Source organism: Polaromonas sp. P3_B1, assembly GCF_056402935.1.
The window spans coordinates 56,868-169,422 of the sequence record NZ_JBFUGK010000001.1; the positions used below are offsets into that span (position 1 = coordinate 56,868).

104 protein-coding genes (2 of these 104 only partly in view) are annotated in these 112,555 nt (G+C 65.0%); 61 read left to right on the forward strand and 43 right to left on the reverse strand.

Features of this window, described 5'->3' with window-relative positions; all coding sequences use genetic code 11:
- The 3 genes in view from secD to AC1DXS_RS00260 are tightly spaced (at most 36 nt apart) and all read left to right on the forward strand, a layout consistent with a single transcriptional unit that may run on beyond the window.
- Positions 1–1,793, forward strand: the 3' portion of a protein-coding gene (gene secD / locus AC1DXS_RS00250) for a protein translocase subunit SecD (protein ID WP_477735592.1). 97 nt of this gene lie to the left of the window's left edge; 1,793 of the gene's 1,890 nt are visible here — the last part of the coding sequence; its start codon lies beyond the left edge, outside the window; the stop codon is at positions 1,791–1,793.
- A 36-nt stretch (positions 1,794–1,829) separates the two neighbouring features.
- Positions 1,830–2,783: a protein translocase subunit SecF gene (gene secF, locus AC1DXS_RS00255; RefSeq protein WP_477735593.1), complete on the forward strand. Its 954-nt coding sequence runs from the start codon at positions 1,830–1,832 to the stop codon at positions 2,781–2,783.
- Positions 2,784–2,810: 27 nt separating this feature from the next.
- On the forward strand, positions 2,811–5,528 hold the full coding sequence (locus tag AC1DXS_RS00260) for a DUF1631 family protein (protein ID WP_477735594.1): 2,718 nt from the start codon (positions 2,811–2,813) through the stop codon (positions 5,526–5,528).
- A gap of 71 nt (positions 5,529–5,599) precedes the next feature.
- Here AC1DXS_RS00260 and AC1DXS_RS00265 read toward each other — a convergent pair whose 3' ends face one another.
- The 3 genes from AC1DXS_RS00265 to AC1DXS_RS00275 all read right to left on the reverse strand — a co-directional run bounded on the left by AC1DXS_RS00265 (position 5,600) and on the right by AC1DXS_RS00275 (position 8,606).
- Entirely contained in the window at positions 5,600–6,115 is a 516-nt protein-coding gene (locus tag AC1DXS_RS00265) for a Smg family protein (RefSeq protein WP_477735595.1), read from the reverse strand.
- Positions 6,116–6,193: 78 nt separating this feature from the next.
- Positions 6,194–7,300, reverse strand: a complete 1,107-nt coding sequence (gene dprA / locus AC1DXS_RS00270) for a DNA-processing protein DprA (RefSeq protein WP_477735596.1) — start codon at positions 7,298–7,300, stop codon at positions 6,194–6,196.
- An 82-nt stretch (positions 7,301–7,382) separates the two neighbouring features.
- Positions 7,383–8,606, reverse strand: coding sequence for a LysM peptidoglycan-binding domain-containing protein (locus tag AC1DXS_RS00275; protein WP_477735597.1), 1,224 nt, complete (start codon positions 8,604–8,606; stop codon positions 7,383–7,385).
- A 229-nt stretch (positions 8,607–8,835) separates the two neighbouring features.
- Here AC1DXS_RS00275 and def point away from each other — a divergent pair, with 229 nt between their 5' ends.
- The 7 genes from def to AC1DXS_RS00310 all read left to right on the forward strand — a co-directional run bounded on the left by def (position 8,836) and on the right by AC1DXS_RS00310 (position 15,516).
- Positions 8,836–9,357, forward strand: coding sequence for a peptide deformylase (def, locus tag AC1DXS_RS00280; RefSeq protein ID WP_477735598.1), 522 nt, complete (start codon positions 8,836–8,838; stop codon positions 9,355–9,357).
- A gap of 75 nt (positions 9,358–9,432) precedes the next feature.
- Positions 9,433–10,413, forward strand: coding sequence for a methionyl-tRNA formyltransferase (fmt, locus tag AC1DXS_RS00285; protein ID WP_477735599.1), 981 nt, complete (start codon positions 9,433–9,435; stop codon positions 10,411–10,413).
- A gap of 55 nt (positions 10,414–10,468) precedes the next feature.
- Positions 10,469–11,167 (forward strand): AzlC family ABC transporter permease, encoded by a 699-nt coding sequence (locus tag AC1DXS_RS00290; RefSeq protein WP_477735800.1) that lies wholly within the window; start codon positions 10,469–10,471, stop codon positions 11,165–11,167.
- A complete protein-coding gene (locus AC1DXS_RS00295; protein ID WP_477735600.1) occupies positions 11,164–11,499 on the forward strand; it encodes an AzlD domain-containing protein in 336 nt (111 codons plus the stop codon). The genes AC1DXS_RS00290 and AC1DXS_RS00295 overlap by 4 nt, the downstream gene beginning before the upstream one ends.
- A 116-nt stretch (positions 11,500–11,615) precedes the next feature.
- Entirely contained in the window at positions 11,616–12,809 is a 1,194-nt protein-coding gene (locus AC1DXS_RS00300; protein WP_477735601.1) for a phosphoglycerate kinase, read from the forward strand.
- Positions 12,810–12,935: 126 nt separating this feature from the next.
- On the forward strand, positions 12,936–14,369 hold the full coding sequence (gene pyk, locus AC1DXS_RS00305) for a pyruvate kinase (protein WP_477735602.1): 1,434 nt from the start codon (positions 12,936–12,938) through the stop codon (positions 14,367–14,369).
- A gap of 277 nt (positions 14,370–14,646) precedes the next feature.
- A complete protein-coding gene (locus AC1DXS_RS00310) occupies positions 14,647–15,516 on the forward strand; it encodes an alpha/beta hydrolase (RefSeq protein WP_477735603.1) in 870 nt (289 codons plus the stop codon).
- On the opposite strand, the gene AC1DXS_RS00315 is transcribed toward AC1DXS_RS00310, so the two are convergent.
- Positions 15,443–16,186 (reverse strand): phosphatase PAP2 family protein, encoded by a 744-nt coding sequence (locus tag AC1DXS_RS00315; RefSeq protein ID WP_477735604.1) that lies wholly within the window; start codon positions 16,184–16,186, stop codon positions 15,443–15,445. The genes AC1DXS_RS00310 and AC1DXS_RS00315 overlap by 74 nt on opposite strands.
- Positions 16,187–16,314: 128 nt before the next feature.
- On the opposite strand from AC1DXS_RS00315, the gene AC1DXS_RS00320 reads away from it, so the two are divergent.
- From AC1DXS_RS00320 to AC1DXS_RS00340, 5 genes are all read left to right on the forward strand, one after another.
- Positions 16,315–17,007, forward strand: coding sequence for a response regulator (locus tag AC1DXS_RS00320; protein ID WP_477735605.1), 693 nt, complete (start codon positions 16,315–16,317; stop codon positions 17,005–17,007).
- A complete protein-coding gene (locus AC1DXS_RS00325) occupies positions 17,004–18,341 on the forward strand; it encodes a histidine kinase dimerization/phospho-acceptor domain-containing protein (protein WP_477735606.1) in 1,338 nt (445 codons plus the stop codon). Before AC1DXS_RS00320 ends, AC1DXS_RS00325 begins: the two co-directional genes overlap by 4 nt.
- A gap of 144 nt (positions 18,342–18,485) precedes the next feature.
- Positions 18,486–19,550: a class II fructose-bisphosphate aldolase gene (gene fba, locus AC1DXS_RS00330; protein WP_477715423.1), complete on the forward strand. Its 1,065-nt coding sequence runs from the start codon at positions 18,486–18,488 to the stop codon at positions 19,548–19,550.
- A 214-nt stretch (positions 19,551–19,764) separates the two neighbouring features.
- Positions 19,765–20,673: a phosphoribosylaminoimidazolesuccinocarboxamide synthase gene (locus tag AC1DXS_RS00335; protein ID WP_477735607.1), complete on the forward strand. Its 909-nt coding sequence runs from the start codon at positions 19,765–19,767 to the stop codon at positions 20,671–20,673.
- A 25-nt stretch (positions 20,674–20,698) separates the two neighbouring features.
- The gene (locus AC1DXS_RS00340) at positions 20,699–21,088 is read left to right on the forward strand and encodes a hypothetical protein (RefSeq protein WP_477735608.1); all 390 of its coding nucleotides are present in this window, start codon (positions 20,699–20,701) and stop codon (positions 21,086–21,088) included.
- A 3-nt stretch (positions 21,089–21,091) separates the two neighbouring features.
- Here the strand turns inward: AC1DXS_RS00340 and trxA are convergent, their stop codons facing one another.
- Positions 21,092–21,982, reverse strand: coding sequence for a thioredoxin (gene trxA / locus AC1DXS_RS00345; RefSeq protein ID WP_477735609.1), 891 nt, complete (start codon positions 21,980–21,982; stop codon positions 21,092–21,094).
- A 164-nt stretch (positions 21,983–22,146) separates the two neighbouring features.
- On the opposite strand from trxA, the gene purE reads away from it, so the two are divergent.
- From purE to AC1DXS_RS00365, 4 genes are read left to right on the forward strand one after another with little or no spacing between them, the layout of a single operon-like run.
- Entirely contained in the window at positions 22,147–22,653 is a 507-nt protein-coding gene (gene purE / locus AC1DXS_RS00350; protein WP_477735610.1) for a 5-(carboxyamino)imidazole ribonucleotide mutase, read from the forward strand.
- Positions 22,650–23,891, forward strand: coding sequence for a 5-(carboxyamino)imidazole ribonucleotide synthase (locus tag AC1DXS_RS00355; protein ID WP_477735611.1), 1,242 nt, complete (start codon positions 22,650–22,652; stop codon positions 23,889–23,891). The genes purE and AC1DXS_RS00355 overlap by 4 nt, the downstream gene beginning before the upstream one ends.
- Positions 23,891–24,886, forward strand: coding sequence for an L-threonylcarbamoyladenylate synthase (locus tag AC1DXS_RS00360; RefSeq protein WP_477735612.1), 996 nt, complete (start codon positions 23,891–23,893; stop codon positions 24,884–24,886). The genes AC1DXS_RS00355 and AC1DXS_RS00360 overlap by 1 nt, the downstream gene beginning before the upstream one ends.
- Before the next feature lie 60 nt (positions 24,887–24,946).
- Positions 24,947–25,570, forward strand: a complete 624-nt coding sequence (locus AC1DXS_RS00365) for a LysE family translocator (protein ID WP_477735613.1) — start codon at positions 24,947–24,949, stop codon at positions 25,568–25,570.
- 339 nt (positions 25,571–25,909) lie between these two features.
- Here AC1DXS_RS00365 and dacB read toward each other — a convergent pair whose 3' ends face one another.
- On the reverse strand, positions 25,910–27,427 hold the full coding sequence (gene dacB, locus AC1DXS_RS00370; RefSeq protein WP_477735614.1) for a D-alanyl-D-alanine carboxypeptidase/D-alanyl-D-alanine endopeptidase: 1,518 nt from the start codon (positions 27,425–27,427) through the stop codon (positions 25,910–25,912).
- A 71-nt stretch (positions 27,428–27,498) separates the two neighbouring features.
- Here dacB and tsaB point away from each other — a divergent pair, with 71 nt between their 5' ends.
- Genes tsaB through AC1DXS_RS00385 form a run of 3 tightly spaced genes read left to right on the forward strand, consistent with a single transcriptional unit; the run spans position 27,499 to position 29,503 of the window.
- On the forward strand, positions 27,499–28,260 hold the full coding sequence (gene tsaB, locus AC1DXS_RS00375) for a tRNA (adenosine(37)-N6)-threonylcarbamoyltransferase complex dimerization subunit type 1 TsaB (RefSeq protein ID WP_477735615.1): 762 nt from the start codon (positions 27,499–27,501) through the stop codon (positions 28,258–28,260).
- Positions 28,257–28,736, forward strand: coding sequence for a ribosomal protein S18-alanine N-acetyltransferase (gene rimI, locus AC1DXS_RS00380; protein ID WP_477735616.1), 480 nt, complete (start codon positions 28,257–28,259; stop codon positions 28,734–28,736). The genes tsaB and rimI overlap by 4 nt, the downstream gene beginning before the upstream one ends.
- Positions 28,733–29,503 carry a uracil-DNA glycosylase family protein gene (locus AC1DXS_RS00385; RefSeq protein ID WP_477735617.1) on the forward strand — a complete coding sequence of 257 codons (771 nt, stop codon included), beginning with the start codon at positions 28,733–28,735 and terminating at the stop codon, positions 29,501–29,503. Before rimI ends, AC1DXS_RS00385 begins: the two co-directional genes overlap by 4 nt.
- An 8-nt stretch (positions 29,504–29,511) precedes the next feature.
- Here the strand turns inward: AC1DXS_RS00385 and AC1DXS_RS00390 are convergent, their stop codons facing one another.
- Positions 29,512–30,402 carry a DMT family transporter gene (locus AC1DXS_RS00390; RefSeq protein ID WP_477735618.1) on the reverse strand — a complete coding sequence of 297 codons (891 nt, stop codon included), beginning with the start codon at positions 30,400–30,402 and terminating at the stop codon, positions 29,512–29,514.
- 81 nt (positions 30,403–30,483) lie between these two features.
- Here AC1DXS_RS00390 and pyrF point away from each other — a divergent pair, with 81 nt between their 5' ends.
- Positions 30,484–31,308 carry an orotidine-5'-phosphate decarboxylase gene (gene pyrF / locus AC1DXS_RS00395; protein ID WP_477735619.1) on the forward strand — a complete coding sequence of 275 codons (825 nt, stop codon included), beginning with the start codon at positions 30,484–30,486 and terminating at the stop codon, positions 31,306–31,308.
- 39 nt (positions 31,309–31,347) lie between these two features.
- A complete protein-coding gene (locus AC1DXS_RS00400) occupies positions 31,348–31,878 on the forward strand; it encodes a hypothetical protein (RefSeq protein WP_477735620.1) in 531 nt (176 codons plus the stop codon).
- Between the two features lie 67 nt (positions 31,879–31,945).
- Here AC1DXS_RS00400 and AC1DXS_RS00405 read toward each other — a convergent pair whose 3' ends face one another.
- From AC1DXS_RS00405 to AC1DXS_RS00425, 5 genes are read right to left on the reverse strand one after another with little or no spacing between them, the layout of a single operon-like run.
- Positions 31,946–32,767 (reverse strand): amidohydrolase family protein, encoded by an 822-nt coding sequence (locus AC1DXS_RS00405; protein ID WP_477735621.1) that lies wholly within the window; start codon positions 32,765–32,767, stop codon positions 31,946–31,948.
- 42 nt (positions 32,768–32,809) lie between these two features.
- Entirely contained in the window at positions 32,810–33,817 is a 1,008-nt protein-coding gene (locus AC1DXS_RS00410; RefSeq protein ID WP_477735622.1) for an NAD(P)-dependent oxidoreductase, read from the reverse strand.
- Between the two features lie 33 nt (positions 33,818–33,850).
- On the reverse strand, positions 33,851–34,900 hold the full coding sequence (locus tag AC1DXS_RS00415) for a LacI family DNA-binding transcriptional regulator (protein WP_477735623.1): 1,050 nt from the start codon (positions 34,898–34,900) through the stop codon (positions 33,851–33,853).
- 60 nt (positions 34,901–34,960) lie between these two features.
- A complete protein-coding gene (locus tag AC1DXS_RS00420; protein ID WP_477735624.1) occupies positions 34,961–36,880 on the reverse strand; it encodes a TRAP transporter large permease in 1,920 nt (639 codons plus the stop codon).
- Positions 36,881–36,882: 2 nt separating this feature from the next.
- Positions 36,883–37,911 (reverse strand): TRAP transporter substrate-binding protein, encoded by a 1,029-nt coding sequence (locus tag AC1DXS_RS00425; RefSeq protein WP_477735625.1) that lies wholly within the window; start codon positions 37,909–37,911, stop codon positions 36,883–36,885.
- Between the two features lie 476 nt (positions 37,912–38,387).
- Between AC1DXS_RS00425 and AC1DXS_RS00430 the strand changes: the two genes are divergently transcribed.
- The 8 genes from AC1DXS_RS00430 (at position 38,388) to AC1DXS_RS00465 (ending at position 46,056) form a co-directional block, all read left to right on the forward strand.
- Positions 38,388–39,941 carry an ABC transporter substrate-binding protein gene (locus AC1DXS_RS00430; RefSeq protein WP_477735801.1) on the forward strand — a complete coding sequence of 518 codons (1,554 nt, stop codon included), beginning with the start codon at positions 38,388–38,390 and terminating at the stop codon, positions 39,939–39,941.
- A 13-nt stretch (positions 39,942–39,954) separates the two neighbouring features.
- A complete protein-coding gene (locus AC1DXS_RS00435; protein WP_477735626.1) occupies positions 39,955–41,049 on the forward strand; it encodes an ABC transporter permease in 1,095 nt (364 codons plus the stop codon).
- Positions 41,050–41,062: 13 nt separating this feature from the next.
- A complete protein-coding gene (gene nikC, locus AC1DXS_RS00440) occupies positions 41,063–41,977 on the forward strand; it encodes a nickel transporter permease (RefSeq protein ID WP_477735627.1) in 915 nt (304 codons plus the stop codon).
- Complete coding sequence (locus tag AC1DXS_RS00445) at positions 41,974–42,825, forward strand: ABC transporter ATP-binding protein (protein WP_477735628.1); 852 nt, start codon at positions 41,974–41,976, stop codon at positions 42,823–42,825. The genes nikC and AC1DXS_RS00445 overlap by 4 nt, the downstream gene beginning before the upstream one ends.
- A 23-nt stretch (positions 42,826–42,848) precedes the next feature.
- Positions 42,849–43,601, forward strand: coding sequence for an ABC transporter ATP-binding protein (locus AC1DXS_RS00450; RefSeq protein WP_477735802.1), 753 nt, complete (start codon positions 42,849–42,851; stop codon positions 43,599–43,601).
- Between the two features lie 69 nt (positions 43,602–43,670).
- A complete protein-coding gene (locus AC1DXS_RS00455; RefSeq protein ID WP_477735629.1) occupies positions 43,671–44,642 on the forward strand; it encodes a dipeptidase in 972 nt (323 codons plus the stop codon).
- Positions 44,643–44,669: 27 nt separating this feature from the next.
- A complete protein-coding gene (locus tag AC1DXS_RS00460; protein ID WP_477735630.1) occupies positions 44,670–45,116 on the forward strand; it encodes an acyl-CoA thioesterase in 447 nt (148 codons plus the stop codon).
- Positions 45,117–45,135: 19 nt separating this feature from the next.
- Positions 45,136–46,056 carry an EamA family transporter gene (locus tag AC1DXS_RS00465; protein WP_477735631.1) on the forward strand — a complete coding sequence of 307 codons (921 nt, stop codon included), beginning with the start codon at positions 45,136–45,138 and terminating at the stop codon, positions 46,054–46,056.
- Here AC1DXS_RS00465 and AC1DXS_RS00470 read toward each other — a convergent pair.
- Positions 46,031–46,969 (reverse strand): LysR family transcriptional regulator, encoded by a 939-nt coding sequence (locus tag AC1DXS_RS00470; RefSeq protein WP_477735632.1) that lies wholly within the window; start codon positions 46,967–46,969, stop codon positions 46,031–46,033. The two genes, AC1DXS_RS00465 and AC1DXS_RS00470, sit on opposite strands and share 26 nt — an antisense overlap.
- Positions 46,970–47,072: 103 nt before the next feature.
- Between AC1DXS_RS00470 and AC1DXS_RS00475 the strand changes: the two genes are divergently transcribed.
- Positions 47,073–47,717 carry an NAD(P)-dependent oxidoreductase gene (locus tag AC1DXS_RS00475; protein ID WP_477735633.1) on the forward strand — a complete coding sequence of 215 codons (645 nt, stop codon included), beginning with the start codon at positions 47,073–47,075 and terminating at the stop codon, positions 47,715–47,717.
- A gap of 718 nt (positions 47,718–48,435) precedes the next feature.
- Here the strand turns inward: AC1DXS_RS00475 and AC1DXS_RS00480 are convergent.
- Positions 48,436–49,362, reverse strand: a complete 927-nt coding sequence (locus AC1DXS_RS00480) for a DMT family transporter (RefSeq protein WP_477735634.1) — start codon at positions 49,360–49,362, stop codon at positions 48,436–48,438.
- A gap of 154 nt (positions 49,363–49,516) precedes the next feature.
- Complete coding sequence (gene uvrA / locus AC1DXS_RS00485) at positions 49,517–52,585, reverse strand: excinuclease ABC subunit UvrA (RefSeq protein ID WP_477735635.1); 3,069 nt, start codon at positions 52,583–52,585, stop codon at positions 49,517–49,519.
- Positions 52,586–52,804: 219 nt separating this feature from the next.
- Here uvrA and AC1DXS_RS00490 point away from each other — a divergent pair, with 219 nt between their 5' ends.
- Together AC1DXS_RS00490 and ssb are read left to right on the forward strand one after the other, a co-directional pair.
- Positions 52,805–54,037, forward strand: a complete 1,233-nt coding sequence (locus AC1DXS_RS00490) for an MFS transporter (protein WP_477735803.1) — start codon at positions 52,805–52,807, stop codon at positions 54,035–54,037.
- A gap of 51 nt (positions 54,038–54,088) precedes the next feature.
- Positions 54,089–54,580 carry a single-stranded DNA-binding protein gene (ssb, locus tag AC1DXS_RS00495; RefSeq protein WP_477735636.1) on the forward strand — a complete coding sequence of 164 codons (492 nt, stop codon included), beginning with the start codon at positions 54,089–54,091 and terminating at the stop codon, positions 54,578–54,580.
- Between the two features lie 130 nt (positions 54,581–54,710).
- On the opposite strand, the gene AC1DXS_RS00500 is transcribed toward ssb, so the two are convergent.
- The 5 genes from AC1DXS_RS00500 to AC1DXS_RS00520 all read right to left on the reverse strand — a co-directional run bounded on the left by AC1DXS_RS00500 (position 54,711) and on the right by AC1DXS_RS00520 (position 58,480).
- Entirely contained in the window at positions 54,711–55,274 is a 564-nt protein-coding gene (locus AC1DXS_RS00500) for a DUF4124 domain-containing protein (RefSeq protein WP_477735637.1), read from the reverse strand.
- A gap of 141 nt (positions 55,275–55,415) precedes the next feature.
- Complete coding sequence (locus AC1DXS_RS00505; protein WP_477735638.1) at positions 55,416–56,330, reverse strand: helix-turn-helix domain-containing protein; 915 nt, start codon at positions 56,328–56,330, stop codon at positions 55,416–55,418.
- 170 nt (positions 56,331–56,500) lie between these two features.
- Positions 56,501–56,896, reverse strand: a complete 396-nt coding sequence (locus AC1DXS_RS00510; protein WP_477735639.1) for a nuclear transport factor 2 family protein — start codon at positions 56,894–56,896, stop codon at positions 56,501–56,503.
- Between the two features lie 4 nt (positions 56,897–56,900).
- Complete coding sequence (locus AC1DXS_RS00515; RefSeq protein ID WP_477735640.1) at positions 56,901–57,800, reverse strand: MBL fold metallo-hydrolase; 900 nt, start codon at positions 57,798–57,800, stop codon at positions 56,901–56,903.
- 41 nt (positions 57,801–57,841) lie between these two features.
- Positions 57,842–58,480: a DsbA family protein gene (locus AC1DXS_RS00520; RefSeq protein WP_477735641.1), complete on the reverse strand. Its 639-nt coding sequence runs from the start codon at positions 58,478–58,480 to the stop codon at positions 57,842–57,844.
- Positions 58,481–58,577: 97 nt separating this feature from the next.
- Here AC1DXS_RS00520 and AC1DXS_RS00525 point away from each other — a divergent pair, with 97 nt between their 5' ends.
- Positions 58,578–59,519 carry a LysR family transcriptional regulator gene (locus tag AC1DXS_RS00525; protein WP_477735642.1) on the forward strand — a complete coding sequence of 314 codons (942 nt, stop codon included), beginning with the start codon at positions 58,578–58,580 and terminating at the stop codon, positions 59,517–59,519.
- Between the two features lie 19 nt (positions 59,520–59,538).
- Here AC1DXS_RS00525 and AC1DXS_RS00530 read toward each other — a convergent pair whose 3' ends face one another.
- Genes AC1DXS_RS00530 through AC1DXS_RS00540 form a run of 3 tightly spaced genes read right to left on the reverse strand, consistent with a single transcriptional unit; the run spans position 59,539 to position 62,125 of the window.
- A complete protein-coding gene (locus AC1DXS_RS00530) occupies positions 59,539–60,003 on the reverse strand; it encodes a DUF2917 domain-containing protein (RefSeq protein WP_477735643.1) in 465 nt (154 codons plus the stop codon).
- Positions 60,004–60,015: 12 nt separating this feature from the next.
- Positions 60,016–61,842, reverse strand: a complete 1,827-nt coding sequence (locus AC1DXS_RS00535; protein WP_477735644.1) for an AfsR/SARP family transcriptional regulator — start codon at positions 61,840–61,842, stop codon at positions 60,016–60,018.
- Between the two features lie 7 nt (positions 61,843–61,849).
- Positions 61,850–62,125, reverse strand: a complete 276-nt coding sequence (locus tag AC1DXS_RS00540; RefSeq protein WP_477735645.1) for a DUF4242 domain-containing protein — start codon at positions 62,123–62,125, stop codon at positions 61,850–61,852.
- A 224-nt stretch (positions 62,126–62,349) separates the two neighbouring features.
- Here AC1DXS_RS00540 and AC1DXS_RS00545 point away from each other — a divergent pair, with 224 nt between their 5' ends.
- Positions 62,350–63,786 carry a MipA/OmpV family protein gene (locus tag AC1DXS_RS00545; RefSeq protein ID WP_477735646.1) on the forward strand — a complete coding sequence of 479 codons (1,437 nt, stop codon included), beginning with the start codon at positions 62,350–62,352 and terminating at the stop codon, positions 63,784–63,786.
- Here the strand turns inward: AC1DXS_RS00545 and mnmA are convergent.
- Positions 63,765–65,006 carry a tRNA 2-thiouridine(34) synthase MnmA gene (mnmA, locus tag AC1DXS_RS00550; RefSeq protein ID WP_477735647.1) on the reverse strand — a complete coding sequence of 414 codons (1,242 nt, stop codon included), beginning with the start codon at positions 65,004–65,006 and terminating at the stop codon, positions 63,765–63,767. The genes AC1DXS_RS00545 and mnmA overlap by 22 nt on opposite strands.
- 207 nt (positions 65,007–65,213) lie before the next feature.
- Between mnmA and AC1DXS_RS00555 the strand changes: the two genes are divergently transcribed.
- The gene (locus AC1DXS_RS00555; protein WP_477735648.1) at positions 65,214–66,815 is read left to right on the forward strand and encodes an OpgD/OpgG family glucan biosynthesis protein; all 1,602 of its coding nucleotides are present in this window, start codon (positions 65,214–65,216) and stop codon (positions 66,813–66,815) included.
- Positions 66,816–66,830: 15 nt separating this feature from the next.
- On the opposite strand, the gene AC1DXS_RS00560 is transcribed toward AC1DXS_RS00555, so the two are convergent.
- Together AC1DXS_RS00560 and AC1DXS_RS00565 are read right to left on the reverse strand one after the other, a co-directional pair.
- Entirely contained in the window at positions 66,831–67,346 is a 516-nt protein-coding gene (locus AC1DXS_RS00560) for an NUDIX hydrolase (RefSeq protein WP_477735649.1), read from the reverse strand.
- A 181-nt stretch (positions 67,347–67,527) separates the two neighbouring features.
- The gene (locus AC1DXS_RS00565) at positions 67,528–68,490 is read right to left on the reverse strand and encodes a LysR family transcriptional regulator (protein ID WP_477735650.1); all 963 of its coding nucleotides are present in this window, start codon (positions 68,488–68,490) and stop codon (positions 67,528–67,530) included.
- A gap of 154 nt (positions 68,491–68,644) precedes the next feature.
- Between AC1DXS_RS00565 and AC1DXS_RS00570 the strand changes: the two genes are divergently transcribed.
- From AC1DXS_RS00570 to AC1DXS_RS00600, 7 genes are all read left to right on the forward strand, one after another.
- On the forward strand, positions 68,645–70,180 hold the full coding sequence (locus AC1DXS_RS00570; RefSeq protein WP_477735651.1) for a CoA-acylating methylmalonate-semialdehyde dehydrogenase: 1,536 nt from the start codon (positions 68,645–68,647) through the stop codon (positions 70,178–70,180).
- A 236-nt stretch (positions 70,181–70,416) separates the two neighbouring features.
- Positions 70,417–71,532, forward strand: a complete 1,116-nt coding sequence (locus tag AC1DXS_RS00575) for a Re/Si-specific NAD(P)(+) transhydrogenase subunit alpha (RefSeq protein WP_477735652.1) — start codon at positions 70,417–70,419, stop codon at positions 71,530–71,532.
- Positions 71,529–72,239, forward strand: coding sequence for a hypothetical protein (locus tag AC1DXS_RS00580; RefSeq protein ID WP_477735653.1), 711 nt, complete (start codon positions 71,529–71,531; stop codon positions 72,237–72,239). The genes AC1DXS_RS00575 and AC1DXS_RS00580 overlap by 4 nt, the downstream gene beginning before the upstream one ends.
- Positions 72,240–72,245: 6 nt before the next feature.
- Entirely contained in the window at positions 72,246–72,572 is a 327-nt protein-coding gene (locus tag AC1DXS_RS00585; RefSeq protein ID WP_477735654.1) for an NAD(P) transhydrogenase subunit alpha part 2, read from the forward strand.
- A complete protein-coding gene (locus tag AC1DXS_RS00590; protein ID WP_477735655.1) occupies positions 72,569–73,993 on the forward strand; it encodes an NAD(P)(+) transhydrogenase (Re/Si-specific) subunit beta in 1,425 nt (474 codons plus the stop codon). The genes AC1DXS_RS00585 and AC1DXS_RS00590 overlap by 4 nt, the downstream gene beginning before the upstream one ends.
- A 163-nt stretch (positions 73,994–74,156) precedes the next feature.
- Complete coding sequence (locus AC1DXS_RS00595) at positions 74,157–75,845, forward strand: long-chain-fatty-acid--CoA ligase (RefSeq protein ID WP_477735656.1); 1,689 nt, start codon at positions 74,157–74,159, stop codon at positions 75,843–75,845.
- Positions 75,846–76,011: 166 nt separating this feature from the next.
- On the forward strand, positions 76,012–76,782 hold the full coding sequence (locus AC1DXS_RS00600; RefSeq protein ID WP_477735657.1) for a 5'-methylthioadenosine/adenosylhomocysteine nucleosidase: 771 nt from the start codon (positions 76,012–76,014) through the stop codon (positions 76,780–76,782).
- A gap of 22 nt (positions 76,783–76,804) precedes the next feature.
- On the opposite strand, the gene AC1DXS_RS00605 is transcribed toward AC1DXS_RS00600, so the two are convergent.
- The gene (locus AC1DXS_RS00605; RefSeq protein WP_477735658.1) at positions 76,805–77,635 is read right to left on the reverse strand and encodes a YecA/YgfB family protein; all 831 of its coding nucleotides are present in this window, start codon (positions 77,633–77,635) and stop codon (positions 76,805–76,807) included.
- A 93-nt stretch (positions 77,636–77,728) separates the two neighbouring features.
- On the opposite strand from AC1DXS_RS00605, the gene AC1DXS_RS00610 reads away from it, so the two are divergent.
- The 3 genes from AC1DXS_RS00610 (at position 77,729) to AC1DXS_RS00620 (ending at position 82,501) form a co-directional block, all read left to right on the forward strand.
- Positions 77,729–79,444 carry an FMN-binding glutamate synthase family protein gene (locus tag AC1DXS_RS00610; protein WP_477735659.1) on the forward strand — a complete coding sequence of 572 codons (1,716 nt, stop codon included), beginning with the start codon at positions 77,729–77,731 and terminating at the stop codon, positions 79,442–79,444.
- Positions 79,445–79,606: 162 nt separating this feature from the next.
- The gene (locus tag AC1DXS_RS00615) at positions 79,607–81,040 is read left to right on the forward strand and encodes a caspase family protein (protein WP_477735660.1); all 1,434 of its coding nucleotides are present in this window, start codon (positions 79,607–79,609) and stop codon (positions 81,038–81,040) included.
- A 30-nt stretch (positions 81,041–81,070) separates the two neighbouring features.
- On the forward strand, positions 81,071–82,501 hold the full coding sequence (locus AC1DXS_RS00620; RefSeq protein ID WP_477735661.1) for a caspase family protein: 1,431 nt from the start codon (positions 81,071–81,073) through the stop codon (positions 82,499–82,501).
- A gap of 72 nt (positions 82,502–82,573) precedes the next feature.
- On the opposite strand, the gene AC1DXS_RS00625 is transcribed toward AC1DXS_RS00620, so the two are convergent.
- From AC1DXS_RS00625 to argS, 8 genes are all read right to left on the reverse strand, one after another.
- Positions 82,574–83,020: a putative toxin-antitoxin system toxin component, PIN family gene (locus AC1DXS_RS00625; protein WP_477735662.1), complete on the reverse strand. Its 447-nt coding sequence runs from the start codon at positions 83,018–83,020 to the stop codon at positions 82,574–82,576.
- Entirely contained in the window at positions 83,017–84,420 is a 1,404-nt protein-coding gene (locus AC1DXS_RS00630; protein ID WP_477735663.1) for a THUMP domain-containing class I SAM-dependent RNA methyltransferase, read from the reverse strand. Before AC1DXS_RS00630 ends, AC1DXS_RS00625 begins: the two co-directional genes overlap by 4 nt.
- Before the next feature lie 40 nt (positions 84,421–84,460).
- Positions 84,461–85,999 (reverse strand): RNA polymerase factor sigma-54, encoded by a 1,539-nt coding sequence (locus tag AC1DXS_RS00635; RefSeq protein WP_477735664.1) that lies wholly within the window; start codon positions 85,997–85,999, stop codon positions 84,461–84,463.
- Positions 86,000–86,186: 187 nt separating this feature from the next.
- Positions 86,187–86,969, reverse strand: coding sequence for an LPS export ABC transporter ATP-binding protein (gene lptB, locus AC1DXS_RS00640; protein WP_477735665.1), 783 nt, complete (start codon positions 86,967–86,969; stop codon positions 86,187–86,189).
- Positions 86,970–86,984: 15 nt separating this feature from the next.
- Complete coding sequence (gene lptA / locus AC1DXS_RS00645) at positions 86,985–87,602, reverse strand: lipopolysaccharide transport periplasmic protein LptA (protein ID WP_477735666.1); 618 nt, start codon at positions 87,600–87,602, stop codon at positions 86,985–86,987.
- A gap of 411 nt (positions 87,603–88,013) precedes the next feature.
- The gene (locus tag AC1DXS_RS00650) at positions 88,014–88,676 is read right to left on the reverse strand and encodes a thiol:disulfide interchange protein DsbA/DsbL (protein WP_477735667.1); all 663 of its coding nucleotides are present in this window, start codon (positions 88,674–88,676) and stop codon (positions 88,014–88,016) included.
- A gap of 125 nt (positions 88,677–88,801) precedes the next feature.
- On the reverse strand, positions 88,802–89,437 hold the full coding sequence (locus AC1DXS_RS00655) for an SPOR domain-containing protein (RefSeq protein WP_477735668.1): 636 nt from the start codon (positions 89,435–89,437) through the stop codon (positions 88,802–88,804).
- A 56-nt stretch (positions 89,438–89,493) separates the two neighbouring features.
- Positions 89,494–91,179 (reverse strand): arginine--tRNA ligase, encoded by a 1,686-nt coding sequence (gene argS / locus AC1DXS_RS00660; protein WP_477735669.1) that lies wholly within the window; start codon positions 91,177–91,179, stop codon positions 89,494–89,496.
- A gap of 147 nt (positions 91,180–91,326) precedes the next feature.
- On the opposite strand from argS, the gene AC1DXS_RS00665 reads away from it, so the two are divergent.
- The gene (locus tag AC1DXS_RS00665) at positions 91,327–91,671 is read left to right on the forward strand and encodes a hypothetical protein (RefSeq protein ID WP_477735670.1); all 345 of its coding nucleotides are present in this window, start codon (positions 91,327–91,329) and stop codon (positions 91,669–91,671) included.
- 24 nt (positions 91,672–91,695) lie between these two features.
- Here AC1DXS_RS00665 and AC1DXS_RS00670 read toward each other — a convergent pair whose 3' ends face one another.
- Positions 91,696–92,619: an HTH-type transcriptional regulator ArgP gene (locus AC1DXS_RS00670; protein ID WP_477735671.1), complete on the reverse strand. Its 924-nt coding sequence runs from the start codon at positions 92,617–92,619 to the stop codon at positions 91,696–91,698.
- 131 nt (positions 92,620–92,750) lie between these two features.
- Between AC1DXS_RS00670 and AC1DXS_RS00675 the strand changes: the two genes are divergently transcribed.
- The gene (locus AC1DXS_RS00675) at positions 92,751–93,383 is read left to right on the forward strand and encodes a LysE/ArgO family amino acid transporter (protein ID WP_477735672.1); all 633 of its coding nucleotides are present in this window, start codon (positions 92,751–92,753) and stop codon (positions 93,381–93,383) included.
- Here the strand turns inward: AC1DXS_RS00675 and AC1DXS_RS00680 are convergent, their stop codons facing one another.
- The 4 genes from AC1DXS_RS00680 to AC1DXS_RS00695 form a co-directional block, all read right to left on the reverse strand.
- Positions 93,384–93,833 (reverse strand): DUF2214 family protein, encoded by a 450-nt coding sequence (locus tag AC1DXS_RS00680; RefSeq protein WP_477735673.1) that lies wholly within the window; start codon positions 93,831–93,833, stop codon positions 93,384–93,386. It lies immediately after the preceding gene.
- A gap of 37 nt (positions 93,834–93,870) precedes the next feature.
- Complete coding sequence (locus tag AC1DXS_RS00685) at positions 93,871–94,803, reverse strand: LysR family transcriptional regulator (RefSeq protein ID WP_477735674.1); 933 nt, start codon at positions 94,801–94,803, stop codon at positions 93,871–93,873.
- 114 nt (positions 94,804–94,917) lie between these two features.
- Entirely contained in the window at positions 94,918–96,144 is a 1,227-nt protein-coding gene (locus tag AC1DXS_RS00690) for a CaiB/BaiF CoA transferase family protein (protein WP_477735675.1), read from the reverse strand.
- Positions 96,131–97,099: a hydroxymethylglutaryl-CoA lyase gene (locus tag AC1DXS_RS00695; protein WP_477735676.1), complete on the reverse strand. Its 969-nt coding sequence runs from the start codon at positions 97,097–97,099 to the stop codon at positions 96,131–96,133. Before AC1DXS_RS00695 ends, AC1DXS_RS00690 begins: the two co-directional genes overlap by 14 nt.
- Positions 97,100–97,204: 105 nt before the next feature.
- Here AC1DXS_RS00695 and AC1DXS_RS00700 point away from each other — a divergent pair, with 105 nt between their 5' ends.
- Entirely contained in the window at positions 97,205–97,933 is a 729-nt protein-coding gene (locus AC1DXS_RS00700; RefSeq protein ID WP_477735677.1) for an IclR family transcriptional regulator, read from the forward strand.
- A 7-nt stretch (positions 97,934–97,940) separates the two neighbouring features.
- Here AC1DXS_RS00700 and AC1DXS_RS00705 read toward each other — a convergent pair whose 3' ends face one another.
- Positions 97,941–98,858, reverse strand: coding sequence for an aldose 1-epimerase (locus AC1DXS_RS00705; protein WP_477735678.1), 918 nt, complete (start codon positions 98,856–98,858; stop codon positions 97,941–97,943).
- A 53-nt stretch (positions 98,859–98,911) separates the two neighbouring features.
- A complete protein-coding gene (locus AC1DXS_RS00710) occupies positions 98,912–99,832 on the reverse strand; it encodes an SMP-30/gluconolactonase/LRE family protein (RefSeq protein WP_477735679.1) in 921 nt (306 codons plus the stop codon).
- A 137-nt stretch (positions 99,833–99,969) separates the two neighbouring features.
- Here AC1DXS_RS00710 and AC1DXS_RS00715 point away from each other — a divergent pair, with 137 nt between their 5' ends.
- Positions 99,970–100,782, forward strand: coding sequence for an SDR family NAD(P)-dependent oxidoreductase (locus AC1DXS_RS00715; protein WP_477735680.1), 813 nt, complete (start codon positions 99,970–99,972; stop codon positions 100,780–100,782).
- Positions 100,783–100,936: 154 nt separating this feature from the next.
- Here the strand turns inward: AC1DXS_RS00715 and AC1DXS_RS00720 are convergent, their stop codons facing one another.
- The gene (locus AC1DXS_RS00720; RefSeq protein ID WP_477735681.1) at positions 100,937–101,896 is read right to left on the reverse strand and encodes a LysR family transcriptional regulator; all 960 of its coding nucleotides are present in this window, start codon (positions 101,894–101,896) and stop codon (positions 100,937–100,939) included.
- A 113-nt stretch (positions 101,897–102,009) separates the two neighbouring features.
- Between AC1DXS_RS00720 and AC1DXS_RS00725 the strand changes: the two genes are divergently transcribed.
- From AC1DXS_RS00725 to AC1DXS_RS00765, 9 genes are all read left to right on the forward strand, one after another.
- On the forward strand, positions 102,010–103,461 hold the full coding sequence (locus AC1DXS_RS00725) for an aldehyde dehydrogenase family protein (RefSeq protein ID WP_477735682.1): 1,452 nt from the start codon (positions 102,010–102,012) through the stop codon (positions 103,459–103,461).
- A gap of 65 nt (positions 103,462–103,526) precedes the next feature.
- On the forward strand, positions 103,527–104,492 hold the full coding sequence (locus tag AC1DXS_RS00730) for an ABC transporter substrate-binding protein (RefSeq protein WP_477735683.1): 966 nt from the start codon (positions 103,527–103,529) through the stop codon (positions 104,490–104,492).
- Between the two features lie 71 nt (positions 104,493–104,563).
- Positions 104,564–105,634, forward strand: coding sequence for a multiple monosaccharide ABC transporter substrate-binding protein (chvE, locus tag AC1DXS_RS00735; protein WP_477735684.1), 1,071 nt, complete (start codon positions 104,564–104,566; stop codon positions 105,632–105,634).
- A gap of 128 nt (positions 105,635–105,762) precedes the next feature.
- Entirely contained in the window at positions 105,763–107,268 is a 1,506-nt protein-coding gene (gene mmsA, locus AC1DXS_RS00740; RefSeq protein WP_477735804.1) for a multiple monosaccharide ABC transporter ATP-binding protein, read from the forward strand.
- Positions 107,269–107,271: 3 nt separating this feature from the next.
- Positions 107,272–108,492 (forward strand): multiple monosaccharide ABC transporter permease, encoded by a 1,221-nt coding sequence (mmsB, locus tag AC1DXS_RS00745; RefSeq protein ID WP_477735685.1) that lies wholly within the window; start codon positions 107,272–107,274, stop codon positions 108,490–108,492.
- 55 nt (positions 108,493–108,547) lie between these two features.
- Positions 108,548–110,074, forward strand: a complete 1,527-nt coding sequence (locus tag AC1DXS_RS00750; protein WP_477735686.1) for a sugar ABC transporter ATP-binding protein — start codon at positions 108,548–108,550, stop codon at positions 110,072–110,074.
- Entirely contained in the window at positions 110,067–111,137 is a 1,071-nt protein-coding gene (locus AC1DXS_RS00755) for an ABC transporter permease (RefSeq protein ID WP_477735687.1), read from the forward strand. Before AC1DXS_RS00750 ends, AC1DXS_RS00755 begins: the two co-directional genes overlap by 8 nt.
- Positions 111,134–112,165: a galactofuranose ABC transporter, permease protein YjfF gene (yjfF, locus tag AC1DXS_RS00760; protein WP_477735688.1), complete on the forward strand. Its 1,032-nt coding sequence runs from the start codon at positions 111,134–111,136 to the stop codon at positions 112,163–112,165. Before AC1DXS_RS00755 ends, yjfF begins: the two co-directional genes overlap by 4 nt.
- Positions 112,166–112,204: 39 nt before the next feature.
- On the forward strand, positions 112,205–112,555 hold the start of the coding sequence (locus tag AC1DXS_RS00765) for an IlvD/Edd family dehydratase (protein ID WP_477735689.1). The gene runs 1,386 nt beyond the window's last position; the window shows 351 of its 1,737 coding nt (coding positions 1–351); it begins with the start codon at positions 112,205–112,207; its stop codon lies off the right edge, out of view.

A 112,555-nucleotide genomic window follows, 5' to 3' on the forward strand; every position in this document is an offset into this window, starting at 1 on the left:
CGGTGCAAGTTTCCGCTGCTAAAGCTACGGTCAGGATTGACGAAAGTACGCAATCTCGTGCGTTGGAAGCATTGAAGAATGCACAGCTTCCGCCGGACTTGATCACATTGGATGGGACTTCATTGCGCGCGCGCTTCTCGTCAACAGATGAGCAATTGAAGGCGCGAGATATTCTGCAGCGCGTGTTTGTGCCAGTTCCTGAGGATCCCTCCTACATCGTGGCGCTTAATCTCGTATCGCGTATGCCGAAGTGGATCAGCTATTTAAGGCTCCTTATTGTTGAGCCCCGTCCGATGTACTTGGGGCTTGATCTGCGCGGTGGTGTGCATTTCATGCTTCAAGTGGACATGCAAGCGGCGTTGACCAAAAAAGCCGAATCCCTTGCGGGCGACCTCCGCTCAACGATGCGCGAAAAAAACATCCGCCATGCCGGCATTTCCCGCAACGCTGCAACCGTTGAAATTCGTTTGCGCGACACCCAGACGTTAACTCAGGCCAAAAACCTCATAACAGATCAGTTCCCCGATCTGCAAAGCGTCGACACGCCGGACGGCACCGAATACAAGCTGACGGCCAGCATCAAGCCCGAAGCCGCGCGCCGCATCCAGGAGCAGGCGCTCAAGCAGAACATCGTGACGCTGCACAACCGGATCAACGAACTGGGCGTGGCCGAGCCGGTGATCCAGCAGCAGGGAATAGACCGCATCGTGGTGCAGCTCCCCGGCGTGCAAGACACCGCCAAGGCCAAGGACATCCTGGGCCGTACTGCCACACTCGAAATGCGCCTCGTGGATGACAGCGCCGAAGCCCGCGCTGCCATGACGGGTGGCATGGTGCCGTTTGGATCGGAGAAATTCCCCGATACCAAGGGTGATCCGGTGATTGTGAAAAAGCAGGTTCTCGTGACCGRTGAAAACCTCACGGATGCTCAGGCCGGCTTCGAGTCGCAGAAGCAAGAGCCCAACGTATCCCTGAACCTCGACGCCAAGGGCGGCCGTGTGATGCGCGATGTGAGTCGCGAAAACATGAACAAGCCGATGGCGATCCTGCTGTTTGAGAAGGGCAAGGGCCAGGCCATTTCGGTCGCCACAATCCGTGGCGAATTAGGCACTCGATTCAGCATTTCCGGTGCCATGAACATCAATGCGGCCAATGACCTCGCGCTGCTGCTGCGCGCCGGCTCGCTGGCCGCGCCCATGGAAATCATCGAGGAGCGCACCATAGGCCCGACCCTGGGCGCCGACAACATCTCCAAGGGCTTTCACAGCGTGTCCTGGGGCTTTGTCGTGATCGTCGCGTTCATGGCGGCCTATTACATGCTGTTCGGCCTGTTCTCCGGCCTGGCGCTGGCGGTCAACCTGCTGCTGCTGGTGGCGGTGCTGTCCATGTTGCAGGCGACGCTGACCTTGCCGGGTATGGCCGCCATGGCGCTGGCGCTGGGCATGGCCATCGATTCCAACGTGCTGATCAACGAGCGCGTGCGTGAGGAACTGCGCAACGGGTCGTCGCCGCAGGCGGCCATCCACGCCGGCTACGAACGGGCCTGGGCCACCATTCTGGACTCCAACATCTCGACGCTGATCGCCGGTTTGGCCTTGCTGGCCTTCGGTTCCGGTCCGGTGCGGGGCTTTGCGGTGGTGCATTGCATCGGCATTTTGACCAGCATGTTCTCCGCGGTGTTCTTCTCGCGCGGCCTGGTCAATCTTTGGTACGGCCGCCAGAAAAAGCTCAAGTCAGTCTCCATCGGCACTGTGTGGCGGCCCGCCGCATCCGGCGCCGTGGCGACCAAGTAATCCGGCCTTTTTTCCTGAATTTCCCAAGGACCCCAGATGGAATTCTTCAAAATCCGGCGCGACATCCCGTTCATGCGGCATGCCCTGATTTTTAACGTCATCAGTTTTGCGACCTTCGCGCTGGCCGTCTTCTTCCTGATCACGCGCGGCCTGCACCTGTCGGTGGAGTTCACCGGCGGCACCTTGATGGAGGTGAACTACACCCAGGCCGCCGATGTCGGGAAAATCCGCGATACCGTATCCGGCCTCGGCTTCACCGACGTGCAGGTGCAGAACTTCGGCACCTCGCGCGACGTGATGATCCGCTTGCCGGCCCAGAAGGGCGTGAGCACGGCCCAGCAAAGCGAGAAGGTGCTGGCAGCGCTGAAGGCGGCCAGCCCCGAAGTGACGCTGCGCCGCACCGAGTTTGTGGGGCCGCAGGTCGGCGATGAGCTGGCCCACGACGGCCTGAAGGCGCTGGCCATGGTGGTGTTCGGCATCATGGTCTACCTGGCCTTCCGCTTTGAGTGGAAGTACGCCGTGGCGGCCATCATCGCCAACTTGCACGACGTGGTCATCATCCTGGGCTTCTTTGCATTCTTCCAGTGGGAGTTTTCGCTCGCCGTGCTGGCTGCCGTGCTGGCGGTGCTGGGCTATTCCGTCAATGAGTCGGTGGTGATTTTTGACCGGATCCGCGAGAACTTCCGCCGCTACCGCAAGATGAACACCATCGAGATCATCGACAACGCGATCACCTCCACCATCAGCCGCACCATCATCACCCACGGCTCGACCCAGATCATGGTCCTGTCCATGCTGCTGTTCGGTGGCCCGACGCTTTTTTACTTTGCCCTGGCGCTGACCATCGGCATCCTCTTTGGTATTTATTCCTCGGTTTTTGTGGCCGCGGCGATCGCGATGTGGCTGGGCATCAAGCGGGAAGACCTGGTCAAGGGGCCGGCCAAAAAAGGGGAAGATCCCAATGACCCCAATGCAGGGGCTACGGTGTAAGCTATAGGCTAATCACCCAGGGCGGTCGTGCCAAGCAACAAAAATAACAGTCATCTGGTCGAGCAGGCTCGCGCGCTGTTTACGGAGCGTGCAGCACGGATATTGCCCGCGCTGGCCAAAACCATTCAGGACAAGCTGTCCGCGCTGGTCGACCAGCCGGGCAGCGCCCGCGACATGCAGGAGCGGCGCGACGGCTGGCTGGCCTTCAAGAAAAGCGGCGATGCCTGGGTCCGCGGCACCACAGCCGCCTGGGCCAACGCGCAGGCTGCGCCCGCCGCCAACTCACCGGCCCGCTTCCTGGACAGCGGAAAATTCGAACTGATGGACAACGACGTGATGGAGGACAAGATCCTCGCATCGCGTCTGGCGCTGCGCCTGCTTGATTTCACGAGCTGGGAGCTCAACGACCTTCGCCTGCGCATCCAGAACCTGGAAGGAATCACCGAACTCCACAAGCAGGACATCCTGCGCCCCGAGGTGCTCGCCCAGCATCTCGTGGAGCAGTGGGGCAAGGCCGGCCTGCCGCGTGAGGTCTGGCTGGCGGTCCAGAGCGGCATCCAGAAGGACATGGGCGAGCACCTGCTCGAAACCTATCACGCCACCAACGAATTCCTGGTGCAGCAGGGCGTGATGGCGGAAATCGACCTGAGGCCGCTGGTCAAGCGCACACCCTCGGCTCCCGGCACTGGCGCTCCCGCCAAAACGGCGGCGCCTGAATCGCAAAGAGGAAAAACTCCGCAGCAAGGCGACGACAGCCCGGGCGGGTCCGGCATGGGCGGTGGAGGTGGAGGCGGCGCCTACGGCGCTGCTGGCGCAAACAACGCCTCGCCTTCCTACGGTGAATCGGGAGGCGCCGGCGGCCCATCATCGTTCGGCGGCCGGGGTTCGGGCTCTGCGGGTGGTGCCCGTGGCGGTGGTTCCGGTGCCGGCTCATACAGAGGCGGCGGCACGGGATCCCCCTATGGCGGCACCGGGGGAGGCGTTACAGGCGCAGCGGGTGCAGGTGGCGGTGTGCGAGGCGCAAATGCCGCGGCGGGCGGGGGTATGCAAGCCGGGCAGGGCATGGGGCGTTTTTCGGGCGGTGGCGCGGCAGCGGGTGGCCCAGGCTTCCAGGGCGGCGCCGGCAGAACAGGCAACGGCCCTGAGGGCCCCGGTCAAGCCAATACGGGCAGAGGCCAGGAGGCCACGACGGGCCCCGGCCAGGGGGTGTATGACGAAACCCGCCTGCAGACCGCCACAACCCCCCTCGCCCGGGCGCGAATGCGTGCACAGGGCGTGATGGGGCAACTCAAGCGCCTGCTGACAAACCAGGCGGCGGGCTTCGACGATACGCGGCCCAGCCAGGCTTCGCCGCAGCTGGCGCAGGCCATGGCCAGCGTGGAGCGCCCACAGGACACGGGCGCCGAGCGCACGCTGCTGGTGGATGCGCCAGGCCAGGTTTACGGCCAGGCGCATGTGGACCACGCCGTCGGCGTTTTGCGTGAACGCACCACCAAGCTCAAGGAGGCTGCGTCCACCTCCTCCGAGAAGGCGACCATTGAAATCGTGGCCCTGATGTTCCAGAGCATCCTGGCCGAAGACCGGATCCCCGCGGTCATCCGTGTCTGGTTCGCGCGCCTGCAGATGCCGGTGCTGCGCGTGGCGATCTCCGAGCCCGAGTTCTTCGAGTCCCTGCAGCATCCCGCGCGCCGGCTGATAGACCGCATGGGTTCGTGCGTGCTTGGCTTTGACGTCACGGTGTCGGGCGGTGTGCTGGAGGCCGAGATCAAGCGCGTCGTGCAGGTGATCGAGCAGTATCCCGAAACCGGGCGCCGGGTGTTCCAGCTCGTTTATGACGAATTCGACAAATTCCTGTCGCGGTTTCTTTCGGAGCACGGCAGCGCCGCCCGCGTGGTGAGCGTGGCCCAGCAGGTCGAGCAAAAAGAGACCATGACCATCCAGTACACCATTGAGATGCGCAACATGCTCAATGACATGCCGGTGCGCGATGAGATCCGCGAGTTCCTGTTCAAGGTGTGGGCCGAGGTGCTGGCGATCGCCGCCATGAAGAACGGCCCGCAGCACGAGGAAACCCTCACCCTCAAGCGGGCCGCCGCCGACCTGGTGTGGGCGGCAAGCGCCAAACCGAACCGCAATGACCGCGCGCGCGTGATCGCCGACCTGCCCAAACTGCTGCAGTTGCTGCGCATGGGTATGGGCATGCTGGGCCTGGGCGTGGCCGACCAGGACGGCCACCTGAAAATCATCAGCGACACCCTGGCCGATGCCTTCATGTCCAAGACCGACGCCATCCCCGTGGAAAAGGTGGAGGCCATGGCCAAGCGCCTGACCAATCTCGAAGATTACCTGTCCGACGAGGATGTCGGGGACTTGCCGCTGGACACCGACAGCCTGGTGACCATGATAGGCATCGATGCCACCGACATCGAAGTGATTGCCGACGGCGGCAGCCACCCCACGGAAGCCATGCGCGCCTGGGCCAAGGAGCTGCAACTGGGCTCATGGTTCAGCCTGGACCACAACGGCAAGGTCAGCCACGTGCAGTTCGCCTGGTGCAGCGGCCGCAAGCAACTGCACCTGTTTGCCTCGGCAGACGGACGCAATTTCCTGATCCAGGCCCGCCGCCTGGCAGCCTACCTGCAGGCGGGCCTCCTGGTGCCGACGGAAGAAGAAGCGCTGACGGTGCGCGCGACGCGCGACGCCCTGGCCAAGCTCGACGCCAACCCCGAGCGCTTGCTGGGCTAGGTTTTTAATTTTCGCTTTGGAAGGCGCCCGCGGGCGCAAGGGCCGGCCGGCGGTGCGCGCCGGCGCGCACTTCAGTGCGCCAGGCGAAATTCCGTGTCGTCGCAGAGCTCGTCGAGCACCAGCGCATCGGGCTCTTCCCCGAAACTCCAGTACACCATGAGCACGATGATCTTCAGGTCGTCCAGCGTCACCGGGTCGCCGGGCGCCGCCATGGCGCGGTCGATAACGATCTCCCGCATGTGCGGCGGCAATACGCCGGAGGATTCGAGGAAGGTTACAAATCCCAGGCTTTGCGCGCCGAGGTGCACCTGCTCGGCAACGGAATACACGCGCAGGCTGTCGGCGGATTGTTGCCGGATGGCGAGGGAGTTTCCGGGGGATTCGCCGGCGCCCTGGGGGGCTTTGGCTGGCAGGCTGATCTGCGTGCCCTGTGCCGCGATGTTCAGGCCGTCGAGCCAGACAAGCGCGGCCTGTATTTCTTCGGCGTCGAATCCCGCCGCGGTGAGTTTGCGGCTCAGTTGCTGGAGTTCGGGGCAAGCGTCACCTTGCCAGTAGTTCTCGTAGACGTACACCAGTACTTCAAACATGCACCCAATATAACGCAGATGTTGGCAGCCGTGTCAAACGTCCGGCCGGGCCCCGCGGTGCGCTGGAAATCCGCCGGGTCAACCAGCGGCCAGGCGCTGGAACAGACCGCCCGGCAAGCGGACTACCTGCCCGCACAGCTCAAGCTCCAGCAGGCTGGCCTGCAAGCGCGGAGTGTCCAGCCCGGTGCGCGCCTGCAGGGCGTCCAGGCTCACGGGATCAAAACCCAGGGCGGCAATCAGGGGATCGTCGCTTTCAGAGGCCGTGGTGTCTTCGTTGCCAGCCGCAAGAGCCTCGGTGCGGGAGAGGTTCAGCTCTTCCAGTACATCCTGCGCCAGCTCCACCAGCTTGGCCCCCTGCTTGATCAGCGCGTGGCAACCGCGCGACTGGGGCGAGTGGATGGAGCCGGGTATGGCAAAGACCTCCTTGCCCTGCTCCGCTGCCAGCCGTGCCGTGATCAGCGAGCCCGATTGCAGCGCCGCTTCCACCACCAGGGTGCCGCGGGACAGGCCGGAGATGATGCGGTTGCGCCGTGGGAAATTGCCCGCCAGCGGCGGCGTGCCCAGGGGAAATTCACTGACGATCATGCCCTGCTGCGCGATCCGGTGCGCCAGCGCGAGATGTTTTTTGGGATAGACCCTGTCCAGCCCGGTGCCCACCACGGCAATCGTGTCGCCGCCGCCCAGCAGTGCGCCGTCGTGCGCAGCGCCGTCAACGCCCAGCGCCAGCCCTGAAACCACGCAAAGCCCGGCGGCCCCGAAGGCTTTTGCGAACTGCCGGGCGTTGGCCTCGCCCTGCGGCGTCGGGTTGCGGCTGCCCACAATGGCAATGCGAGGCGCCGCCGTCGGCTGCCCGGCCAGCGTGCCCAGCATGTACAGCATCAAGGGCGGGTCTTCGATGTCGAGCAGGGCGGCCGGGTAGGCGGCGTCGCCGAGCGTGGCGACCCGCCTGTCGTCGCCGGCCTGCAGCCATTCGAGGGTGACCTGCACCTGGGCCGCAAGCACCGGCGGCTCCGCCAGGATGGCTTTGGCCAGCTTGTCGCCGCCCAGTTGCTTGAGGGCTGCCGCGGTCTGGCCAAAGACGGCCGGCGCCGAGCCAAAAGCGGCCAGCAGCTTGCGCGCGCTTTCGTTTCCCACGCCCGGGGAAAGCGTCAGCCGCAGCCAGGCCTGGAGCTCTTGCGTGTCCACGTCAGTCGGGGGATTTTGCGGAGGGAGGGCGGCTGTCGGCGGGCCGCGCCAGGGCGGGCCCGTCCGCAGGCAGCGCCTTGACTCAGTTCGGGTTGGTGAAGCGGTCGCCGACTTTCACGCCGTCGGTGATCTGCAGGATCAGCGCGTAGGAGAGCTTGTCGAAGGTACGGAACACCATCATCAGGCCGTTGCGTTCATTGGGCAGCTTGATCTGCGGCCGCGCGCTGTCGGTCTTGTCGGCCAGCCGCTCGCCGTCCTTGAGGATGGCCATGACGTGGCCGCGTTCGAGGCCGTCCGCCGCGCCGCGGTTGATCACCACGACCTGGTTCTCCGCCGCGTTCGCCACGGCGCTGCCGTAAATTGACACGATCTGGCCCGTGACGGGGCTGGCAGGGGCGTGCGGGACATAGCTGACCAGTTCCCGGGTGGGTTCGGGGAGCAGGCGGTCTCCGACACGCATTTCTTCTTTGGTGGAGACGATGTCAATGGTGGCGGGCGTAATCTCAGGCTGCGGCTTGCCGTCCTTGCCCGTCACCTGCGTGACGGATTCGCCGCGCATCAGCTCGGCCTTGCCGATGTATTGCGCTTCGTAGCCCAGAATTTGCTGGGTGGTCGGGTCTTTCAGGGCTACGGCATTGCGATAGACGCGGTAATCAAGCGGCTGGCCCTTGGCGTCGCTCAAGGGTGTACCGGTGGCAACGCCGCCCACGTACTCGCCCCGTGCATAGGCGCGATCGCCGCGGCTGAGCAGCACGCGCCCTTCCTGGGCGGCGACGATGCGGGGCGCCCGTGAAAAGGTCGCGTCGTCAACGAGGACGGCTTCCGAGAGGAAGGGTTCGATGACGTTGGCCGACAGCGTAGGAATGGAACTGTCGGCCAGGGATTCATAGCGGGTGCGAGGCGATACGCGCACCGTGTCGGTCGGCGGGCCGTCGCTGGAGGCCTGGCGCGTGCGAAGGGTGGCCCGGCCGCCGGTTTTGTCCAGGTAAAGATGCTGCCCCGGGTAGATGCGGTGCGGGTTGCGGATGTCCTGCAGGTTCATGCCCCACAGTTCCGGCCAGCGCCAGGGGCTTTTGAGGAAGATGCCGGAGATGGCCCAGAGCGTGTCGCCGCGCTTGACGGTGTATTCGTCCGGTGCATTGGGCGCCAGTTCGCTGAGGGGAACCCCTGCCTCGGCCACCTGGGCGGCTGTTGCTTTTTGGCCCGGTGTGATGGGGTAATTCTGGGCATGCAGGCCGCCGGCAATGCCCAGGAGGGCAGTTGCGGCTATTGAAATCTGACTGAAACGACCAAAAATTGTTTGCATCTTTGTAGGCCTTCGGCTCTTTTAGGGGATTGGCACGGGCAATCCGCAACGGATGCGGGCGGAAAAGACCGTGTCGTATCTTGATAAATTACTAACGATTTTGTACCTAAGCCCTTGATTAAGCAACGAATACGCGATTCTGGGAATATCAGGATGCTGAAAAACCAGGAAAAGTGGCGAAAATAGCGACATCTCCCCCTCGGGCCCTCTTTTCCCCTTGCCTTCCCCCATGAGCCAGCTGACCATTCTTCGTTACCCCGATCCCCGCCTGCACACGGTAGCCAAGCCCGTGGGGGCGGTTGACGCTCGCCTGCGCAAGCTGGCCGACGACATGTTCGAAACCATGTATGAAGCGGCGGGCATCGGCCTGGCCGCCACCCAGGTCAATGTGCACGAGCGCCTGATCGTCATCGACGTGAGCGAAGAGCGTAACCAGCCCATGGTGCTGATCAACCCCGAAATCCTCTGGGCCAGCGAGGAAACGCGTGTGGGCGACGAGGGCTGCCTGTCGGTGCCCGGCATTTATGACGGCGTGGAGCGCTCCACCTCCATCAAGGTCCAGGCCCTGGACCTGGACGGCAAGTCCCAGGTGTATGAGGCCGAAGGAATGCTGGCGGTCTGCATCCAGCATGAGATGGACCATCTGCTGGGCAAGGTCTTCGTCGAATACCTCTCTCCACTGAAACGCAACCGCATCAAGACCAAGATGATCAAGCAGAAAAAGGATGAGGACCGCGAGTCCGCAGGCTGATCCCGGCCATCAGGGATGCGGGCTTTGCCGCTGCTGCCCCGGGGTTTCCCCTAGGAGTCTTTAGAATCTGGCGCCATGCGCGTCATATTTGCCGGTACCCCTGAGTTCGCCCGCGTAGCCCTCGAAAGATTGCACGCCGCCGGTTTTGAAATTCCCCTGGTCCTGACCCAGCCCGACCGCCCCGCCGGCCGCGGCATGAAGTTGCAGGCCTCCCCCGTCAAACAATGGGCTGCAAGCGCCGGCATCACCGTTGCCCAGCCGCGCAGCCTCCGCCTGGACGGCAAATTCCCGGATGAAGCAGCTTCCGCTCGCGAAGCCATCGTTGCCGCGAGAGCGGACGTGATGGTCGTCGCTGCCTACGGACTGATTCTTCCGCAATGGGTATTGGACGCTCCCAGGCTGGGTTGCCTCAATATCCACGCGTCGCTGCTGCCGCGTTGGCGCGGCGCCGCACCCATCCACCGTGCCGTCGAGGCGGGTGATGCAGAAACCGGCATCACCATCATGCAAATGGACGCGGGGCTGGACACCGGCGACATGCTGCTGGTGGACAAGCTGCCGATCGCCGCCCAGGACACCACCGCTTCCCTGCACGACAAGCTGGCGAGCCTGGGCGGGCGCCTCATTGTCGAGGCGCTTGAGCTGGCCGCATGCGGCGGCCTCAAGCCGGTTCCCCAGCCGGCAGACGGCGTCACTTACGCCCACAAAATCGAAAAACACGAGGCGATGACGGACTGGGCACAAGCCCTGGCGGTGATTGAGCGGCGGATCCGCGCTTTCAATCCCTTCCCCGGTGCTGCCGGCGTACTGCAAGGGCAGACGATCAAATTCTGGCGGGCCGAGATGCTGGCTGGGGCGGTACTGCCGGTGGAGGCACAGCCCGGGCAGGTGCTGGCTGCCGGCATTCAGGGGGTGGACATTGCTGCGGTTGATGGCGTTCTGCGCGTGAGCCGCCTTCAAAAGGCCGGAGGCAAGGCGCTGGATGCGGCGGATTTCTTGCGGGGATTTGATATTCGGCCCGGCATGGTGTTTGGCCAGGCGGCTCAAGAGGAATGAGGGTTTTGTGAAAAGATTGTTCAACCATCCGGATTTCCGGGCGGGTGTCAGCGACATGGCGGCGGTCGCGCCGGGCATTGCCGCCTGGGGCTTGATGACGGGCGTGGCCATGATCAAGTCGGGCATGAGCCTGATTGAAGTATTGCTGATGGCCATCCTGGTGTTTGCCGGCAGTTCACAGCTGGCGGCGCTTCCGCTCATCGTGGCCGGTGCTCCCATGTGGGTGATCCTGGCCACCTCGTTTTGCGTCAACCTTCGCTTCATGGTCTTCAGCGCCCATCTGCGGCCTTATGTGATGCACCAGGGCCTGTGGAAGCGCCTGGGCTTTGGTTACCTGATGGCCGACCTCAATTACGTGTTGTTCACCAGGCGCTTTCCGCACCCGGGCACCGACTCCGCCGTCATTGAAGCGCAGGAGGCCTACTGGATAGGCAACTGCGCGATCGCCTGGATCAGCTGGGTGGGCTCCAGCCTGCTCGGCATCGCGCTTGCCAATTCCATCCCGCTGTCCTGGGGGCTGGGCTTTGCCGGCATCCTGGCCTTGCTGGGCATCATGTGTTCATTGGCCACCACGCGGCTGCGGGCTGTGTCGGCCGGCATCGCCGGCGCGGCGGCCGTGGCCACCTTCGCCCTGCCGCTCAAGCTCAATATCCTGGTGGCTATCGCGGCTGCGGTAGCGGTCTGCCTGCTGCTCGAAAAACAGGCGCCGGCCAAGCCCGCGACGCCCGTCACCGGCACCGGAGACGCTGCATGAATGGAACCGACCTCTGGACCGTGGCCACCATCCTGGGCATGACGGCGATCACCGTCCTCACGCGCTGCTTCTTCTTCCTGTCGGACAAGCCCTGGACATTGCCCGGCTGGGCCCAGCGCGGCCTGCACTACGCGCCCATCGCCGCGCTGGCGGCGGTCATCGTGCCGGAAATGGTCATGACCCAGGGCCACCTCATCGCCACCTGGAAAGACGCGCGCCTTTTTGCGGTCGTCGCGGGCACGGCCTGGTACTACTGGCGCCATGGCGTGCTGGGCACCATCCTGGCCGGCATGGCGGTTTACCTGCCCTTGCACATTGCTCTAGGGTGGTAGGCAGGTAAGCAAAAGCAAGGGCGCCCCGCGACCGCGTTGAGTCGAAAACGCCCGCCTACAATTGCGGCAACTCAGGCCGGCACCGCCTGAAAATTCACTTCCTTGCGAGCCTCCTCATGAACTTCATCCGTTTCTCCGACCTGTGCGCCAGCGGCAAAGTTGCCGGCAAGCGCGTGTTCATCCGCGCCGACCTCAACGTGCCGCAGGATGACGCCGGCAACATCACCGAAGACACACGCGTGCGCGCCTCCATCCCCTGCATCAAGATGGCGCTGGATGCCGGTGCCGCGGTCATGGTGACTTCCCACCTTGGGCGCCCCGTTGAAGGCGAATTCAAGCCGGCCGATTCGCTGGCGCCGGTCGCCAAGCGCTTGGGCGAACTCATGGGGCGCGAAGTCAAGCTGGTGTCCAACTGGGTGGACGGCGTGGAACTCAAGCCGGGCCAGCTGGCGCTGCTCGAAAACTGCCGCCTCAACAAGGGCGAGAAGAAAAACAGCGAAGAACTTGCGCGCAAGATGGCCGCGCTCTGCGACATCTTTGTGCACGACGCCTTCGGCACCGCGCACCGCGCCGAAGCCTCCACCTACGGCATCGCGCAGTACGCGCCCGTGGCCAGCGCCGGCCCGCTGCTCGCCGCTGAAATGGACGCGATCTCCAAGGCGCTGACGGCGCCACGCCGGCCGCTGGTCGCCATCGTGGCCGGCAGCAAGGTGTCCACCAAGTTGACCATCCTGAAGTCGCTGGCGGCCAATGTGGACCAGCTCATCGTGGGCGGCGGCATCGCCAACACCTTCATGCTGGCCGCCGGGCTGAAAATCGGCAAAAGCCTGGTCGAAGCCGATTTGCTGGCCGAAGCCAAGGCCGTGATCGAAGCCATGAAGGCGCGCGGCGCCGAAGTGCCGATTCCGACCGACGTGGTCACCGCCAAGACTTTTGCCGCCGATGCGCCGGCCACCGTCAAGGCCGCCACCGACGTGGCCGATGACGACCTGATCCTCGACATAGGCCCGCAAACCACGGCGAGACTGGCCGCGCAGCTCAAGGTCGCCGGCACCATCGTCTGGAACGGCCCGGTCGGCGTGTTCGAGTTCGACGCCTTCGCCAAGGGCACCGAAGGCATTGCACGCGCCATTGCCGACAGCAGCGCGTTCTCCATCGCCGGTGGCGGCGATACGCTGGCCGCGATCGCCAAGTACGGTATCGAAAAGCAGGTCGGCTATATCTCTACCGGCGGCGGCGCTTTCCTCGAGGTGCTGGAAGGCAAGACCTTGCCGGCCTTCGAGATTTTGCAAAAGCGCGCCGCGGGCTGAGCGTCTTCGAGAGTCTTCTTTTCCTGCCGCGCGGGTCCCAGGATGACCCCGGGCGCCGAATTGGTAACGCCTCTGTAACTATTTCCGTGTGAAAATCGGAAACTAAATTACATGGAGACATTCACTATGCCGCGTCGCGCCACCAAGATCGTTGCCACCCTCGGACCCGCTTCCAGCGATCCCGCACTGCTGGAGAAAATGATCCGCGCCGGCGTCAACGTGGTGCGCCTCAATTTCAGCCACGGCACGGCCCAGGACCATGTGGACCGCGCCCAGCTGGTGCGCGAAGCCGCCCAGCGCGCCGGCCGCGAGGTCGCCATCATGGCCGACCTGCAGGGCCCCAAAATACGCGTCGGCAAGTTCGCCGAAGGCAAGGTCCAGCTCGAGCCCGGCGAGAAATTTGTCCTCGATGCGTCCCGCACCGAGCTCGGCGACCTGAAAGGCGTGGGCCTCGATTACAAGGAACTGCCGCGTGACGTGAAGGCCGGCGACGTGCTGTTGCTCAACGACGGCCTGATCGTGCTGACCGTCGACATGGTGCGCGGCGAAGAGGTGCACACCACCGTCAAGCTGGGCGGCGAGCTGTCCAACAACAAGGGCATCAACAAGCAGGGCGGCGGCCTGACGGCCCCGGCGCTGACCGGCAAGGACATGGAAGACATCAAGACGGCCATGAGCTTCCAGGCCGATTACGTGGCCGTGAGCTTTCCCAAGAACGCCACCGACATGGAAATGGCGCGCCAGCTGTGCAACGTGGCTGCTGCGCCCTACAAGCACAAGCCCGGCCTGATCGCCAAGATCGAACGCGCCGAGGCCATTCCGAAACTGGAAGAAATCCTGCGCGTCAGCGACGGCATCATGGTGGCCCGCGGCGACCTGGCCGTGGAAGTCGGCAATGCCGCCGTGCCGGCCCTGCAAAAACGCATGATCAAGATGGCGCGTGCCGGCGACAAGGTCGTCATCACCGCCACGCAGATGATGGAATCCATGATCGTGAATCCGGTGCCCACGCGCGCCGAGGTCAGCGACGTCGCCAACGCGGTGCTGGACGGCACCGACGCGGTGATGCTCAGCGCCGAAACCGCGGCCGGCAAATACCCGCTGGAAACCGTCGAGGAAATGGCCAAGATCTGCGAGGAAGCCGAGAAGGCCGAATACAAGGAACTGGAAGGCGATTTTTCCGGCAAGACCTTCAGCCGCATCGACCAGTCCATCGCCATGGGCGCGCTGTTCACCGCCCACCACCTGGGCGCCAAGGCCATCGTCGCGCTGACCGACAGCGGCTCTACCCCCCTGTGGATGAGCCGCCACGACATCCGCGTGCCGATTTACGCACTCACGCCGCGCCTGGCCACGCAGCGCAAGATGGCGCTGTACCGCAATGTGCGTCCCCTGCTCATGGACACCAGCGCCGACCGCGACACCGCGCTCGAACAGGCCGAAGGCCACCTGCTTCGCCGCAACATCGTGCAAAGCGGCGACGTGTACGCCATCACCTGCGGCGAGCCCATGGGCGCGCCTGGCGGCACCAACATGCTCAAAATTTGCAGAGTGGCCTAGAGATCGCCCCCCACGGTCGCTCACTTCGTGTAGCTTCCGAGGCCTTGCAGGCCGCGGCTCGCGAGACGCTTCGCCTCTGTCGCCCGTCCAAAGCTGCTCAAGCAGCTTTGGAGCCGCGGGCTCCAGCCCCTCGGGGGCCGCCCGCCTGCGGTCTGGCAAAGCCAGTCCCGCGGCTCACGCTGGAATAAGACTCCCGCGCTCGATAAAGGCCTTGTCCTATGGAGCCTGAGAAGATCGGCTGAATCCGTTAAGACTGGGGATGCGTATTCTGAAGTCCATGCCCAACATAGATTCCAGATTGCCCAGACGCTCGCTGTTTGCCATGCTTCCCGCGCTGCTGACAGCGTGCTCGGCTGTCGATCTCCTCAACGCCACGGTGCCCACCGACACCTACCGCCGCAGCGAAGGGCTTGCCTACGGGCCTGAGCTGCGCCAGCGGCTCGATGTCTACCAACCGGTTGGCGCAAGCCGCAACGCGCCCCTGGTGGTGTTTTTCTACGGCGGCAACTGGTCTTCCGGCGAGCGCGCCGATTACCGTTTTGTCGGCGAAGCCCTGGCCTCGCAGGGCATCGTCGCCGTCATCGCCGACTACCGGCTGAGCCCGGCGGTCCGCTACCCCGTTTTTGTGCAGGACAGCGCGCGCGCCGTGCGCTGGGCCAGGGACCATGCCGCCGAATTCGGTGCAGACCCGGCCCGTGTTTTTGTCATGGGCCACAGTGCCGGCGCCTACAACGCCGCCATGCTCGCGCTCGATGCTCGCTGGCTGCGGGCCGAGGGGATGGCTCCCTCGCAGCTGGCCGGCTGGATAGGTTTGGCCGGCCCTTACGACTTCCTGCCAATCGTCGATCCCAAGGCCCAGGTGGCGTTCGAGTGGCCGGCCACGCCCGCTGACAGCCAGCCACTTGCGCACGCTTCCCGGGCATCTCCTCCTGCGCTACTGCTTGCGGCCGCCGAGGATCGCACCGTCAACCCGCAGCGCAGCACCGTGGCGCTGGCAACGCGGTTGCGCGAGAGCGGCGCTCGCGTGCAGTCGGAATTGCTGGGCGGCGTCGGGCATGCGACCCTGCTGGGTTCTATGGCCCCGGTGCTGAGAGGGCGGGCGCCTGTGCTGGAGCGGGTGACGGCCTTTGTGAAATCATCTGGCTGACGATGCTGTCCACCAGGGCCGCCGATGCCCAGCACAGCCAGGCGGTCCAGAGCGTGTGGCTCATATAGTGGGCCCCGCGTACCTGCTGCGCCAGGCCCAGCACAAACCCCGCCGCCAATGCGCCTGCCAGCCAGCGCCGTGCCGTGCGGGGCAGGGTGTGGCGGAACGCAAAAAAACCGCCCAGAAACGCAAAACCCGCCGAGGCATGGCCGGCCGGAAAGCAGCCGCCGCTGCCGCCGTCGCGCACGCCCCAGGCCCAGTGCGACACATAGGCCACGGTGCCGCCGAACTCGCGCAGCTCCCAGGGGCAGCTGGTAAGGCTGTGCAGCTTGAGGGTGGACACCACCAGCAGCGAGGCCAGGGTGGTCAGTGCCAACTGGACGCGGCGCTCCACGGCCAGTTGTCGCAGGGCGCCGAAGGGCCGCGCCATGGCCGCCAGCAGCACCAGTTCAACGCCCCACGGGAGCCAGCGGATGTCGTCGTGCAGTGTGCCGCGCCAGAACCAGTGGTCTTCATAGGCAAAACCGGCAGCGGAGCCGAACCAATGCGCCATCCACAGGTCCAGGCCTGATTGGTCCCAGGCCAGCAGCAGCGCGAGGCTGATCAGTGTGGCGAGGAAAACGCGGGACGCAAGGGTCTTGCCGTCGTCAGTAAAAGGGGTGGCAGTCATGGGGGTTCACGCGAGCGGGTGGCCAAGGGGAAACCGCAAGGTATCGGGGGCGTCTTAACTCATCCTTAAGGCCTTGCAGGCGGCTTGCATAGCCCCCTGCCGCCGCACGAAGCACCGACAATGGCCCCATGAGAATCCTGGTGGTCGAAGACGATGCCGGCATTGCCCTGGGCCTGCGGACCAATCTGCAGCAGCGGGGCTATGCGGTCGATGTCTGCGCCAGCCTGGGCTCCGCGTGGTCGGCCCTGTCCAGCGAGCCGTTTGACCTGGTGCTGCTGGACCTGGGACTGGCGGACGGCGACGGCGGCGATTTGCTGTCGCAGTTGCGGCGCGCCCCCACGAGCGCCTCCGGCGTCTTGCCCGATCCACTGACGCCGGTACTCATCATGACCGCGCGTGACCAGGTCGCAGACCGGATTTCGGGCCTTGACCTCGGCGCCGACGACTACCTGGCCAAACCTTTTGACCTCGATGAGCTTGAGGCCCGCATGCGCGCGCTGCTGCGGCGCGCGGCGGGCCGGGCCCATCCGCTGCTGGCTCATGGCGATCTGGTGGTGGATCCGGCGGCCCGCACGGTGCTGCGCGCGGGCGAGGGCGTGGAATTGGCACCGCGCGAATTCGCCCTGCTACTCCTGCTGCTGGAGTCGCGCGGCCGGGTGCTGTCGCGCCAGCAACTCGAAGCGCGCCTCTACAACTGGCAGGATGCCGTCGGCAGCAATGCGATCGAGGTGCATGTGCACCACCTGCGGCGCAAGCTGGGCGAGAGCCTGATCCAGACTCTGCGCGGCGTCGGCTACTTCATACCGCGGGAGGGCGCATGAAGCCCGCATCGCGTGCGCAGGCTTCGCTGACGCGCCGGCTGTTGCTGTGGATGCTGGCGGCGCTGGTGCTGGTGTGGGCCGGCTTTGTAGCGGTGGGTTACCGCACGGGCATCCATGAGGCGGGCGAGCTGACCGATGGACACCTGGCCGGCACGGCGGCCCTGATGCTCAACCTGGACCTGCCGCCTTTTGTGGATGCGGCGCGGGAAACCGTTCGCCCCGCCATTCCCACGCTGAAAAGCCACGACTACCAGCCTTCTCTCAGCGTGCTGGTCCGGGGCACCGGCGGCCGGCTGCTGGCCCGTTCGGGCGATGCGCCCTTGCCGCCCTTCAGCGAGCAAGCCGGCTTCGCCGACCTGGAGCTGGGTACGCCCCCGGCCACCTGGCGCAGTTTTTCCCAGTGGGACGCCTCGCATGCACGGCAGGTCACCGTGCTGGTGCGCGCCGACGAACGAGACGAGATGGCCGCCGACGTCGCCGGGCAACTGGCCGAGCCGGGCCTGTGGTTGCTGCCCGTGGTGGCGCTCGCGCTGGGCGCGGCCATCTGGCGCGGCTTGCGGCCTTTGCAGGCGCTGTCTCGCGACGTGGCTGAACTTGAAGTGGACAAGGCCGAGCGCCTGGAGGCCCGCCATCCGTATCGCGAATTCAATTCGGTCGTGCGTTCCATCAACACGCTGATGGGCCAGCAGCAGGCCTCGATGGAGCGCGAGCGGCAGCTGGCCAGCGAGGTGGCCCATGAATTACGCACCCCGCTGTCCTCCATTGCCCTGCAGGCGGCAGCGCTGCGCGGGGAGCTTTCACCGAGCGCGCGCGAACAGGCGCTGGCGCAGCTGGGCGCCGACGCAATGCGTGCCGGGCACGTCATCACCCAACTGCTGTCGCTGGCACGGGCCAGCCGCGCGGACTTGCAGCGGCAGATGCAGCGCCTGGACCTGGGCGCCCTGGCCGGGCAGGTGGTGGCCGGCTATGCACAGGCCTCCTGGGAAAGCGGGCATACGCTCAGCGTGCACGGCGAGGACGGGCTTGAGGTGCTGGCCCATCCGCTGTTGCTGGAATTGGCCCTGCGCAACCTTGTCGACAACGCCCTGCAGCACACGGCCCGCGGTACGGCCGTCTGCGTCCAGTGGGGCCACGACGGCGGCGGGGCCTGGTTGCAGGTCTGTGATGACGGTCAGGGCGCCCAGGGCGCGGTGGCGCCTTCCACCGAGAGGCTGGGCCTGGGCCACAAAATCGTGGGCCGTGTGATGGACGTGCACGGCGGCCGATTTGCGCAACTGCCCGCCCCCGCGCCTTTTACACGCTGTTACCGCATGGTTCTGCCGCTAACTCCCTGAATAAATGGTCTTTCAGCAGCCGGTAGAATGAGGGCCTCGGTTACTTCGCGGTTACGGCCCACCAATGCAGCCCTCGTGCTGCGCGGCCCTCCGTCGAAACCCGCCCTTTTGGGCAGCGTTTTTTACTTTCTGGGGATTCTGATCATGGCACTCGTTTCGATGCGCGAGCTGCTGGACCATGCGGCAGTCAACGGCTACGGCATTCCGGCTTTTAACGTCAACAACCTCGAGCAGGTGCAAGCCGTCATGGAAGCGGCCAAGGAAACCGGCGCGCCCGTGATCCTGCAGGCCAGCGCCGGCGCGCGCAAATATGCTGGTGAGCCCTTCATCAAGCACCTGATCCAGGCCGCCATCGAGATGTACCCCAGCATCCCCCTGGTCATGCACCAGGACCACGGCCAGAACCCCGACGTCTGCCAGGGCGCCATCGACCTCGGCTTTTCGTCGGTGATGATGGACGGCTCGCTGGAAGCGGACGGCAAGACCATCGCCAGCTACGACTACAACGTCGAAGTGACCAAAAAGGTCTCCCAGCTGGCCCACAAGTACGGCGTCACCGTCGAAGGCGAGCTCGGCTGCCTGGGTTCGCTGGAAACCATGAAGGGCGACAAGGAAGACGGCCACGGCACCGATGCGACCATGACGCGCGAGCAGTTGCTGACCGACCCCGAGCAGGCCGCCGACTTCGTCAAGCGCACGCAGATCGATGCGCTGGCCATCGCCATCGGCACCAGCCACGGCGCCTACAAATTCACCCGCAAGCCCACCGGCGACATCCTGGCGATTGACCGCATCAAGGAAATCCACAAGCGCATTCCCAGCACCCACCTGGTGATGCACGGCTCTTCCTCGGTGCCGCAGGAGCTGCTGGCCCTGATCCGCCAGTACGGCGGCAACATGAAGGAAACCTACGGCGTGCCCGTCGAGGAAATCCAGGAAGCCATCAAGCACGGCGTGCGCAAGATCAACATCGATACCGACATCCGCCTGGCCATGACGGCCGCGGTGCGCAAGTTCCTGGCCGAAAACCCCGAAAAATTCGACGCGCGCGAATGGCTCAAGCCCGCCCGCGAAGCCGCCAAGCAGATCTGCAAGCAGCGCTACATCCAGTTCGGCTGCGAAGGCCAGGGCGCCAAGATCAAGGGCGATACCCTGCAGGTCGTGGCCGCCAAATATGCCAAGGGTGAGCTGGCCCAAGTCGTCCATTAAGAAGGTGTGAATAAACCTGCTGCGCGCCCCGATCCCGGCGCTGCGGTCCTCACCGTACGTTTGTACGGCTCCGGTCCTCGCACCGGGCTGGGGGCGCTCGCGACGGTTTCTCCACACCTTCTTTTTTTGCTAGCCGCCCGCGCGGATTGGCGATAATTCAAAGCCCGCGGCTCTTGCGAGTCGCGGGCTTTTTACTTTGATTCCTCCTTCCACCATGACCCAAGCACTCCACACCTCCGCCCTGACCTCCCTGCCCCTGCTCGCGCGCGGCAAGGTGCGCGACAACTACGCCGTAGGCAAGGACAGGCTGCTGATGGTGGCCAGCGACAGGCTCAGCGCCTTTGACGTCATCCTGGGCGAGCCGATTCCCGGCAAGGGCGCGCTGCTCACGCAGATGGCGCTGTTCTGGTTCGGCAAGCTGGGCCATATCTGCCCCAACCACCTGACCGGCGAGGCGCCCGAAAGCGCGGTTACGCCGGCCGAGGTCCCGCAGGTGGTGAACCGCTCCATGCTGGTCAAGCGCCTCAAGCCCATCCCGGTTGAGGCCGTGGTGCGCGGCTACCTGGCCGGCAGCGGCTGGAAGGAATACCAGGAAAGCCAGGCCGTCTGCGGCGTGCCGCTGCCCGCGGGCCTGAAGAATGCCGGCAAGCTGCCCGAGCCCATCTTCACGCCGGCCGCCAAGGCCGAAGCCGGCGAGCACGACGAGAACATCAGCTACGAACAGGTGGTCAAGGTCGTCGGCCCGGAGCTCGCCGCGCAGATCAAAAAAATCAGCATAGAGATTTACAGCACCGCCGCAGCCTTCGCCCTCACCAAGGGCATCATCATTGCCGACACCAAGTTTGAATTCGGCCTCGACGAAAACGGCACGCTGACCCTGATGGACGAGGTGCTGACGCCCGATTCCTCGCGCTACTGGCCCATAGAAGGCTATGAAGCCGCCTACGCGGCCGGCCAGAACCCGCCCAGCTACGACAAGCAGTTCGTGCGCGACTGGCTCGAAGCCGTGCGCATCAACGGCAAGCCCTGGGACAAAACTCCACCCTCGCCGCACCTGCCGGCCGATGTGGTCGCCAAGACTGCCGCTAAATATCAGGAAGCTTTGACCCGTCTGATCGCCTGAAGCCCAACGCCAGCCGGGCGCTGCGATGGAATTCCTGCTGGAACTGCTGTTCGAGTTTTTCGGCGAGCTGTTTCTACAGCTTTTTGGCGAGATGTTTGGCGGCGCGTTCAAGGCCGCCTGGTACAAGCTGCGCGGGCGCGACCACGAACTGACGGCGGCGCAGGAAGCGGCATGGTCCGTCATGACCGGCATTGCCGCCGGCATCTTGACTGTTCTGGTCGTGCCCCACCTGGCGATACGCCTGCATTGGCTGCAAATCCTCAACCTGCTGCTGGCGCCCGTGGTGGCGGGCCTGTTGGTCGAGCGGCTGCGCGCCTGGCGCGAGTCGCGCCGCGAATTCAGTGTGGAGGTTGCCGGCTATGCCGCGCTGTTTGGTTTTGCCTTTGCCCTGACCCGCTGGCTTTTCGGCCAGTAGTGCCTAGCTCAGGATGACGCTGCTTAGCCGCCGGCGGTAGGTGGCCACGGTGGGGTCTTCAGGCGGAATCTGCCCATCAGCCACCTTGGGTTTGGGTGCTTCCATGGCGTCCAGGACGGCGATGTAGGTCTTGCGCGCGAGTTCCTCGTTCCAGGACTTGTCGCGCATCAGGATTTCCAGCAGTTCGTCGAGCGCTTCGGTCCAGCGCTGCCGGGCCATCAAGCCACGGGCCTTGTCAAAGCGCGCTTCGAAGTCGCGCTTGTTGGCCGCGATCCTGGCGTCCAGCGCTGCCGCGGCGCCCGCGTCCTGGGCGGCCGCAAAATCCAAGGCATCCATCCAGCGCTTGAGCGAGTCGAAACGCCGCACCACCGTCGTCTGGGCGATGACCGGGGCAAATGCCACCTTGGCGTCGTCCTCGCGGCCCAGTTGCAGCAAGAGCTTCACGTAGTCGAAGCGGGCGTTGTCGTCGGCCGGGTTGGCGGCCACCGCATGCTGCAGTTTTTCGAGCACGGCGGCCGGGTCGGTGTTTTCTTCTTCGAGCGCCAGTTCCGGCTCTTCAGGCTCGCCTGCCGGCGGCAGGTGCTTGTCCAGGAATTCCTTGACCTTGCCTTCGGGCAGCGCGCCGGCAAAGCCGTCCACCGGCTGGCCGTTCATCATCAGGATGCAGGTCGGGATGCTGCGTATACCGAAGGCCGCGCCCAGCTGCTGCTCCTGGTCGGAGTCGATTTTCACGAGCTTGAAACGGCCTGCGTACTCAGCCTCGACTTTTTCAAGAATCGGGCCCAGCGACTTGCAGGGGCCGCACCAGGGCGCCCAGAAGTCGATCAGTACGGGCGTGGTCATGGAAGCGGCAACGACTTCCGCTTCGAAATTGGCAATGGTGACGTCGATCATGGTGCAATGAAATTGGGGCTGGAATAGAGGGTTTCAACCGCTGCGGCGCAGCTGGCTTGGCCCAGGGAGCAGGGCCAAACGATAGCATGCACGCCTAACCCTTAAAATCAGGGGTTACGGGCGAACGGCCTGCAAACCTGAAACCCCATGCCCAGAAGGTCCCAATGACGACGACAAACAATCCGGCTGCCCTGGTGGGCGTGGTAATGGGCTCCAGCAGCGACTGGGAGACCATGCAGCACGCGGTGCAGATCCTCACGCAGTTCGGTGTGGCGCACGAAGCCCGCGTGGTGTCCGCCCACCGCATGCCCGACGAATTGTTCGCCTATGCCGAAGCGGCTTCAGGCCGCGGCCTGCAGGCCATCATCGCCGGCGCCGGCGGCGCGGCCCACCTGCCCGGCATGCTGGCCGCCAAGACTACCGTGCCGGTGCTGGGCGTGCCGGTGGCCAGCAAGCATTTGCAGGGCGTTGATTCGCTGCACAGCATCGTGCAGATGCCCAAGGGCATTCCCGTCGCCACCTTCGCCATCGGCAACGCCGGTGCGGCCAACGCGGCGCTGTTCGCCGTCGCCATGTTGGCCCTGCACGACAAAACGCTGGCCGCCAAATTGCAGGCCTTCCGCGCCGAGCAGACCGCCGCCGCCCACGCCATGACCCTGCCACCCGCATGAGCCTTCCTTCCGGCCTCCCCGTTTTCCCCGGCACCGTTTCAACTTCCGGCCAGCCCGCCACGCTGGGCGTGATGGGCGGCGGCCAGCTGGGCCGCATGTTTGTGCACGCCGCGCAGCGCCTGGGTTATTTCACCGCGGTGCTCGACCCCGACGCGCAAAGCCCGGCCGGCCTGGTGAGCCATCACCACATCCAGACCGGCTATGCCGACGAGCAAGGCCTCCAGGAACTGGCCGCGCTGTGCGCCGCCGTCACCACTGAATTTGAAAACGTGCCGGCGGGCGCGTTGCAGGCGCTGGCTGCTAGCCGGCCCGTGGCGCCGGGGGCGGCTGCCGTCGCCATCGCGCAAAACCGCATCGAGGAAAAATCCCACTTCACCGCCAGTGCGGCCGAATCGGGCGCGCTGGCCGGTGTCAGCTGCGCGCCTTACGCGGTCATCGAAACAGAAGCGCAACTGCGCGCCGTACCGGCCGAGCTGCTGCCCGGCATCCTGAAAACCGCGCGCATGGGCTACGACGGCAAGGGCCAAGTCCGCGTCAAAAACGCGGGCGAACTCGCCGCCGCCTGGGCAGGCCTCAAGCAGGCGCCCTGTGTGCTCGAAAAAATGCTGCCGCTCAAGGCCGAATGTTCGGTCATCGTGGCACGAGGCTGGGATGGCCGTATCGTGAGCTTCGCGCCCCAGCGAAATGTGCACGTCGACGGTATCCTGGCCGTCACACAGGCCTATGAAGGCAATATGCCCGCCGCCCTGGCGCAGCGCGCGCTGGCGGCCACCCACACCATCGCGAACCATGTCGGCTATGTGGGCGTGCTCTGCGTCGAATTTTTCCTGGTCGACGACGGCAGCGCCGACGGCGCGCTGGTGGTCAACGAGATGGCGCCGCGCCCGCACAACAGCGGCCACTACACGATAGACGCCTGCGACGTTTCGCAGTTCGACCTGCAGGTGCATGCCATGGCCGGCCTGCCCTTGCCGCAGCCGCGCCAGCATTCGCCGGCCATCATGCTCAACCTGCTGGGCGACGTCTGGCTTGATGCCCAAGGCCAGGCGCGCACGCCCGACTGGAACGCTGTGCTCGCTCTGCCCGGCACGCATCTGCACCTTTACGGCAAGACCGAAGCGCGCGCCGGCCGCAAGATGGGCCACCTCAATATCACCGGCACCGATATCGCCGCGGTCAGGGCCACGGCGCGCCGGGCGGCCGCCATCCTGGGGCTGCCCGGCCTTGAAGACATCTGATGATTTTGTCCGGCACCGACCCGAAGGCCATTGCTGAGGCCGCGCGCCGCATCCAGGCGGGCGAGCTCGTCGGCTTCCCGACTGAAACGGTGTACGGCCTGGGCGCCGATGCATCGAGTGATAAAACCGTTTCCGGCATCTTTGAGGCCAAGGGCCGCCCTTCTGACCATCCGCTCATCGTCCATGTGGCCGACGCCGCGCACGTGCAGGCTTACGCGAGCAGCGTGCCGCCTTTTGCCGCACGCTTGATGACGGCCTTCTGGCCCGGCCCGCTCACCGTCATCCTGCCGCGCAAGCCGGGCGTGGCCGCGGCAGCCGCGGGCGGCCAGGATTCGATCGGCCTGCGCTGCCCCTCGCACCCCGTCGCGCTGGCATTTCTGAAGGCCTGCGACACCGGCGTGGCCGGCCCCAGTGCCAACCGTTTCGGCCGCGTCAGCCCCACCACCGCGCAGCACGTGCAGCAGGAGTTTGGCGACAGCTTGCTGGTGCTCGATGGCGGTCCCTGCGACGTCGGCATCGAGTCCAGCATCGTCGATTGCACGCGCGGCCAGCCGGTGCTGCTGCGTCCGGGCGTTCTCACACGCGCACAACTCGAGGCAGCTTGCGGCGAAGCCGTGCTGGGCAAAGACGAATTCGAGCAGGGCCATGAAAACCTGGGCCATGCGCCGCGCGCTTCCGGAACGCTGGAGGCGCACTACGCGCCGGATGCCAAGGTGCGCCTGATGGATGCCGGCCCCATACAGACGGCGCTGGACCTGCTCGGCGCCGACGCGGCTCACATAGCCATCTATGCCCGCAGCATCGTGCGCATCAAGTCAGACAAGGTGCTGTACCGCCGCATGCCCGACGACGCGCTGGCGGCTGCCCAGCAGTTGTTTGCCGTGCTGCGCGACTTCGACGCCAAGGGCGTCAAGCTGATCTGGGTCGAAAACCCGCCGCGCGATGCCGAATGGGACGGCGTGCGCGACCGGCTGGGGCGCGCTGCCGCGAGCTGAAGCGCGGTTCGGGCGGGGCCGCTATCATGGCCGGCATACCGTCATCACAGGGCGATTCCCATGCTCTCCATCCTCCTCACCATCTGGTTTCTCCACGTCGCGGCCATGATGAGCCCGGGGGCCAACGTGCTGCTGGTCTCGCAGCTCGCGGCCAGCGACAGGGCGCGTAGCGCGGTGTTCGCGGCGCTCGGTGTGACGGCTGGCGCCGCCATCTGGGCGCTCTGCGCGGTGCTCGGCGTCAACGCCATCTTCCTGGTGTTTCCGGGGCTGCGCCTGGCGCTTCAGGTGGCCGGCGGCTTGTATCTGCTGTATGTTGCCAGCCGGCTCTGGCGCTCCGGCGGCGTGGCGCTGGGCAGCACGGGCCCGACGGTGTCTTCGCTGGCGGCCTTTCGATTGGGCTTTCTGACCAACCTCACCAACCCCAAGTCGGCGCTGTTCTTCGGCAGCGTGTTCGCAGCGTCCTTTCCAGCGGCGCCCGGCACAGGCCTGCAAACTGCGGCGGTAGCCATGATCATCATCAATGCCCTGTGCTGGCACATGCTGCTGGCTTACCTGTTCTCGCGCGAGCGTGTGCGGCTGGCGTATTCCCGTTCGCGCGGGATCGCCAATCGCCTGGCGGCGCTAGCGGTGGGCGCGCTGGGCATAGGCCTGCTCGTGGCGTCGTTGCGCGAGGCGCGGTCCTAAAAAAAGCTGAGTTCCAAGGCCGGGCAAACTGCCCTTTGACGCCGATTTGCCCGGCCGGCCCCGTGTCTCCTCGTCGCGGCCGGCACTGCGCGGTACGCCTTGTTACTGTTGGGCGCAGGGTGGGCGGCCTGCGTCATGGCGATCCGGTTCAGCCTGCCCTGCCCGGCAAGTGACTGCCCAAAAATCGGGCATTGTGGCGCAGGCCGCGCCAAATGGTGTTTTGGCCCGCAAGCCGTGCGGTCATCAACAGCTTTGTCCACACCCCGCAGGGATAACTTGGCCGGCTCCGCGCGCGAAGTTTTCACCCTGTTCGCATTTGCGAACACAGTAGTGATGACCCTAACGGGCCGTCTCTTTGACCGTCCATTCCAGCAGCGCGTCCAGCGCCGGGCGCGCGGCGCCGGCGTTCGGATGGTTGATGAGCCCCACCACGATGTAGCGCGTGCCGCTGTGGCCGTTGGCATAGCCCGCGATCGCGGTCACGTCGCGCAGCGAGCCGGTCTTCAGAAAGGCCTGGCCTGCCACGCCCTTGCCGCGCTCGCGCAGCGTGCCATCCACCCCCGCCACCGGCAGCGAATCGGCCAGGTCGGCGGCCAGCGGGCTTTTTGCGGCATGCAGCAGCAGGGCCGAGAGGCCCGCCGCCGTCACGCGCTCATCGCGGCTCAGGCCCGAGCCGTTGTCCATCAGCGGCGGCGGCGTGCCCTGCAGGTTCTTCTTCCACCAGGCGGCCAGCGCGGCGCGCGCCGACTCGAGCGTGCCGCTTTTGGGCTGCCCGAGATTGGCCTGCAGTCCCAGCGTCAGGAAGACGTGCTGCGCCATCACGTTGTTCGAATATTTGTTGATGTCGCGCACGACTTCCAGCAGCGGCGGCGACTGGTGCTCAAACCGTATCGCGGCCTTTTCGCCCGAGATCGTGCCGGTGCGGCGCAGCATGGCAAGTTCCTGCGGTGTGGCGTCGCGCGTCGTGCCGGTGAGCAGGCCGCCCAGTTGCCGCCATGAGCCCTCGATGGCGCGCGCGGCAAAGCTCGCCGGGTCGGCATACGCGCTGGGCCAGATCTTTTCACCGCAGGCCGATGAATAGGTGCCGAGGAATTCGATGTTGACGGGGTTCTCGACGCTGGCGCGCAGTTCGCTGCGCCAGTCGCCGCAGCGGGCCACGCGCACCAGGGGCACGCTGGCGCCCACCTGCACGCCCGCCAGCGGCGGCTCGTAGCGCACCAGTGCACGGCCGCCGGGCAGGTCCGGCGTGAAGGTCATCACGATGGACTTGAAGTTGACGAGCAGCGCATCGGGACGCGCGTTGTAAGGCCGCAGCGGCTCGCCGTCGAACTCGCCGGGGTCGGTGGCGGGCACGCTGAAGGCGCTGCGGTCCAGCACGATGTCACCGCGAACCACCCGCGCGCCGCCGGCCTGCACCTCGGCCAGCATGGCCTGCAGGCGCTCGACAACGAGCTTGGGGTCGCCCCCGCCCTGCACCACCAGATTGYCGCTGAGCAGCCCGCCGGAGGTGCTGCCGTCGAGGATGACGCGGGTCTTCCAGGTGAAATCGCGCCCCAGTGCATCGAGCGCCGAATACGTGGTGACCAGCTTCATGACCGATGCCGGGTTCATGGGCGTGTCGATGCGCCAGCTCAGGCGCGGCACAGGCTTGCCGCCGGCCGCTTCGACCACCAGCATGGACACCGCGTCGCGCGGCACCTTGGCGCGTGCCAGGGCTTTTTCAATCGAGGCGGGCAGCCGCGGCGCTTGCGCCAGGGCGGCGCTCGGGACGAAAGGCAGTGTGGCGATCAGCGCGGCGGCCAGTACGCCCAACGCTGCAGAATGCTGCGCGCGCAGGCGCGGCGGGTCTTGGGTCATGAGAGGATTATCGCGGCTGCCCGCTGCCATTGGCGGGGATAATCAGGTGCATATACCCGTCCGGCTACCGCATGCGTCCCTTTTCAAAATTCCTCGCCTTTGACACCAGCACCGACCGCATGTCGGTGGCCGTGACCGACGGCGTGCGGACCTGGCAGCACAGCGGCCCCGGTGGCGCGCAGGCCTCGACCACGTTGATCCCCGCCGTCCTCGCGTTACTGGCCGAGGCGGGCCTGGCTTTGGGCGAACTCGATGCCATCGCCTTCGGGCGCGGCCCTGGATCATTCACCGGGCTGCGCACCGCCTGCGCCGTGGCCCAGGGCCTGGCGCTGGGCGCGCGGAACGGCGCGGGCATGCCTGTGCTGCCCATCGATACGCTCATGGCTGTGGCCGAGGAAGCGCGTTTTCAGCGCAATGGCCCGCAGGCCGCCGCCACGCCGCTTACCGTCACGGCGCTGCTTGATGCGCGCATGGACGAGATGTATGTGCAAAGCTTTGAGTTCAGTGGCGGGCAGTGCCGGGCGCTGGGAGAGTGCGAACTGGTCCGGCCCGAGCACTTTGTGCCCGGCGCTGGTGTCGATTTTCTCGCCGGTAATGTGTTTGCCGTTTACGCCGGGCGCCTGCCGGCCGCCATGCCGGCACAGGCCGAAGCCCTGCCCACGGCCGCCGCCTTGCTGCGCCTGGCGCCGGTGCTGGCCGCCGCTGGGCACTGCGTGAGCGCCGAGCTTGCCCTGCCGCTTTACGTTCGCGATAAAGTAGCGCTCACCACCGAGGAGCGCGAGCGGGTCAAGGCCGCCAAGCTCCTTGCTGAGGTCCCGCCCCTTTCACCATGAACGCCATCCTCAAACCCCTCGAAGCCCAGTTCGAAGCCATGACCCCTCAATGGCTGGATGCGGTGCTGCGGGTGGAGGAAAGCGCCTACCTTCAACCCTGGACCAAGGGCAACTTCAGCGATTCGCTCAATGCCGGCTACCAGGCTCAGTTGCTGACTGCCGGCACTTCGCCCGACGCCGAACTGCTGGGCTACTTCGTGGCCATGAAGGGCGTGGACGAGGTGCACCTGCTCAACATCACCGTTGCGCCCGAACACCAGCGACAGGGCTGGGCCCGTGTCATGCTTGACGGGCTGGCGATGTGGTCGCGCGCCCAGGGCGCGCAATGGTTGTGGCTGGAAGTGCGCGTGAGCAATGCGCGCGCCAAGGCGGTGTACGAATGCTACGGCTTTCGCCACGTCGGCACGCGGCGCAATTACTACCCGGCCGGCGCATCCGCGCGCGAAGACGCCGTGGTCATGAGCCTGGCGCTATGAGCATGGAACTGAGCAAGCGCCACCGTGCCATGCTGCGCGAGATGGGCGTGCGCGTGTGGCTGCCGCAGGCGGCGCCTGCGGCCGAAGCGGTGATCGACGTGGCTGTGGCCCGCGCCGCCGCAGCGGCAAACCCCGCTGCGGCCCTGCCGGAAACCAGGCCGGTTGCGCCCCCGGCCATGCGTGAAGCACCGCCGCCTGTGCGCACCCCGCCCCCTCGTGCGCCGGTGGCCGCTCCGATCGCCGAAGCGCGTGAAGCCGCCGCACCCAATATCTCAGGCGCCTGGAGCATGGGCACGGCCCAGGCTTTGTATGCCGAGGCCGCCCATGCCGAGGGCGCACGCTGGCTGGTGCTGGCTGAAACGCCGGCGGCCGCGCTGCAGCGCGAACCCTTCAGCCCTTTCGAGGGCGATGCCGGCAAGCTGCTTGACAACATGCTGCGCGCCGCCCGCCTGCACAAGGCCGGCGTGGTGCTGCTCGCGCCGCTGGTGCGCGGCGCTGCGGCTGGTGTGGGCGCCGCCCTGCCCGAGGCGCTGCCGGCCCTGCTGGCCAGCGCGCAGCCCGACATCGTGCTGGTCATGGGGCGCCTGGCCGCGCAAGCCTTGCTGCAGTCCAATGAGCCTTTCGGCAGATTGCGCGGCCAGGTGCATGCCCTGCACGGCGCGCAGGCGGTGGTGACATATGACGCCACCTATTTGCTGCGCAACCCGTCCGACAAGGCCAAGGCCTGGGACGACCTGTGCCTGGCAATGAGCCGGGTTGCCGCCTGATTCCTCTTTCAGCCTTTTTCAGCAAGCGGACGGCTGGGCGCCAGCACCGAAGCGATCGCCGCCACCATCAGCAGCACCGCAGCCCAGTCCTGCCAGTGCAGCACTTCACCCAGGCCCAGCGCGCCTGAAAACACGCCAAGGATGGGAATCATCATCACGCTCAGCGTCGAGGCCACAGGCGGCAGCGCGCGCGCCAGTGTGAACCAGGCCGCGTGCGCAAAACCGAAGATCAGCACCGCGTTGTAGACAATCGCCGCCCAGGCCGTGGGCGACGGCGCTTTCCACTGCGGCATTTCAAATGCCGTTCCCAGCACCGTCATCACGAAGGCTGTCATCACTGTCATCCAGAAGGACAGTGTGAGTGTCGCGGTGGGTATCGTGGTCTTGCGCAGCATTTGTGTGCCCAGTGCCCACGTGGCCGCCGCCACCAATGCGCACAGCACGCCGAGCGGCCGGCCCGAGAGATTGGTCAGCTCATACCAGAGCAGCAGGGCCACGCCCAGCGCCGCGGCAGCCACACCCAGCCAGTTGCGCGGTTTCAGTTTCGCGCCGAAAAACCAGGCGCCCAGCAGCGCCGAAAAAATCGGCATGGTATAGCCCAGGATGGCGGCACGCCCGCTGCTGAGGTTTTTCACCGCCAGGATGATGAGTGCATGCCAGACAAACATATTGGCCGCTGCCAGCCAGAACAGTTCGCGCCATTTGTCGCGCGGTACCAAAAACGGCACCTTGAGCAGCACCATCGCCAGGCCCAGCACCGGAATGCCCAGCCAGATCGAGATCGCGCGAAAGGTCAGCGGCGGGTAGTCCGCGACGCCCATCTTCATCACCGGCCAGTTCAGGCCCCAGACCAGGGTGAGCAGGACCAGGAGTATCAGTTGGCGTTGGGAGAGTTGCATGCAGAGGGTGGGCGATGGTTTGCGCGATTGTCCCGGTTTGGGGCAAAACCTGCTGAAGAGCCACCTTCTTACAATATGGGTATGACCTTCCTCGACATGCTGGGCGCCGCAGAACGCCAGAACCATTCCATGCTCTGCGTCGGCCTGGACCCGGAGCCGACCAAATTCCCCGGCAAGCTCAAGGGCGACGCCAACAAGATTTACGATTTTTGCGCCGCGATCGTCGATGCCACCGCCGACCTGGTGATTTCCTTCAAGCCGCAAATCGCCTACTTCGCGGCCCACCGCGCTGAAGGCCAGCTCGAACGCCTGATGGAACACATGCGCCGCGTCGCACCGCAAGTGCCCATCATCCTGGACGCCAAGCGCGGTGACATAGGCTCCACCGCCGAGCAGTACGCGAAAGAAGCGTTCGAGCGCTACGGCGCCGACGCGGTGACGCTTTCCCCCTTCATGGGTTTTGACTCGGTCGCGCCCTATCTGAAATACCAAGGCAAGGGCGCGTTTTTGCTGTGCCGCACCTCCAATCCCGGCGGCGACGATTTGCAGAACCAGCGCTTTGCTTCCATTGAGGGCCAGCCGCTGCTGTACGAACACGTGGCGCGCCTGGCGCAAGGGCCTTGGAACCTTAACGGCCAGCTTGGACTGGTGGTGGGCGCGACCTACCCCACCGAGATTGAACGTGTGCGTACCGTGGCGCCTACGCTGCCCTTGCTGATACCCGGCGTGGGCGCGCAGGGCGGCGATGCCGTCGCCACCGTCAAGGCTGGCTGGCGTGCCGGTGCGCCCATCATTGTCAATTCGTCGCGCGCAATTCTGTACGCCTCGTCGGGAGACGATTTTGCCGACGCAGCACGCCTTGAAGCACGCAAGACCCGCGACATGCTGGAAGCTGCGCGCGGGTAAACCGCCGGTCCAACAACGCCCCAGCGTCACTGGCCTAGCATGGACGATTTACCCACGCTGAGGCGGCCTTTCTGGAGCCCTTCCTACGCCAAGCCCATGTTGTGCGCCGGATTTTTTGGGGTTGTCGTCTTTGTGGGGCTGAACATGGCTGTGAACGCCATTGCGCATCCGCCTGAAGCGAAGTTGCTGCGCGGGCCGCCGGTGTCCGGAAAATACGTCGTAGAACACTCCAGTGCAGGTCGCAAGAACCCGATGACAAAAATCGGCAACCAGTATGTGTACTGCACCGGGTCGGCCTATGGCGGTGATGTGTGCGGCAAATGGCATGAGGGCCGACAAGTGGTTGCCGAAAGAGTGTCCATGCCCGGGTTGTACGGTGACCAGCTTGTCGTCGCCGAGATTCGTGAAGGCGCTCACCTGCTTCATGCACGATCAGATGCGGAGTTGCTGGAAGAGTGGAAGTCGCGGTCATTCGAAATGACCCTGTTTCTGACATTTTTCGTGGTGGTTTCTGTGGCGGTTCTTATTTCGTTGCCTTCTCTTGTGGGGTCTCGGAGGAAGAACGCTTAAAGCGCAGGCCCCTTCGCGTTTTGCATCACTTTCCGCAGCATTGGCCTAGAAGCCAAACCATCAGGATTCACCGAAACCCGTACAACGCCGCCGGGTTGTCCACCAGAATCTTCCTTCGCACCGCGTCCGACGGTACCCACGAAACCAGCAGGTCATAAAGGCCAACTTCGGACGGCGGCGGATTGCGCCCGGGGTGCGGCCAGTTACTCGCCCAGAGGCAGCGCTCAGGAAACTTCTCGGCCAGCGTGCGCGCAATCAGGCTCACGTCTTCGTAGCCGGGCGCGCCGATTTTCGAGGTCTCATACGGCGCCGACAGTTTGATCCACACATTCCCGGTATCCAGCACGCGCAGCAGCGACTGAAACGAAGGATGGTCCGGTTTGACGGGCTCCAGGAACTTGCCGTTGTGGTCTATCACGAGCTTGCAGGGCAGGCGCTTGAGCATCTCTTCATGCTCGGGGAAATTTCGGCCGTCGAGTTGCAGATTGACCATCCAGTCCATCGCCGCCATGCGCGCGGCCATGGGTTCCAGTGACGCCCACGGCAGCACCGGGTTGATCATCATGTAGCGCACGCCGCAAATGCCCCCGTCGTCCAGGTGCTTGAGCTCGGCATCGGTCACCTCGGGCGCCACCAGCGCGATGCCGCGGCCCGACTCGCCGAGCTGGGCCACGGCGTCCAGCGTGCAACTGTTGTCAAAGCCATAGGCCGAGGGCTGGACGATGACTGCGCGGCTCAGGCCCAGTGCGTTTTGCACTTCGCGGTACGTGGCCACCGGCAAGTGCGGCGGCACCCAGGCCACATTGGGCACCATCGGGTATTTGTCTTCGTAGATGTGCACATGGCAATCGCAGGCGCCGGGGTAGGTGGTGTTCTGGGTGGCTTGCATGAAAAGAGCGCTTTCGCAAAAGGGTTTGATACGGCACCAGGCTCAGGCCGGCTGCGGTGCCTGGGTGGCTTGCTGCCAGCGCGTGGCCTGCGCCGCGTTCACCGCCCCCTGTGGCGCGCGGCCCTGCAACAGCTCGGCCACCTGTGCCACGGTTTCCATGGCCTGGTGTTCGACCGCGGGTGGCGTAAGGCCGCCGATATGCGGGGAGGCGATCACGCGCGGGTGCGCGGCCACACGTGGTGAGGGCATTTGGTCGGGCGCGCGGCCCACGTCGACTGCGCAGCCGGCGATCGTGCCGGCATCCAGCGCCGCCAGCAGTGCATCGTCATCGACCAGGTTGCCGCGCGAGGCATTGATAAAAAAGGCCCCGGGCTTCATGGCGGCGAAGGCCTTCGCGTCCATCATGTTTTCTGTGGCTTCCGTCGCGGCGGCCAGGCAGACCACATAGTCGGAACGCTGCAGCAAAGGCATCAGCTCGACCTGTTCAAGTTCCTTGCGGCCCGTGGGCGTGTAGGGGTCGTGCACCACGATGCGCATGCCCAGCGCCAGCGCCACGTCGCACAGGTAGCGGCTGATCTGCCCATAACCAATGATGCCCAGCGTGGCGCCGCGCAGCTCGCGGCCCATGGTGGGCACCACGGGCCCGCCCGCGTGGTAGTCGGCCGCGGCCCTGCTGATGTGGCGGCTCAGGTCAATCATCACGCCGACGATCCATTCGCTGACCGCGGCGATAAAACCCGCGCTCGCCTGGGTGACCAGCACGCCGTGGCGGCTGGCGGCCGGCACGTCGATGTTGCGGATGTCGATGGCGCAGCGCACAAAGGCCAGCAGGCGGGGCAGCGCAGCGAACAGCGCCTCATCGCCCACCGTCTGGCGGTAGGAAATGATGACTTCGCAATCAGCCGCCAGCGCCGCCAGTTCGCTGGAGGAAAGGTCGGTGTCGCCGGGATTGAAGCGCACGTCGGCAATGGCGCGCAGGGCAGCGGTCGCGCGGTCGCCGAAATAGTGGTCGAGCTTGCTCTGAGGGTGGCTGACAAAAACCGTTGTCATTCAAAAGCCTTGTGTTGTATCTGTCGCTGACGGTCAGCGCTTGCCCGCGCGGTACGCGGCGACTGAATCGCGCGCCACCAGCGTGGGCTGGAAGATGTATTCCTGGGTCTCTATGGAAGGGTCAGCGAGCCGGCTCATCACGCGTTCCACCATGACCTGCGCCATCTCGGGCACCGGCAGGCGCACGCTGGTCATGGCCGGGTGCATCAGGGTGGAGAGGAACACATTGTCGATGCCGATCACCGACACGTCTTCGGGGACGGCAAGCCCCGCGTCACGGAAGCCCGCCATCAGGCCGAAGGCCATCAGGTCGTTGACGCCGATCACGCCGGTAGGCCGTTCGGGCAGTTTGGCCAGCAGGCCGGCCTGGGCGCGGCCGACCTCGCTCATCATGGAGTCCCCGTACTCGTCGACCGGCGTGCCTTCGACCACGTGGGCGCTGCCTTCCAGCCCCGCGCTTTTGGCGGCCGACAGGAAGCCGGCGATTTTTTCGTTGCGGCTCATGGTGCGGCCGGCCGGCGTGACGAAAGCCAGGCGGCGGTGGCCCAGGTCTATCAGGTGCTGTGTGGCGATGCGCGCCGACTCGAAGCTGTCCACCGTGACGTGGTCGACGATGGAACGCCTATTCGGCGTGGCGCGCCTGTCGTAGCTCACCATCACCATGCCGCGTTCGGCTGCGTCCTCCACGTGCTGCTCATCGATCAGCGAGGAGATGATGATCACGCCGCGCACGCCGTGGGCCAGCAGGTCTTCGAAGAAGCGAGTTTCCTTGTCCCTGTCGCGGTAGGTGTTGCCTATCATGATGCGAAAGCCGTAGCGCTCCTGCGCCAGGGTTTCGATCTCGCGCGCGATGAAGCCGTACATGGGGTTGGCCATGGACGGCACCAAGAGGCCTATCAGCGGCGTGTAGCCGGTCTTGAGCTGGCGCGCCGTGGAGTTGGGCCGGTACTTGAGCTGGGCGATCGCGGCTTCCACGCGCGCCAGCGTCTCGGCGGCCATGCGGTTGGCACGGCCGTTGAGCACGTTGGAAACGGTGCTGGTGGAAACCCCGGCCAGGCTGGCGACATCTCGGATCTTGCTCACGTTTTTTGTCCTGTCTTTTTGAATGCGTGTGCTGGTTGCGCAGTAGATTTATCCGCATTTTCACAGACCCATGCGGGTCGGCAGCCAGAGTGAAAACTGCGGCACCAGCACCAGCAGGATAAGCGTGACGAACAGCACTGCCAGGTATTTCATCATGGGCCGGGCCACGTCCTTGACGTGCGTGCCGGTGATGGCGCAGGTGGCAAACAAGCCCAGCCCGACCGGCGGCGCGAACAAGCCCAATCCCATGGCAATCACCATGACGGTCCCAAAATGCAGTGGATTGACGCCCAACTGCGCGGCAATCGGCGTCAGCAGGGGGCCGAAGATGATCAGCGCGGGCGCACCTTCCAGCACGGCGCCGAAGACGATCATGATCAGCACCGACAGCAGCACGAACATGGTGCTGCCGTAGGAATGCGCAAAGCCGATCATGAAGGTCGACAGGTATTGCGGAATCTGCTGGATAGTCAGCGCGAAGGACACGCTGGACGCCGCCGCCACGATAAAGAGGATGCCGCCGGCCATGGAGGCGGAACGTACAAAGAGCTGCGCCACCGATTTCACCGTGAGTTCGCGAAACGCCATCCAGCCCACCACCAGCGCGTAGACCACGGCAAAGGCCGACACCTCGGTGGAAGTCGCCACGCCCGAGGTCACGCCCTTGCCTATCATGGCCACCATCACCAGCGCCACCATGGCGCCGCCCAGCAGGCGCAGCATCGGCGTGCGCACGTCAAAAGCCTCGTCGGGGTTGATGCGCGTGCCCACATAAACCGTCACCGCCGCCAGCGACAGCGCCAGCACGGCGGCCGGCACCAGCCCGGCCATAAAGAGGCCGGCAATCGAGATGTTGGCGACAAACCCCATGATGATCATGTTGATGCAGGGCGGAATCGTTTCGGCCATCACGGCGGTGCAGGCCAGGAGGCCCGCGGTTTCGTTCGGGTCCTGTTTGGTTTTGCGCACGGCCGGCATGATGATGCCGCCCACCGCCGCGATGTCGGCCAGCTTGGAGCCCGACACGCCCGAGAAGAAAGCGGTCGCCGTGATGGTGATCAGCCCCAGCCCGCCGCGCACCCGGCCGAACATGCGCAGCAGCAGTTCAATGAGGCGGGACGACATGCCGTTGGACTCCATCAGGAGGCCGGCCAGCACAAAGAAGGGAATCGCCAGCAGCACGTAGTGGTCGGTGCCGGCCATGACCTGCTGCGAATACACCAGCATGGGCAGGGACGGGTCGGCCATGAAGAACACCAGCGAAGACAGGGCCAGCACAAAGGCAATCGGCACGCCCAGCAGCAGGCCGCCCAGGAAGCCGGCGGTCAGCAGCATCCAGGGCTTGATGGCCAGGCCCGGCAGCAGCAGGTTCCAGCCCACCACCGCCGCCACCATGGCGATGCCGATTCCCAGCGTGGACCAGACCACGCGCGAAGGGCCGTTGACCGCGTTGGCCAGCCCGAACATCGTCATGAACAGGCTGCCAATGACCACCGGGAAGGTGTAAATCCACTGCGGCAGGCCTATGGGCGTGGTGCTGGACCAGGAGTCCACCAGCAGGCCGATGGACGAAATGAACAGGCAGGCCGAGACGGCCACGATGATCCAGCTCGCGAACTGGATCAGAGCAGGCTGCCAGCGCGCGGGCAAGAGGCCGCGGAAGATGTCCACCCCCACATGCTGGCTGCGTGCCAGTACCGTGGCCGCGCCGAAAAACACCAGCACGATCATCAGCGCGCGCGCCACTTCCTCGGCCCAGTCGAAGGGCTCGTGCAGGAAGTAGCGGAATACCACCGAGGCAAACACCACCAGCACGTCGACGGCCAGCACCACGCCCGCGGCGTACTCCGTCATGCGCATCAGCCAGGCCAGCCAGCGGCCGGGCGAATGTCCGACGCTGAAGCCGGGCGCGGATGCGTGCACCGGATTGTGAGTAGGGGTTGCGGTACCGGGCAGGGCCGCCGACAGGCTGGCTTCCATGCTCAGCCCCGCGCCGCGCTGATGGCCGTGAACAGCGGCGCGGTTTCAGGGTATTGCTTGGCAAAGCCGGCCCAGAGTTTGGTTTCCATTTCCTTGCGCACCTGGTCGCGCTCGTTTTTGGCCATAGGCGTGAAAGTGATGCCGAGTTTCTTCAGGTCTTCTATGCCCTGCAGGCCTTTTTCGGTGCCGGTCTTGCGCAACTGCACCGTCGAATCGGCGGCGGCCTTCATGAAGGCCGGGCGCAGTTCGGCGGGGATACGCTCTACGCCGCGCTTGCCCATGATGCAGACCATGGGGCTGAACAGGTGCTCGGTCATCCAGCAATGCTTGACGACCTCGTTGAGCTTGCTGGCCAGCACCGTGCCCGAATCATGCTCAAAACCGTCGACCACGCCGGTCTGCGCGGCCATGTAAAGCTCGCCGAAGGAAATCGGCGTGGGAATCGCGCCCATGATCTTGAATGTCTCGATAAAGGCCGGTGTCGGCAGCACGCGCAGCTTGACGTTCTTGATGTCGGCCAGCGACTTGACCGGCTGCTTGGTGTAGACGTTGCGGGCGCCGTAGTGCGCGCTCCAGGTGATGACCTGGCAGCCGGTGCTTTTTTGCAGCATCTCGTTGAGTTTGGCGCCCACGCCGCTGTCCAGCGCCTTGGCCACGTGCTCGTAGCTGTCGAAGAGGTAGCCCAGGTCCAGCATGCCCAGCTGCGGCGTCACCGTGGCCCAGATGGACGAGCCGGTCAGCATCATGTCGATGGAACCGACCTTGACCTGCTGCACCACGTCGCTCTCCTTGCCGAGCTGGTTGTTGGGAAAGTAGTCGATGCGTATCTTGTCGCCCACGGCCTTCTTGAGGTTGGCCTCCATGAGCTGCTGCCAGGCGAAGTGCGAGGAATTGAGGTCGGGCAGGTGCGCGGACGACAGGCGCAGCGCGACGGTGGACTGGGCCTTGGCCAGGCCCGGAAACCCCGTCGCCACGGCAACGGAGGCGGCGGACGTGGCCTGGACAAAGCGGCGGCGTGAAAGTGAACTCATTTTTGTCTCCTGATGTGTTTTGCGGTGCGCTGGGGAATCCCGGTGTTCTTTGTAGAACGATTTACTGTATCGTTACACCAAATTTCGCGTCAAGCCGGCAGAGGGTGGTTTTTGGTAGGTGTTTTCCTCCGTAAACAGGCGTTTATGAGCGCTGGCGTCGGAGGCAGGCCGGGCGAACCCGCGGGGATGGCATGGACGCCCCTTTTTGGTTCATCCGGCAATCGCGGAAAACCCGGGTGTTGGCGAGCCCCGGTCGCGGCGCAGAATGCGTCAGGCAAGTCTGGCTTGTATGTACAAGTTGCAGCGGCAACAACGGGGTGCATGGGCACGGTTCGTGCTCGCCTCCCAGGGCTTCGGGCGCAACCGCCACAAGCGGTGCCGCGCATTCTTTTTGAACCGTCCAACAGAAGGAAACCATCTTGAACCACCTCCCCCTCTTCAGCCGCCGCGTTCTTTGTGCCACGGCAGCGGCCGCCATGCTGGCCTGCGGCGCCGGCGCCGCGCTGGCCGCCACGCCCAAAGACACGCTGGTACTGGCCTTCGGTTTTGACGACATCATCACCATGGACCCGGCCGAGGCCTTTGAGCTGTCCGCCGGTGAAATCATGGGCAACACCTATGACCGCCTGCTGCGCCTGGACGTGAACGACCCGTCCAAGCTGGTGGGCGACGTGGCCAAGTCCTGGAATGTTTCGGCCGACGGCAAGACCTACACCTTCGAGATCAAGCCCGGCCTGAAATTCGCCTCGGGCAATCCGCTCACGGCGGAAGAGGTGGCGTACTCGCTGCAGCGCGCCGTGATGCTGGACAAATCCCCGGCCTTCATCCTGACGCAGTTCGGCTTTTCCAAGGCCAACGTCAAGGACAAGATCAAGGCCACCAGCCCGACCGTGCTGACCATGGAGACCGACAAGGCCTACGCACCGACTTTTGTCTTCAACTGCCTGACGGCCAATGTGGCCGGCATTGTCGACATGAAGCTGGTGCAGTCCAAGGAGGTCAACGGCGACTGGGGTTATGCCTGGCTCAAGACCAACTACGCCGGCTCCGGCCCGCTCAAGCTGCGCGAGTGGCGCGCCAATGAAATCGTGGCGCTGGAGCGCAACGACAACTATTACGGCCCCAAGCCCAAGCTGGCGCGCGTGATCTACCGCCACGTGAAGGAATCGGCCACGCAGCGCCTGCTGCTGGAAAAAGGCGACATCGACATCGCCCGCAACCTGAGCCCGCAGGACATCGCGGCGCTCTCGGCCAACAAGGACGTGAAGCTCACTTCCACCCCCAAGGGCACGGTCTACTACATCAGCCTGAACCAGAAGAACCCCAACCTGGCCAAGCCCGAAGTGCGCGAAGCCATGAAATACCTGGTCGATTACGGCGCCATCGGCGACACGCTGATCAAAAACATCGGCGTGGTCAACCAGAACTTCCTGCCGCAAGGCCTGCTGGGTGCCAGCACCGACAAGCCCTACAAACTCGACGTCGCCAAGGCCAAGCAGCTGCTGGCCAAGGCGGGCCTGCCCAACGGCTTCAAGGTCACCATCGATATGCGCACCATACAGCCGGTGCAGGGCATCACCGAGGCCTTCCAGCAGACGGCCAAGCAGGCGGGCATAGACATTGAGATCATCCCTGGCGACGGCAAGCAGACGCTGACCAAGTACCGTGCCCGCACCCACGACATGTACATCGGCCAATGGGGCGCCGACTACTGGGACCCGCATTCGAATGCCGACACCTTTACGCGCAACCCCGACAACGCCGACGACGCCAAGGCCAAGCCGCTGGCCTGGCGCAATGCCTGGGCGATTCCCGAGCTGACCAAGCAGTCGGACGCCGCCGTGCTGGAGCGCGATGCCGGCAAGCGCAAGAAGATGTACGAGGAGCTGCAGGCCGAGTTCCGCAAGACCAGCCCCTTCATCATGCTGTACCAGCAGACCGAGGTGGCGGCCTACCGCAACAATGTGGACGGTCTGAAGCTGGGCCCCACCTTCGACAGCAACTACATGTTCAACGCATCCAAGCGCTGACAGCTCCACGACTTTGGCCATCCCCGACCCCACGGCCGCCGGCGTGACGCCGCTCAGTGCGGTGGCTTCGCGCACGGCCGGCCAACGCCTGGCGCCCCACGCCAAAAGTTTTGCCAACTTCCTGGTGGTGATACTGCTCACCTACCTGGGCCTGCTTGCGGTCACATTTTTCATAGGTCGTGTCATTCCGATCGACCCGGTGCTGGCCATCGTGGGCGACCGCGCGCCGGCCCATGTGATCGCCCGTGCGCGTGAAGAGTTGGGGCTGGACAAGCCGCTCTACCAGCAGTTCTACATCTACCTCAGCAAGGTGCTCAAGGGCGACTTCGGCACTTCGGTGCTGACCGCCAACCCGGTGATGACGGACATCAAACGCGCCTTTCCGGCCACGCTGGAACTGGCCAGCCTGGGCATATTGATAGGCGCAGGCCTGGGTGTGCCGCTGGGTGTGTGGGCGGCCGTGCGGCGCGGCAAGCTGGTGGACCAGGTGGTGCGCGTGATCGGCCTGGTCGGTTATTCAGTGCCCATCTTCTGGCTGGGGCTGATGGCGCTGGTGGTGTTTTATGCGCGCCTGGGCTGGGTCTCGGGGCCGGGCCGCATCGATGTGACTTACGAATACACGCTCACGCCGGTCACCGGCCTGCTGCTGCTGGACACCGCCATGGCCGGCGAATGGGAGGCTTTTCGCAATGTGTTTTCGCACCTGATATTGCCGGCCGCGCTGCTCGGCTATTTCGCGCTGGCCTATATCAGCCGCATGACGCGCTCCTTCATGCTCAATGAGCTCGCGCAGGAGTATGTGATCGCCGCGCGCGCCAAGGGCCTGTCCGAGTCGCGCATCATCTGGCGCCACGCGCTGCGCAATGCCATGGTGCCGCTGGTGACGGTGATCGCGCTGTCCTATGCCGGCCTGCTGGAGGGCTCGGTGCTGACCGAAACCGTGTTCGCCTGGCCGGGCCTTGGGCTGTACATCACCAACTCGCTGCAGAACGCCGACATGAATGCGGTGCTGGGCGGCACCATCATCGTGGGCTCGATTTTCGTGGGCTTGAATTTATTGTCTGATGTTCTTTATAAATTGCTGGACCCAAGGACACGCATCCGATGAAGGAAGTCTCCTTGTGACCTCAAAAAGTGCATCCTTGCGCGACTGGCTCAGTACCGACAGGCCCACCTCGCGCCGCCAGGCCTTTATGGGCCGGGTCTACCACGGCTGCCGCGATTTTTCGCGCAACCGGCTGGCCATGCTGGGTTTGCTCATCGTTGTGGCGCTGATTCTGGTCGCGATATTTGCCGATCTGCTGACGCCTTACTCGGCCTATACCGGCGACCTGCGCACCACACGGCTGCTGCCGCCCTCGTGGACGCACTGGTTCGGCACCGACGACCAGGGGCGCGACATTTTTTCGCGCATCATCATAGGCTCACGCATCACGCTGATGGTGGTGATCCTGGTGGCGGTGCTGGCCGCGCCGCTGGGCCTGATTGTCGGCACCGTGGCCGGTTATGCCGGCGGCTGGGTCGACGCGGTGCTGATGCGCATCACCGACATCTTTCTCGCGTTTCCGCGCCTTATCCTGGCGCTGGCTTTTGTCGCCGCGCTGGGGCCCGGCATACAGAACGCGGTGATCGCCATCGCCATTACCTCCTGGCCGCCTTATGCGCGCATGGCGCGGGCCGAGACACTGACGATTCGCCAGACCGACTATATCGCCGCCGTGCAGCTGCTGGGCGCCTCGCCCTGGCGCATCGTGCTCGGCCACATCATGCCGCTGTGCCTGTCCTCGGTGATTGTGCGTGTCACGCTGGACATGGCCGGCATCATCCTGACGGCGGCCGGCCTGGGCTTCCTGGGCCTGGGCGCGCAGCCGCCCATGCCGGAGTGGGGCGCGATGATCGCCAACGGCCGCCTGTATGTGCTGGACCAGTGGTGGGTGGCGGCCGCGCCCGGTGCGGCGATTTTTGTCGTGAGCCTGGCCTTCAACCTGCTGGGCGACGGCCTGCGCGACGCGCTGGACCCGAAGGCTGCCAAATGACCGCCGCTTCCAACGCCCCTTTGCTGGTTGTAGACGACCTGCGGGTCAGCTTTCCGCGCCGTGACGGCGGCATGACCGAGGCGGTGCGCGGCGTGTCCTTCACGCTGGGGCGTGAACGACTGGGCATTGTCGGTGAGTCGGGATCAGGAAAGTCGCAAACCGGCCGCGCCATCATGGGGTTGACCGCGCCCGAAGGCCGCATCAGCGCCCAACGCCTGGAATTTTCCGGAACGGACCTGCTCAACTGCGCGCCGGCGCAACGCCGCGCGCTGCGCGGCGGCCGCATCGCCATGGTGCTGCAGGACCCGAAGTTTTCGCTGAACCCGGTCATGACCATAGGCGCGCAGATCGTGGAAACGCTGCAGGCCCACACGTGCGTCTCGTCGGCCGAGGCCAGGAAGCGCGCGCTGGCCGCGCTCGAGTCGGTGCGCATTGACGACCCTGCGCGCGTCTTCAAGCTCTACCCGCATGAGGTCTCGGGCGGCATGGGCCAGCGCGCGATGATCGCCATGATGCTGATCGCCGACCCCGACCTGCTGATCGCCGACGAGCCCACTTCGGCCCTGGACGTGACGGTGCAGCTCCAGGTGCTGTCCATCCTCGACACGCTGGTGGCCGAACGCGGCATGGGCCTGATATTGGTCTCGCACGACCTGCGGCTGGTGTCCACCTTCTGCGACCGCATCCTCGTGATGTACGCGGGCCGTGTGGTGGAAGAACTCGCCGCCGGCGGCCTGGCGAGTGCGCAGCATCCCTATACGCGCGGCCTCATGGCCTGCCTGCCGCGGCTGGGCGCCTCCACGCATCCGCTGGCCGTGCTGGACCGGAAACCGGAGTGGGCGCTGTGAACGCATCGGCCTCTGCCGTATCGCTGGGCCTTGAGGTCAGCGGCCTGCGCGTGGTGTACGACGGTTTCGTCGCGGTCGCCGACACCTCCTTCACCGTGAGCCCCGGCGAAAGCTTTGGCATCGTCGGCGAATCGGGCTCGGGAAAATCCACGGTGCTGCGCGCCATCTGCGGCCTGGCGCCGCGCACGGCCGGCACGGTCCGGCTGCTGGGCCAGGACAGCGCGCCCGGCAGCAAAGCCTTCAGGCGGCAGGTGCAAATGGTGTTCCAGGACCCGTATGGCTCGCTGCACCCGCGCCACACGGTGGATCGCATCCTGGCCGAGCCGCTGGCCATCCACGGTATCCTGGATGCGGAGGTGCGCATAGAACGCGCGCTTGAAGAAGTCGGCCTGGGTACGGGCTTTCGTTTTCGCTACCCGCACCAGCTCTCGGGCGGGCAGCGCCAGCGCATCGCGATTGCGCGCGCGCTGATTCTGGAGCCGCAAATCCTGCTGCTCGACGAACCGACATCGGCCCTGGACGCCTCGGTGCAGGCCGAGGTGCTCAACCTGCTGGAAGAGTTGCGCCGCCGGCGCGGCCTGACTTTTATCATGGTGAGCCACGACCTGGCCGTCGTCACCCACCTGTGTGAGCGGCTCATGGTGATGCAGCGCGGCCGGACGGTAGAGATGCTGCCCTCGGCCGACCTGGCGGCCCACCAGGCCACCAATGCCTACACGCTGAGCCTGATGGAGGCCTCCACCGGCTTCAAGCGCCGCGCCGCGGCCGCCGCGTAATTGCTGCCGACCCCTGGCGTGCCGACGGGCCGCGTGATTTAATTTCTCTCTTACATAGGCGACATCATCATGATCAACTGGGAAGCCCATGCCTGCCTGCCACTGCACCCGGAGGCCGACTTTTCGCCCATGGACGAACTGCGCGCCGCGGGCGTCAACTATGTCTCCGTCAATGTCGGCATGGACATGAACCCGGTGGCGCAAATCATGGCGGTGATCGCCGCCTTCCGCGCGAAAATCGCCGCCAACCCCGGCCGCTACAGCCTGGTCTCCAGTGTGGATGAGATCCGCGAAGCCGCCGCGGCGGGCCGGCTCGCCATCGGCTTCGACCTCGAAGGCGCGATACCGCTGCAGGAGCAGCCCGAGATGGTGGTGCTCTACCGCGAGCTCGGCGTGCGGCAGATCCACTTTGCCTACAACCGCAATAACAGCGTGGCCGACGGTTGCCATGACGAGGCGCGCGGCCTCACGCCGCTGGGCGTGCGCATGGTGCGGTCCGTCAATGCGGCCGGCCTGCTGATGGACTGCTCGCACACCGGCCGGCGCTGCAGCCTGGACATCATGGCGGCTTCGTCAAAGCCCGTGATCTTCAGCCACGCCAACCCGCTGGCGCTGGTGGAGCACGGCCGCAACATCAGTGACGAGCAGATACGCGCATGTGCCTCGACCGGCGGCGTGGTCTGCATCTCCGGCGTCTCGGCCTTCCTGGGCACCAACACGCCGAATGCCGGCGATATGGCGCGGCATGTGGCCTATGTGGCCGGCCTGGTGGGCGCGCAGCATGTGGGCATAGGCCTGGACATCAGCTTCCGGCAGGACGAACTCAACGACAACCCGCCCGGCGATTACGACCCGAATTACTGGTGGCCCAAGGCTGCCGGTTATGACCGCAGCGTGCAGCGCATGAGCTACACGCCGGTGGAGACTTGGCGCTTGTTGCCTGAGGCGCTGCGGCGCGTGGGCTTGAGTGCGGCCGAGATCGAGGGCGTGATGGGCGACAATATGATGCGCGTCGCCGCCATCGCCTGGCAGCACACCTGAACACCCCACAACCACCGGCAGCTCCCCATGTCCTCCATCACGCTTCGCTTTTTGGCCGAACCTAGCACCGTCAATTTCGGCGGCAAAGTCCACGGCGGCACCGTCATGAAATGGATTGACGAGGCCGGTTATGCCTGTGCCACCAGCTGGGCCAAGCGCTATTGCGTCACTGTCTCGGTGGGCAGCATCCGCTTCCAGCGCCCCATCATGATCGGCGACCTGGTCGAAGTCGAAGCGCGCCTGGCCTATACCGGCAAGACCAGCATGAACATCTCGGTGGAAGTGCGCGCGGGTGACATGAAAGTCGGGCAGATGGCGGTGATCACCGAATGCCTGGTGGTGTTTGTCGCGGTGGACCTGGACGGCAAAGCCTTGCCCGCCCAGGAATGGCGGCCCGAGACCCCCGGCGACGTCGCGCTGGCCCAGCGCGTCAAGGCGCACCTGGACGCCGCGCGCAGCATGCAGCCGTCCTGAGCTGCGCCCGGTCCCGCTGATGCAACACAACGCCCTGACGGGCCGCGACCTGGCGGCCGCCCTCACCGTGGTCGTGCTGTGGGGCGTCAATTTTGTGGTCATGAAATTCGCGCTGCGCGACTTCACGCCTTTCCAATTGGGCACCGCCCGCTATGTGTTCGCCGCCCTACCCTTGGTGCTGCTGATACGCCCGCCCAAGATCGCGTGGAAGTGGATTGTGTTTTATGGCCTCTTCCAGGGTGTGGGGCAATTCGGCATTTTGTTTCTCGCGCTCAAGGTCGGCATGACGGCGGCACTGGCCTCGGTGTTGCAGCAGACCCAGGTGTTCTGGACGGCGCTGTTCGGTTTTGTGCTGCTGCATGAGCGCGCCAGCCGCCCGCTGCAGGCCGGCCTGGCGCTCGCGGCCCTGGGCCTGGCCTGCTTCGCGCTCAACTACGTGGGCACGGACGGCAGCAGCGCCACCACGCCGCTGGGCTTTGTGCTCACGCTGTGCGCGGCGGCCATGTGGGCCATGTCCAACATCGTGGCGCGCCGCGTGCAGCAGACTTACAAGGACTATTCGCCGCTGGCTTTTGTGGTGTGGAGCAGTCTGGTCGCGGTGCTGCCCTTTGCCGCGCTGTCCTGGGCTTTTGACCCCGAGCCCCTGCGCTGGCATTGGCTGGAGGCACGCGCGTCGAGCTGGGCCGCCGTGGCTTACCTGGGCTGGGCCGCCACCATCCTGGGCTACGGCCTGTGGACCAACCTTCTCAAGCGCCACCCGGCGAACCGCGTTGCGCCTTTCAGCCTGGGTGTGCCTGTCGTCGGGCTGGCCACCGGCATGCTGGTGCTGGGCGAGGTCGTCACGCCCTGGCAATGGGCCGGTGTGGCTTTCGTGGTGGCCGCGCTGGCCTGTGTGATGCTGGGCGGGCTGGTGTTCAGGCCGCGCCCGCAGCAGGCTTGAGGTTGGCGGCCTGCACCTCGCCAAACCAGGCTGCCAGCAGCTCCAGCGTGTAGCGCACCTTGGCCGGTTGCTCGCCGCGGCGCGGCGTGACGGCATACACCGGCACATCCGTCATGCGCCAGCCTGGAAGTATCGGCAGCAAACGGCCCTCGGCCAGCGCCGTGCGATCGTCCTCGCTCACCGCCATGCCTATGCCCCAGCCCGCGAGGTATAGCGCATGCAGCGCCGATACCTGCGATGCCTGCACGCGCGGCTCCAGCCGCAGGGTTTGCCGCTCCCCCTCCGGCCCCGTGAGTTCCAGCATGTCGACGCCGGCGGTTTGCGGCTTGCTCGCCAGCCAGTCGTGCTGCAGCAGGTCTCTTGGATGCGCGGGCCAGCCGCGTTCAGCCAGGTAGGCCGGGGAAGCGCAAAGCTGGCGCTTCATGACGCCGAGCTTGCGTGCCACCAGGGATGAGTCCGCCAACGAGCCGACGCGCAAAGCGATGTCTATGCGCTCTTCAACCAGGTCGATCAGCGTGTCGTCCAGCAGCAGGCACAGTGTGAGTTTGGGATGCCCGCGTAGCGGCGCCAGCGCCGCTGCCAGCAGGCTGCCAAAGCCGACAGGCGCTGTCAGGCGCAGTTCGCCCTCGGGTTCGTCGCGCAGGCGCACCAGTGCCTGCTCGGCCTCGCGCGCGGCGCCCACCATGGTCGCGCAACCGGCGTGGTAGCGCTCGCCGGCCTCGGTCAAGGTGATGCGCCGCGTCGAGCGGTGCAGCAGCGCCAGGCCCAGCGCCTGCTCGAGCTGGCGCAAATGCTGGCTCACGGCCGAAGGCGTCATGCCCAGGCGGCGCGCCGCCGCCGTCAGCGAGCCCGCCGCCACCACCTCGGCAAAGACGGCCATGCGCTTGAGCTGGTCCAGGGATCTATCACTCATTGATTAGTTGTACTTCATAGTGTTGTTGAATTTTGCCGTCTATTCAGCTGCTTGTGAAGCAATCAAACTAACAGCTTCTTTCAACCACAGGGCAATTTCCATTATGAACATCGCACTCATAGGCGCCACCGGTTTTGTAGGCGCACCGATTCTTTCCGAACTGCTGGGCCGCGGCCACAAGGTCACGGTGCTGGCCCGCAACCCCGGCAAAGTCGCGCCGCAAACAGCCCTCAAGGTCGTTGCCGCCGACGCGCTGGACGCCGACCAGGTTGCCAAGGCCGTGGCCGGCCACGACGCCGTCATCAGCGCCTACAACCCCGGCTGGGGCGAACCCAAAATTTATGACCTGCACCTGCAGGCCAGCAAAGCCATCGTGGACGGCGTCAAACAGGCCGGCGTGAAGCGCCTGCTGGTGGTGGGCGGCGCGGGCAGCCTGTATGTGGCGCCCGGCCTGCAACTGGTGGACACGCCGCAGTTCCCCGCCGAATACAAGCAGGGCGCGCTGGCCGCGCGCGAAGCCCTCAACCAGCTCAAGCTCGAAACCTCGCTGGACTGGAGTTTTGTCTCGCCTCCCATTGGGTTGGCGCCCGGCGAGCGTACGGGCAAGTACCGCCTCGGCGCTGACGAACTGCTGTCCGGACAGGGGGATAAGCCCGCCGGCATCTCGGTGGCCGATTTGGCCGTGGCGATTGTGGATGAGATTGAGACGCCTCGGCATGTGAGGCGTCGGTTCACTGCGGCCAATTGAGCTGATTGGCCTGGTAGCTCTTGGGCCGGGTCTTGCGCCGGCGGGCGCGCTCTCCCCCCTCTCTCCTTCTCCTCTCTTCGTCTGTCTGCTTACTCTGCTGAGGGTGGTTGGCCGGGGGTAGCCCGGCAGCTACTCACTTTTCTTTTGCTTCGCCAAAAGAAAAGTAAGCAAAAGAAAAGGCGACCCTGGTGTCTGCGTCCCCTTCGCTTCGCTACGGGGCAGCCTGCGGTGCTCGGTCCAGACGGGGTCAAAAACAACTCGCTTCGCTCAGACACGTTTTTGCCCTTGTCCGTCTGGACCTGCGCTCCTCGGCGCATACACAAGGGGCCCGGATACCGAACAGCCAAACAGCCGAAGACAMAACCCYGAATACCTGAAACCACAAGGACACGCCAYGGCGTGTCCTTGTTTGTCTTTGTRYTGGTTCTTTGGTTTTTGTCCCCGCTCCCGATTGCCCCGTCCTGGCTGGGCCGAGGAGCGCAGAGACAAGCGGATCAGGGCAAAAACGTGTCTGAGCGAAGCGAGTTGTTTTTGACCCCGCTTGGCTCGAGCACCGCAGGTTGCCCGAAGCGAAGCGTAGGGACCCAGACTGCGGGTCGCCTTTTCTTTGCTTACTTTCTTTTGGCGAAGCAAAAGAAAGTAAGTCGCCCGCCGGGGCGAGACCCGGCCAGCAAGCCTATGCAAAAGGCACAAGCGCGCAAGCCGGCGCAAGACCCGGCTAAGCAATCCTCTCTTCTTTCGTCACCAACCAAATCCCATAACAAACCAACACCAACGCCACCCCATTCTTCCACTCGAGAAAGCTCTCATCCAGAAACACCGCCGACAACATGGTCCCAAAAATCGGAACCATGAAGTTGAACACCGTGATCATGCTGACCCGGTTGTACTTCAGCAAAATCGTCCACAGCGAAAACGCGGCCGATGACAGCACCACGAGGTACACCATCAGCAGGGTGGACTTGAGGCTGAAGCCCGTCAGTGAACCGCCGGTGGCAAAACCGATGATCAGCAGGGCGAGGCCGCCGATCGCCAGTTGCCAGCCAGTCAGCACGACCGAGTCCACGCGCTGGGAGACTTTTTTGCCGTAGATGCTGGCGGCCGAGAGTACAAAGGCAGCGATCACGACAAAGCCTTCACCCAGCAGCGTGAAGTCGAAGCTGAGCAGGCTTTCGCTGAAGTTCACCACCATCACGCCCGCAAATCCCACCACGCAACCCAGCACCTTGTTGAAGCTGAGCCTGTCGTTCTTGTAGATGTAGTGCGCGAGCAGCACGCTGAAAAAAGTGCCGGTGGCGTTCATGATGGAACTCTTCACGCCGGTTGCGTAGGCCAGGCCGATGTAGAAAAACACATACTGCAGGCTGGTCTGCGTCAGGCCGACGATGGTGACCTGGCCGAAGGTGCGCCTGTCGAGCTGGAACACCGGCTTGCGGCTCAAGAGGGCGAACACCAGCAGCACCAGTCCGGCAAAAATAAAGCGCCAGCCCGCGAACACCAGCTTGGAGGGAATGTCATCGGCGGCGATATGGAACAGCGCATAGCCGTTCTTGATCGCCGGATAGGCGCTGCCCCAGAGCAGGCAGCACAGCGAGGCCAGCAGGAAAACGATTTTGCGCTGGGTGAAAAAGGCGGAGCTGTTCAAACCGGAATCCGTTGAAAAGAAAGAAAAAAGTGGCTCGGAGCCAGGAGCTGCTCACAAAACCCAGCGAAGCGGTCCTGGCTAGGCGCGCCGCCGCAGACAGTGCACCAGCACGGCAAGGCGGCTGCAACAACGCCAGGAGGGTTTTTGAGCGACTCTAAAGCAGGCGCGCGAGATAGCGCCCGGTATGGCTGGCCGGGTTGGCCGCGATGTCTTCCGGCGTGCCCACGCCCACGACGGTGCCGCCGCCGGCTCCGCCTTCGGGGCCCATGTCGACCAGCCAGTCGGCCGTCTTGATGACGTCCAGGTTGTGCTCGATCACGACAATCGTGTTGCCGGCGTCGCGCAGCTGGTGCAGCACCTTGAGCAGCAGGTCGATGTCGGCGAAGTGCAGGCCTGTCGTCGGTTCATCGAGGATGTAGAGCGTGCGGCCGGTGTCGCGCTTGCTCAGTTCCAGCGCGAGCTTGACGCGTTGCGCCTCGCCGCCCGAGAGCGTGGTCGCAGCCTGGCCCAGCTTGATGTAGGACAGTCCCACATCCAGCAAGGTCTGCAGCTTGCGCGCGATGGTGGGCACGGCCTTGAAGAACTCGGCCGCGACCTCGACCGTGAGGTCCAGGATCTGCGCGATGTTCTTGCCCTTGTATTGCACTTCCAGGGTTTCGCGGTTGTAGCGCATGCCCTTGCAGACGTCGCAGGGTACGTACACGTCGGGCAGGAAGTGCATTTCGACCTTGACCACACCGTCGCCCTGGCAGGCCTCGCAGCGGCCCCCGGCGACGTTGAAGGAAAAGCGCCCTGCGCCGTAGCCGCGTTCGCGCGCCGTGTTCATCTCGGCCATCAGTTCGCGTATCGGCGTGAAGAGGCCGGTGTAGGTGGCCGGGTTGCTGCGCGGCGTGCGGCCTATCGGCGACTGGTCAACGTTGATGACCTTGTCGAAATGTTCTATGCCTTCGATCGATTCGTGCGCGGCGGGCTCTTCGTGCGCGCGGTACAGCGTGCGGGCCACGGCGGCGTACAGCGTGTCGTTGACCAGCGTGGACTTGCCCGAACCGGAAACGCCGGTCACGCAGGTCAGGAGGCCTACCGGAAACTCGACGCTCACGCCCTTGAGGTTGTGGCCGGTTGCGTTGATGACGCGCAGCGCCTGCATGTCGCCCAACGTGGCCTGGTGCACGGCCTCGCGCGCTGCGCGGCGTTCGGCGGCCGGGCTTTGCGGAAAGCGCGAGGCTTTTTTCTTCTCGGCCGCTTCCACCGCCTTCACCGTCGGCAGCCAGGGCGTGCGGCGCTTGGGTACGGCGATCTTCAGTGTCTGCGCCAGGTACTTACCCGTCAGCGAGTCGGGGTTGTTCTTCACTTCGTCAAAGGTGCCCTGGGCCATCACGCGCCCGCCATGGATGCCGGCGCCCGGCCCCATGTCGATGACGTGGTCGGCCGCGCGGATCATGTCTTCGTCGTGCTCGACCACCAGCACGCTGTTGCCGATGTCGCGCAAATGCTTGAGCGTGCCGATCAGGCGGTCGTTGTCGCGCTGGTGCAGGCCTATGCTGGGCTCGTCGAGCACATACATCACGCCGGTCAGGCCCGAGCCTATCTGCGAGGCCAGGCGTATGCGCTGCGATTCGCCGCCCGACAGCGTCTCGGCGCTGCGGTCCAGGCTCAGGTAGTTGAGGCCCACGTCGTTGAGGAATTTCAGGCGCAGGCCGATTTCGCGCACCACCTTGGCGGCAATCTCGGCCTTGGCGCCTTCCATCTTGAGGACGCTGAAATACGCAAAGCTTTCGCGCAAAGTGGCGTGGCTGATCTCGTAGATCGCTTTGCGTTCGGGCTTGGCGCCGCCCTCAGGCGCGCTGACCAGGTAGACGTGGCGCGCTTCGGTGCGCAGCCGCGTGCCTTCGCAGTCAGGACAGGGCTGCACACTGCGGTAGCGGGCGAGTTCCTCGCGCACGGCGGCGGAGTCGGTCTCGCGGTAGCGGCGCTCGAAGTTGGTGATCACGCCTTCGAAGGGGTGCTTCTTGCTGATCTTCTTGCCGGCGAAGTTGCCCGAGTCCATCACGTAGCTGAACTTGATCTCTTCATCGCCCGAACCGTGCAGCACGACCTGCTGCACGTTGTCGGGCAAGTCCTCAAAGGCCGTGTCGATGTTGAACTTGTAGTGCTTGGCCAGGCTTTCCAGCATCGAGAAGTAATAACCGTTGCGCCTGTCCCAGCCCTTGACGGCGCCGCTGGCCAGGCTCAGCGAGGGGAAGGCCACCACGCGCGCCGGGTCGAAAAACTCCATGTGGCCCAGGCCGTCGCAGGTGGGGCAGGCGCCGACCGGCGAGTTGAAAGAAAAGAGCCGCGGCTCCATCTCGCTGAGCGAATAGTCGCAGACCGGGCAGGAGAACTTCGCGCTGAACAGGTGTTCCTTATCGCCATCCATCTCGAGCGCGATGGCCTTGCCGTCGGCCAGGCGCAGCGCGGCTTCAAAACTTTCGGCCAGGCGCTGCTGCAGGTCGGAGCGCACCTTGACGCGGTCTATCACCACGTCGATGTTGTGCTTCTCGGTTTTCTTGAGTTTGGGCAGCTCGTCGAATTCATAGGCCGTGCCGTCGACGCGAAAGCGCACATAACCCTGGGACTGCATTTCGGCGAACAGGTCGACGAACTCGCCCTTGCGGTCGCGCGCCACCGGCGCCAGGATCATCAGCTTGGTGTCCTCCGGCAGGGCTAGCACCGTGTCGACCATCTCGCTGACGCTTTGCGCCTGCAGCGGCAGGTCGTGAATCGGGCAGAACGGCGTGCCGGCGCGTGCGAACAGCAGGCGCAGGTAGTCGTGGATTTCGGTCACCGTACCCACGGTGGAGCGCGGGTTGTGCGAGGTGGCCTTCTGCTCGATGGAGATCGCGGGCGACAGGCCCTCGATCATGTCGACGTCGGGCTTGTCCATCAGTTGCAGAAACTGGCGGGCGTAGGTGGACAGGCTTTCGACGTAGCGGCGCTGGCCTTCGGCGTACAGCGTGTCGAAGGCCAGGCTGGATTTGCCGGAGCCGCTCAGCCCGGTGATGACCACCAGCTGGTTGCGCGGGATGTCCAGGTCGATGTTCTTGAGGTTGTGCGTGCGCGCGCCGCGAATGCTGATGCGCTGCGCCGCCAGCGCCTGGGCCAGGTAGCGGGCCGGGGGCTCAGCCACGTGACGGCCTTCGGCAGCCTGGGAGGCGAGGTATTTGCTGTCGTCAGGAGAGTTCAAGATGTGGCAGCCGCAAAACTCTCCATCATAGACCGAAGCACCGTTTCAAGCACAATAGCCGCTTAGAACCTATTCACGGTCTAAACGGGGCCGCGCCACGGCGGCCGAATTCCCGGTTTGTTCCGGTTTGCCCCCGATTTGGGCCGTCTTTTGTCCGGTTTTGAGTCTTTTTTGCCTGTTTATCCCGTGTCCGAGCCCTCCGTCTCCCCGTCTTACCCCATGACACCTACCGAGCGCCGCGCCAGCGCCTCGCTGGCGTCGATTTTTGCGCTGCGCATGCTGGGCCTGTTCCTGGTGCTGCCGGTGTTTGCGCTGGAAGCGGCCAAATACCCGGGTGGGGACGACCCGGCGCGCGTCGGCCTGGCCATGGGCATTTACGGGCTCACGCAAGGCCTGTTGCAGATTCCCTTCGGCATCGCTTCGGACTGGTGGGGCCGCAAACGCGTGATTATTTCCGGCCTGGTCGTATTTGCCCTGGGCAGCTTTATTGCGGCCTGGGCGCCTGATTTGAACTGGCTGGTGGCGGGCCGGGCGCTGCAGGGCGCGGGCGCCATTTCGGCCGCAGTCACTGCCTTGCTGGCCGATTCCACGCGCGACGAGGTGCGCACCAAGGCCATGGCGCTGGTAGGCGGCAGCATCGCGCTGATGTTCGCCTTCTCGCTGCTCGTGGCGCCCCTGCTGGCGGCCTCTATCGGCCTGCATGGCCTGTTCGCCCTGACCGGCGCGCTGGCCTTGGGCGGCATCGCGGTGGTCCTGTGGTGGGTGCCGCCCGAGCCGGCGGAGCACGCGAACCGCCCGCGCGGCAGCGTGCTGGAAGTGCTCAAAGACCCGGCCTTGCTGCGGCTGGACTTCGGCGTGTTCGTGTTGCATGCGGTGCAACTGGCCATGTGGGTGGCGATACCGGCGCTGCTGGTGGCGGCTGGTCTCGACAAGGCCCGCCACTGGCAGGTTTACCTGCCGGCGGTGCTGGCGTCCTTCCTGGTGATGGGCATGACGCTGTTCCCACTGGAGCGGCGCGGCTACCTGCGCGCCGTGTTCCTGGGGGCCGTGGGCCTGGTTTTTGTGGTGCAGCTGGGCCTGCTGTGGGCGGTGTCGTCAAGCCCGGGGCCGCACGGCCTGGGCCTGCTGGCCGCCTTGCTCTTCCTGTTTTTCTGCGGTTTTAACGTGCTCGAGGCCACCCAGCCCAGCCTGGCCTCCCGCGTGGCGCCCGCGCATGCGCGCGGCGCGGCGCTGGGGGTGTACAACACCCTGCAGTCGCTGGGCTTTTTTGCCGGCGGTGCGGTAGGCGGCTGGATCACCAAAAACCATGGCGCAGCGGGGCTTTTTATGCTGTGCGGTGGCCTGATGCTGGCCTGGCTGCTGGTGGCCTGGCCCATGCGGGCGCCCGGGCGCCATGCGCCCGTTACGGCCACTGGCGAGGAAGCCCTGCCGGGTCGGCCAGTTAAACTGTAGGTATTCATAAATAAGCAGGCCCGCCCTGTAGATCAGCTCAGGAGAACCCCCATGGCATCCGTCAATAAAGTCATCGTCGTCGGCAATCTGGGCCGCGACCCCGAAATGCGCAGCTTCCCGAGCGGCGACCAGGTCGCCAACGTCACCATCGCCACCACCGACAAGTGGAAAGACAAGCAGACCGGCGAAATGAAGGAGGCCACCGAATGGCACCGCGTGGTGTTCAACGGCCGCCTCGCTGAAATCGTCGGCCAATACCTGCGCAAGGGTTCGCAGGTCTATGTCGAAGGCTCGCTGCGCACGCGCAAGTGGACCGACAAGGACGGCATTGAAAAATACACCACCGAAATCCGCGCCGACCAGATGCAGATGCTGGGCAGCCGCCAGGGCATGGGCGGCCCCGGTGGGGATGATGGCGGCGGCTACGAGGCCCCGCGCCAGTCCGCACCGGCACGCGCGCCGGCAGCGGCCCCACGCCAGGCCCCTGCGGCCTCCAAGGCCGCCAGCGGTTTTGACGACATGGATGACGACATTCCGTTTTAAGCCAGAAAACCAGGCTGAAAATCAGGCTTTATTTGAAACCCGCGCTTCGAAAGAAGGGTGGGTTTTTCTTTGCCCGGAGTGAGCCCATGGACTGGACCGTCGGGCGCCAGGGACCTCGCGCCTTGCTTGCCTACTTGATGCAAGCCGTGAAGTGGTTGTTGCCGTTGGACATGCATTGGTAGAAGGCGCGGTCCTTGCCCGTGGCGGACTGGCAGCCGGCCACAGTGGTTTCTGCCTTGGCGCGGCGCAGCCTGGCGGCATTGTTGTCGTAGTCTGCCTGGGTGATGTAGCCGGTTTTCAGGTTCTTGGCACTGACTTCCAGCGCTGTATCCGCCTGGTCCTGCGCATTCCTGACCGCGCTGCTGCAGTCCAGCGGCACCTCTTTGCTGTCTTTGGTTCCCAGGGCCTTTTCCATGCCCTTGGCAAAGTCCTGCACGTCTTTGGGAATCTTTTTGGTGCCGTCGGCGTTGTACTCGGTGGGGCGTACCTTGCCGTTGTTGTCACCGCCAAAGCTGCTGTTGCTGTGCAGTTTCAGCGCCTCACTGGGTTTATCGCTGGCGGGCGGCTGCTGGTCGTAGTGGGTTTTGCCCTGTGCATCCACCCATTTGTAGACGCCCTGAGCGTGGCTCACAGAGGCAAAGGACAGCACGGCCAGGCTGAGGCCGAGAAGTTTGGGACTGATCTGCAAGCGCATGGTGGGGCGAGCCGGGCGAACAAAAGACTTGGATGTTACGCAAGCGCGAGGAGGCGGTCTTGAATCAAAACGACATTTGCGGCGCGTATGGTGGAATTGGACGCAACAGGAATTGCGGCCCGTGGACAAGGTCCAGAGCCGTCAGCGCGCCTTCAGCGCTTGCCTCAAGCGGTAAGGCCAGTAGGACTCCTGGGTTTCAATGGCACGCTGCAGATCCGTTGGATTCAGGCCCGAGTAGCGTTTGACTTCCCGGCACAAGTGCGCCTGGTCGGAGAATCCCATCGCATGGGCGACGTCCACCAAAGACGGGCCTCCAAAGGCGTTGGAGCCGTGTCCCCGCGTCAATGTTGACTCCATGCGGACCAGCCCGCGGATCGCACGCATGGGAAGTCCCAATTGCCCCTTGATGAGCCGCTCCCGTTGGCGCGTGCTTTGCCCAAGGGTTGAAGCGGAGGCACGCAGCGCTACCGCATCGACCCAGTCATTGAACAAGGACAGGCCATCCGGCGGCGTTGCCACCGGCCGCGGCGCACGCACAGGTGTCCAGCGAGGCGTTAAAAAGGCCTCAATGATTTGAATGCGTTCCAGGTCGTCGCCGGCCCGCAGGACGTCAATCGCCATGTGCTGCCAGTCTTTGCCAAGTACGGTTTGCAGGTTCCTGGCCTGATCAAGCAAGCTCGTCACATTCAAATCGGTCAGCGCATGAAACGCATCCGGAAAAATAGTCAGTGAAAACCCAAGGGCCGGGCCGTGGCTTTGCCAGACCGTGGGCTGCGTGCGGGGGCCGCGCAAGACAACACGCCTTGACGACGCGGGCCATTCGCCTTCGCTGATCTGCGTGGATGATCTTCCACCTTGAATCAACCAGACAATGCTGACCAGCGGAGACACCGGCAGATGGCTGAAGCTTTGTTGGGGGCTCAGTTGGGCGTCCATGGTGTCGCGCACCACATACGCGCACACGCAATCGGCCAGCGAGGGCGAAGGCAGGAACAGCGATGTGCGGGTGTCGGGGTGTATTGCCCCGTCATCCACAGCCAGAGGGTTTATTGCCATGTTTGCATTCAACAACGAGGCGGCCGCCTCCCGGTACCTTTTGCTTTCGGCCGGGATTTTAGGCGACTGTCGTCAATGCGGGCGCGCAAGTGCGCGACAGCTGATTCGACGGCTTCGATCAGATCGTTCAGGGCTGGCCGGCCGGCTTGCCCAGGCCCGGCCCTTTTGTCTTATTCGACGTTCATGGCCTGGCGGACCAGCAGCGTGTCGGTGAACTGCTCGAAGGCCGTGACCTTGCCGCCCTCCAGGCGCCAGACATGGGCCACGCGGGCCTGCATGTCCTTTCCCGTGGCGCGGTAAGTGCCGTGGTAGCTCCCCACCCCGACAATGTGCTCGCCAGCGTCGATGAGGCTTTGCAGTTCGAAGCGGTAGCCGATCCAGTCCCTACCCAGTACGGCAAAGACGTTCTCGGTAACCGCTTGCGGCCCGACCCAGGTGCCCGCGCAGGGAAAGCCCGCCATCTCGGTCCAGCGTACCTGGGGCGAAACATGGGCCATCATTGCGTCGATGTTTCCCTGCGCCGACGCGGCATAGTGCGCGCGGACGATGTCGATGTTCGACATCATGGCTTCAACCCCACTTCATTTCGCCCTTGGCGACCTTGGCGCCGATTTGCAGCGCCACGCCCATGCCGGCGTTCGGGTAGCGCCGGGTCATGGCCGCGATCAGGGCGCCGCTGTCGGCGGCCTTGGCCAGCACTTCCTCGAAAGCGACGAGATAGTCGCGGGTGTATTGGATCGCGCTTGCGTCCACCGCCGCCGTGACAGCCATGTGGCCGGGGACGACCACGGCGGGTTTGCGCGCGGCCATGGCGTCAAGCGTCTTCACCCATGCGGCACGGGCCTCGGCGCCCTGCGTGTCGGCGGTCCACACGTGAACGCCGGAGAACAGCAGCACGCCGCCGAAGATGGCGTTCAGCGAGGGCACCCAGATGTAGCGGCGATTGGCCAGGCCGTCGACGTCGACGATCTCCAGGGCCTGGCCTTCCAGGGTCAGACTCCGGCCGTCGAAGGCTTCGGGCATCACGACGTCGGCCAGGGCCTGCGGGCCGTTTTCCTTGAGCTGCGGGCCCCAGGTCGCCAGCTTCTTTTCCACATTGCCTTTGATGGCCGCAATCGTGGCCGGCGCGGCGAYCACCTTGGCGTCGGGAAACGCCGCCTTGATGGGCGCGAGGCTGAAGTAGTAGTCCGGATCGCTCTGGCTGATATAGATGGTCGTGAGTTTTTTGCCCGTGGCTTTGATGGCTTCGGCCAGCGCCTTGCCGTCGGGAAGCGTGAAGCCCCCGTCGATCAGGACGGCCTCTCGGTCGCCGGAGATCAGGACCGGGGCACGGAAGAATCCGTGCTCGCCGGCGGGGAAATGTTTCCAGGTCAGATTGGTATTTGCAGCCATAGCGTCTTTCACTCCTAAGATGGCCGTCGCGACACCCGCGGCGGCTACGGTTTTGATTGCTTCTCTTCGTGTTGTCATGGTTTTTGCCTTCTAACGGTTAACTAAAAAAGATTGCAGGTTCAGGCCGCTTTCAGTTCGCCGATCAGCGCACCTGGGTTGGAATAGAAATTCGAGTGATTCACAACCCAGCGCTTCGCGCCGGATTCGGCAACCAGGGTCGGCACGCCGCGAGCGCCGAACTCCTGCATCAAGGCCTGTGCCCGGCGGGTACGGGCCCGGTTGGCCGCGAGGAGATCCTCACGCGGCTGCTCGAGCAGGGCGGCGGCCTCTTCAAGGCCCAGCCCCCGCAAAAGGCCGGCCAGGGTTTCCAGCGAGGTCACATCCTTGCCGTCCACATAGCGCGCACTTTGTATGGCTTTGAGTGCTTCCAGCTCCCGGGCCGGCGCGGTCAAGGACACGGCCGTCAGCGCCACCGTCGCGGGGCCGCTGTCGAAAAGCCGCTGGCGATCCCCGAGGACCTGGTGGCGGTACTGCTCGGTGAAGCGCTGGCCGGTCAGGCGTTCTATGCGCTGGTCGTTGGACCAGGCATAGGCGGCGAACTCGCTGTCCATGGGCCTTGCACCCTCGCCCGAGAACAAGCCGGTCGGCAGCAATTCCACGTTGACGGAGGGCTGGCCCTGCAGCGCGGAGAGCGCCGGCGTGGCGCCGTAGCACCAGCCGCACAGCGGGTCGAACAGGTAATGGAGGGTCTTGTTCATACGTTCTTGAAGGCTTTTTGAAGGTTTCTCAAGTCAATGAAAGTGATGGTAGGCACTCTGCATTGACTGTTAAAGACATCTCTGCTAAACACAATGTATGTTTAAAGCAAACAATAAAGACGACGGCAACCTGGGAGGCCTGGGGAGCCTGAGGCGCCTGGCCTACTTTGTGGCGGTGGTGGAAACCGGTTCATTCACCGCAGCTGCGGACCGCCTGGGCATCACCAAGGCGGTGGTCAGCCAGCAGGTCGCGCGGCTGGAGCGCGAGTTCCGCACCTCGCTGCTCGTTCGCACGACGCGCAAGGTGCAGCCCACTGAACTGGGCCAGGCCTTTTACCAGCGCTGCGCCCTGATCCTGCGCGAGGCCGGGGATGCCTTCGACGACCTGGCCGAAACCTCGGCGGAGCCCTCCGGCATGCTGCGGCTCACCGCCCCCTTCGACTATGGCGTCGGCGTCGTGGTGCCGGCCATCGCCGCCTTTACCCAGCGCTATCCTGCGTGCAAGGTCGACGCGGTCCTGAGCGACCAGACCATGGACCTCATGTCCGGCAACTTCGAACTGTCGATCCGCGTCGGCTGGCTGGCGGAAACCAGCCTGCAGGCCAGAAAAATCGGCTCGTTCCGGCAGCTGCTGGTGGCCTCACCGGCCATGAAGGCGCAGGTGGAGCGGCTCACGCGTCCGCAAGACATCGCCCATCTGCCTTTCATTGCCAACACCGCCTTGCGTGAGCACCTCGCCTGGAATTTCTCACTCGACGAGACAGAGCGGGAGGCCGTGACTGTGCAGGCCTCGATTTTTCTCGACGCCACGCTGGCCGTGCGCGAAGCCGTATGCCAGGGTGCTGGGCTTTCAGTGCTGCCGGATTACACGGCGGCAAGCGATCTCGCGGCCGGCCGCCTCATAGAGGTGCTGCCTCACTGGCGGTTGCCTTCGGGCGGCATCCACGCGGTGTTTCCTGCCGCGCGTTTTCGTCCCGCGAAAGTGCGGGCCTTTGTCGACCTTCTGGCCGAGAGGGAGCAACAACGGCAGGCGTCTTGATCTTCTCGGGCCGGGGGCTTCAGCAGCGCCGGCCTGGTTCGCCGGGCCTGCCACTTCCAGGCGCCGCGAACACGGCATAGCCATCGCTGACCGGCTGCTGGCCTCGTGCGCGCCTCGCAGCCGCGGCGGCGCCGCGCGCCAGCGACGCGAAGCCGCGAGCTGCGAGAAAAGCCAGGAAGGCCGCGCCGCTCAGAGGCCGGGCCAGCAAGGCGCCCATCAGGGCAGGACGGCGGGGCTCCCAGTACAGGCTTACGCCGCGCGTGCTTTCAGCGGGCTCGATCACCGCATTCTCATGGTCCCCAAGGCGCACACGCTGGCCGGCCATGAGGAAGTGGTCGCCCGGGTCCTTGCCGCGCGTCAGCCAGAGCCGGCCCCGCAACACGGTTAATTCACCGCCGCGCCGGGGCAGGCGCAGCGCCTGGCCGGGCAACAGGCGCTGGGTCCCGCCGCGAAACACCGTGTCCTTGGGGTGTTGTGCATTCATCATCAGCCTCCTTCAAAGCCCGGCGAGGGTGTGCAGCGCGGGGTTGTCGATCTGCCCCGCGAGCAGTGCGGCCGCTGCCAGGCTTGCGCTGTCGCCCAGCGCGCCGCGGTGCAGGCAGGCGCGCACCGTGAGCTCGCGCATGCCGCTGCGCGCGGCCAGGTCCTGCAGTTCGTTGATCCAGGCCGAGGCCTGGGGCATGGCCTGGGCCACCGCGACGCCGCACAGCGCATCGAGCGCATAGCCTCTGCCCCACAGGTAGGCGTCGGGCAGGCGGGTGCAGCGCGCCAGCGCGTCGAGCAGGATTTCGGCGGCGCGCTGAGGTTCGCCGCGGGCCATCGCGACGCGCCCCAGGCCGCGTCCGGCGATGCCTTCCCAGCAAGGGTCGCCGATCTGGCAGCCGAGCGCGAAGGCGTGCTCAAAACGATTCGCCGCGGCCTCCACGTCGCCGCGCTGCAGGTCGACTTCTGCGCGCAGCGATTGCGGCCAGGGCACAAAAGCCGTCCAGCCGGCCTGGGCCAGCGCCACCGAGCGGTCCAGCGCCTCGGCGGCGGCGTCCAGCTCGCCGTGCAGCAGCAGTGCGCGCCCCAGCATGGACAGCGCGTAGGCGCGCTGTTTGGGGTCGCCGGCCGCGGCGCCCAGGGACTCGGCTTCGCGCAGCAGGCTGATGGCAGCCGCGTAGTGCGCGGTGTCGCTGAGCGCGCTGCCGTGCAGCGTAGCGATGCGCGCCTGCTCAGCACGGTCGTTGCTGGCGAGCGGCGCCGCGCGCTGCAGCCAGGCCAGCGTGCGCTCGTAGCGCCCGCGCAGGAATTCCACATAGCCTAGCTCGCGGCAAGCCGCCGCGGCGAGCGCGGGGGAGGCGTCCTGGCCCACTTCCAGTGCTTCGTGGAGCGCCGTTGCGCCTTCTTCGTCACGGCCGCGCGCGGCATGCACCAGCGCGCCGCCCAGGGCCACCCGGGCGCGGGCGCGCAGGGCCATGTCGCCGGTGGCGTCCGCCTCGACGATGGCGCGGCGCAGGCATTGAAGGCCGGCGTCGAGCGCACCCGCGCCAATCGCCGCCTCTCCCGCCTCCAGCTGCGCCAGCGCTGCTGCGCGCCCGGTGGCCGGCCGCGCGGTGGGCGTCGCGGTGACCGTGCGCAAGGCGGCTTCCAGCGTAGCGCCGGGCTGCACGCCAAGCTCGCGCTGGAACAGCTCACGGCAGGCGGCCGCTTGCCGCGCCGCGCCCACGCCGTCGCCGCAAGCGGCCAGACTGCGCACCAGCAAGGCCTGGTAGTTTTCATCCAGTGGGTTGTGGCGCACCAGCCGGCCGGCCAGTGTGGCGGCCTCCGCCATGGCGCCGGAGGCCATGCGGGCCAGTGCGGCCTCGCGCAGCACGGCTTCAGCGGCGGCCTGCAGGTGACGGCGTTCGGTGGCAAGCCAGACCTCGAAGGCCGGGCTGCCTGAAAAATTCATGCCTTCGAGCAGCTCGCGGTCCAGGCCGGGCACACACAGGGCTTGCGCCCAGCTTCCCGACAGCACGGCCCCGAGGTCGATGTAGGTCGCGGGCGGCAGCGCAAGCGCCAGCAGGTCGCCGCGCAAATCCGCGCTGTCCAGCAGGCGCCGCAGCTCACTGAGATTCCAGCGCAAGGCTGCCAGCGGGTCCTCGGCATCTTCGAACAGCAGCCCCGCCAGCTGCTTGCGGCTGACCGGCGCTTCGCTGCGCACCAGGTAGGCCAGCAGGCCCCAGACCTTGTGCCCGCGCGGCGCGGGCAAGGGCTGGCCGTCCCGCTCGACACGCGGCGGGCCCAGCAGGTGGATGGCAAGCCCCAGGGGCGGCGTGTCGTTGGGGGCTTGCGCGTCCACCGCGGCCTCAGGCTTCTGCGGTGGTGGGGTCTATGACGCCGGTGACCCGCGCGACGGAATCGGCCGGGAAGCCGCCCCTGCGCGCATGTTCCCGCACGAGGTCCTCGCTGGCCGCGTTGTAGACGCAATACATCTTGCCTCCCGTCAGGTAGCTCTGCACCCACTGCACCTCGGGGCCGAGTTCGCGCAGCACGCCGCACGATTTCTGGGAGATGGAGTGCAGCTCGGCGGGCTTGAGGGCGCCGAGTCCGGGGATGACACGTTCGATCACGAATTTGGGCATAACAGTTCTCCGTTGAGTGAATGGAGACCTGACGATAGGCAGTGTACGTGTGAGGCACCGTGTGAGGAAGAAGACCCGCATGGAGATATTCGCCTATTCGATTTGTGCCTTTTCTCTTACAAATCGGCCGGCGCGGCTGCGCTGTTCATGGATAGCATCGAGGGTGTTTGCCGCGCCTCGCAGCTCCGGAGTGCGGCCGGCCTTCAACACCTCCAAGAACAATGATGAATCGCTTCCCTCCCCGCTACTGGTTCTCTTCATCCTTTTTGCCGCGTTGCGCGCTGCGCAGCCTTGCCCTGTTGCTGGGCGGCGGGCTGTGCGCGGCAGCGCCGGTGCTGGCGGGCGGCAACACCGAGCCCATCACCGACATTCTCCCGGCGACGGGCAGCGCCGGGCTCGGCGTTGTGATGCGTGTCGAGCGCTCGCCCTACAAGGACGCGGGCAGCCGCTACGACCTGCTGCCGCTCTATCTTTACGAAGGCGAGCGGCTGTTCCTGCATGCCAACCGCGGTGGCGTGAAGCTGCTCAACGGCGATGAACGGCGGCTGGACCTTTTTGTGGAGCAGCGCCTGGAAGGCTTTCCGACCGAGCGCCTGCCGGCCAGCCTGGCCGGCATGTCGGCCCGCGACTCCGCCATCGACCTGGGCCTGGCCTACCGATGGCGCCAGCCCTGGGGCACTCTGCAGGCCGAGCTGGTGCATGACATCGGCAACACCTACAAGGGCAATGAGTTCCGCCTCGGCTATACCTATGACTGGCGCTCCGGCCCCTGGATGCTGCGCCCCAGCCTGACGGTGGCGTTCCGCGATGCCAAGCTCAACAACTATTACTACGGCGTGGAAGCCGGCGAGGCTGCGCCGGGCCGCCCAGCCTATGCGCCCGGCGCGGGTGTGCAGACTTCCCTGGGGCTTTACGGGTCGTATGACGTCACGGAGCGCTGGCGCCTGCTGGCCGGCGTGTCGGCGACCTTCCTGGGCAACAAGGTCAAGGACAGCCCCATCGTGCAGAAAAGGGTGCTGCCCGCGGTGTATGTGGGCGCGGCCTATGACTTCGGCGGCCACAAGCGTGAGTGGGCCGAGAACGACACGCCCACCTATTTCAAGGCGCTGTACGGCAAATCCACCGAGGACGGCTGCCACCTGGCCAAGATCATTACCGCGCAGTGCCTGTCGACGGCCAAGGTCAACCCGACCAGCATCACCGGCATCCAGGTCGGCAAGCCTTTTATCAACAACGTGAACGGCTGGCCGCTGGACTTCATCGGCTATGTGGGCTTGACCCACCACAACGACCGCGGCCTGCAGCCCAACGGCGTGCAGCTCGATCTGTTCATGAAGGCGGTGTATTCGGGCTTCCCCTGGAGCGACCGCGTGAAAACGCGGCTGGGCCTGGGCGTGGGGGTGTCGTGGGCGCAGCGTGCGCCCTACATCGAGTCCTCCAGCCTGGCGGCCAACGGCAAGCAGGCCTCGCGTGTGCTCAATTTCCTGGACCCGACCCTGGACGTGAGCCTGGGCGACCTGATCGGCTACCGGCCGCTTAAAGAAACCTATATCGGCTTTGGCGTGTCGCACCGCTCGGGCATTTTTGGCTCGTCGCGCCTGCTGGGCAATGTCAACGGCGGCTCGAACTACATCTACACCTACGTCGAAACCGCGCTGTGACGCGCCGTGCCCGCGGAAGGTGGCACGGCGGTTACAGGCATGTTCTGCACATTGCTGGCGGTGATCACACCGCCGCCCAGGCAGACATCGCCCTGGTAGAGCACGGCCGACTGCCCCGGCGTCACGGCCCATTGCGCATCGGCAAACGCCAGTTCGCAACCATCGCTTGAAGCTTTGCGCAGCTCGCAGGCGGCGTCGACCTGCCGGTAGCGCGCCTTGGCGGCCATGGGTCCGGGCGCCGGTGCGCTGCCGGCCACCCAGCTGCAGTCCTGCGCGGTGAGCACCGTCGATTGCAGCCAGGGATGGTCATGGCCTTGCACCACCCACAGCGTGTTGGTATCGAGGTCTTTGCGCGCCACAAACCAGGGTTCGTGCTCGCCCACACCGCGCAGCCCGCGCGCCTGTGCGGCCTTGAGGTCGGCACCCTTGGCTTTCACGCCGCCTATGCCCAGGCCCTGGCGCTGGCCCAGCGTGTAGAAGGACAGGCCCACATGCTCGCCGAGCACGCGGCCCTTGTCGTTTTTGATGGGGCCGGGCGCCTTGGCAATGTAGCGGTTCAGGAAATCGCGGAAAGGGCGCTCGCCGATAAAGCAGATGCCGGTCGAGTCTTTTTTCTTCGCATTGGGCAGGCCGATCTCGTCGGCGATGCGGCGCACCTCGGTCTTGTGCAGCTCGCCCACCGGGAACAGCGTCTTTGACAGCTGCGCCTGGTTCAGCCGGTGCAGGAAGTAGCTCTGGTCCTTGGCCGGGTCCAGGCCCTTGAGCAGCTCATGCAGGCCGGTGCTTTCGTTCCTGCGCACCCGTGCATAGTGCCCTGTGGCGATTTTCTCGGCGCCCAGGCGCATGGCGTGGTCCAGGAAGGCCTTGAACTTGATCTCGGCGTTGCACAGGATGTCGGGGTTGGGCGTGCGGCCGGCCTGGTACTCGCGCAAAAATTCAGCGAACACGCGGTCCTTGTAGTCGGCCGCGAAATTGACGTGCTCTATCTCGATGCCGATCACGTCGGCCACTGCGGCGGCGTCGACAAAATCGATGTTGGACGAGCAATACTCGCTGTCGTCGTCATCTTCCCAGTTCTTCATGAAGATGCCGATGACCTCGTGGCCCTGCTGTTTGAGCAGGTGCGCCGTCACAGCGGAGTCCACCCCGCCGCTCAGGCCGACGACGATCCGTTGCCGCTTGCCGCCGTGGCTGTGTGTGTTGATTTGCGGGTTGCCCATGTCCCCATTGTAAAAAGGCGAAAGCTTTTGCGCCCGCTTCGCGCCTTACGGCCCTGCTGGCCATACGGCTGCAGGCTGGAGCCTGGTGCCCGCCAGGGGCGAACCGCCGGGTTCGCTGAGCCATTCGGACTAATGTCGATGGGCGCGGCGTGTCGCCGCGGATGTTTCCAGCACAATGGAAAGCCCCTTCTTGCAGGAGCCGCCACTTTGCAACGACGTCAATTTCTTTCCCGCACCGGCCGGGCCGCCACGGCTGCCGGCATGGCCGCCGGGCTGCCATGGCTTTCGTCGCTGGCCCAGGCCGCGGGCCTCAAACCCATGGGCAAGGCCCAGGCCTTCGACTACGCGGCGCTCAAAGGCCAGGCGCGCGACCTCGCGGCCAAGCCCTACCGGACCCGGGCCATCACCTTGCCCGCCGATATTTCGAACCTGAACTGGGACCAGCACCAGGCCATCCGCTTTCGGGACGACCATGCCCTGTGGGGCGATGACAAGCTGCGCTTTGTCGCGAAGTTTTTTCACCTCGGCCTGTACTTCAAGACGCCGGTGCGCATGCACGAAGTGAGCAACGGCCAGGCGCAGGAACTCGCTTATGACCCTGCCATGTTTGATTACGGGAAAAGTGGCGTGCGCGGCGACAAGCTGCCCGCCGATCTTGGTTTTGCCGGCTTCCGCCTCAATTTCCACACCGATCCGGTGCGCGACGTCGCGGCCTTCCTCGGTGCCAGCTACTTTCGCGCGGTGGGCGGCGAATGGCAGTACGGCCAGTCTGCACGGGGCCTGGCCATCGACACGGCGCAAACCTTCCCTGAGGAGTTTCCGGACTTTATCGGCTTCTGGCTCGAAAAGCCGGACCCGAAGGCGGCTTCACTGACCGTCTATGCCCTGCTGGATTCGCCGAGCGTCAGCGGTGCCTACCGCTTTGTGATCACGCCGGGCGACACGCAGATCATGGACCTGGACGTGGCGCTGTACCCGCGCAAGACCATAGACCGCCTGGGCATCGCGCCGTGCACCAGCATGTTCCAGACCGGCGAGAACGACAGGCGCATGGGCTGGGACTGGCGCGGCGAAATCCATGACACCGACGGCTTGGCCATGCACAGCGGCACGGGTGAATGGCTGTGGCGCCCCTTGACCAACCCGGCGCAGCTGCAGTTCAACGCCTTCCAGGACGACAACCCGCGCGGTTTCGGCCTGATGCAGCGCGACCGGAACTTTGACCACTACCAGGATGACGGCGTGTTTTATGAAAAACGCCCCAGCCTGTGGGTGGAGCCCAAGGCGGGCTGGGGCGCAGGCTCGGTGCAGCTGGTGGAGATCCCGACCGTGGACGAAACCTTTGACAACATCGTGGCCTTCTGGAATCCGAAGGACAAGCCGCAGGCGGGGCAGGAGCTGCTGTTTTCCTACCGGCTGCACTGGGGCGGCCAGCCGCCCGCCGCGCAAGCGCCACTGGCACGCTGCGTGGCCACACGTACCGGCCTGGGCGGCGTGGTGGGCAGGAAGCGCACAGCCTTCACGTGGCGTTTCGCGGTCGATTTTGTGGGCGGCGATTTTGCGCTGCTGACCCCCGGGACCCAGGTCAAGGCTGTGATCACGGCCTCGCGCGGCACGGTCGAGTTGGTGTCGGCGCGGCCGCTGGACGCCATCAAAGGCTGGCGCGCCATGTTCGACCTGCGCCCCGACGGCGACAGCACGGCGCCCATCAACCTGCGCATGCACCTGGAGGTCGACGGCCAGTCGTTGACGGAAACCTGGCTGTACCAATGGGCGCCGCCGCCGGTGGCGCAGCGGGTTCTTTACTGAGGCCTGTTCTGCCTCTCAGCGCTGGCCAGGGGGCGCATGCACGCTGGGATCTGTGGTCACCAGCTCAAGCGGGTAGCGCTTGCCGGCCAGGTAGTCCTCCAGGCAGGTCAGCAGCAGGGGGCTGCGGTGCATGGCGACGCTGGCGCGGATCTCGTCCGCCGTCAGCCAGACGGTGCGCACAATGCCTTCGTCCAGCGCCTGGCCGGGCATGTGCTCGCCGAGTTCGCCGCAAAACGCGAAGCGCAGGTAGGTGATGTCCAGCGGCTCATCCTGCCCGGGCACAGCCCGCTCGAAACGCGACAAATAGACACCGACAATCGCCGTCGGCTTGAAGTGCCAGGCGGCTTCTTCCAGCGTCTCGCGGGCGCAGGCCTCAATCGGGCTCTCGCCCGGGTCCAGGTGGCCGGCGGGGTTGTTGAGCTTCAGGCCGTCCCGGGTTTCCTCTTCTACCAGCAGGAATTTGGGCACGCCGTCGATTGTTTTTTCTATGACCGCAGCGACCGTGACGCTGGGCTTCCATCGATTGTTCATGGCGGTGATTATCAGTCGTGCGGATGACGGTGCTTCCGGGTGTTTTTTCTCCCTCCCCCGCTGGGGGAGGGTGGGGGTGGGGGCCGATGGCCTCAAAACACCCCCGGCGCGGTTTTAAAGGTCGCCGGCCCCCATCCATCCCAACCTTCCCCCAACGGGGGAAGGAGCAAGAGCGGCGCACTTATGGCGCCGGTGCTTGTGGTAACACACCGAACCCGCTGGCAAAACTCTCGCGCAGGTGCTCGACAAAATACTGAACGGCCTTGGGCACCTGGGCCGACCAGGGCCGCAGTGCGTAGATGCGCTCGCCGAAGAAGCCCTGAACCTGCCAGTCGGGCAGCACCTGCACCAGCGGCTGCTGGGAGCCGCCGCTCGAGGGCACGCTGAAATCCGGCAGCAAGCCTATGCCCAGGCCGGCCACCAGCGCCTCGCGCAGCACCTCGCTGTTGTTGGCCTTGAGAGTGCCGGTGATATTGACGCCGACCTGCTCGCGCGACTTGCGCTTGCTGTTACGCATAAAGGTCCAGCTGGCGCTGTTGTGGTTGCCCAGGTACAGCAGGCAGTCGTGACCGGCGAGTTCCGAGGGCTGCGTGGGCACGCCGCGCCGCGCCAGGTAATCGGGGCTGGCCAGCAGGATGGAGCGCGTTTCGCACAGCACCCAGGCCACATGGGTGTCGGGCGGCGTGTTGGTGTGGCGTATCGCCAGGTCGAAGCCTTCGTTGGCCAGGTTCACAAAACGGTCGGTCAGCTCGAGCTCGATGTGGATTTCGGGGAAGCGCTTGAGAAAGGCCGCAACGCAGGGCGCCAGGTGCTGGCGCCCCAGGGCCACTGGCGCTGTCACGCGTATCAGCCCGCGCGGCGTGCCCACCAGGTCTTTCACGGCCGCATAGCTTTCGCTGATCCGGGCAAAGGCCGGCTGCATGCCATTGACCAGCTGCTGGCCGGCTTCGGTCAGGCCCACCGAGCGTGTGGTGCGCCGCACCAGCGTTACGCCGGCGGCGCGTTCCAGTTCGCTGATGCGCATGCTGGCCGAGGCCTTGGAGACGCCCAGGCGGCGCGCCGTCTCGGTGAAGCTGCGGGTGGCCGCCAGCACCGTCAGCAGGTGCAGGTCGGCCACAAGGGGGGAGAGCTGGTCGGAGGACATGGATGGGAGGCTGCGCAGGCTGATTGTTCAAAATTATGAACAATGTAATCACAAATGAGGGAGTTATCAATCCGGCCCTGCGGGCCTAGACTGCCACCAAGCCGCCCCTTTCCGGGCTCCTGCCGGCCGCCAGGCCACCTCCAGAGGATTCCCCGTGTCTTTATTACCCGCCGCCACCGCTCCCCAGGCCACCATTGGCCATTACCTCAACGGCCGCGTCGCCGCGCCCCGCTCGGGCCGCAGCCAGGAAGTCTTCAACCCGGCGACCGGCGCCGTGACGGGCCACGTCGCGCTGGCCAGCACGGCCGAGGTCGACGCCGCCGTCGCGTCCGCGCAGGCGGCTTTCCCGGCCTGGGCCGACACGCCGCCGCTGCGCCGCGCGCGCGTGCTGTTCAAGTTCCTGGAGCTGCTCAACCAGAACAAGGACAAGCTGGCCCACATGATCACCGCCGAGCACGGCAAGGTCTTCACCGACGCGCAGGGCGAGGTCTCGCGCGGCATCGACATCGTGGAATTTGCCTGCGGCATCCCGCAACTGCTCAAGGGCGACTTCACCGACCAGGTCAGTACCGGCATCGACAACTGGACGCTGCGCCAGCCCCTGGGCGTGGTGGCCGGCATCACGCCTTTCAACTTCCCGGTGATGGTGCCGATGTGGATGTTCCCCGTGGCGATTGCCGCCGGCAACTGTTTTGTGCTCAAGCCCAGCCCCATAGACCCCAGCCCCAGCCTGTTCATGGCGGACCTGCTCAAGCAGGCGGGCCTGCCCGACGGCGTCTTCAACGTGGTGCAGGGCGACAAGGAGGCGGTCGACGCGCTGCTGGTGCACCCGGACGTGAAGGCCGTGTCTTTTGTCGGCTCCACGCCGATCGCCAACTACATCTATGAAACCGGCGCCCGCCACGGCAAGCGCGTGCAGGCCCTGGGCGGCGCGAAGAACCACATGGTGGTCATGCCCGACGCCGACCTGGAGCAGGCGGTGGACGCGCTGATAGGCGCGGGCTACGGCTCGGCCGGTGAGCGCTGCATGGCGATCTCGGTGGCGGTGCTGGTCGGCAATGTGGCCGACAAGCTGGTGCCCATGCTGGAGGCGCGCGCCAAGGCCCTGGTCATCAAGAACGGTGTGGAACTTGATGCCGAGATGGGCCCCATCGTCACTTCGGCCGCGCACCAGCGTATCACCGGCTACATAGACATCGGCGTGAAGGAAGGCGCCAAGCTTTTGGTCGACGGCCGCGGCTTCAAGGGCGCACAGGCCGGCGCCGGTTGCGACAAGGGTTTCTGGATGGGCGGCACGCTGTTCGACCACGTCACGCCCGGAATGCGCATCTACAAGGAAGAAATCTTCGGGCCGGTGCTGGGCTGCGTGCGCGTGAAGGATTTCGCCGAGGCGGTGAACCTCATCAACGCCCATGAGTTCGGCAACGGCGTGAGCTGCTTCACCCGCGACGGCCATGTGGCGCGCGAATTCAGCCGCCGCATTGAAGTGGGCATGGTCGGTATCAATGTGCCCATCCCGGTTCCCATGGCCTGGCACGGCTTCGGCGGCTGGAAAAAAAGCCTTTTCGGCGACATGCACGCCTATGGCGAAGAGGGCGTGCGTTTCTACACCAAGCAGAAATCCATCATGCAGCGCTGGCCCGAAAGCATAGGTAAGGGTGCCGAGTTTGTGATGCCTACGGCCAAGTAACACGGCGCGCGCCCAGGCGCGAAAGCCCCCTCAGCCGCATGTGCGGTTGAGGGGGCTTTTTTTCGGGAGGCCCCCGGTCACGCAAAAACTATAGACTGCCCTGACAAAAAATCGCAAAAATCTCATGTAAGCTTCATGACAGGTATAAAAACGCACACGCACAAGACAGATCGCGCACAAGCCCGCCCCCGGGCTGACGTCCACCAAGCCCATACCAACGTACTGAGGAGAGACCCATGCTGATTGGGGTACCCGCCGAAATCACGGCCGGAGAAACACGCGTCGCCATCACGCCCGAAACGGCCAAAAAGCTCAAGGCCCAGGGGCACACCATTCGTGTGCAGTCGGGCGCCGGCGTCGCCGCCAGCGTTCCCGACGAGGCCTATACGGCCGTCGGCGCCGAGATCACCGACGCGGCGGGCGCCTACGCTGCCGACATCGTGCTCAAGGTGCGCTGCCCGCTGGACAGCGAAATGGGCATGGCCAAGGCCGGCGGCGTGCTGGTTGGCATGCTCAATCCTTTCGATGCCGCCGGCCTGCAGCGCCTGGCCGCCGGCAAGCTGACCTCTTTTGCCCTGGAAGCCGCGCCGCGCACCAGCCGCGCGCAAAGCATGGACGTGCTGTCTTCGCAGGCCAATATCGCCGGCTACAAGGCCGTGATGATGGCCGCCGATCGCTACCAGCGCTTTTTCCCCATGCTCATGACGGCGGCCGGCACGGTCAAGGCCGCGCGCGTAGTGATCCTGGGCGTCGGCGTCGCCGGCCTGCAGGCCATCGCCACGGCCAAGCGCCTGGGCGCCGTGATTGAAGCCAGCGACGTGCGCCCCAGCGTGAAGGAGCAGGTCGAGTCCCTGGGCGGCAAGTTCATCGACGTGCCCTATGAAACCGACGAAGAACGTGAAGCCGCCGTCGGCGTGGGCGGCTATGCCAAGCCCATGCCGCCCAGCTGGCTGGAGCGGCAAAAGGCCGAGGTCGCCAAGCGTGTGGCGCAAGCCGACGTGGTCATCACCACGGCGCTGATCCCGGGCCGCGCGGCGCCGGTGCTGGTCACGGAGGACATGGTCAAGGCCATGAAGCCCGGCAGCGTGATCGTCGACCTGGCCGCACCGCAGGGCGGCAACTGCCCGCTCACCGAAGCCGGCAAGACGGTAGTGAAGCACGGCGTGACCCTGATCGGCGAAACCAATGTGCCGGCGCTGGTCGCGGCCGACGCCAGCGCACTCTACGCGCGCAACCTGCTCGATTTCCTCAAGCTCATCATCACCAAAGAGGGTGAACTCAAGGTCGACCTGGAAGACGACATCGTCGCGGCCTGCCTGATGACCCAGGGCGGCGAGGTCAGGAAAAAATGATCCGCGAGTTGCTTTCGCTGGTGATGCTGGCAGCCGGAGCGGCTGCTCTGCCTGCGCATGCCGAAACCGTCAAGGTGGGCAGGGCCAGTATCGAACTGCCGGAAGGGAACTGGAAAGCGCTCACGGCCATCAACGGGCAAGACACGGTGGACGGCAATGGCACGGGCGGTGCGCTGCCTACCGAGACCCGTTCTTTTACGTATACCTCCGGTGGCCGTGTGATGGCCATTCTTTATGTGGACTCGTCAAAGGGCGGGGGGATCCGCGTCAACTGGCTCAATACCTGCACCGGCAACCAGAATGTCCATGCCCTGAATCTGACGAAAGATCCCAATGCGCTCGAATGCATCCGGGCGTCAATTCCGTTGAAGGGCGAGCAGTATCTCAAGCGTGCCATGCCCGAAGTGCTGAGCGCGATGGAAGGCCGCGGCATGGCCGTGCCGCCAGCCTTGCAAGCCATCGGCGTGACGGTGGGCAGCTCCGGCGGCACCAGCATGCACGTTAATCTGCTGGTGGTGCCGGGCTTTCTCGGTTTGCAAGGCGAAGAAGCTTCAACCCTTCCGGCATACCTGAAACCCGGCCAGCTTGTGTGGGCGCGCCAGCTGGCCGCGGCCGTCAAGGGCAGCGTCTACTCCATGAGCGGCAACATGACCCTTCCCCCTCTGGCCTTTGCCACTCCCCCCGTTACTTCATCAACTTCCCAATAGGCGATCATGGAAGCAGTTTCCCCCACCATCATCAACCTGATTATTTTTGTGCTGGCCATCTACGTCGGTTACCACGTGGTGTGGACGGTCACGCCGGCCCTGCACACGCCGCTGATGGCGGTGACCAACGCGATTTCGGCCATCGTGATCGTGGGCGCCATGCTCGCGGCCGCGCTGACCGAAACCCCGCTGGGTAAAACCATGGGCTGGCTGGCGGTGGCGCTGGCGGCGGTGAACGTGTTCGGCGGCTTTCTGGTCACGCGCCGCATGCTCGAGATGTTCCGCAAGAAAGACAAAAAAGTTGCCGCGCCCGCTGAAGGAGCCGCCAAATGAGCATGAACCTCGTCACGCTGCTGTACCTGGTGGCCTCGGTCTTTTTCATCCAGGCGCTCAAAGGCCTGTCCCATCCGACTACGTCGATACGCGGCAATCTCTTCGGCATGGCCGGCATGACGATTGCCGTGCTGACGACCGGTGCGCTGATTGTCGAGACCTCGGGCGGCAAGGCGATCGGCATGGTCTACGTGCTGAGCGCCCTGCTGGTGGGCGGCGCGGCCGGCACCCTGATGGCCAAGCGCGTCGAGATGACCAAGATGCCCGAACTGGTCGCTTTCATGCACAGCATGATCGGCCTGGCCGCGGTGTTCATCGCGGTGGCCGCCGTCGCCGAGCCTTACGCCTTCGGCATCGTCGCCAAGGGCCTGCCGATTCCAACGGGCAATCGCCTGGAACTCTTCCTGGGGGCGGCGATTGGCGCGATCACGTTCAGCGGGTCGGTGATTGCCTTCGGCAAGCTCAGCGGCAAATACAAGTTCCGCCTGTTCCAGGGTGCGCCCGTCACCTTCAGCGGCCAGCACATGCTGAACCTGGTGCTGGGCCTGGCCACCATAGGCCTGGGCATCGCCTTCATGCTGACCGGCAACTGGACGGCCTTCTTCGCAATGCTGGCGCTGTCCTTTGTCATGGGCGTGCTGATCATCATCCCTATCGGCGGGGCCGACATGCCTGTCGTGGTGTCCATGCTCAACAGCTATTCGGGCTGGGCCGCCGCGGGTATCGGTTTTTCGCTGAACAACTCCATGCTGATCATCGCCGGTTCGCTGGTGGGCTCCTCAGGCGCCATCCTCTCGTACATCATGTGCAAGGCGATGAATCGCTCCTTCTTCAACGTGATCCTGGGTGGCTTTGGCGGTGAGGCCGGCGGTGCCGCCGCCGGTGCCAAAGAGCAGCGTCCCGTCAAGTCGGGCTCGGCCGACGACGCCGCCTTCATCCTGGGCAATGCCGAAACCGTGATCATCGTGCCGGGCTACGGCTTGGCGGTGGCGCGCGCGCAGCACTCGGTCAAGGAACTGGCGCAAAAGCTCATCGACAAGGGCGTCAACGTCAAGTACGCCATCCACCCGGTGGCCGGCCGCATGCCGGGCCACATGAACGTGCTGCTGGCCGAGGCCGAAGTGCCCTACGACCAGGTGCATGAAATGGAAGACATCAACGCCGAGTTCGGCCAGGCCGACGTCGCCATCATCCTGGGCGCCAACGACGTGGTGAACCCCGCGGCGCACGTCAAGGGCAGCCCCATCTACGGCATGCCCATCCTGGAGGCCTACAAGGCCAAGACGGTCATCGTCAACAAGCGCTCCATGGCGGCCGGCTACGCGGGCCTGGACAACGAACTCTTCTACATGGACAAAACCATGATGGTGTTCGGCGACGCCAAAAAGGTGATCGAGGACATGGGCAAGGCCATCGAATAAGCGCGGACTGGGCGTTTGCCCGCGGCCGTGCGCCGCGGGACTATCCACTTTAGAGGGGCTTCCCTTCTGATTTCCCGGGTTTCCTAGGGAAAACGCAATAGCCACGAAGAGGGCACGCCGTGAGAATCCATGGCTGTAAGCAAAACGTAATGGAGAAGACAACATGAATGCAGCGACCATTGAACGCCCATGGCTCAAGGCCTACCCGCCGGGCGTTCCCACCGACATCGACGCGTCGCAGTACCCGTCGCTGGTGGCCCTGATGGAGGAAAGCTTCAAGAAGCACGGCAGCCGCGTCGCTTACAGCTTCATGGGCAAGGACGTCACCTTCGGCCAGACCGACAGTCTCTCCCTGGCCTTCGGTGCCTACCTGCAAAGCCTGGGCCTGGCCAAGGGTGACCGCGTCGCCATCATGATGCCCAACGTGCCGCAGTATCCGGTGGCCGTGGCGGCCATCCTGCGCGCAGGTTATGTGGTGGTCAACGTCAACCCCTTGTACACACCGCGTGAGCTTGAGCATCAGCTCAAGGATTCGGGCTCCAAGGCCATCGTCATCATCGAGAACTTCGCCAACACGCTGGAGCAGTGCATCGCCGCCACCCCGGTCAAGCATGTGGTGCTGTGCGCCATGGGCGACCAGCTGGGCATGCTCAAGGGCGCGCTGGTCAACTACGTCGTGCGCAACGTCAAGAAAATGGTGCCGGCCTTCAACCTGCCGGGCGCCGTGCGTTTCAACGACGCCGTGGCCCAGGGCACGCGCCTGACGCTCAAGCGCCCCGACATCAAGCCCGACGACGTGGCGGTGCTGCAGTACACCGGCGGCACCACCGGCGTGTCCAAGGGGGCGGTGCTGCTGCATCGCAATGTGATCGCCAACGTGCTGCAGTCCGAAGCCTGGAACGGCCCGGCCATGGCCAGCATGCAGAGCGGCAACCAGCCCACCTATGTCTGCGCGCTGCCGCTGTACCACATCTTCGCTTTCACCGTGAACATGATGCTGGGCATGCGCACCGGCGGCAAGAACATCCTGATCCCCAACCCGCGTGATCTGCCCGCAGTGCTCAAGGAACTCTCCAAGCACAAGGTCAACAGTTTCCCGGCCGTCAACACGCTGTTCAACGGCCTGGCCAACCACCCCGACTTCAACAAGGTGGACTGGTCGCACCTGAAGATTTCGCTGGGCGGCGGCATGGCTGTGCAAAGCGCGGTCGCCAAACTGTGGCTCGAGAAAACCGGCTGCCCGGTTTGCGAAGGCTACGGCCTGTCCGAGACCTCGCCTTCGGCCAGTTGCAACCCGACCAACAGCAAGGCCTTCACCGGCACCATAGGCGTGCCGATTCCCGGCACCTGGTTCAAGCTGCTTGACGACGACGGCAACGAAGTGCCCCAGGGCCAGCCCGGCGAGATCGCCATCAAGGGCCCGCAAGTCATGGCCGGCTACTGGCAGCGCCCTGACGAAACGGCCAAGGTCATGACGCCCGACGGCTACTTCAAGTCGGGCGACATCGGCGTGCTCGATGAAAACGGCTTTTTCCGGATCGTTGACCGCAAGAAGGACATGATCCTGGTGAGCGGCTTCAACGTCTACCCGAACGAGATCGAGGACGTGGTGGCCAAGCTCGACGGCGTGATGGAGTGCGCTTGCGTGGGCGTGGCCGACGAAAAATCCGGCGAGGCCGTGAAGCTGGTGATCGTCAAGAAAAACCCGGACCTCACCGAAGCCCAGGTGCGCGAATACTGCAAGACCAACCTGACCGGCTACAAGCAGCCCAAGGTGGTGGAGTTCCGCACCGAGCTGCCCAAGACACCGGTCGGCAAGATCCTGCGCCGCGAGCTGCGGGATAAGAAGTGAGGCAAAGCCTCGCTTCTTACAGCGAAGGCTAACAACTGCCCTGCTTGCAGGGCTTGTTATGCCGGAGCTACAAGAAGTGAACCAGTTTTAGGACCTGCAAAGGTTTTCTAAGGGGCGGCGCAAGTCGCCCTTTTTTGCGTCCATGCTTTCTGGGCACAATCCCTTCATGCCGATTTCCCAGACTGCATCAAACGCCGCACCTCCTATCGCCATCCTCAGCGCCCTGTTGCAGGAGCAGCAAGGCCTCATGGAGTTGCTGCACCGGCCGCACAAGGTCAGGCACGCCGGCCGCGACTTCTGGCTGGGCGACTTGCATGGCCGGCCCGTGGTGCTGGCCTTGTCGAAAATCGGCAAGGTGGCGGCGGCCACCACGGCAACCGCGCTGATCGAACGCTTTGGCGTGAGCCGCATGGTCTTCACCGGCGTGGCCGGCGGCCTGGGTGCCGGCGTGAATGTGGGCGACGTGGTGGTGGCCAGCGATTTTGTGCAGCACGACCTCGATGCTTCGCCGCTGTTTCCGCGCTACGAGGTGCCGCTGTACGGCCGCAGCCGCTTCGAGGCCGACGCGGCCCTCACGGCGCTGCTGTTCAGCGCGGCTTCGGCGGCGCTGCATGATGGCGGCGCCAGTGCGGCCTTCCCGGGTGCGCGCGTGCACCGGGGGCTGATCGCCAGCGGCGACCGCTTTGTCTCAGGCGCCGGCGAGTCGCGCGGCCTGCATGCCGCGCTCACGGGTGCGGGCCATGAGGTGCTCGCGGTCGAGATGGAGGGCGCGGCCGTGGCGCAGGTCTGCCTGGATTACGGTGTGCCCTTTGCGGCCGTGCGCACCATCTCGGACCGCGCGGATGACAGCGCGCATGTGGACTTCCCGCGCTTTGTCGAGGAAGTGGCGAGCCGCTATGCGCACGCGATCATGGAGCGCCTGCTGGTCTCGCTGTAGCGTCCACAGCAGCGGGGAAGCTTCAGCCCGCGCCGTGGCACTTTTTGTATTTTTTCCCGCTGCCGCAATGGCACAGGTCGTTGCGTCCCGGCGTGGCCTCGGCGCRCACCGTCTCCACCTTGGGCCCCAGCGTCTTCCACAGCTCGCGCAGGTCGTACACCGCCCAGATGGCCTCGCCAAAAGCATTGAGCCGGGCGATGCTGGTGCTGGGCGCGCCGTCCTCGCTCAGCGGTGAGACTTCGGGCGCGGCCGTGTCGTCCTCGGTCATGGCCACCACGGCCTGCAGCGCACCATCCAGCCATTTGGCGGCATCCTTGTCGCGCGGGGCGGTCCATTCGTCGGGCCAGCTTTCCACCGCGAACATAAAACCCAACGCCCAGACCTGGGCAAAGGCGGGCAGGTCTTCGCTTTTGAAAGCAGCGCGCTCTTCGGGCGCCATCTCGGCCACGGCGCCGCGTATGTCCATTACCTCGGGGTGGTAGCAGTTGTCGTCTTCCAGCGAGTCGACTTCCGAATCCAGCGCCGTTTCAACTTCGTGCCAGCGCCGCTTCCACAGTGTGAGGAAGCGCTCACCTTGCCCGGCGCTCGCGAATGAGCCGCCTTCCGGGTCCGGCGCCTCGCCCTCGGCAGGCACGGCCAGCAGCACCGGCAGGTATTCCGCAGCGACGATGGGCCGGCGCGAGCAGATCACCGCGGCCATAAACCCTTCGCAGAACTCCCATTGCGGCGTCTCGTCGTAGCGCGTGCGCAAGTCGTCGAGGATGGCGTCGAGCTCGTCAAAATCCTCGGCTTCGAGGAAAGCCGGCTCGGACGGGGGCGCTGAGGGGGTGGTGGATTTGGCGGTGGGCTTCATGAAAAACAGTCCTGAGCGTCACGCGAGGCTCTTATGATGCAAAGTGTATCTGCCGCATCGCGGTTATTCTGCCCCTCCCACGGAAGCGCCACCATGTTTCTCCAGCGTCTGGATGCCCGGTTCCCGGTTCGTTACACCTTCATGGCCTTGTGCGCGCTGGGCGTGCTGCTGGCGCTGTTCAGCCTGGCGGCCTTTGGCGTTGGCTGGCTGGCCTTGCTGGTCTGCATCGCGCTCGTCGGGGTGGGCGTGCACGACCTGCGGCAAACGCGGCACGCGATATTGCGCAATTACCCGGTCATAGGCCACATGCGCTTTCTGTTCGAGTTCATACGGCCCGAAATGCGCCAGTACTTCATTGAAAGCGACAGCGAGGCCACGCCCTTCTCGCGCGCCCAGCGCTCCCTGGTCTATCAGCGCTCCAAGAGCGAGCCCGACAACCGGCCCTTCGGCACGCAGCTCGACGTGGGCGCGCAGGGTTATGAATGGGTCAACCATTCGATGTCGCCCACCAAGCTGGCCTCGCATGATTTCCGTGTCTGGATAGGCGGCTCGCCGGGCAACCCTTCACCCTCCGTCGAACCCTGCACCCAGCCTTACCACGCGAGTGTCTTCAACATTTCGGCGCTGAGCTTCGGCTCGCTCTCGGCCAACGCCATCATGGCGCTCAACAAGGGCGCCAAGCTGGGCGGCTTCGCGCACGACACGGGCGAGGGTTCGATCTCGCAGCACCACCGGCTGCACGGCGGCGACCTGATCTGGGAAATCGGCTCGGGTTACTTCGGCTGCCGCAACGAGGACGGCAGCTTCAGCGAAGAACGTTTCGCCGCCAACGCGCGCGACCCGCAGGTCAAGCTGATCGAACTCAAGATGAGCCAGGGCGCCAAGCCCGGCCACGGCGGCATACTGCCCGGCCCCAAGGTCACCGCGGAGATCGCCGCGGCGCGCGGCGTGCCGCAAGGCAAGGACTGCATCTCGCCCTCCAGCCACAGCGCATTTTCCACGCCGGTGGAGATGATGCATTTCATCGCCAGGCTGCGAAAGCTCTCGGGCGGCAAGCCGACCGGCTTCAAGTTCTGCATAGGCCACCCCTGGGAGTGGTTCGCCATCGTCAAGGCCATGCTGGAGACCGGCATCACGCCCGACTTCATCGTGGTGGACGGCGCCGAGGGCGGCACGGGCGCCGCGCCGGTGGAGTTCACCGACCATGTGGGCGCGCCGCTGCAGGAGGGCCTGCTGCTGGTGCACAACACGCTGATCGGCGTGAACCTGCGCAGCCGCATCTCCATAGGCGCGGCCGGCAAGGTCGTCAGCGCCTTCGACATGGTGCGCCTCATGGCGCTGGGCGCCGACTGGTGCAATGCCGGGCGCGGCTTCATGATGGCGCTGGGCTGCATCCAGGCGCAAAGCTGCCACACCGGCAAATGCCCGACGGGCGTCACCACGCAGGACCCGGTGCGCCAGCAGGCGCTGGTGGTGCCCGACAAAGCCGAGCGCGTGCGCAACTTCCACCGCAGCACCCTGCACGCACTGCAAGAGCTGGTGCAAGCCGCGGGCCTGTGCCATCCGCGCGAAGTCAATGCTCACCACATCGTGCGGCGCCTGACCGACACCGAGGTGCGGCTGCTGAGCAACCTCATCATGCAGGTGGAGCCCGGCGCGCTGCTGGGCTCGCTGGAAAAACAGAACACGGTCTTCAGCTACTACTGGCCGCTGGCCAGCGCGCACAGCTTTCGCGCCAACGGCGCGGCCATGCAGGCGCCCGCCGGGCCGGATGGAGCGGCCGGAGTTTCCACGCCCGCAAATGCCTAGGTTCGTGCCTCGCGCGCCTCGCGGCTGTGTTGCTTGAGCCCGGGTTTCTCCTCCAATCGGAGGGCGAGGGACAAATTCACCTAGGCATTTGAGCAGGCCGAGGTGAAAATACCGCCGGGCCACAGGCCAGACAAACATCTCAATCTATAACTTCAAAACCTCATGACACTCCACAAATTTCTGGCTGTACTCCTCCTGGCGGCCCTGGCCTGCACCGGCGCGCATGCGGCGGAAGCGCGTCTGGCCCTGCTGATCGGCAACGCAGCCTACAAGTCGGCGCCGCTGCGTACGCCCGTCAATGACCTGCGCCTGATGGAAGCTTCTCTGAAAGAAGCGGGCTTCACCGTCATGAAGGGCGAGAACGTGTCCCTGCGCGACATGCGTCGGCTGGTGCGTGACTTTGGCGACCGTCTCAAGGCTGACGGCGGGGTGGGCCTGTTTTATTTCGCGGGCTACGGTGTACAGGTGCGCGGCGAGAACTTCCTGCTCTCCACCGATTCGGACACACGCCGTGAAGACGAAATCGCGGACGACGCGCTGAATGCCAACACCATCCTGGAAAAGATGCAGTCCGCAGGCAATCGCGTCAACCTCGTGATCCTGGATGCGGGCCGCAACACCCCATTCGGTGCGAAATCGCGATCGACACCTGAAGGATTGGCCGCCATGCGGGCGCCGAGCGGTTTGCTGCTGGCCTTTTCCGCGGCCCCAGGCTCGGTGGCGCCCGAGGGCGCCGGCCGTAATGGCCTTTACGCCGAAACCCTGGCCAGGACGATTCGCCAGCCAGCCCTGTCGGTGGAGGATGCTTTCAAGCAGGTGCGCATCGCGGTGCGCAAACAAAGCAACAACCAGCAGACTCCCTGGGAGAACATGGCGCTGGAAGGGCAGTTTGCCTTCAGCGGCCTCGCCGTGGCGTCCCGCCCTGATACGGCAACGCTGGACCTGGCCTTCTGGGAAAGCGTCAAGTCGAGCAATTCCGCTGCCGACCTCCAGGCCTATCTCTCGCAATACCCTGAGGGGGTGTTCGCCGGCCTGGCACAAGCCCGGCTTGCGCAGCTGAAACTGGCCGGCCCAACTCCGACCGCGGCACCAGGAGGAGATGGCTCACTGTTGGGCACGCTGGACCTGATCGACAGCTTCAGCAAGCAGAAACGCAAGATGGATGTGAGGATAGTCGATACCGGCAGCACCCGCAAAGGCTATTCAACCGGTGACGTGATCTCCGACCAGGGCCAGGTCATGCAGTTGCGCGTCGGTGAGCATGTGCTCCGCGTGACCGGTGGCGCCTTGTGGACGGTGCCGCTTAAGGACCAGGCTTCCGGGCAAGCCGTGGTGGAGCAGATCGACGCGGGCTATCACGCGCGCGGAACATTCCGCTGGACAGCCACGCCCATTGGCCAGGGAAAGGTTCGCGTGGATGGAACGGTGGCCTACTCTTCGCCGACTCCCCTGAATGCGAAGCCGGTTTACATGTATGGCAAATGGACGTCCACCTACAGCGCCGAACGCGACCTGCCGGACACCACCAGCGCCAAGCTGCGAAGTGAGCTTCCATTGTTCACCAACGTGATGGCTACGGAACTCAAGCTTCGCTAGCCGGACGCCATCACCCTCTGGATTTTCACCATGACCCCACGCCTGTTTCTCTTCCTGATTGCGGTATTTTTCTGGAGCCAGCCTGTGGCGGCACAAGGAACTCCCGAGCCCAAATTGGCTTTGCTGATCGGCAACGCGGCCTATAGGCTGGCGCCGCTGCGCACGCCTGTCAACGACGTGCGTCTGATGGAAACCGCCTTGAAGGAAGCCGGCTTCACCGTGATGAAGGCCGAGAACGCTACCCTGCGCGACATGCAGCGGCTGGTGGGTGATTTCGGCGACCGGCTCAAGGCCGGCGGCGGTGTCGGGCTGTTTTATTTCGCCGGCCACGGCGTGCAGGTGCGCGGCGAAAATTTTCTGATCTCCACCGATTCCGACACGCGCCGCGAAGACGCGGTGACCAATGACTCGCTCAATGCCAACACCGTCCTGGAGAAGATGCAGGCGGCGGGCAACCGCGTCAACCTCGTGATCCTGGACGCCGGCCGCGAGAACCCCTTTACCGTCAGGTCGCCATCGTCCTCCGAGGGCCTGGCCGGCATGCGCGCGCCTAGCGGCTCGCTGGTGGCGTACTCCACTGCACCGGGCTCGGTCACGCCCGACGGCCCAGGCCGCAACGGGCTTTACACCGAAACCCTGGCCAGGGCGATTCGCCAGCCGGGCCTGCCGGTCGAGGAAGTCTTCAAGCAGGTGCGCACTGTCGTTCGCAAGCAAAGCAACAGCCAGCAGACTCCCTGGGAAAACACAGCCCTGGAAGGGCAATTTTCCTTCAGCGCCCAGCCCGCGGCGGGCCGTCCCGATACCGCGACGCTGGACCTGGCTTTCTGGGAAAGCATCAAATCCAGCAATTCCGCAACCGACTTCCAGGCCTACCTGTCGCAATACCCCGGTGGCGCGTTTGCCGGCCTGGCGCAAGCCCGGCTTGCGCAGCTGAAGGCGGCCGAATTGAGCAAGGCGTCGGCGCCCGCCGTGCCCGAACTTGTGGGCACGCTGGCAAGCAACGACCGGGCTTATGGCCAGAAGACCTCGGTCGCCGTCACGATCAGCCAGCGCAACGACCAGCGCACCGTGTATTCATCGGGCGACATCATTGCCAGCGGCGGCCGCATCGAGCAATTGCGGGTCGGTGACGTGGTGGTGAAAGTCACGTCGGGCTCACTCTGGGCGCTGCCCGCCAAAGCCGGAACCAAGGGAGAAGCCCGTATCGAACGACTGAACGCCGGATCGCGCTCGCTCGGCAAGATGACCTGGAGCTCGATCGATGCCGGCGGCGGCAAGACCCGCATCGATGCCAGCGTGGCCTATCACTACCGCTACCTGGGCGTTTATGACGAACGGGTCTACGGCAAGTGGACCGCAACTTACAGCGGCGAGCGGGACCTGCCGGATTCGACCTCGGGACGACTGGAAGGCCTGATGGGCGGGCGTAATGTGGTGTCAACCGAGTTCACGCCGCGCTAAGCCCGCAGCGCCCGGCCATGGCAGCGCGTGCGCGCCATCCGCCAGCCCATCTCACGCTCGGCACAACACCGTTTACATCGTGCTTTGAGCCCGAGCCCCGCAGGCAAGAATCCGTTTTCTCATCGACAGGATGTGGCGGTCCTTGCTTAACAGCAGGGCCTGGTGTGCGATCGCAAGGTCGATAAACTTCTGGTCGTCTGCGTCGCGGCAGGTCAGGACTGATTTGCCGGGCGCATCGCAAAGGCGAACTGTCGCATCGAAGACCGAGAGAACCTTATCCACGGTGAGCTGATAAAACGCAAGACGTGAAACGATTTGCGGATAGGCGAGCACGCGTTCAAGTTCGTCACGCATGGCCTGTGTTGCCAACCAATAAAGCTCACCGTCCGCCAACGCTTGCCGCAATGGAGTCGTGGCCACATCGGCGAATACGAGAATATCCAGGGCGATATTGGTGTCGATGACGACCGGTTTCCCACCAGCAGGCAGGGCTGCGCCAGGCCGGGGGAGTGCACTCACGGTTTGTCTGGTGAAGCAGCCGGCTTGCCGCGTGCCGAGCCGGCCACCATGTCGAAGCGGAACAGCCGGCATTCAATCGGGCCGTTCCACATCGGCACGCGGCGCGATTCCTTCAGGCGCATCTTGCCGGGCAGCTTGAGGTCAGGTGTGAGCACGTGGGCCGTCCAGCCCGCGTAATTTTTCTTCCAGTGCGCGGCCAGCTGCGGGAAGAAATCGGCGGCTTCTTCGCCCCAGGCGTTCTGCGCCTGTTCGCGGCCGGGGTTGGCCGAGCGGTCGCGCGAGGTTTCGAAGGCAGCTTCTTCGCGGTTGTCACCGTGATCGCCGCCATCCTGGTTCAGCGGCTGGCCGAACTCGTCGATAGGCTGGTTGCGGTGGTCGTGCTGGATGGCTTGGTTTTGCTGACGGCGCTGGTCGCGGCCCTGCATGCCGGTGATGCCGGCCACACCGGCAACGTCGATGCGCTCGCCATAGGGGGGGTTCACCAGCATCACGCCCGAGGGCGCTGGCGGCATGCGCTGCAGCGCGTCGCCGCCGCGGAACTCCACCGCGTTGGCCACGCCGGCGCGCTCGGCGTTGCGTTCAGCGAAGTCGACCATGCGAAACGACACATCGCTGCCGAATACCGGCGCCGCGGGCGCTGTGATTGCGGCTTCGGCCTGGTCCAGCAGGCCGTCCCACACATGGCCCTGGAAGGGCAAATACTTCTGGAAGGCGAAGCGCCGGTTGATGCCGGGCGCGATATTGCAGGCGATCTGCGCCGCTTCGATGGCGATGGTGCCCGAGCCGCAGCAAGGGTCGTACAGCGGCACACCGTCCTTGCACAGCTGGTCCCAGCCGCTGGCGGCGATCATCGCGGCGGCCAGGGTTTCCTTGAGCGGCGCGTCGCCCTTGTCTGCGCGCCAGCCGCGCTTGAACAGGGGCTCGCCCGAGGTGTCGATGTAAATCGTGACGGTGTCCGTCGTCAGGTGCACGTAGATGCGCACGTCGGGCCAGCGCGTGTCGACGCTGGGCCGCACGTCGTTGAACTTCGCGCGAAAACGATCGGCAATCGCGTCCTTGATCTTCAGCGCCGCGAAGTTCAGGCTGGTCAGCGGGCTGTGCTGGGCGGTGATTTCTACCTTGAAGGTCTGTTGGGGCGTGAACCAGATCTCCCACGCCACATTGGCGGCGGCGTTGTAGAGGTCTTGCTCGCTGCGGTACTGGTTGTGCTGCAGCTCGATGAGCACGCGCTGCGCCAGCCGGCTGTGCAGGTTGAGCTGCAGCGCGTCGCGCCAGGAGGCCTGCAACTGCACGCCGGCGCGCCAGGCCTTGCCCTGGAGGCCGGTGACGCGCTGCACCTCGGCGGCCAGCAGTGTTTCGACACCCGCGGCGCAGGGTAAAAAGAGTTGAAGTTGGTTCATGACTGACTTTGAGGGACGGGGCAGCGCTGCCTGATCGCGGCTAGAGTGATTTGCGTAAATTAGCCGGCGCGATGCGCAGGGCCTCGCGGTACTTGGCCACAGTGCGGCGCGCGCATTCGATGCCTTGCTCCTTGAGCATCTCGGAAATCTGGTTGTCGCTGAGCGGTTTTTTGGTGCTCTCGGAGGAGACAAACTGCTTGATCAGCGCGCGCACCGCCGTGCTGGAGGCGTTGCCGCCGGTTTCGGTGCCCAAGGCGGAGCCGAAGAAATACTTCAGTTCGAAGGTGCCGAAGGGCGTGCCCATGTATTTGGCGGTGGTCACGCGCGAAATTGTGGATTCGTGCAGGCCGAGCTCGTCGGCGATCTCGCGCAGCACCAGCGGGCGCATGGCGAGTTCGCCGTGCGTGAAGAAATTTTTCTGCCGCTCGACGATGGCGCTGCTCACGCGCAGGATGGTGTCAAAGCGCTGCTGGATGTTCTTGATGAACCAGCGCGCCTCCTGCAAGCGCTGCTGCAGCGCCTGGCCGTCCTGGCCTTTGTGCTGCTTGAGGGCGTTGGCGTAGATGTCGTGCACGCGCAGGCGCGGCATCACGTCGCCGTTGAGCGTGACCTTGAAGCCACGGCCCGACTTCACGACGATGACGTCGGGCACGACCAGGTTGCGCTCCACGTTCACGAAGCGGCGCCCGGGCTTGGGGTCGAGCCTGCCAATCACCGCGATCGCCCCCTTGATCGCGGCCTCAGTGAAGCCGCACAGGTAGCTCAGGCGCTTGACGTCGCGCTTGGCCAGCAGTTCCATCGGATGCTTGCACACGGCAATGGCGGCGCGGGTCTCTTCGCAGTCCTTGCAGTCGAGCAATTGCAGGCCCAGGCATTCGGCCAGGTTGCGCGCACCCACGCCGGCCGGCTCCATGTGGTGCAGCAGCTTGAGCGCCATGGCAAAGCGCTGCTCGAGGTCCTCGGCCTGCTCCAGGTCGCCGCCGGCGAGGCCGGCCGCGAGCGAGGCCAGGCTGTCTTCGAGGTAGCCGTCATCGTTGAGCGACTCGATCAGGAAATGCAGGGCCGCGCGGTCTTCCTCAGACAGGCGCAGGCCCAGCGACTGGCGGTGCAGATGGTCTTGCAGCGACTCATGGGCGCCCGCCAGGTCGGAGGCCTCGGCATCGCTTTCTTCATTGTTGTTCTTGCGCGCCGGCGCATCACTGCCCCATTCGCTGTCGTCGGGCGTGGTCTCGACAGTGCCGTCGCCTTCCCAGCTTTCCTCGAGCTTGGGCTCCGCGCTGGGCTCGGCTTCAGCGGCCGTGGAAATACCTGCGTCTTCCGCACCGCCGCCGGCCGTCGATTCCGCAGCCGATTCAAACTCGCGGCTGTCCTGGCTGACCGGCGTGTTGACATGCTCCAGCCCGAACTCCTCGCGCACCGCGGTTTCGTCCGACACCTCGAGAAACGGGTTTTCGTCGAGCATCTGCTCGACCTCCTGGCTCAGCTCCAGCGTCGAGAGCTGCAGCAGCCGTATCGACTGCTGCAGCTGGGGCGTCAGCGCAAGATGCTGCGAGACGCGGAGCGAGAGGCCTTGTTTCAAGGACTCCCCCCCGTTGGATGCTCACTTCGTGTAGCACCCTCCCCCCTACAGGGGGCGGCGCCTGTGGCCTGGCAAAGCCAGTTCCACGGCCCCCGCTTGAAAGACGATGGCAGGCGTGTCAATGTGGCGACGGCACTCTCGGAAGCCCGCACGTTAAGCGCGATGAACAACAAGGGGGAAACCATCTCTACATCTTGAAGTGCTCGCCCAAGTACACGCGGCGCACATCGGCGTTGTTCACGATCTCGGACGGCGTGCCCTGGGCCAGCACATGGCCGTCGCTGATGATGTAGGCGTGGTCGCAGATGCCCAGCGTTTCGCGCACGTTGTGGTCGGTGATCAGCACGCCGATGCCGCGCGACTTCAGGAAGCCGATGATGCGCTGGATTTCGATCACGGCGATGGGGTCGATGCCGGCAAAGGGCTCGTCAAGCAGGATGAAGCGCGGCTGGGTCGCCAGGGCGCGCGCGATCTCGACGCGGCGGCGTTCGCCGCCCGACAGCGCCGGTGCCGGCGAATTGCGCAAATGGTCCACGCGCAGGTCCTGCAGCAGGGCATCCAGGCGCGATTCGATGTCGGCGCGGCCCAGGGGTTTGCCATTCGCGCCCAGCTGCAACTCGAGCACGGCGCGCACGTTTTCTTCGACCGTGAGCTTGCGGAAAATCGAGGCTTCCTGCGGCAGGTAGCTCAGGCCCAGGCGGGCGCGCAAGTGGATCGGCATGTGCTCGACCGACTGGCCGTCGATGGAGATCTCCCCCGCATCGGCGCGCACCAGGCCCACGATCATGTAGAAGGAAGTCGTCTTGCCGGCGCCGTTGGGGCCCAGCAGGCCCACGACCTCGCCTTTTTGCACGGCCACCGAAACATCCTGCACGACCTTGCGGCTGCCGTAGGATTTTTGCAGCCCTTGTGCAACGAGGCGGCTGGGGGTTGCGGCCCGGGCCGCCGAAGTGTCAGTCACCACATCCATCTGTGCAGGTTCTTTCTAGTTCTTTTCATTGCCCAGCGTGGTGCTGGGGCGCAGGGCGGCCGGCGGGGCCGCTGGCACTGCGTTGGGTGCCGAGGCGGCGGCGCGCGGTGACAGCATGGCGCGTACGCGCCCGCTCGGGTTGGTGGCGGTGCGGTTTCCACCGTCCACGGTGAAGACGTCGGTGTTGTTGTCGTAGACGATCACGGAGCCGGTGGTTTCATCCACCAGGGTGGCGCCGTTGTAGCGGCGCACCACGGCGCGCTTGATGAATTTCACCAGGTCGGCGCGGCTGTCGTATTCGATGCGCTCGCCTTCGCCTTCGATGTATTCGTCCACGCCGTCCCGCTTCTTGCGGTAGAAGGCCAGCTTGCCGGGCGCCGCGATGGCCACCGCCTGCTGGTAGCCCTCGGGATCCTGGCTGACGTCGACCTGTGCGCCGCGCACGATGGTGGTGCCTTTGGTGATCACCACGTTACCGGTGAACACGCTGGTCTGCTTCAGGTCGTCATAGCGCAGGGCATCGGCCTCCGCATTCATGGGCTTGTCCCGGTCGGCTTTTTCGGCCCAGGCCGGACACGCCGCCCCCAGCGCCAAAGCGGCCGGCAGGATGAGGGAGTAAAGGGGGTGTTTCATAAGGCACGAATCTTGCTGCTTTGGGTTCGGCCATTGTAGCCATGCAAGCTGTGGGAATGGCTTGCACGGGAATAAAAAGGCCCCCACGCTCTCGCACTTCGTGTCGTCGCGAGGCCTTGCAGGCCGCGGCTCGCGAGACGCTTCGCCTCTGTCGCCCGTCCAAGCCTGCGCAGGCAGGCTTGGAGCCGCGGGCTCCAGCCCCTCGGGGGCCGCCCGCCTGCGGCCCGGCCCTTCGACAGGCTCAGGACAGGCCAAGGCCGGTTCCGCGGCTCATGCTGGTTGAAGAGTTCAGGAGGGTGCGGGAGGTATTTATCAGTGGGGGCCGCGGGACTGGCTTTGCCAGACCGCGGGCGCCCGCCCCCTTGAGGGGGGAACGGACTACACGAAGTGAGTCCGGACGGGGGTGCTACCTTATTTCTTGGTGCGGGACTGGGCGATCAGGTAGTCCGTGACCTGCAGCGCGCGGGGCATGCTTTGCGCGAGGGTGGCCGAGGTGTAGTAGCGCCCGGCAATGCCCAGCGCGGGCACACCGTCAACCTTGTAGATGTCCTGCAGCTGCGTAGCCTTGCGCACCTTGGTGGTGACGGTGAAGGAGTTGTACATCTCGACGAACTTGGCCTTGTCCAGGCCCTGTTTTTCGGCCCAGGTGGCGATGGAGTCGGCGGTGTTGAGCGCGAATTTCTCCACGTGGATGGCGTAAAACACCTTTTTGTGGAGTTCCTCGACCTTGCCCATGGCCTCGAGCACGTAAAAGAGGCGTTGCTGGGGTTCGAAGTCGGGACGGAAAGCCACCGGTACGCGCCGCACGGTCACATCCTTGGGGGCCTGCTTCATCCAGGCTTCAAGCGTCGGCTCAAAGGCATTGCAATGCGGGCAGCTGTACCAGAAGAACTCCACCACCTCGACCTGGCCGGCGGGCACTTCGGTGGGCGCGGGCTTGTCCAGCGACACGTAATCGGCGCCGTCCTTGAAGGCCCTGGCCTGGGCTTGCGCCAGCGTGGGCAGGGCGGCGATGCCACCGAGGCTGGCGACGGCTGCCGAAGCGGCTGAAAACGAAAACTCACGGCGTTGCATCAGATTCTTCTCCTGGTATGACGGAAATGTTGGGTGGGCCGTCCCTGCGGACGGCGGCCTCATGGTGCGGGGCACAGGGGTTTGTACACCCGCGCCGTTAAAAGTTCAGCTTATCGCCTCAATGCTCAGCGCTGCACACGGACCAGCGCCGTTTCGATGGAGTTGTTGTCCAGCCGCTCTTTGGCTTTGTCGGCGTCTTCCTTTTTGTCGAAGGGTCCAAGGCGCACACGGTATACGGTGCGGCCGGCTTGTTCACGCTCGCTGACCTTGGCCTGCATGCCCAGCAGCAACAGCTTGGCGCGCTGCTGTTCGGCGTCTTCAGGCGTGCGGAAGGCGCCGGCCTGGATGAAATAGCTGAAAGGGTCCGCGCTGGGGCTGGACGACAGGCCTTCTACTTTGGCCTTGGCCAAGTCGCCCAGCGGGTCGGCAGCAGGGGCGGGTTTGGCGGCGGCGGTTTTGGCGGGCGCGGAAGCGGCGGCCTTGGGCGCGGCGGGGTCGGGAACGGCGACGCCGTTCGGTTCAGGGGCTGCCGGTGCGGCCGGCGGCTTGGGCTGGTTCTTGCCGGCCAGCGGCGCGTTGGGATTCCAGTCCTTGTTCTTCTTGGCTTCCGCAGCGTCGCTGTCGGGATTGCGTGCCTGGCTCTTGTTCATGAAAGGCACGGGCACCTTGGTGATGTAGACCGCCACGGCGAGCGCGGCGCCCAGGCCGATCAGCGCGCCAATAACCAGACCCAGCAGGGTCCCGCCTCGTTGTGTATTCATTCCCTTGCCCACGTTCATTGCCTTGTCCTGAAAATCCGGGTGTTACCGGTGTGTGCTTACATCTTGCGCGGGGCGCTCACGCCCAGCACCRCCAGGCCATTGTGCAACACCTGCGCGGTCGCCGCGACCAGGGCCAGGCGGGCGCGCTTGACGGCCTCGTCATCGACCAGGATGCGCTCGGCATCGTAATAGCTGTGATAGCTCGCGGCCAGCTCGCGCAGGTAAAACGCGACGTCGTGCGGCGCCAGGCCGGCCGCCGCGTTGGCCAGCATCTCGGGGTATTTGGCCAGCAGCAGCATCAGCGCCTGGGCCTGCGGGCTGTCCAGCGCCGACAGGTCGGCGGTCTTCAGGCTGGCTTCGTCGCCGCCCTGGCTGGCCCAGATGGTGAGGATGGAGCAGATGCGCGCGTGCGCCATCTGCACGTAGTACACGGGGTTGTCGTTGCTCTGTGCCAGCGCGAGGTCAATATCGAACAGGAATTCGGTGTCGGGCTTGCGGCTGAGCAAAAAGAAACGCACGGCGTCGGCGCTGGTCCACTCGATCAGGTCGCGCAGCGTGACGTAGCTGCCGGCGCGCTTGGAGATCTTGACCTCCTCGCCGTTGCGCATGACGCGCACCATGGTGTGCAGCACGTAGTCGGGGTAGCCCTGGGGAATGCCCTCGCCGGCGGCCTGCAGCCCGGCGCGCACGCGGGCGATGGTGCCGTGGTGGTCCATGCCCTGGATGTTGATCGCCTTGCCGAAGCCGCGCTCCCACTTGGCCAGGTGGTAGGCGACGTCGGGCACGAAGTAGGTGTAGCTGCCGTCGCTCTTTTTCATCACGCGGTCTTTGTCGTCGCCGTAATCGGTCGACTTCAGCCACAGCGCGCCGTCCTGCTCGTAGGTCTTGCCGGCGCCTTTCAGTTTCGCCACCGTGGCGTCGACGCGGCCCGAGCTGTACAGGCTGGACTCAAGGTAATAGTTGTCGAACTTCACCGAGAAGGCTTTGAGGTCCAGGTCCTGCTCGTGGCGCAGGTAGGCCACGGCAAACTGGCGTATCGAGTCCATGTCTTCCACATCGCCCGAAGCGGTGAACTCGCGGTCGTCCGCACTGACCGTCTTTTTCGCCAGGAAGTCAGCCGCGATGTCGGCGATGTAGTCGCCGTTGTAGGCCGATTCGGGCCAGGCGGCGTCGCCGGGCTTGATGCCCTTGGCGCGCGCCTGCGTGCTGGCGGCCAGGGTCTGGATCTGCACGCCCGCGTCGTTGTAATAAAACTCGCGCCACACCTGTGCGCCCTGGGTGGCGAACAGGTTGCAGATCGCGTCTCCCAAGGCGGCCTGACGGCCATGACCCACGTGTAGCGGCCCGGTCGGGTTGGCGGAGACGAATTCGACAATCATGCGCTGCCCGCTACCCGCAGCTTGCGTGCCGTAGGTGGTGCCGGCCTGCAGCACCTCGCGCACGGTTTCCTGCTTGGCGGCGGGCTTGAGGCGGATGTTGATAAAGCCGGGGCCGGCGATCTCGATGGCTTCGACCCAGCGTTCGAAGGCCGGGGCCTTGAGCAAGATGGCGCGCAGGTTTTCGGCCAGCTGGCGCGGGTTGAGCTTGAGCGGCTTGCCCAGCTGCATGGCGGCCGTGCAGGCGAAGTCGCCGTGGGCCGCGACCTTGGGGGATTCAAACGCGGCTTTGTCGCCCGCGCCGGGGGAAAGTTCTTCCAGGCCCGCAGCCAGGGCCACGAGCAGGTCTTTTTTAATCGAGAGCATGGGCTGATTTTACGGTTAAGCCATGCACCGTCCGGGGGGCGCGAATGCCCGGCCGTCGAATTTGGCGTAGCCAAGCCCGGCCTTCTGTGTTTGAATTCCACGGGGAATTCGATTCCGGTTTCCCGCGTTTACATCTGGGATGCATCTATGAAAAAACTATTGACCCTGGTCGCTATGACCTTTGCCATGTCCATGGGCTTGTCGGCCACAGCCCATGCGGCGGGCGCCGAAGCCGACTGCGCGGCCAAGTCCGCCGAGAAAAAACTGGCGGGCGCCGCCAAGGCCAGCTTCGAGAAGAAGTGCATCCGCGACGCCGCCGCCGCGCCCAGCCCCGCCTGCGAGAAATCCGCCGCCGACAAGAAGCTTGCCGGCGCCGCCAAAAACTCGCATATCAAGAAATGCATGGCCGACGAGAAGAAGGCCTCGGCCCCCGCCGCCGCCGCTRCGCCCGCTGCCGCCAAGCCGGCTGCGGCAGCTTCGGCCAAGAAGTAAGCGGCCAGGGGCGGCATCGCCGCCCTAGTCCTGCAGCAAGCGCTCTCTGGCCGCCTGTTTGACGGCCTGGGTGAGCCGCTGCGCCGCGAGCGGTTCGCGCGTCCAGTGCTGCCAATAAAGCCGCACGTCAACCGCGCAACCCTGTAACACCTCCTGCAGGGGCGGGCGGTGCGCGCGCGCCGCCAGCAGGATATCGGGCACCATGCCCCAGCCCATTCCGAGCTCCAGCGCGAATTCGAAGGCATCGACGGCCGGCACGAAGTGGCGAGGGTAGAGCGCATCCTTCAACTTGAAATGCTGGGCCAGGAAGGTGTCCTGCAGCGCATCCTTGCGGTTGAAGATCACGGCCGGGCTGGCCAGCAGGCGATGGGCCAGGCGACTCGGGCCCGCCGCCTTGCCGCCCGCCGCAGGCTCGTTCCATTTCTCAAGCAGCGCCGGCGAGGCCATGCAGCGGTAGCGCATCACGCCCAGCGGCTCGGCCACGCAGCCGCGCATGGCCTGGGCCAGGGTGGTCACGCAGCCGGTGACGTCGCCGCTTTTGAGCGCGTCGTGGGTGTGGTCCTGGTCGTCCACCACCACGTCCAGCAGCAAGCCGTGGGCCTGCAGCACCGGCGCAACGCCCGGTAAAAACCAGCTGCTCAGGGAGTCGGCATTCACCGCCACGCTGAGGCTTTGCAGGCGCCCGCTCTTGCCGTCGCCCTGCAGGCCCGCCAGCAAATCCGATTCCATCAGGCGCAACTGCCGCACATGGCCCAGCAGGGCCTGGCCGGCCGGCGTGGCGCGCACCTGCTTGCCTCGCACCAGCAGGCGCTGGCCCAACTCGCCTTCCAGCGACTTGATGCGCAGGGAGACAGCGGCCAGCGTCAGGCTCAAGGCTTTGGCGGCATCGCCAAAGCTGCCGTGCTCAATCACGGCGGCCAGGGCATCAAGTTGTCGGGCGTCGAGCATGGCTTGCGTGAGTCAATTATTAATTGATGAATATGAGTTTTAGTTAATTTGGTTTAAGCATTATGGGCTTTGCCCGACACTGCGTACAGAGATATGGAACCCCTTGAACGTCGAGCAAACACCAAACACCCATGAATCCCCTTGCCGCCCCCGCCTTCCTGACCGGCATGGTCCTGAGCCTCTCGCTGATCATGGCCATAGGCCCGCAAAATGCCCACGTGATACGCATGGGCCTGCTGCGCCAGCACCTGTGGCTCACGGTCGCCGTCTGCGTACTGACCGACGTGGCGCTGATCGCCCTGGGGGTGATGGGGCTGGCGCAGTTGGGCGGCCTGTCCGACAAGCTGCTGGGCGCGATGACGGGCGCGGGCGCGCTGGTGCTGGTGGTCTATGGCGCGCAGGCGATGCGGCGGTTTTTGCAGCCGGCGCCGCAAGCGGCCGATGGTGCACCCCTTGCCGCCGAGGCCATTTCGCGCCGAAAGGCCATAGGCCTGGCGCTGGCGCTGTCCTGGCTTAATCCTCACGCGTGGCTGGATACGGCGGTGGTGATAGGCACGGCCTCGCTGGCCTATGCTCAGCCCGACAACGCGGTGTTCGGCCTGGGCGCCATCACCGGCTCGTTGCTGTGGTTCACGGGCCTGGGTGTGGCGCTGTGGTGCGTGGGGCGCAGGCTCAATTCACCGGCCGTGTGGCGCACCATGGACTTGCTGGTGGCGCTGATGATGTGGGTGACGGCCTTCTGGCTGGTTCGCGGTCTTCTTTAATTAGCCAAACCCCCGCGCCAGGAAAACGGCCGCCAGCGGAATAAACGGAAAGATGTGCGCCTGCACCATCACCAACCGGCGTGCTTTTTTGACTTCGGCCGCATCGGGCAGCGTGCCGTCTGCGCGCAGCGCGCGCCGCCAGCGCACAAACATCAGGGTCGGCTTGATGGAGATCAGGCCTATCACCAGGAACATGGCCAGCTTTAAATAAAGCAGGGGGTTGTGCGCATACCAGGCAGCGCCCTTGACGCCCAGGAACACGCGCGCCAGGCCGGTCAGCAAGACCATCCCGGCGGCGATGCCGTACACCATGTCCACCTTGCCCAGCCGTTCGACCACGGCGGCATTCAGCCATTCGACACGGCACAGCGCCGCCTCGCTCGCAAGAAAAACCACCATGGTGAATATCGCCAGCAGGTGCGCATAGGCCAGCAGGGATTCGAGGGTCATTGCAAGATCCTTTTCAGTCTCGGTTTGGGTGAAGGGCTCAGGCTTTGGTGGCGGCAGGGGCCGCCGGGGTGCGCCAGAACTCGGGCTGGCTGTAGTGGTGCTTCAGGAAGTCTACCCATAGCCGCACCCGCAGCGGCAGATGCTTGCGCTGCGGGAACACCGCGTAAATGCCGTTGGGCGGCGCGGCAAAGTCTTCCAGCACCGCCGTGAGCCGGCCGGCGGCGATTTCTGATTCAACCTCCCAGGTGCTGCGCCAGGCGATGCCGCAGCCGGCCAGGCACCAGTCGTGCAGGACCTGGCCGTCGGAGCAATCGAGCGGCCCGCCCGGCTTGAGGTGGATCAGCTCGCCGCCCACCTGGAAGGCCCAGCCCCGCGTCTGCGACGCATCGCTGGACAGCGTGAGGCAGTCAAAGCGTGCCAGCTCACTGGGGTGCTGCGGCGTGCCGTGGGTTTTGAGGTAGCGCGGCGTGGCCACGCAAAGGCGCCGGTTGTCGGCCATGCGCACGCTGACCAGTGAGGAGTCGGGCAGGTCGCCGACGCGCACCGCACAGTCAAAGCCTTCGCCCGCCAGGTCCACCACGCGGTCGCTGAGGTTCAGTGAAATGGTGACGTCGGCATGCTGCTCGCGAAAGCGGGTCACCAGCGGCGCGACGTGGCGCCGCCCGAAACCCGCCGGCGCGGTGATGCGCAAATGGCCGCTGGCCTTGACGCCGCCTGCCGAAACGCTGGCCTCCGCATTGGCCAGATCGGCCAGCAGGCGCTGGCAGTCTTCCAGAAAGGCGCTGCCCTCATGCGTGAGCGCGATGCGCCGCGTGGTGCGCACCAGCAGCTTCACGCCCAGCCGCTCTTCCAGCGCATCGAGGCGACGTCCCATGATGGCGGGTGCGACGCCCTCGGACTTGGCGGCCGCTGTCAGGCTGCCGCGCGCCACCACCGAGACAAAGGATTCCAGCTGCTTGAGTTTGTCCATGCCCAATCATTATGCGCACGAATGTCAGTAATCGACAGAGAATCTCCGCTTATTCCACCGCCTGCTTTGACGTGTGGCGCGAATACAAGACAGGGATTGCCGTGATTGAAAGGCTTATCGCGTGATGCCGCCGGCCTGCAGGGCCGTGATGGCTTCGCCCGAATAACCGAGTTCCTCCAGCAGCTCCCGCGTGTGCTCGCCCAGCCGCGGCGGGTTCATGCGCACGCCGGGCCGTTCGCCACCCAGCGTGAGCGGCAGCAGCACGGTGGAAGTCGCCTGCCCCGCGCGCTCGCCGTCGGTGAGCGTGATGGGGGCCAGCCCGCCGGTGGCTTTCAGGTGAGGATCGTCAAACAGGTCTTGCGGCCGGGTGATGGGCGCAAAGGGCAGCGCGTGTTGCTCAAACACCGCGGCCAGTTCGGCGGCGCTGTGCTCCGCCAGGCGCGAGCGCAGCAGGGGCATGAGCCAGTCGCGCGCGCGCACGCGGTCGTTGTTGCTTTGCAGGCGCGGGTCGGCGCGCAGCTCCAGCAGGCCGAAGGCCTCGCAGAAGATGGCCCACTGCGTATCGCTGACGACGGCCAGAAAAACCTGCTCGCCGCCCTTGACCGTGAACACGTCGTAGACCGCCCAGGCCGAGATACGGCTGGGCATGGGCGCGGCGGGCTGGCCGGTCACGGCGAACTGCATCATGTGCTGGGCCACCAGGAAGACATTGTTCTCGAACAGCGCGGCCTGCACTTCCTGGCCCTTGCCGGTTTTCTCGCGCGCGGCCAGCGCCGCCATGGCGCCTATCGCGCCGAACATGCCGCCCATGATGTCGTTGACGCTGCTGCCCGCGCGCAGCGGGTCGCCCGCGCGGCCCGTCATATAGGCCAGGCCGCCCATCATCTGCACCACCTCATCGAGCGCCGTGCGGTGGTCGTAGGGGCCGGGCAGGAAACCCTTGTGGCTCACGTAGATCAGCCGCTCGTTGAGTTGCGAGAGGCTGGCGTAGTCCAGGCCCAGCTTCTTCATGGTGCCGGGCTTGAAGTTCTCGCTGACGATGTCGGCCGTGGCGACCAGCTTGAGCACCAGCTCCCGCCCTTCGGCAGTCTGCAGGTCGACCGCAATGCTTTTTTTGTTGCGGTTGAACATGGGGAAAAAGCCCGCGCCCGAACCCAGCAGCTTGCGGGTGTTGTCCCCGGCGATCGGCTCGACCTTGATGACTTCGGCGCCCAGGTCGGCCAGCAGCATGCCGCAGGTCGGGCCCATGACCATGTGGGTGAATTCGACGACGCGCAGGCCGGCATAGGGCAGGGCCTTTGCAGGCTCGTTCAATGGTGTGCTGGTTTCAGGCACGGGCATCTCCCTGAACGTAACCCTTTTGCACAAAGCCCTTGGGCAGGCCCGCCTCGGGCGTCATGCCGTAAATCAATTCGCCCGGCAGCCCGGCCCTCAGGGGTTCCCGCGCCGCGATCAGCCTGCTGATATCGACGCCGGTCGAAACACCCATGGCCTCGAACATGAAGACCAGGTCTTCGGTGACCACATTGCCCGACGCGCCCGGCGCATAAGGGCAGCCGCCCAGGCCGCCCAGCGAGGCATCGAAGGTGCGCACGCCCTCTTCGTAGGCCGCCAGGCAATTGGCCAGGCCCAGGCCGCGCGTGTTGTGCATATGCGCCGCGCCGGCATGCTCGCCGATTTCTGCGCGCAGCCGGCGAAAGAGGCGCCTGACCTGCGCCGGGTTGGCGTAGCCGGTGGTGTCCGACAGGCCGGATTCGTCGGCGCCTGCCGCTATGCACTGCGCGGCAAGGCGAATGACGTCGTCCTCGGCGACCTCTCCCTGCAAGGTGCAGCCGAAGGCGGTGGAAATGCCGGCCTCGACTTTCACATGCGGTGCGGTGTCACGCCGTAAGGCCGCGACGGCCCGCACTTCCTCGACCATTTCTTCGCGCGTTTTGCGCACATTGGCCAGCGAGTGCGCGGCGCTGGCCGATACCGGCAGAGTCAGCTTGTGCACGCCGGCCGCAAGGGCCGCCTGCGCGCCGCGAAAATTGGGCACCAGCGCCATGACGGTCAGGCCCGGCAGGGTCAGCGCATGCCGCACCACCTCGGCCGCGTCGGCCATCTGCGGCAGCAGCCTGGCGGGTACAAACGAGGCGACTTCGATTTCGCGCAGGCCGGCGTCGTAAAGAGCGGTGATCCAGCGCAGCTTGGCGGCCGTCGGCATGACGGCCTTGACCGACTGCAGGCCGTCGCGCGGGCCGACTTCGCTGACCAGCACCTCCGGGGCTGTGCGGGAAAAGGAACTTGCGGGCATGCTTGATGTTCTGTAAGATAGAATACAGTTCTTTCTTATGAAATGGTCCGCTTTATGCGCCGGCTTGTCAAGTCCGGGCGGCGCGCGGGCCTTGAAAGGTGATCCATGCCCCGAAAAGCCCAGGTCGAATCCCTTGCCGACAGCCACGCCGCACCCGGCGGCGCCGCCGCCGTTGACCGCGCCCTGACCCTGCTGTCGGCGTTCCGCGCGGGCGATGTTTCACTCAGCCTGGCGGAGCTTTCCGGCCGCACGCAGCTCTACAAGAGTACGGTGCTGCGGCTGCTGGCTTCGCTCGAACACGCGCGATTGGTGCAAAAGCTCGTCGACGGCCGTTACGCCCTGGGCGCCGAAGTGGCGCGCCTGCACGGCGTTTACGCCGCGTCGTTTTCACTCGAACGCGTGGTGCTGCCGGTACTGCGCGAACTGGTGGCGGCCACCGGCGAAAGCGCCGCCTACCATGTGCGCCAGGGCGAGGCCCGCCTGTGCCTGTACCGGGTAGATTCCCCGCACCCGATTCGCGACCACATCAAGGCCGGCGACGTGTTGCCGGCCGACCGCGGCACCGGCGCTCGCGTCTTGATTGCGTTCGGCGCCGACAAGGCAAGGGCCGGGGTACGAAAAGACCAGCAGCTTTACGCCAGGATCCGGGAGCAAGGCTACTACACAGCCGTCGGTGACCGGCTGGCCGAGGTCGCCGGCATTTCAGCGCCGGTGTTCGCAGCCGACGGTGCGCTGGCGGGCGCCGTGACCTTGACCATGCCCAGCAACCGTTACAACGAACGCCAGGTGAAGCTGGTGCTTGAAGCCGCCCGCCGCTTGACCGGCCAGGTTTAGCCGCATCTCAGCCCAGGCTTTCGACGCGCCACTGGATCTTGAGCGAAAACCGCTCCCCGGGCCCCAGCACGCGCAGGCCGGGCTGGCCCGGAAGGTGGAAGGCATCGATGGGCTGGGTGATGGGCTCAAAGCAAAAGGCCGCTCCCTGCGGCGGCCGGTAGACCAGGCAAAAGTGCTGCGCCGCGCCGCCGTCCTTTTCAAAGTCCGGCATGCTGGCCGTGACTTGCAGGCCCAGCTCCGGCCAGGCGATGCTGGCTGTGCCGCCCCAGCCGGTGTAACCGTTGTCGATCAGCGGCCCGTTGGCCGGCGCGCCCTCATTCAGGTTCCAGCCCGCCGGGAAGTCGCTGGTGTGCGCCGTCGGCAGCGGGTCGTCGCCGCAGAGCCAGACGCCTTGCACCGGTGCGGTAATCCGCGTTTGCGCGGTGCGCGGAAACCAGGGATGCACGCCCAGCCCATAGGGCCGCGGCGTGACGCCCAGGTGCCGCACCTGCACCTTCTGGTCCAGCCCGCCGTCCACCAGCCGGAAGGTTTGCACGGCCTCGTAGTCATAGGGATTGCCGTCGAAGCCGTAGGACACCAGCGTCATCACCAGTGTGTCCTCAGCCGGCTGCGAAAGCTCCCAGGGTTGCAGCCAGCCGTCGCCATGAATGGGATAGGGCTCGCCTTTGCGGTTGGGCCGCATCCCATAAAACTGGCCGTCATGCGTGAAACCGCGGCCGCTGATGCGGTTGGACCACGGCACCATGGCGAACGATGCGGTCTGGTAAAGGTCTTCGGTTTTGCCATCCCAGGGACGCCAGAGGTCCAGCGGACCTTGCGGCCGGTCAAGCTGCCAGGCGGCGACGCTGCCGCCCAGCGAAGGCAACAAGCCCAGGCGCTGGCCGGCGTGGCGCAGCCAGGCAACGGGATGCGCGGAGTCGGTCATGGATGGAGGTCTTTCACGGTGAAGTCAGGTCAATGATGTTTTTGTGCGCGGCCTCAGCCGCCGAACAGGCCCGCAGGCCTGCCGGGGCTGCCCATGGCCACCGCGAAGAGGCCGCCAGCCAGCGGTTCGGCGGCGAGTTGTTCGGGCGTGAGGCCGATGCGCGCGCTGGTCACAAACAGCGTGCGCATGTCCGGCCCGCCAAAAGCGCAGTTGGTCACCTGGCTCGCCGGTATGGCCACGCGGCAGAGCTCACGCGCCGTGACCGGGTCGTGGCAGCTGACGCAGCCGCCGCCCCAGTGGGCAATCCACAGGCGCCCGGCGGCGTCCGTGGTCATGCCGTCGGGCACGCCGTCGCCCGGTGCAAAGGCCAGCCAGAGCCGTTTGTTGAACAAGGTGCCGGCTTCGGCATCGAAGTCATAGGCATGGACGCGGCCGTTCACCGTGTCGTTGAAATACAGGGTGCTTTCGTCGGCCGACCAGGTGGGGCCGTTGGTCACGGCAAAACCCTGGTCATGGCGCGAGCAGCGGCCGTCGGGGTCATAGCGGTACAGGGCGCCGGTGGGCGCCACGCAGTCGAAGTCCATCGTCCCCGCCCAAAAGCGACCCTGGGCATCGCACTTGCCGTCGTTGAAGCGGTTGCCCGGCAAGCCGGGCTCAGGCTGGTGCAGGTAATGCGGCTCCGTGTCCGAGTCCGGATCAAACAGCGCGAAGCCGCGCCGCAAGGTGACGATCAGGCCGGGCGCGTCCGCGCGTTCGGCCAGCGCGGAAATCTCCTCGCCAAAAGACCAGCTGTCGCGCCCGCCGGTGGCCGGGCGGAAGCGGTGCAGCCGGCGCGCAAGAATGTCCACCCAATACAGGCACTGGCCGCCCGGTGACCACAGGGCGCCTTCACCCAGCAAGGCCTCGGCCGGATGAATGCAATCCACCGCGCCATGCACCGGCGGGGCTGCCGGCGTGTCCAGAATCGATGTCAATCGTGTCTCCGTATTTGGGTGTCAAATGCCCCTGGTACCGGTTTGGTAACCCGCGGCCTCTTGACGCGGTGCATGATAGCAATGCATAGTAATACTGAAAAATCATTATTTTCATATTCATAGATACACATATTGCAATGTCAAACATTTCCAGCCCTGCTCCCTTGCGCGCCGCCCCTGCCAACGACACCCTCTCCCTCTTTCCCAGCCTTAACAAACGACCGGTTTTCGTGACCGGCGGGGGCAGCGGCATAGGCGCCGCCATCGTGACGGCCTTTGCGCAGCAGGGTGCGCGCGTTGCTTTCATCGACGTCGCACAGGAAGCCAGCGAAGCGCTTGCGCAGCAGCTCGCGGACGCGGGGCACACCCGCCCATGGTGGCGCGCCTGCGATGTACGGGACGTGGCCGCGCTGCAGTCGGCGATCACTGACGCAGCAGCAGCCGTGGGCGATTTCTCGGTGCTGGTCAACAACGTCGCCAGCGACGACCGCCACAGCCTGGAGTCCGTCACGCCTGATTACTATGACGACCGCATGGCGATCAATGAGCGGCCCGCCTTCTTCGCGATCCAGTCGGTGGTGCCGGGCATGCAGCGGCTGGGCGCCGGCTCCATCATCAACCTGGGCTCCACGGGCTGGCAGGGCAAGGGCGTCGGCTACCCCTGTTATGCCATCGCCAAGTCTTCGGTGAACGGCCTGACCCGCGGGCTCGCCAAAACACTGGGCCGGGACCGCATCCGTATCAACACCGTGTCGCCGGGGTGGGTCATGACCGAGCGGCAGATCAAGCTCTGGCTCGATGCCGAAGGCGAGAAGGAGCTGCAGCGCAACCAGTGCCTGCCCGACAAGCTGCTGCCCCACGACATCGCGCGCATGGTGCTGTTCCTGGCCTCCGATGACGCCGCCATGTGCACCGCGCAGGAGTTCAAGGTGGATGCCGGCTGGGTTTAACACCCTCCCCCGGGGCGCCTTAGACGGTACGCAGAATCAGCGACGCTGACGCTGATGYGGCCTGCAAGGCACACTGGCGGCCCGGCCCTTCGACAGGCTCAGGACAGGCCAAAGCCGGTTCCGCGGTGTCCCTGGCCTGGGCCGCGCGATTCTTTTAGTCTGCTTCCAGTCTTCGCCCATACAGCGTCAGGCTCGCCGCCTTCAGCGCCTTCATCATGACCTTGGCGGCGGGTGAAGGCAGCCGGTCGGTGCGGGTGATGATGCCGAAGGCGTCCATATGGCAGGGCATGTCCAGCGGCACGATCGAGACAATGCCGTGCGCGGCGTAGTACCGCGCCACATCGGCCGCGACCACGGCCACCATGTCGCTTTGCTGCAGCATGCGCGTGATGAAAAGAAGCGCTGAGGACTCCACCACATTGATCGGCGGCGCGAGCCCGTCCTCCTGGAACATCAGCTCGAAGCGGTGGCGCAGCACGCTGCCCGCGGGCGGCACGATCCAGGCCGCCCCCACCACGTCGCGCAGGGTCAGGCCCGACACGCCCAGCAGCGGATGCCCCGGCCTGGCCATGGCGCACACCGGCTCCTCGACCAGGGGCTCGTAGCGCAAATTCGTCTTGTCGTGCTCGGCGAAAAGGCGCGCCACGAGGATGTCGAGCCTGCCCTGCTCCAGCCGCTCCAGCAGCACCGGGCTGGTTTCGATGTCCAGGGAGATGCGCAGGCTGGGGTGCTCCTGCTTGACCACGGCGACGGCCGACGGCAGCAAGGCCAGCCCCGGCGAGGTGATGGCGCCCACGCCGACCTGGCCGAAGTGCCCGGTCTTGAGCGCGGCGAGTTCGTCATGCGCCTGGTTCAGGCTGGCCAGCGCCATGCGCGCATGTCGGATCATGGTTTCGCCGTACCAGGTCGGCCGCATTCCGCGCGGGAGGCGCTCGAACAGCGGGACTTCCAGCACATCTTCGAGATCCTTGAGCAGTTTGGACGCGGCCGGCTGCGTCATGCTGAGCACCTGCGCCGCGCGGTGGATGTTGCCCTCTTCAGCGAGCGCGACAAGTAACAACAATTGGCGGGTTTTGAGCCGCGCGCGCATGAACCAGTGGTTATAAGTGCTCATCGGGTTTTCCAGAATGCGTAGAACGATATGCATTTTGTCAAAAAAACGATTGGATTGATATCAAAATCAACCCTAGACTGCGCCGTGACCAAAACAAGGCTTACGGGGCTTTCATGAAACTCGGCGAACTGCAGCAAACCGCCCGGCATTACATCAACGGACGCTGGGAAACCGGCACCACCACCGGCATCAGTACCAATCCTTCCGATACCCGGGAGGTGGTGAGCGAGTACGCGCGCGCAGACCGCAACCAGACCGAAGTGGCCATCCGCGCTGCCTCTGAAGCCCTGCCGCACTGGAGCCACAGCACCCCGCAGCGCAGGGCCGACGTGCTCGACCAGATCGGCAGCGAAATCCTGGCGCGCAAGGATGAGCTCGGCATGCTGCTGTCGCGCGAAGAGGGAAAGACCCTGCCCGAGGGCGTGGGCGAAGCGGCGCGGGCCGGTCAGATCTTCAAGTTTTTCGCGGGAGAAGCGCTGCGTGTGCAGGGCGAGACTATCGCATCGGTGCGGCCCGGCATCCAGGTCGACGTGACGCGCGAACCCGTCGGCGTGGTCGGCATCATTGCCCCCTGGAATTTCCCGCTGGCCATCCCGGCCTGGAAAATCGCACCGGCCCTGGCCTACGGCAACACCGTGGTCTTCAAGCCCGCCGAGTTGGTGCCCACCTGCGGCTGGGCGCTGGCCGAGATCATCAGCCGCTGCGGCCTGCCCGCGGGCGTGTTCAACCTGGTCATGGGCAGTGGCCGGGAGGTCGGGCAGACGCTGGTCGACCACCCGCTGGTCAATGCGCTGAGCTTTACGGGATCGGTAGCCACCGGCGAACGCATTCTGCAGTCGGCCTCCGCGCGCCGCGCCAAGGTCCAGCTTGAAATGGGCGGCAAGAATCCGCTGATCGTGCTGGCCGACGCCGACCTGGACCGGGCCGTCGAGTGCGCGGTTCAGGGCTCGTACTTTTCCACGGGCCAGCGCTGCACCGCCTCAAGCCGGCTCATTGTGGAGGCGTCCGTTCACGACGCATTTGTGGCCCGGCTGCGCCACCAGATTGCGGCGCTCAAGGTGGGCCACGCGCTGGAGCGGGGCATCGAGATGGGCCCGGTGGTGGACCGCGGCCAGCTTGAACTGAACCAGTCCTACCTGGAAATCGGGCGCAATGAAGGCGCCGAGCATGTGTGGGGCGGTGAGCTGCTGGAACGCCCGACCCCCGGGCATTACATGAACCCCGCGCTGTTCCTGGCCAAGCCGGAACACCGCATCGCACGCGAAGAAATATTTGGCCCCGTGGCCTGCGTGCTGCAGGCCGATGACTTTGAGCACGCGCTGGCCCTGGCCAACGATACGCCCTTCGGCCTTTGCGCGGGCATCTGCACAACGTCGCTCAAGCACGCCATGCACTTCAAGCGGCATGCCGAAGTCGGCATGACCATGGTGAACCTGCCCACCGCCGGCGTCGACTTTCATGTGCCCTTTGGCGGGCGCAAGGGATCGAGTTACGGCCCGCGCGAGCAAGGCCGCTACGCCGCCGAGTTTTACACCACGGTCAAGACCGGCTATGTGCTGGCTTGACGGTCCGGGCCGCTGAAGATCACGAGAGAGTTGTTAGTTTGTATTTCAACCAAGGAGACAAAAACATGAAGATCCATCGTCGCGCACTCGCGGTCGCACTCGCTTGCGCCCCCTTTGCAGGCCTTCTGCCGGTTTCGGCACAGGCGCAGAAACCCATCGTGCTTGGCTTTAGCCAGGTCGGTGCGGAAAGCGAATGGCGCACCGCCAATACCGAGTCCATCAAATCGGCCGCCAAGGACGCGGGCATCGAGCTCAAGTTCTCGGATGCGCAGCAAAAGCAGGAGAACCAGATCAAGGCGATCCGCTCCTTCATTGCGCAAAAAGTGGACGTGATCGCGTTCTCGCCCGTGGTGGAGTCGGGCTGGGAGACCGTGCTGCGCGAGGCCAAGGCCGCGAAGATTCCGGTGGTGCTCACCGACCGCTCGGTCAACGTCAAGGACACCTCCTTGTATGTCTCCTTCATGGGCTCGGACTTCGTGGAGGAAGGTCGCAAGGCAGGGCGCTGGCTGGTCGAAAACATGAAGGGCACGAGCGGCCAGGTCAACATCGTCGAGCTGCAGGGAACCGTGGGTTCCGCGCCGGCCATTGACCGCAAAAAAGGCTTTGAGGAAATCATCAAGGCCGACCCGAAGTTCAAGATCATCCGTTCGCAAACCGGTGATTTCACGCGGGCCAAGGGCAAGGAAGTGATGGAGGCTTTCCTCAAGGCCGAAGGCAAGAAGATCAATGTGCTCTTTGCGCACAACGACGACATGGCCATTGGCGCGATCCAGGCGATTGAAGAGGCGGGGCTGAAGCCGGCCAAGGACATCACCATCATCTCGATCGATGCCGTGAAGGGAGCCTTCGAAGCCATGATGGCAGGCAAGCTCAACGTTTCCGTGGAATGCAGCCCCTTGCTGGGCCCCCAGCTGATGGCTGCGGTCAAGGACATCAAGGCAGGCAAGCAAGTTCAGAAACGAATCGTTACCGAAGAAGGGATTTTTCCGATGGAAGTGGCGGCCAAGGAATTTCCCAAGCGTAAATACTGAGCTGCTGCCTGTAATGGCGCGTTGATACTCGAAACTGAAAAATCATTCACAACACTCAAGGAGACAATTTCATGAAGCGTAATTTTCTGAAGACTTTGCTGGCCGGCCTCGTCATGGGCGCCTTCGGTATCGCACCGCTCGCGCATGCGCAGGACAAGGGCAGCATCGGCATCTCGATGCCGACGAAGTCCTCCGCCCGCTGGATCGCCGACGGCGACAACATGGTCAAGGTGCTCAAGGAGCGCGGCTACAAGACCGATCTGCAATACGCCGAAGACGACATTCCGAACCAGCTGGCCCAGATCGAAAACATGATCACCAAGGGCGTGAAGGTCCTGGTGATCGCTTCCATCGACGGCACCACTTTGTCCAAGGCCCTGCAAAACGCGGCCGACAAAGGCATCAAGGTCATTGCCTACGACCGCCTGATCAAGGGCTCGAAGAATGTGGACTACTACGCCACCTTCGACAACTTCCAGGTCGGCGTGCTGCAGGCCACGACCATCGTCGACAAGCTGGGCCTCAAGCAAGGCAAGGGCCCCTTCAACATTGAACTTTTTGGTGGTTCGCCCGACGACAATAATGCTTTCTTCTTCTATGACGGCGCCATGAGCGTGCTCAAGCCCTACATCGACAGCGGCAAGCTGGTGGTGCGCAGCAAGCAGATGGGCATGAACAAGGTCGGCACCCTGCGCTGGGACGGCGCGGTGGCGCAGGCGCGCATGGACAACCTGCTGTCGGCCTACTACGGCAAGGACAAGGTCCACGCCGTGCTGTCGCCGTATGACGGCCTGTCCATCGGCATCCTGTCTTCCCTCAAAGGTGTGGGCTACTGCACCGCGCAGCAACCCTGCCCGGTGGTGAGCGGCCAGGACGCGGAAATCGCCTCGGTCAAGTCCATCCTGAAGGGCGAGCAGTACTCGACCATCTTCAAGGACACGCGTGAGCTGGCCAAGGTCACCGCCAACATGGTGGACGCCATGCTGTCCGGCAAACAGCCCGAGATCAACGACACCAAGACCTACAACAACGGCGTGAAAGTGGTGCCCGCCTATCTGCTCAAGCCGGTTGCCGTCGATGCCTCCAACTGGGAAAAAATCCTGATTGGCAGCGGTTACTACAAGGAATCGCAGATCAAGTAATACGCGACTGCATGAGCAGCACGCGTTGAACCGGGCAGTCCCCGCGCCGCAAGGCGCGGGGACTGCCGGCGATAAAAGGTGGCAATCACCTTTGCATCTAAGGACAGGCATTGGAAACGATTCTCGAGATGCGCGACATCCGCAAAACCTTTCCCGGGGTTGTCGCGCTGGACAAAGTCAACCTGCGCGTGCGCGCGGGCGAAATCCACGCGATCGTCGGTGAAAACGGTGCCGGAAAATCGACACTCATGAAGGTGCTCTCCGGGGTGTACCCGCACGGCTCCTACAGCGGCGACATCGTCTATGAAGGTCAGGAGCGCCGCTTTCTCGGCATCCACGACAGCGAGCAGATGGGCGTCATCATCATCCACCAGGAGCTGGCGCTGGTTCCCTTGCTGTCCATCGCCGAGAACATCTTCCTCGGCAACGAGACCGCGCAGCGCGGCGTGATCGACTGGATGGAGGCGCACAGCAAGACCCAGGCCTTGCTGAAAAAAGTGGGCCTCAAGGAGTCCCCCGCCACGCTGATCACCGACATCGGCGTGGGCAAGCAACAGCTGGTGGAAATCGCCAAGGCCCTGTCCAGGCAGGTCAAGCTGCTCATCCTGGATGAGCCCACCGCCAGCCTCAACGAAAGCGACAGCCAGGCATTGCTGGACCTGCTTCTGGAGCTCAAGGGCCAAGGCATCACCTGCATCCTCATATCGCACAAACTCAACGAAATCTCGCGTGTGGCGGATGCGATCACCATCCTGCGCGACGGCAGCACCGTGGAAACCCTGGACTGCCGCGCCGAGGCTATCAGCGAAGACCGTGTCATTCGCGGCATGGTGGGCCGCGAGATGGCCGATCGCTACCCTCCGCGCCAGCCGGACATCGGCGAGACCGTTTTTGAAGTGCGCGACTGGAACGTCTACCACCCGCTGCACACGGACAGGCAGTTCATCAAGGGCGTGAACCTGAAGGTGCGGCGCGGCGAGATCGTCGGCATTGCCGGGCTGATGGGCGCGGGGCGCACCGAGCTGGCCATGAGCATCTTCGGCCGGTCCTGGGGCCGCCGCATCAGCGGAGAGGTTTTGCTGAACGGCCGGCCTGCCGACGTGGGCACGGTGGAGAAGGCGGTTCGCCACGGCCTGGCCTACGTCACCGAAGACCGCAAAGGCAACGGACTGATATTGAACGAAGACATCCAGTTCAACATGTCGCTGGCCAACCTCAACGGTGTTTCGAACGCCGCCGTGATTGACAGCGGCCGTGAATACCAGGTCGCGCAAAGCTACCGGGAAAAGCTGCGCATCCGCTGCTCCAGCGTCGGCCAGAAAACCCTCAACCTTTCCGGCGGCAACCAGCAAAAAGTGGTGCTCGGAAAGTGGCTGTTCACCAGCCCCGAAGTCCTTATCCTTGACGAGCCCACGCGCGGCATCGACGTGGGCGCCAAGTACGAGATTTACACCCTGATGGCGCAGCTTGCGGCCGAGGGGAAATGCATCATCGTCATCTCCTCGGAAATGCCCGAACTGCTGGGCATGACGGACCGCATCTACGTGATGAACGAGGGCCGCTTCATCGCCGAGATGCCCACGGCCGAAGCCTCCCAGGAAAAGATCATGCGCGCGATCATGAAAGCAAGCTGAAAAATGAACAACGAGTCTTCCCAAGCCACCGCGCCCGCGGTTAAAAAAGCCGCGACGGCCAGCGACAAGTCACCGCTCGACTACCTGAAGCACAACTTCCGCGAGTACGGCATGCTGATCACGCTGGTGGCCATCATGGCCTTCTTCCAGTACATGACCGAGGGCACGCTCATGCAGCCCCTCAACCTCACCAACCTGGTGCTGCAAAACAGCTATATCGTCATCATGGCGCTGGGCATGCTGATGGTGATCGTGGCCGGGCACATCGACCTGTCGGTGGGCTCGGTGTGCGGCTTCATCGGTGCGCTGGCCGCCGTGCTGATGGTGCAGTACGACTGGCACTTCGTGCCCGCTTCGCTGCTGTGCCTGGCCTGCGGCGCGCTGATAGGCGCGGTCCAGGGGTGGTTTGTCGCCTTCTTCCGCATTCCTTCCTTCATCGTCACGCTGGCGGGCATGCTGGTGTTCAAGGGCCTGGCGCTGGCCCTGCTGCAAGGCCAGTCGGTCGGCCCTTTCCCCGATTCATTCCAGATGCTCAGCTCGGGCTTCATGCCCGACCCGCTGAGCAGCGAAGGCCTGCGCCTGAGCTCGCTGCTGCTGGGCGTGGTGCTTGCGGCCGTGCTTGCCGTGGCCGGCATCCGCGCGCGGGCCAAGCAGCTCCGGCACGGCATCCAGGCCGAGCCGGCCGCGATTTTCTTTGTCAAGACGGCGGCGTTCTCCGCGCTTCTGGTCTATTTCAGCTACCTGTTGTCCTCCTACAGAGGGCTGCCCAATGTGCTGATCGTGATGGCCGCGCTGATTTTCCTGTTCCACTTCGTCACGAGCCGCACCACCATCGGGCGGCGCGTCTATGCGCTGGGCGGCAACGAAAAAGCCGCCAAACTCTCGGGCATCAAGACCGAACGCCTGGCCTTCTACACCTTTGTGAACATGGGCGTGCTGGCGGCGCTGGCGGGCCTGGTGTTTGCCGCGCGCCTGAACACCGCCACACCCAAGGCCGGCCTCGGCTTTGAGCTCGATGTCATCGCCGCCTGCTTCATCGGCGGGGCTTCGGCTTCCGGCGGCGTCGGCAAGGTCATGGGCGCGGTGATAGGCGCGTTCGTGATGGGTGTGATGAACAACGGCATGTCCATCCTCGGCATCGGCATCGACTACCAGCAGGTCATCAAAGGCGTTGTGCTGCTGGCCGCGGTGTTTGTCGACGTCTACAACAAGAACAAGGCATGAACCTTCCGGCCGTTTCAGGGGCGAGTAACGCAGCGCGCAGCGCGAAGGTTGCCTTATGACCACGGCCGGCACCGTTCCCGTCCTTGAGCTTGAGGGCATCCACAAGCAGTTCTCCGGCACCTATGCGCTGCGCGACGTGCGCCTGCGCCTTTACCCCGGGGAGATCCATGCCTTGATGGGGCAAAACGGCGCCGGCAAATCCACGCTCATCAAAGTGTTGACCGGGGTGCTGGAGGCCAGCGGAGGCCAGATGCGCCTGGACGGCGAACTCGTATGGCCCGACTCCCCCCTGGCCGCGCAACGGCTGGGCATCAGCACGGTCTACCAGGAAGTCAATCTTTGCCCCAACCTTTCCGTCGCGGAAAACATCTTCGCGGGCCGTTATCCGCGGCGTGGTGCCGCGCAGGGATACCGCATCGACTGGGCCGCGTTGAACCGCCGTGCGCATGAGCTGGTCGCGCGCATCGGCCTGGACATCGACGTCACGCGCCTTTTGTCCAGCTATCCGGTCGCGGTGCAGCAACTGGTGGCCATCGCGCGCGCGCTCAGCATCGAATCCAAGGTGCTGATCCTCGATGAGCCGACCTCCAGCCTTGACGATGACGAGGTGCAAAAACTCTTTGAGGTGCTGCGCCGCCTGCGTGACGATGGGCTGGCTATTGTTTTTGTCACCCACTTCCTGAACCAGGTCTACGCGGTGTCGGACCGCATCACCGTGCTGCGCAACGGCACCTGGGTGGGCGAGTGGCGCGCCGCCGAGCTCGGCCCCCAGGCCCTGATCACGGCCATGCTGGGCCGGGAACTGGCTGCGCAGTCCGCGGGGGCCACGGCGTCGCCGGCATTCGACGAGGCGGTGCCCGCGCTGTTGCAAGCCGAAGGCCTGGGCCAGGCGGGCCAGCTGCAAGCCGTGGACCTGCGCGTGCGCGCCGGAGAGGTTGTGGGCCTGGCGGGGCTGCTGGGCTCGGGTCGCACGGAACTGGCGCGCCTGCTGTTCGGCCTGGAGACGCCGGACCGCGGCGTGCTCAAGATCGATGGCCAAACGGTCGCCTTCTCCAATCCCGCCGATGCGATCCGGCACGGCCTGGCCCTGTGCCCCGAGGAGCGCAAGACCGATGGCATCGTGGCCGAACTGTCGGTCCGCGAGAACATTGCGCTGGCGCTGCAGGCCCGCATGGGCATGCGCCGCTTTCTGTCGCGCGCCGAACAGGCCGCGTTGGCCGAACGCTTTGTCCAGGCCATGGGCATCAAGACCACGAGTGTGGACACACCGATAGGCCTGCTGTCGGGCGGCAACCAGCAAAAGGCCATGATCGCGCGCTGGCTCGCCACCGAGCCGCGCCTGCTGATCCTGGACGAGCCCACACGCGGCATCGACGTGGCCGCCAAGCAGGAAATCATGGAGCAGATCATGCGCCTGGCCCAGGCCGGCATGGCCGTGGTCTTCATCTCTTCTGAAATGAGCGAGGTGGTGCGGGTTGCGCACCGCATCGTGGTGCTGCGCGACCGCCGCAAGGTGGGCGAGCTTCCGGCCGGCAGCAGCGAAGAGACCGTTTACGAACTGATAGCGGCTGAACATGCCTGAAGCTGAAGTGAAACCCTCTCGAGGACCCCTGCAGGCGCTGGCCGCGACCATGCAGCATCGCCTGGCGTGGCCGCTGGTCACGCTGCTTCTCCTGCTGGCTGTCAACACGGCCTTCAATACCAGCTTCCTGCATATCGAGTGGCGTGACGGCCACCTGTACGGCAGCCTGGTTGACATCCTCAACCGCGCCGCGCCGCTGGTGCTGGTGTCGCTGGGCATGACGATGGTGATCGCTACGCGCGGCATCGACATCTCCGTGGGCGCCGTGGTGGCCATCGCGGCCGCCGTGGCCGCGTGGATGATTGGCGGGTCGGTGTCGGCAAGCGTGAGCCGCTTCCCCATGCCGCTGGCGATCCTCGCGGCGCTGGCCATCGCGCTGCTGTGCGGCCTGTGGAACGGATTGCTGGTCGCCAGGGTGGGCATGCAGCCCATCATCGCCACGCTGATCCTCATGGTGGCCGGCCGCGGCATCGCGCAGCTCATCACCGGCGGGCAGATCATCACCATTTATTACGCGCCGTTCTTCTTTTTGGGCAGCGGCTACCTGCTGGGCCTGCCTTTCTCGCTCTTCATCGCGGCAGTGGTGTTTGCCCTGCTGTACCTGGCGGTGACCCGCACCGCCCTCGGGCTGTTCATCCAGGCGGTGGGCATCAATCCGACCGCGGCGCGCGTCGCCGGTGTGCAAAGCCGGCGCCTGGTTGTCGCGGCCTACGCCTTCTGCGGCGTGTGCGCGGGCATTGCGGGCTTGCTGATCAGCTCCAACGTCAAAAGCGCCGACGGTAACAACGCCGGGCAGTTGCTGGAGCTGGACGCGATCCTGGCCGTCACCCTGGGCGGCACCGCACTCACCGGCGGCCGTTTCAGCCTGGTGGGCAGCGTGATCGGTGCGCTGATCATCCAGACCCTGACCTATGCCATTTACTCGCTGGGCGTTCCGCCCGAGATCAACCTGGTGGTCAAGGCCGTGGTGGTGTTTGCCGTGATGCTGCTGCAGTCGCCCGAGTTCCGGGTTGAAGTCGCCATCCTGATGCGGCGGCCGGCCGCGCGGGGGATGCAGCCATGAGCGAGGTGCTTGCCAAGCCCGTCGTCGTCACCGCGCCCCGGCCAGCGGCGGCGGCGCCCAGCGCCCGCTTCAACCCGAAATACCTGCCGCTGGCGGCCACCATCTCGCTCTTTGTGGCCATGGCGGCCATGGGCTCGGTGCTCTACAGCGGATTTTTCTCGGCGCAGGTTTTTCTCAACCTGCTGATCGACAACGCCTTCCTGATCATCATCGCCGTGGGCATGACTTTCGTCATTCTCTCGGGCGGCATCGACCTGTCCGTCGGCTCCGTGGTGGCGCTCACCACCATGGTGTCGGCCGCGCTGGTGGAGCACCACGGCTGGAGCCCGGGGGCGGTGATTCCGCTGGTGCTGCTCATGGGCACGGTTTTTGGTGCCTTCATGGGCTTCCTGATCGAGCGCTTTCGCCTGCAGCCCTTCATCGTCACGCTGGCCGGCATGTTCCTCGCGCGCGGCCTGTGCTACCTGATCAGCGTGGACTCCATCAGCATCACCAACGAGTTTTACTCGGAGGTCTCGCAGCTGCGCATCCCCTTGTGGGAAGACGCCTCGCTGTCCATCAGCGCGGTGATCGCCATCGTGGTGCTGCTCGCCGCGGTGTTCATCGCGCACTGCACGCCCTTTGGCCGCACCGTCTATGCCGTCGGCGGCAACGAGCAATCGGCCTTGCTGATGGGCTTGCCGGTGCGCCGCACGCTGGTGGGGGTGTACACGTTGTCGGGATTCTGCTCGGCGCTGGCGGGCGTGGTCTTCACCTTCTACATGCTCTCGGGTTACGGCCTGCACGCCACCGGCATGGAGCTTGACGCCATCGCCGCAGTGGTGATTGGCGGCACGCTGCTCACCGGCGGCGTGGGCTATGTGGCCGGCACCCTGTTCGGCGTGTTGATGCTCGGAATCATCCAGACCCTGATTTCCTTTGACGGCAGCCTGAGCTCGTGGTGGACGCGCATCGTCGTCGGCGTGCTGCTGTTTGTGTTTTGCCTGCTGCAGCGCCTGCTGACGAACCGCAAGGCCCGCTCTTCCTGAACGGCCCTGAACTTTCACAATTTATCGACAGACCTACCCATGACAAACCCCAAACGAAAGTTACGCTCCAGCGAATGGTTCGGCTCGGCCGACAAAAACGGCTTCATGTACCGCAGCTGGATGAAGAACCAGGGCATTCCCGACCACGAGTTCGACGGACGCCCCATCATCGGCATCTGCAATACCTGGTCGGAGCTCACGCCCTGCAACGCCCATTTCCGCAAAATCGCCGAGCATGTGAAACGCGGCATCTCCGAGGCCGGCGGCTTCCCGGTGGAGTTCCCGGTGTTCTCCAACGGCGAATCCAACCTGCGGCCCACGGCCATGCTCACGCGCAACCTGGCCAGCATGGATGTGGAAGAAGCCATTCGCGGCAACCCGATTGATGCC

What these genes read in the sequence shown, in the direction of transcription:
- mnmA (WP_477735647.1), bottom strand. Translation starts at nt 65,006, where the DNA reads ATGGGCAACCCGCAAATCAACACACACAGCCACGGCGGCAAGCGGCAA.
- AC1DXS_RS00405 (WP_477735621.1), bottom strand. Translation starts at nt 32,767, where the DNA reads ATGCAAGCCACCCAGAACACCACCTACCCCGGCGCCTGCGATTGCCAT.
- purE (WP_477735610.1), top strand. Translation starts at nt 22,147, where the DNA reads ATGACGACGACAAACAATCCGGCTGCCCTGGTGGGCGTGGTAATGGGC.
- AC1DXS_RS00530 (WP_477735643.1), bottom strand. Translation starts at nt 60,003, where the DNA reads ATGAATGCACAACACCCCAAGGACACGGTGTTTCGCGGCGGGACCCAG.
- AC1DXS_RS00360 (WP_477735612.1), top strand. Translation starts at nt 23,891, where the DNA reads ATGATTTTGTCCGGCACCGACCCGAAGGCCATTGCTGAGGCCGCGCGC.
- AC1DXS_RS00400 (WP_477735620.1), top strand. Translation starts at nt 31,348, where the DNA reads ATGGACGATTTACCCACGCTGAGGCGGCCTTTCTGGAGCCCTTCCTAC.
- AC1DXS_RS00490 (WP_477735803.1), top strand. Translation starts at nt 52,805, where the DNA reads ATGACACCTACCGAGCGCCGCGCCAGCGCCTCGCTGGCGTCGATTTTT.
- AC1DXS_RS00290 (WP_477735800.1), top strand. Translation starts at nt 10,469, where the DNA reads ATGGCGGCGGTCGCGCCGGGCATTGCCGCCTGGGGCTTGATGACGGGC.
- AC1DXS_RS00475 (WP_477735633.1), top strand. Translation starts at nt 47,073, where the DNA reads ATGAACATCGCACTCATAGGCGCCACCGGTTTTGTAGGCGCACCGATT.
- AC1DXS_RS00655 (WP_477735668.1), bottom strand. Translation starts at nt 89,437, where the DNA reads ATGAATACACAACGAGGCGGGACCCTGCTGGGTCTGGTTATTGGCGCG.
- AC1DXS_RS00460 (WP_477735630.1), top strand. Translation starts at nt 44,670, where the DNA reads ATGTCCTCCATCACGCTTCGCTTTTTGGCCGAACCTAGCACCGTCAAT.
- trxA (WP_477735609.1), bottom strand. Translation starts at nt 21,982, where the DNA reads ATGATCGACGTCACCATTGCCAATTTCGAAGCGGAAGTCGTTGCCGCT.
- AC1DXS_RS00500 (WP_477735637.1), bottom strand. Translation starts at nt 55,274, where the DNA reads ATGCGCTTGCAGATCAGTCCCAAACTTCTCGGCCTCAGCCTGGCCGTG.
- AC1DXS_RS00715 (WP_477735680.1), top strand. Translation starts at nt 99,970, where the DNA reads ATGTCAAACATTTCCAGCCCTGCTCCCTTGCGCGCCGCCCCTGCCAAC.
- AC1DXS_RS00275 (WP_477735597.1), bottom strand. Translation starts at nt 8,606, where the DNA reads ATGCAAACAATTTTTGGTCGTTTCAGTCAGATTTCAATAGCCGCAACT.
- tsaB (WP_477735615.1), top strand. Translation starts at nt 27,499, where the DNA reads ATGCGTCCCTTTTCAAAATTCCTCGCCTTTGACACCAGCACCGACCGC.
- AC1DXS_RS00620 (WP_477735661.1), top strand. Translation starts at nt 81,071, where the DNA reads ATGACCCCACGCCTGTTTCTCTTCCTGATTGCGGTATTTTTCTGGAGC.
- AC1DXS_RS00680 (WP_477735673.1), bottom strand. Translation starts at nt 93,833, where the DNA reads ATGACCCTCGAATCCCTGCTGGCCTATGCGCACCTGCTGGCGATATTC.
- AC1DXS_RS00580 (WP_477735653.1), top strand. Translation starts at nt 71,529, where the DNA reads ATGATCCGCGAGTTGCTTTCGCTGGTGATGCTGGCAGCCGGAGCGGCT.
- chvE (WP_477735684.1), top strand. Translation starts at nt 104,564, where the DNA reads ATGAAGCGTAATTTTCTGAAGACTTTGCTGGCCGGCCTCGTCATGGGC.
- AC1DXS_RS00520 (WP_477735641.1), bottom strand. Translation starts at nt 58,480, where the DNA reads ATGAACAAGACCCTCCATTACCTGTTCGACCCGCTGTGCGGCTGGTGC.
- AC1DXS_RS00650 (WP_477735667.1), bottom strand. Translation starts at nt 88,676, where the DNA reads ATGCAACGCCGTGAGTTTTCGTTTTCAGCCGCTTCGGCAGCCGTCGCC.
- AC1DXS_RS00510 (WP_477735639.1), bottom strand. Translation starts at nt 56,896, where the DNA reads ATGATGTCGAACATCGACATCGTCCGCGCGCACTATGCCGCGTCGGCG.
- AC1DXS_RS00725 (WP_477735682.1), top strand. Translation starts at nt 102,010, where the DNA reads ATGAAACTCGGCGAACTGCAGCAAACCGCCCGGCATTACATCAACGGA.
- AC1DXS_RS00685 (WP_477735674.1), bottom strand. Translation starts at nt 94,803, where the DNA reads ATGGACAAACTCAAGCAGCTGGAATCCTTTGTCTCGGTGGTGGCGCGC.
- AC1DXS_RS00365 (WP_477735613.1), top strand. Translation starts at nt 24,947, where the DNA reads ATGCTCTCCATCCTCCTCACCATCTGGTTTCTCCACGTCGCGGCCATG.
- AC1DXS_RS00755 (WP_477735687.1), top strand. Translation starts at nt 110,067, where the DNA reads ATGCCTGAAGCTGAAGTGAAACCCTCTCGAGGACCCCTGCAGGCGCTG.
- AC1DXS_RS00465 (WP_477735631.1), top strand. Translation starts at nt 45,136, where the DNA reads ATGCAACACAACGCCCTGACGGGCCGCGACCTGGCGGCCGCCCTCACC.
- AC1DXS_RS00430 (WP_477735801.1), top strand. Translation starts at nt 38,388, where the DNA reads ATGCTGGCCTGCGGCGCCGGCGCCGCGCTGGCCGCCACGCCCAAAGAC.
- AC1DXS_RS00720 (WP_477735681.1), bottom strand. Translation starts at nt 101,896, where the DNA reads ATGAGCACTTATAACCACTGGTTCATGCGCGCGCGGCTCAAAACCCGC.
- AC1DXS_RS00610 (WP_477735659.1), top strand. Translation starts at nt 77,729, where the DNA reads ATGTTTCTCCAGCGTCTGGATGCCCGGTTCCCGGTTCGTTACACCTTC.
- mmsB (WP_477735685.1), top strand. Translation starts at nt 107,272, where the DNA reads ATGAACAACGAGTCTTCCCAAGCCACCGCGCCCGCGGTTAAAAAAGCC.
- AC1DXS_RS00325 (WP_477735606.1), top strand. Translation starts at nt 17,004, where the DNA reads ATGAAGCCCGCATCGCGTGCGCAGGCTTCGCTGACGCGCCGGCTGTTG.
- AC1DXS_RS00315 (WP_477735604.1), bottom strand. Translation starts at nt 16,186, where the DNA reads ATGACTGCCACCCCTTTTACTGACGACGGCAAGACCCTTGCGTCCCGC.
- AC1DXS_RS00615 (WP_477735660.1), top strand. Translation starts at nt 79,607, where the DNA reads ATGACACTCCACAAATTTCTGGCTGTACTCCTCCTGGCGGCCCTGGCC.
- AC1DXS_RS00700 (WP_477735677.1), top strand. Translation starts at nt 97,205, where the DNA reads ATGCCCCGAAAAGCCCAGGTCGAATCCCTTGCCGACAGCCACGCCGCA.
- AC1DXS_RS00470 (WP_477735632.1), bottom strand. Translation starts at nt 46,969, where the DNA reads ATGAGTGATAGATCCCTGGACCAGCTCAAGCGCATGGCCGTCTTTGCC.
- AC1DXS_RS00590 (WP_477735655.1), top strand. Translation starts at nt 72,569, where the DNA reads ATGAGCATGAACCTCGTCACGCTGCTGTACCTGGTGGCCTCGGTCTTT.
- AC1DXS_RS00340 (WP_477735608.1), top strand. Translation starts at nt 20,699, where the DNA reads ATGGAATTCCTGCTGGAACTGCTGTTCGAGTTTTTCGGCGAGCTGTTT.
- fmt (WP_477735599.1), top strand. Translation starts at nt 9,433, where the DNA reads ATGCGCGTCATATTTGCCGGTACCCCTGAGTTCGCCCGCGTAGCCCTC.
- rimI (WP_477735616.1), top strand. Translation starts at nt 28,257, where the DNA reads ATGAACGCCATCCTCAAACCCCTCGAAGCCCAGTTCGAAGCCATGACC.
- AC1DXS_RS00425 (WP_477735625.1), bottom strand. Translation starts at nt 37,911, where the DNA reads ATGAGTTCACTTTCACGCCGCCGCTTTGTCCAGGCCACGTCCGCCGCC.
- AC1DXS_RS00300 (WP_477735601.1), top strand. Translation starts at nt 11,616, where the DNA reads ATGAACTTCATCCGTTTCTCCGACCTGTGCGCCAGCGGCAAAGTTGCC.
- fba (WP_477715423.1), top strand. Translation starts at nt 18,486, where the DNA reads ATGGCACTCGTTTCGATGCGCGAGCTGCTGGACCATGCGGCAGTCAAC.
- AC1DXS_RS00575 (WP_477735652.1), top strand. Translation starts at nt 70,417, where the DNA reads ATGCTGATTGGGGTACCCGCCGAAATCACGGCCGGAGAAACACGCGTC.
- AC1DXS_RS00630 (WP_477735663.1), bottom strand. Translation starts at nt 84,420, where the DNA reads ATGAACCAACTTCAACTCTTTTTACCCTGCGCCGCGGGTGTCGAAACA.
- AC1DXS_RS00455 (WP_477735629.1), top strand. Translation starts at nt 43,671, where the DNA reads ATGATCAACTGGGAAGCCCATGCCTGCCTGCCACTGCACCCGGAGGCC.
- yjfF (WP_477735688.1), top strand. Translation starts at nt 111,134, where the DNA reads ATGAGCGAGGTGCTTGCCAAGCCCGTCGTCGTCACCGCGCCCCGGCCA.
- AC1DXS_RS00730 (WP_477735683.1), top strand. Translation starts at nt 103,527, where the DNA reads ATGAAGATCCATCGTCGCGCACTCGCGGTCGCACTCGCTTGCGCCCCC.
- AC1DXS_RS00410 (WP_477735622.1), bottom strand. Translation starts at nt 33,817, where the DNA reads ATGACAACGGTTTTTGTCAGCCACCCTCAGAGCAAGCTCGACCACTAT.
- pyk (WP_477735602.1), top strand. Translation starts at nt 12,936, where the DNA reads ATGCCGCGTCGCGCCACCAAGATCGTTGCCACCCTCGGACCCGCTTCC.
- lptB (WP_477735665.1), bottom strand. Translation starts at nt 86,969, where the DNA reads ATGGATGTGGTGACTGACACTTCGGCGGCCCGGGCCGCAACCCCCAGC.
- def (WP_477735598.1), top strand. Translation starts at nt 8,836, where the DNA reads ATGAGCCAGCTGACCATTCTTCGTTACCCCGATCCCCGCCTGCACACG.
- AC1DXS_RS00505 (WP_477735638.1), bottom strand. Translation starts at nt 56,330, where the DNA reads ATGGCAATAAACCCTCTGGCTGTGGATGACGGGGCAATACACCCCGAC.
- AC1DXS_RS00320 (WP_477735605.1), top strand. Translation starts at nt 16,315, where the DNA reads ATGAGAATCCTGGTGGTCGAAGACGATGCCGGCATTGCCCTGGGCCTG.
- AC1DXS_RS00545 (WP_477735646.1), top strand. Translation starts at nt 62,350, where the DNA reads ATGAATCGCTTCCCTCCCCGCTACTGGTTCTCTTCATCCTTTTTGCCG.
- AC1DXS_RS00355 (WP_477735611.1), top strand. Translation starts at nt 22,650, where the DNA reads ATGAGCCTTCCTTCCGGCCTCCCCGTTTTCCCCGGCACCGTTTCAACT.
- AC1DXS_RS00695 (WP_477735676.1), bottom strand. Translation starts at nt 97,099, where the DNA reads ATGCCCGCAAGTTCCTTTTCCCGCACAGCCCCGGAGGTGCTGGTCAGC.
- AC1DXS_RS00750 (WP_477735686.1), top strand. Translation starts at nt 108,548, where the DNA reads ATGACCACGGCCGGCACCGTTCCCGTCCTTGAGCTTGAGGGCATCCAC.
- AC1DXS_RS00670 (WP_477735671.1), bottom strand. Translation starts at nt 92,619, where the DNA reads ATGCTCGACGCCCGACAACTTGATGCCCTGGCCGCCGTGATTGAGCAC.
- AC1DXS_RS00265 (WP_477735595.1), bottom strand. Translation starts at nt 6,115, where the DNA reads ATGTTTGAAGTACTGGTGTACGTCTACGAGAACTACTGGCAAGGTGAC.
- secF (WP_477735593.1), top strand. Translation starts at nt 1,830, where the DNA reads ATGGAATTCTTCAAAATCCGGCGCGACATCCCGTTCATGCGGCATGCC.
- AC1DXS_RS00540 (WP_477735645.1), bottom strand. Translation starts at nt 62,125, where the DNA reads ATGCCCAAATTCGTGATCGAACGTGTCATCCCCGGACTCGGCGCCCTC.
- AC1DXS_RS00310 (WP_477735603.1), top strand. Translation starts at nt 14,647, where the DNA reads ATGCCCAACATAGATTCCAGATTGCCCAGACGCTCGCTGTTTGCCATG.
- mmsA (WP_477735804.1), top strand. Translation starts at nt 105,763, where the DNA reads ATGCGCGACATCCGCAAAACCTTTCCCGGGGTTGTCGCGCTGGACAAA.
- AC1DXS_RS00560 (WP_477735649.1), bottom strand. Translation starts at nt 67,346, where the DNA reads ATGAACAATCGATGGAAGCCCAGCGTCACGGTCGCTGCGGTCATAGAA.
- ssb (WP_477735636.1), top strand. Translation starts at nt 54,089, where the DNA reads ATGGCATCCGTCAATAAAGTCATCGTCGTCGGCAATCTGGGCCGCGAC.
- AC1DXS_RS00595 (WP_477735656.1), top strand. Translation starts at nt 74,157, where the DNA reads ATGAATGCAGCGACCATTGAACGCCCATGGCTCAAGGCCTACCCGCCG.
- AC1DXS_RS00690 (WP_477735675.1), bottom strand. Translation starts at nt 96,144, where the DNA reads ATGCCCGTGCCTGAAACCAGCACACCATTGAACGAGCCTGCAAAGGCC.
- lptA (WP_477735666.1), bottom strand. Translation starts at nt 87,602, where the DNA reads ATGAAACACCCCCTTTACTCCCTCATCCTGCCGGCCGCTTTGGCGCTG.
- AC1DXS_RS00565 (WP_477735650.1), bottom strand. Translation starts at nt 68,490, where the DNA reads ATGTCCTCCGACCAGCTCTCCCCCCTTGTGGCCGACCTGCACCTGCTG.
- AC1DXS_RS00525 (WP_477735642.1), top strand. Translation starts at nt 58,578, where the DNA reads ATGTTTAAAGCAAACAATAAAGACGACGGCAACCTGGGAGGCCTGGGG.
- AC1DXS_RS00335 (WP_477735607.1), top strand. Translation starts at nt 19,765, where the DNA reads ATGACCCAAGCACTCCACACCTCCGCCCTGACCTCCCTGCCCCTGCTC.
- AC1DXS_RS00600 (WP_477735657.1), top strand. Translation starts at nt 76,012, where the DNA reads ATGCCGATTTCCCAGACTGCATCAAACGCCGCACCTCCTATCGCCATC.
- AC1DXS_RS00445 (WP_477735628.1), top strand. Translation starts at nt 41,974, where the DNA reads ATGACCGCCGCTTCCAACGCCCCTTTGCTGGTTGTAGACGACCTGCGG.
- AC1DXS_RS00705 (WP_477735678.1), bottom strand. Translation starts at nt 98,858, where the DNA reads ATGACCGACTCCGCGCATCCCGTTGCCTGGCTGCGCCACGCCGGCCAG.
- AC1DXS_RS00675 (WP_477735672.1), top strand. Translation starts at nt 92,751, where the DNA reads ATGAATCCCCTTGCCGCCCCCGCCTTCCTGACCGGCATGGTCCTGAGC.
- AC1DXS_RS00390 (WP_477735618.1), bottom strand. Translation starts at nt 30,402, where the DNA reads ATGCAACTCTCCCAACGCCAACTGATACTCCTGGTCCTGCTCACCCTG.
- AC1DXS_RS00385 (WP_477735617.1), top strand. Translation starts at nt 28,733, where the DNA reads ATGAGCATGGAACTGAGCAAGCGCCACCGTGCCATGCTGCGCGAGATG.
- AC1DXS_RS00295 (WP_477735600.1), top strand. Translation starts at nt 11,164, where the DNA reads ATGAATGGAACCGACCTCTGGACCGTGGCCACCATCCTGGGCATGACG.
- AC1DXS_RS00420 (WP_477735624.1), bottom strand. Translation starts at nt 36,880, where the DNA reads ATGGAAGCCAGCCTGTCGGCGGCCCTGCCCGGTACCGCAACCCCTACT.
- AC1DXS_RS00585 (WP_477735654.1), top strand. Translation starts at nt 72,246, where the DNA reads ATGGAAGCAGTTTCCCCCACCATCATCAACCTGATTATTTTTGTGCTG.
- pyrF (WP_477735619.1), top strand. Translation starts at nt 30,484, where the DNA reads ATGACCTTCCTCGACATGCTGGGCGCCGCAGAACGCCAGAACCATTCC.